The sequence below is a fragment of the Rhodobacter sp. SY28-1 genome (assembly GCF_005222785.1).
In the GTDB taxonomy this organism is placed as follows: domain Bacteria; phylum Pseudomonadota; class Alphaproteobacteria; order Rhodobacterales; family Rhodobacteraceae; genus Tabrizicola.
The window spans coordinates 1-111,989 of sequence record NZ_STGH01000003.1 but is presented as its reverse complement, the minus strand read 5'-3'; the positions used below and the strand labels follow the sequence as shown (position 1 = coordinate 111,989).

Annotated in this window: 111 protein-coding genes, 3 tRNA genes and 1 pseudogene (1 of these 115 running past the window's edge); 31 read left to right on the top strand and 84 right to left on the bottom strand. The window is 64.4% G+C overall.

Annotation, left to right across the window (positions count from 1 at the left end):
- Positions 1-174: the 3' portion of a lysophospholipid acyltransferase family protein gene (locus E8M84_RS14650; RefSeq protein WP_137111972.1), read on the top strand. The gene continues 732 nt to the left of window position 1, outside the view; the window shows 174 of its 906 coding nt (coding positions 733-906); its start codon lies off the left edge, out of view; its stop codon occupies positions 172-174.
- Between the two features lie 25 nt (positions 175-199).
- Here the strand turns inward: E8M84_RS14650 and E8M84_RS14645 are convergent, their stop codons facing one another.
- Entirely contained in the window at positions 200-895 is a 696-nt protein-coding gene (locus E8M84_RS14645; RefSeq protein WP_137111971.1) for a thioredoxin family protein, read from the bottom strand.
- A gap of 175 nt (positions 896-1,070) precedes the next feature.
- Here E8M84_RS14645 and acnA point away from each other — a divergent pair, with 175 nt between their 5' ends.
- Entirely contained in the window at positions 1,071-3,758 is a 2,688-nt protein-coding gene (gene acnA, locus E8M84_RS14640) for an aconitate hydratase AcnA (RefSeq protein ID WP_137111970.1), read from the top strand.
- 113 nt (positions 3,759-3,871) lie between these two features.
- A complete protein-coding gene (locus tag E8M84_RS21525) occupies positions 3,872-4,018 on the top strand; it encodes a hypothetical protein (RefSeq protein ID WP_170971955.1) in 147 nt (48 codons plus the stop codon).
- A gap of 3 nt (positions 4,019-4,021) precedes the next feature.
- On the opposite strand, the gene E8M84_RS14635 is transcribed toward E8M84_RS21525, so the two are convergent.
- Positions 4,022-4,285 carry a hypothetical protein gene (locus E8M84_RS14635; RefSeq protein ID WP_137111969.1) on the bottom strand — a complete coding sequence of 88 codons (264 nt, stop codon included), beginning with the start codon at positions 4,283-4,285 and terminating at the stop codon, positions 4,022-4,024.
- 158 nt (positions 4,286-4,443) lie between these two features.
- Here E8M84_RS14635 and E8M84_RS14630 point away from each other — a divergent pair, with 158 nt between their 5' ends.
- Positions 4,444-5,199 carry a helix-turn-helix domain-containing protein gene (locus tag E8M84_RS14630; protein ID WP_137111968.1) on the top strand — a complete coding sequence of 252 codons (756 nt, stop codon included), beginning with the start codon at positions 4,444-4,446 and terminating at the stop codon, positions 5,197-5,199.
- A 148-nt stretch (positions 5,200-5,347) separates the two neighbouring features.
- Here the strand turns inward: E8M84_RS14630 and E8M84_RS14625 are convergent, their stop codons facing one another.
- From E8M84_RS14625 to E8M84_RS14600, 6 genes are all read right to left on the bottom strand, one after another.
- Positions 5,348-5,884, bottom strand: coding sequence for a DsbE family thiol:disulfide interchange protein (locus E8M84_RS14625; RefSeq protein ID WP_137111967.1), 537 nt, complete (start codon positions 5,882-5,884; stop codon positions 5,348-5,350).
- Complete coding sequence (ccmD, locus tag E8M84_RS14620; RefSeq protein ID WP_394347425.1) at positions 5,877-6,035, bottom strand: heme exporter protein CcmD; 159 nt, start codon at positions 6,033-6,035, stop codon at positions 5,877-5,879. Before ccmD ends, E8M84_RS14625 begins: the two co-directional genes overlap by 8 nt.
- Entirely contained in the window at positions 6,035-6,763 is a 729-nt protein-coding gene (locus E8M84_RS14615) for a heme ABC transporter permease (RefSeq protein ID WP_137111965.1), read from the bottom strand. The genes ccmD and E8M84_RS14615 overlap by 1 nt, the downstream gene beginning before the upstream one ends.
- 56 nt (positions 6,764-6,819) lie before the next feature.
- The gene (ccmB, locus tag E8M84_RS14610; RefSeq protein WP_137111964.1) at positions 6,820-7,476 is read right to left on the bottom strand and encodes a heme exporter protein CcmB; all 657 of its coding nucleotides are present in this window, start codon (positions 7,474-7,476) and stop codon (positions 6,820-6,822) included.
- 73 nt (positions 7,477-7,549) lie between these two features.
- Entirely contained in the window at positions 7,550-8,164 is a 615-nt protein-coding gene (ccmA, locus tag E8M84_RS14605) for a heme ABC exporter ATP-binding protein CcmA (protein ID WP_137111963.1), read from the bottom strand.
- A gap of 45 nt (positions 8,165-8,209) precedes the next feature.
- A complete protein-coding gene (locus tag E8M84_RS14600) occupies positions 8,210-9,793 on the bottom strand; it encodes a N,N-dimethylformamidase beta subunit family domain-containing protein (RefSeq protein WP_137111962.1) in 1,584 nt (527 codons plus the stop codon).
- A gap of 115 nt (positions 9,794-9,908) precedes the next feature.
- On the opposite strand from E8M84_RS14600, the gene E8M84_RS14595 reads away from it, so the two are divergent.
- The 4 genes from E8M84_RS14595 to E8M84_RS14580 all read left to right on the top strand — a co-directional run bounded on the left by E8M84_RS14595 (position 9,909) and on the right by E8M84_RS14580 (position 15,824).
- A complete protein-coding gene (locus E8M84_RS14595; protein WP_137111961.1) occupies positions 9,909-11,282 on the top strand; it encodes an FAD-binding oxidoreductase in 1,374 nt (457 codons plus the stop codon).
- Positions 11,283-11,349: 67 nt separating this feature from the next.
- On the top strand, positions 11,350-12,669 hold the full coding sequence (locus E8M84_RS14590) for a vanadium-dependent haloperoxidase (RefSeq protein WP_137111960.1): 1,320 nt from the start codon (positions 11,350-11,352) through the stop codon (positions 12,667-12,669).
- Positions 12,669-14,228, top strand: a complete 1,560-nt coding sequence (locus E8M84_RS14585; protein WP_137111959.1) for a VCBS repeat-containing protein — start codon at positions 12,669-12,671, stop codon at positions 14,226-14,228. Before E8M84_RS14590 ends, E8M84_RS14585 begins: the two co-directional genes overlap by 1 nt.
- 486 nt (positions 14,229-14,714) lie before the next feature.
- Positions 14,715-15,824, top strand: coding sequence for a serine/threonine-protein kinase (locus tag E8M84_RS14580; RefSeq protein ID WP_240790401.1), 1,110 nt, complete (start codon positions 14,715-14,717; stop codon positions 15,822-15,824).
- Between the two features lie 24 nt (positions 15,825-15,848).
- Here the strand turns inward: E8M84_RS14580 and E8M84_RS14575 are convergent, their stop codons facing one another.
- The 13 genes from E8M84_RS14575 to E8M84_RS14520 all read right to left on the bottom strand — a co-directional run bounded on the left by E8M84_RS14575 (position 15,849) and on the right by E8M84_RS14520 (position 27,137).
- Positions 15,849-17,060: an ABC transporter permease gene (locus E8M84_RS14575; protein WP_137111958.1), complete on the bottom strand. Its 1,212-nt coding sequence runs from the start codon at positions 17,058-17,060 to the stop codon at positions 15,849-15,851.
- Positions 17,057-17,785 (bottom strand): ABC transporter ATP-binding protein, encoded by a 729-nt coding sequence (locus E8M84_RS14570; RefSeq protein WP_137111957.1) that lies wholly within the window; start codon positions 17,783-17,785, stop codon positions 17,057-17,059. The genes E8M84_RS14575 and E8M84_RS14570 overlap by 4 nt, the downstream gene beginning before the upstream one ends.
- A 1-nt stretch (position 17,786) precedes the next feature.
- On the bottom strand, positions 17,787-19,022 hold the full coding sequence (locus E8M84_RS14565) for an efflux RND transporter periplasmic adaptor subunit (RefSeq protein ID WP_170971954.1): 1,236 nt from the start codon (positions 19,020-19,022) through the stop codon (positions 17,787-17,789).
- A gap of 172 nt (positions 19,023-19,194) precedes the next feature.
- Positions 19,195-19,270: transfer RNA gene (locus E8M84_RS14560), tRNA-Val, on the bottom strand.
- A gap of 474 nt (positions 19,271-19,744) precedes the next feature.
- Positions 19,745-20,062: a hypothetical protein gene (locus E8M84_RS14555; protein ID WP_137111955.1), complete on the bottom strand. Its 318-nt coding sequence runs from the start codon at positions 20,060-20,062 to the stop codon at positions 19,745-19,747.
- Entirely contained in the window at positions 20,062-20,421 is a 360-nt protein-coding gene (locus E8M84_RS14550) for a hypothetical protein (RefSeq protein ID WP_137111954.1), read from the bottom strand. The genes E8M84_RS14555 and E8M84_RS14550 overlap by 1 nt, the downstream gene beginning before the upstream one ends.
- Positions 20,422-20,530: 109 nt before the next feature.
- The gene (locus E8M84_RS14545; protein WP_137111953.1) at positions 20,531-20,971 is read right to left on the bottom strand and encodes a hypothetical protein; all 441 of its coding nucleotides are present in this window, start codon (positions 20,969-20,971) and stop codon (positions 20,531-20,533) included.
- A 178-nt stretch (positions 20,972-21,149) separates the two neighbouring features.
- Complete coding sequence (locus tag E8M84_RS21520) at positions 21,150-21,314, bottom strand: hypothetical protein (RefSeq protein ID WP_170971953.1); 165 nt, start codon at positions 21,312-21,314, stop codon at positions 21,150-21,152.
- A 142-nt stretch (positions 21,315-21,456) separates the two neighbouring features.
- Positions 21,457-21,966, bottom strand: a complete 510-nt coding sequence (locus E8M84_RS14540; RefSeq protein WP_137111952.1) for a hypothetical protein — start codon at positions 21,964-21,966, stop codon at positions 21,457-21,459.
- A 61-nt stretch (positions 21,967-22,027) separates the two neighbouring features.
- Positions 22,028-22,501 carry a hypothetical protein gene (locus E8M84_RS14535; RefSeq protein ID WP_137111951.1) on the bottom strand — a complete coding sequence of 158 codons (474 nt, stop codon included), beginning with the start codon at positions 22,499-22,501 and terminating at the stop codon, positions 22,028-22,030.
- A 279-nt stretch (positions 22,502-22,780) separates the two neighbouring features.
- A complete protein-coding gene (locus E8M84_RS21885) occupies positions 22,781-25,126 on the bottom strand; it encodes a phage tail tape measure protein (protein WP_205914627.1) in 2,346 nt (781 codons plus the stop codon).
- A gap of 11 nt (positions 25,127-25,137) precedes the next feature.
- Positions 25,138-26,748, bottom strand: coding sequence for a terminase large subunit (locus E8M84_RS14525; protein WP_137111950.1), 1,611 nt, complete (start codon positions 26,746-26,748; stop codon positions 25,138-25,140).
- Entirely contained in the window at positions 26,745-27,137 is a 393-nt protein-coding gene (locus E8M84_RS14520) for a P27 family phage terminase small subunit (protein WP_137111949.1), read from the bottom strand. Before E8M84_RS14520 ends, E8M84_RS14525 begins: the two co-directional genes overlap by 4 nt.
- Positions 27,138-27,184: 47 nt before the next feature.
- Between E8M84_RS14520 and E8M84_RS14515 the strand changes: the two genes are divergently transcribed.
- Entirely contained in the window at positions 27,185-27,574 is a 390-nt protein-coding gene (locus E8M84_RS14515; protein ID WP_137111948.1) for a hypothetical protein, read from the top strand.
- A 2-nt stretch (positions 27,575-27,576) separates the two neighbouring features.
- Here E8M84_RS14515 and E8M84_RS14510 read toward each other — a convergent pair whose 3' ends face one another.
- From E8M84_RS14510 to tgt, 18 genes are all read right to left on the bottom strand, one after another.
- Positions 27,577-27,888, bottom strand: coding sequence for a head-tail adaptor protein (locus E8M84_RS14510; RefSeq protein WP_137111947.1), 312 nt, complete (start codon positions 27,886-27,888; stop codon positions 27,577-27,579).
- A complete protein-coding gene (locus E8M84_RS14505) occupies positions 27,888-28,364 on the bottom strand; it encodes a DUF3168 domain-containing protein (protein ID WP_137111946.1) in 477 nt (158 codons plus the stop codon). Before E8M84_RS14505 ends, E8M84_RS14510 begins: the two co-directional genes overlap by 1 nt.
- Entirely contained in the window at positions 28,361-28,819 is a 459-nt protein-coding gene (locus E8M84_RS14500) for an HK97-gp10 family putative phage morphogenesis protein (RefSeq protein ID WP_137111945.1), read from the bottom strand. Before E8M84_RS14500 ends, E8M84_RS14505 begins: the two co-directional genes overlap by 4 nt.
- Positions 28,819-29,190 (bottom strand): head-tail connector protein, encoded by a 372-nt coding sequence (locus E8M84_RS21510; RefSeq protein ID WP_170971952.1) that lies wholly within the window; start codon positions 29,188-29,190, stop codon positions 28,819-28,821. Before E8M84_RS21510 ends, E8M84_RS14500 begins: the two co-directional genes overlap by 1 nt.
- 587 nt (positions 29,191-29,777) lie before the next feature.
- The gene (locus E8M84_RS21505) at positions 29,778-30,617 is read right to left on the bottom strand and encodes a hypothetical protein (RefSeq protein ID WP_170971951.1); all 840 of its coding nucleotides are present in this window, start codon (positions 30,615-30,617) and stop codon (positions 29,778-29,780) included.
- Positions 30,618-31,042: 425 nt separating this feature from the next.
- The gene (locus E8M84_RS14485) at positions 31,043-32,452 is read right to left on the bottom strand and encodes a hypothetical protein (protein WP_137111944.1); all 1,410 of its coding nucleotides are present in this window, start codon (positions 32,450-32,452) and stop codon (positions 31,043-31,045) included.
- A 27-nt stretch (positions 32,453-32,479) separates the two neighbouring features.
- A complete protein-coding gene (locus E8M84_RS14480) occupies positions 32,480-32,785 on the bottom strand; it encodes a hypothetical protein (protein WP_137111943.1) in 306 nt (101 codons plus the stop codon).
- Between the two features lie 19 nt (positions 32,786-32,804).
- Entirely contained in the window at positions 32,805-33,152 is a 348-nt protein-coding gene (locus E8M84_RS14475) for an HNH endonuclease (protein ID WP_137111942.1), read from the bottom strand.
- 10 nt (positions 33,153-33,162) lie between these two features.
- Entirely contained in the window at positions 33,163-33,792 is a 630-nt protein-coding gene (locus E8M84_RS14470; RefSeq protein ID WP_137111941.1) for a hypothetical protein, read from the bottom strand.
- A gap of 6 nt (positions 33,793-33,798) precedes the next feature.
- A complete protein-coding gene (locus E8M84_RS14465; protein WP_137111940.1) occupies positions 33,799-35,304 on the bottom strand; it encodes a phage major capsid protein in 1,506 nt (501 codons plus the stop codon).
- Positions 35,301-35,630, bottom strand: a complete 330-nt coding sequence (locus tag E8M84_RS14460) for a gene transfer agent family protein (protein WP_137111939.1) — start codon at positions 35,628-35,630, stop codon at positions 35,301-35,303. Before E8M84_RS14460 ends, E8M84_RS14465 begins: the two co-directional genes overlap by 4 nt.
- Complete coding sequence (locus E8M84_RS14455; RefSeq protein WP_240790400.1) at positions 35,623-36,837, bottom strand: phage portal protein; 1,215 nt, start codon at positions 36,835-36,837, stop codon at positions 35,623-35,625. Before E8M84_RS14455 ends, E8M84_RS14460 begins: the two co-directional genes overlap by 8 nt.
- A gap of 74 nt (positions 36,838-36,911) precedes the next feature.
- Positions 36,912-38,477 (bottom strand): DUF6538 domain-containing protein, encoded by a 1,566-nt coding sequence (locus E8M84_RS14450; protein ID WP_137111938.1) that lies wholly within the window; start codon positions 38,475-38,477, stop codon positions 36,912-36,914.
- Between the two features lie 89 nt (positions 38,478-38,566).
- Positions 38,567-38,641, bottom strand: a tRNA-Val gene (locus E8M84_RS14445).
- Positions 38,642-38,664: 23 nt separating this feature from the next.
- Positions 38,665-39,072 (bottom strand): HU family DNA-binding protein, encoded by a 408-nt coding sequence (locus tag E8M84_RS14440; protein ID WP_137111937.1) that lies wholly within the window; start codon positions 39,070-39,072, stop codon positions 38,665-38,667.
- 136 nt (positions 39,073-39,208) lie between these two features.
- Complete coding sequence (gene lon, locus E8M84_RS14435) at positions 39,209-41,605, bottom strand: endopeptidase La (protein ID WP_137111936.1); 2,397 nt, start codon at positions 41,603-41,605, stop codon at positions 39,209-39,211.
- Between the two features lie 197 nt (positions 41,606-41,802).
- Positions 41,803-42,855 (bottom strand): Hint domain-containing protein, encoded by a 1,053-nt coding sequence (locus tag E8M84_RS14430; protein ID WP_137111935.1) that lies wholly within the window; start codon positions 42,853-42,855, stop codon positions 41,803-41,805.
- Positions 42,856-43,011: 156 nt separating this feature from the next.
- Positions 43,012-44,142: a tRNA guanosine(34) transglycosylase Tgt gene (tgt, locus tag E8M84_RS14425; RefSeq protein WP_137111934.1), complete on the bottom strand. Its 1,131-nt coding sequence runs from the start codon at positions 44,140-44,142 to the stop codon at positions 43,012-43,014.
- Positions 44,143-44,298: 156 nt separating this feature from the next.
- Here tgt and E8M84_RS14420 point away from each other — a divergent pair, with 156 nt between their 5' ends.
- The 3 genes from E8M84_RS14420 to E8M84_RS14410 are packed head-to-tail and all read left to right on the top strand — an operon-like array spanning position 44,299 to position 49,455.
- Positions 44,299-44,919: a TetR/AcrR family transcriptional regulator gene (locus E8M84_RS14420; RefSeq protein ID WP_137111933.1), complete on the top strand. Its 621-nt coding sequence runs from the start codon at positions 44,299-44,301 to the stop codon at positions 44,917-44,919.
- A gap of 4 nt (positions 44,920-44,923) precedes the next feature.
- On the top strand, positions 44,924-46,117 hold the full coding sequence (locus E8M84_RS14415; protein WP_240790398.1) for an efflux RND transporter periplasmic adaptor subunit: 1,194 nt from the start codon (positions 44,924-44,926) through the stop codon (positions 46,115-46,117).
- Positions 46,118-46,128: 11 nt separating this feature from the next.
- Positions 46,129-49,455, top strand: a complete 3,327-nt coding sequence (locus tag E8M84_RS14410; protein ID WP_137111932.1) for an efflux RND transporter permease subunit — start codon at positions 46,129-46,131, stop codon at positions 49,453-49,455.
- Positions 49,456-49,467: 12 nt separating this feature from the next.
- Here the strand turns inward: E8M84_RS14410 and E8M84_RS14405 are convergent, their stop codons facing one another.
- Positions 49,468-50,088: a TetR/AcrR family transcriptional regulator gene (locus E8M84_RS14405; RefSeq protein WP_137111931.1), complete on the bottom strand. Its 621-nt coding sequence runs from the start codon at positions 50,086-50,088 to the stop codon at positions 49,468-49,470.
- Positions 50,089-50,218: 130 nt separating this feature from the next.
- On the opposite strand from E8M84_RS14405, the gene E8M84_RS14400 reads away from it, so the two are divergent.
- Positions 50,219-52,243 carry an NADH:flavin oxidoreductase gene (locus tag E8M84_RS14400; protein WP_137111930.1) on the top strand — a complete coding sequence of 675 codons (2,025 nt, stop codon included), beginning with the start codon at positions 50,219-50,221 and terminating at the stop codon, positions 52,241-52,243.
- Here E8M84_RS14400 and E8M84_RS14395 read toward each other — a convergent pair.
- Together E8M84_RS14395 and E8M84_RS14390 are read right to left on the bottom strand one after the other, a co-directional pair.
- Entirely contained in the window at positions 52,240-52,647 is a 408-nt protein-coding gene (locus E8M84_RS14395; RefSeq protein WP_137111929.1) for a Fur family transcriptional regulator, read from the bottom strand. The two genes, E8M84_RS14400 and E8M84_RS14395, sit on opposite strands and share 4 nt — an antisense overlap.
- A 151-nt stretch (positions 52,648-52,798) precedes the next feature.
- The gene (locus E8M84_RS14390) at positions 52,799-53,797 is read right to left on the bottom strand and encodes an LLM class flavin-dependent oxidoreductase (RefSeq protein ID WP_137111928.1); all 999 of its coding nucleotides are present in this window, start codon (positions 53,795-53,797) and stop codon (positions 52,799-52,801) included.
- Between the two features lie 340 nt (positions 53,798-54,137).
- On the opposite strand from E8M84_RS14390, the gene E8M84_RS14385 reads away from it, so the two are divergent.
- Positions 54,138-55,097, top strand: a complete 960-nt coding sequence (locus E8M84_RS14385) for a hypothetical protein (protein ID WP_137111927.1) — start codon at positions 54,138-54,140, stop codon at positions 55,095-55,097.
- A gap of 602 nt (positions 55,098-55,699) precedes the next feature.
- Here the strand turns inward: E8M84_RS14385 and E8M84_RS14380 are convergent.
- Complete coding sequence (locus E8M84_RS14380) at positions 55,700-59,386, bottom strand: vitamin B12-dependent ribonucleotide reductase (protein ID WP_137111926.1); 3,687 nt, start codon at positions 59,384-59,386, stop codon at positions 55,700-55,702.
- Between the two features lie 459 nt (positions 59,387-59,845).
- Positions 59,846-60,733, bottom strand: a complete 888-nt coding sequence (locus E8M84_RS14375) for a DMT family transporter (RefSeq protein WP_137111925.1) — start codon at positions 60,731-60,733, stop codon at positions 59,846-59,848.
- A 93-nt stretch (positions 60,734-60,826) separates the two neighbouring features.
- Between E8M84_RS14375 and E8M84_RS14370 the strand changes: the two genes are divergently transcribed.
- Genes E8M84_RS14370 through E8M84_RS14355 form a run of 4 tightly spaced genes read left to right on the top strand, consistent with a single transcriptional unit; the run spans position 60,827 to position 64,313 of the window.
- On the top strand, positions 60,827-61,693 hold the full coding sequence (locus E8M84_RS14370) for a DUF533 domain-containing protein (RefSeq protein WP_137111924.1): 867 nt from the start codon (positions 60,827-60,829) through the stop codon (positions 61,691-61,693).
- 54 nt (positions 61,694-61,747) lie between these two features.
- Positions 61,748-62,650 (top strand): DMT family transporter, encoded by a 903-nt coding sequence (locus E8M84_RS14365; RefSeq protein WP_137111923.1) that lies wholly within the window; start codon positions 61,748-61,750, stop codon positions 62,648-62,650.
- Positions 62,651-62,701: 51 nt separating this feature from the next.
- A complete protein-coding gene (gene eno, locus E8M84_RS14360; RefSeq protein ID WP_137111922.1) occupies positions 62,702-63,979 on the top strand; it encodes a phosphopyruvate hydratase in 1,278 nt (425 codons plus the stop codon).
- Positions 63,980-63,983: 4 nt separating this feature from the next.
- Positions 63,984-64,313, top strand: coding sequence for a YrdB family protein (locus E8M84_RS14355; RefSeq protein ID WP_137111921.1), 330 nt, complete (start codon positions 63,984-63,986; stop codon positions 64,311-64,313).
- A gap of 17 nt (positions 64,314-64,330) precedes the next feature.
- On the opposite strand, the gene E8M84_RS14350 is transcribed toward E8M84_RS14355, so the two are convergent.
- Positions 64,331-65,389: an FAD-binding oxidoreductase gene (locus tag E8M84_RS14350; RefSeq protein WP_137111920.1), complete on the bottom strand. Its 1,059-nt coding sequence runs from the start codon at positions 65,387-65,389 to the stop codon at positions 64,331-64,333.
- A gap of 74 nt (positions 65,390-65,463) precedes the next feature.
- Here E8M84_RS14350 and E8M84_RS14345 point away from each other — a divergent pair, with 74 nt between their 5' ends.
- The 4 genes from E8M84_RS14345 to rarD all read left to right on the top strand — a co-directional run bounded on the left by E8M84_RS14345 (position 65,464) and on the right by rarD (position 68,456).
- Positions 65,464-65,994: a pseudouridine synthase gene (locus tag E8M84_RS14345; protein WP_137112755.1), complete on the top strand. Its 531-nt coding sequence runs from the start codon at positions 65,464-65,466 to the stop codon at positions 65,992-65,994.
- A complete protein-coding gene (locus E8M84_RS14340; RefSeq protein ID WP_205914626.1) occupies positions 65,991-66,410 on the top strand; it encodes a cupin domain-containing protein in 420 nt (139 codons plus the stop codon). The genes E8M84_RS14345 and E8M84_RS14340 overlap by 4 nt, the downstream gene beginning before the upstream one ends.
- The gene (locus E8M84_RS14335; RefSeq protein ID WP_137111918.1) at positions 66,410-67,318 is read left to right on the top strand and encodes a fatty acid desaturase; all 909 of its coding nucleotides are present in this window, start codon (positions 66,410-66,412) and stop codon (positions 67,316-67,318) included. Before E8M84_RS14340 ends, E8M84_RS14335 begins: the two co-directional genes overlap by 1 nt.
- Before the next feature lie 217 nt (positions 67,319-67,535).
- Positions 67,536-68,456, top strand: a complete 921-nt coding sequence (gene rarD / locus E8M84_RS14330; RefSeq protein WP_137111917.1) for an EamA family transporter RarD — start codon at positions 67,536-67,538, stop codon at positions 68,454-68,456.
- Here rarD and E8M84_RS14325 read toward each other — a convergent pair.
- A complete protein-coding gene (locus E8M84_RS14325) occupies positions 68,453-69,550 on the bottom strand; it encodes an anhydro-N-acetylmuramic acid kinase (RefSeq protein WP_137111916.1) in 1,098 nt (365 codons plus the stop codon). The genes rarD and E8M84_RS14325 overlap by 4 nt on opposite strands.
- A gap of 56 nt (positions 69,551-69,606) precedes the next feature.
- Here E8M84_RS14325 and tyrS point away from each other — a divergent pair, with 56 nt between their 5' ends.
- Positions 69,607-70,857 carry a tyrosine--tRNA ligase gene (gene tyrS / locus E8M84_RS14320; protein ID WP_137111915.1) on the top strand — a complete coding sequence of 417 codons (1,251 nt, stop codon included), beginning with the start codon at positions 69,607-69,609 and terminating at the stop codon, positions 70,855-70,857.
- A 38-nt stretch (positions 70,858-70,895) separates the two neighbouring features.
- On the opposite strand, the gene E8M84_RS14315 is transcribed toward tyrS, so the two are convergent.
- A complete protein-coding gene (locus tag E8M84_RS14315) occupies positions 70,896-71,489 on the bottom strand; it encodes a peptidylprolyl isomerase (RefSeq protein WP_137111914.1) in 594 nt (197 codons plus the stop codon).
- Positions 71,479-71,991: a peptidylprolyl isomerase gene (locus E8M84_RS14310; RefSeq protein WP_137111913.1), complete on the bottom strand. Its 513-nt coding sequence runs from the start codon at positions 71,989-71,991 to the stop codon at positions 71,479-71,481. Before E8M84_RS14310 ends, E8M84_RS14315 begins: the two co-directional genes overlap by 11 nt.
- A gap of 139 nt (positions 71,992-72,130) precedes the next feature.
- Here E8M84_RS14310 and E8M84_RS14305 point away from each other — a divergent pair, with 139 nt between their 5' ends.
- From E8M84_RS14305 to E8M84_RS14280, 6 genes are all read left to right on the top strand, one after another.
- Entirely contained in the window at positions 72,131-73,321 is a 1,191-nt protein-coding gene (locus E8M84_RS14305; RefSeq protein WP_137111912.1) for a phosphoglycerate kinase, read from the top strand.
- A gap of 42 nt (positions 73,322-73,363) precedes the next feature.
- A complete protein-coding gene (locus E8M84_RS14300; protein WP_137111911.1) occupies positions 73,364-74,248 on the top strand; it encodes a fructose bisphosphate aldolase in 885 nt (294 codons plus the stop codon).
- A 194-nt stretch (positions 74,249-74,442) separates the two neighbouring features.
- Entirely contained in the window at positions 74,443-74,688 is a 246-nt protein-coding gene (locus E8M84_RS14295; RefSeq protein WP_240790449.1) for a septum formation initiator family protein, read from the top strand.
- A 287-nt stretch (positions 74,689-74,975) separates the two neighbouring features.
- Positions 74,976-75,962 (top strand): pyruvate dehydrogenase (acetyl-transferring) E1 component subunit alpha, encoded by a 987-nt coding sequence (pdhA, locus tag E8M84_RS14290; RefSeq protein WP_137111909.1) that lies wholly within the window; start codon positions 74,976-74,978, stop codon positions 75,960-75,962.
- A gap of 13 nt (positions 75,963-75,975) precedes the next feature.
- Positions 75,976-77,352, top strand: coding sequence for a pyruvate dehydrogenase complex E1 component subunit beta (locus E8M84_RS14285; protein WP_137111908.1), 1,377 nt, complete (start codon positions 75,976-75,978; stop codon positions 77,350-77,352).
- 9 nt (positions 77,353-77,361) lie between these two features.
- Positions 77,362-78,675: a pyruvate dehydrogenase complex dihydrolipoamide acetyltransferase gene (locus E8M84_RS14280; RefSeq protein WP_137111907.1), complete on the top strand. Its 1,314-nt coding sequence runs from the start codon at positions 77,362-77,364 to the stop codon at positions 78,673-78,675.
- 85 nt (positions 78,676-78,760) lie between these two features.
- Here the strand turns inward: E8M84_RS14280 and E8M84_RS14275 are convergent, their stop codons facing one another.
- The 34 genes from E8M84_RS14275 to E8M84_RS14110 all read right to left on the bottom strand — a co-directional run bounded on the left by E8M84_RS14275 (position 78,761) and on the right by E8M84_RS14110 (position 108,711).
- Entirely contained in the window at positions 78,761-79,384 is a 624-nt protein-coding gene (locus E8M84_RS14275; protein WP_137111906.1) for a CDP-alcohol phosphatidyltransferase family protein, read from the bottom strand.
- Positions 79,381-80,325 carry a phosphatidate cytidylyltransferase gene (locus E8M84_RS14270; protein ID WP_137111905.1) on the bottom strand — a complete coding sequence of 315 codons (945 nt, stop codon included), beginning with the start codon at positions 80,323-80,325 and terminating at the stop codon, positions 79,381-79,383. Before E8M84_RS14270 ends, E8M84_RS14275 begins: the two co-directional genes overlap by 4 nt.
- Entirely contained in the window at positions 80,322-80,960 is a 639-nt protein-coding gene (locus E8M84_RS14265; protein WP_137111904.1) for a lysophospholipid acyltransferase family protein, read from the bottom strand. The genes E8M84_RS14270 and E8M84_RS14265 overlap by 4 nt, the downstream gene beginning before the upstream one ends.
- A 10-nt stretch (positions 80,961-80,970) precedes the next feature.
- The gene (gene cysE / locus E8M84_RS14260) at positions 80,971-81,777 is read right to left on the bottom strand and encodes a serine O-acetyltransferase (RefSeq protein ID WP_137111903.1); all 807 of its coding nucleotides are present in this window, start codon (positions 81,775-81,777) and stop codon (positions 80,971-80,973) included.
- 159 nt (positions 81,778-81,936) lie between these two features.
- Positions 81,937-85,830, bottom strand: coding sequence for a glycoside hydrolase TIM-barrel-like domain-containing protein (locus E8M84_RS14255; RefSeq protein WP_137111902.1), 3,894 nt, complete (start codon positions 85,828-85,830; stop codon positions 81,937-81,939).
- A complete protein-coding gene (locus E8M84_RS14250) occupies positions 85,831-86,274 on the bottom strand; it encodes an NlpC/P60 family protein (protein WP_137111901.1) in 444 nt (147 codons plus the stop codon).
- On the bottom strand, positions 86,271-87,167 hold the full coding sequence (locus tag E8M84_RS14245) for a DUF2163 domain-containing protein (RefSeq protein ID WP_137111900.1): 897 nt from the start codon (positions 87,165-87,167) through the stop codon (positions 86,271-86,273). Before E8M84_RS14245 ends, E8M84_RS14250 begins: the two co-directional genes overlap by 4 nt.
- Positions 87,164-87,796 carry a DUF2460 domain-containing protein gene (locus E8M84_RS14240; RefSeq protein WP_137111899.1) on the bottom strand — a complete coding sequence of 211 codons (633 nt, stop codon included), beginning with the start codon at positions 87,794-87,796 and terminating at the stop codon, positions 87,164-87,166. Before E8M84_RS14240 ends, E8M84_RS14245 begins: the two co-directional genes overlap by 4 nt.
- Positions 87,797-87,805: 9 nt before the next feature.
- Positions 87,806-88,456, bottom strand: coding sequence for a phage tail tape measure protein (locus tag E8M84_RS14235; protein ID WP_137111898.1), 651 nt, complete (start codon positions 88,454-88,456; stop codon positions 87,806-87,808).
- Complete coding sequence (locus tag E8M84_RS14230) at positions 88,413-88,664, bottom strand: rcc01693 family protein (RefSeq protein WP_137111897.1); 252 nt, start codon at positions 88,662-88,664, stop codon at positions 88,413-88,415. The genes E8M84_RS14235 and E8M84_RS14230 overlap by 44 nt, the downstream gene beginning before the upstream one ends.
- Positions 88,661-88,981 (bottom strand): gene transfer agent family protein, encoded by a 321-nt coding sequence (locus E8M84_RS14225; RefSeq protein WP_137111896.1) that lies wholly within the window; start codon positions 88,979-88,981, stop codon positions 88,661-88,663. The genes E8M84_RS14230 and E8M84_RS14225 overlap by 4 nt, the downstream gene beginning before the upstream one ends.
- A gap of 1 nt (position 88,982) precedes the next feature.
- The gene (locus tag E8M84_RS14220; protein ID WP_137111895.1) at positions 88,983-89,396 is read right to left on the bottom strand and encodes a phage major tail protein, TP901-1 family; all 414 of its coding nucleotides are present in this window, start codon (positions 89,394-89,396) and stop codon (positions 88,983-88,985) included.
- A gap of 34 nt (positions 89,397-89,430) precedes the next feature.
- Complete coding sequence (locus E8M84_RS14215; protein WP_137111894.1) at positions 89,431-89,826, bottom strand: DUF3168 domain-containing protein; 396 nt, start codon at positions 89,824-89,826, stop codon at positions 89,431-89,433.
- Positions 89,823-90,161 carry a head-tail adaptor protein gene (locus E8M84_RS14210; RefSeq protein WP_137111893.1) on the bottom strand — a complete coding sequence of 113 codons (339 nt, stop codon included), beginning with the start codon at positions 90,159-90,161 and terminating at the stop codon, positions 89,823-89,825. The genes E8M84_RS14215 and E8M84_RS14210 overlap by 4 nt, the downstream gene beginning before the upstream one ends.
- On the bottom strand, positions 90,158-90,754 hold the full coding sequence (locus E8M84_RS14205; protein ID WP_137111892.1) for a head-tail connector protein: 597 nt from the start codon (positions 90,752-90,754) through the stop codon (positions 90,158-90,160). Before E8M84_RS14205 ends, E8M84_RS14210 begins: the two co-directional genes overlap by 4 nt.
- Before the next feature lie 81 nt (positions 90,755-90,835).
- Positions 90,836-92,044: a phage major capsid protein gene (locus E8M84_RS14200; protein WP_137111891.1), complete on the bottom strand. Its 1,209-nt coding sequence runs from the start codon at positions 92,042-92,044 to the stop codon at positions 90,836-90,838.
- Between the two features lie 35 nt (positions 92,045-92,079).
- Positions 92,080-92,631, bottom strand: coding sequence for an HK97 family phage prohead protease (locus E8M84_RS14195; protein ID WP_137111890.1), 552 nt, complete (start codon positions 92,629-92,631; stop codon positions 92,080-92,082).
- 4 nt (positions 92,632-92,635) lie between these two features.
- Complete coding sequence (locus E8M84_RS14190) at positions 92,636-92,881, bottom strand: hypothetical protein (RefSeq protein WP_137111889.1); 246 nt, start codon at positions 92,879-92,881, stop codon at positions 92,636-92,638.
- Positions 92,878-94,053: a phage portal protein gene (locus E8M84_RS14185; protein WP_137111888.1), complete on the bottom strand. Its 1,176-nt coding sequence runs from the start codon at positions 94,051-94,053 to the stop codon at positions 92,878-92,880. The genes E8M84_RS14190 and E8M84_RS14185 overlap by 4 nt, the downstream gene beginning before the upstream one ends.
- An 88-nt stretch (positions 94,054-94,141) precedes the next feature.
- Entirely contained in the window at positions 94,142-95,437 is a 1,296-nt protein-coding gene (locus E8M84_RS14180; protein ID WP_137112754.1) for a DNA-packaging protein, read from the bottom strand.
- Positions 95,430-95,759 (bottom strand): hypothetical protein, encoded by a 330-nt coding sequence (locus tag E8M84_RS14175; protein WP_137111887.1) that lies wholly within the window; start codon positions 95,757-95,759, stop codon positions 95,430-95,432. The genes E8M84_RS14180 and E8M84_RS14175 overlap by 8 nt, the downstream gene beginning before the upstream one ends.
- A 185-nt stretch (positions 95,760-95,944) precedes the next feature.
- Positions 95,945-96,565: a trans-aconitate 2-methyltransferase gene (locus E8M84_RS14170; RefSeq protein WP_137111886.1), complete on the bottom strand. Its 621-nt coding sequence runs from the start codon at positions 96,563-96,565 to the stop codon at positions 95,945-95,947.
- Positions 96,566-96,594: 29 nt separating this feature from the next.
- A complete protein-coding gene (mltG, locus tag E8M84_RS14165) occupies positions 96,595-97,773 on the bottom strand; it encodes an endolytic transglycosylase MltG (protein WP_137111885.1) in 1,179 nt (392 codons plus the stop codon).
- Between the two features lie 3 nt (positions 97,774-97,776).
- A complete protein-coding gene (gene fabF, locus E8M84_RS14160) occupies positions 97,777-99,036 on the bottom strand; it encodes a beta-ketoacyl-ACP synthase II (RefSeq protein ID WP_137111884.1) in 1,260 nt (419 codons plus the stop codon).
- 172 nt (positions 99,037-99,208) lie between these two features.
- On the bottom strand, positions 99,209-100,156 hold the full coding sequence (locus E8M84_RS14155; RefSeq protein WP_137111883.1) for an arginase family protein: 948 nt from the start codon (positions 100,154-100,156) through the stop codon (positions 99,209-99,211).
- A 103-nt stretch (positions 100,157-100,259) separates the two neighbouring features.
- Positions 100,260-100,595 (bottom strand): cupin domain-containing protein, encoded by a 336-nt coding sequence (locus E8M84_RS14150; RefSeq protein ID WP_137111882.1) that lies wholly within the window; start codon positions 100,593-100,595, stop codon positions 100,260-100,262.
- A 101-nt stretch (positions 100,596-100,696) separates the two neighbouring features.
- A complete protein-coding gene (locus E8M84_RS14145) occupies positions 100,697-100,930 on the bottom strand; it encodes an acyl carrier protein (protein ID WP_128515501.1) in 234 nt (77 codons plus the stop codon).
- A 139-nt stretch (positions 100,931-101,069) separates the two neighbouring features.
- The gene (gene fabG / locus E8M84_RS14140) at positions 101,070-101,807 is read right to left on the bottom strand and encodes a 3-oxoacyl-ACP reductase FabG (RefSeq protein WP_137111881.1); all 738 of its coding nucleotides are present in this window, start codon (positions 101,805-101,807) and stop codon (positions 101,070-101,072) included.
- A gap of 11 nt (positions 101,808-101,818) precedes the next feature.
- Positions 101,819-102,748, bottom strand: a complete 930-nt coding sequence (fabD, locus tag E8M84_RS14135) for an ACP S-malonyltransferase (protein WP_137111880.1) — start codon at positions 102,746-102,748, stop codon at positions 101,819-101,821.
- Between the two features lie 82 nt (positions 102,749-102,830).
- Positions 102,831-103,592, bottom strand: coding sequence for an SDR family NAD(P)-dependent oxidoreductase (locus E8M84_RS14130; protein WP_137111879.1), 762 nt, complete (start codon positions 103,590-103,592; stop codon positions 102,831-102,833).
- The gene (locus E8M84_RS14125; RefSeq protein ID WP_137111878.1) at positions 103,592-105,223 is read right to left on the bottom strand and encodes a GMC oxidoreductase; all 1,632 of its coding nucleotides are present in this window, start codon (positions 105,221-105,223) and stop codon (positions 103,592-103,594) included. The genes E8M84_RS14130 and E8M84_RS14125 overlap by 1 nt, the downstream gene beginning before the upstream one ends.
- 456 nt (positions 105,224-105,679) lie before the next feature.
- Positions 105,680-107,002 (bottom strand): TRAP transporter large permease, encoded by a 1,323-nt coding sequence (locus E8M84_RS14120; protein ID WP_137111877.1) that lies wholly within the window; start codon positions 107,000-107,002, stop codon positions 105,680-105,682.
- Positions 106,999-107,628, bottom strand: coding sequence for a TRAP transporter small permease (locus tag E8M84_RS14115; RefSeq protein WP_137111876.1), 630 nt, complete (start codon positions 107,626-107,628; stop codon positions 106,999-107,001). The genes E8M84_RS14120 and E8M84_RS14115 overlap by 4 nt, the downstream gene beginning before the upstream one ends.
- Before the next feature lie 78 nt (positions 107,629-107,706).
- Positions 107,707-108,711, bottom strand: coding sequence for a TRAP transporter substrate-binding protein (locus E8M84_RS14110; protein WP_137111875.1), 1,005 nt, complete (start codon positions 108,709-108,711; stop codon positions 107,707-107,709).
- A 126-nt stretch (positions 108,712-108,837) separates the two neighbouring features.
- On the opposite strand from E8M84_RS14110, the gene E8M84_RS14105 reads away from it, so the two are divergent.
- Both E8M84_RS14105 and E8M84_RS14100 read left to right on the top strand, forming a co-directional pair.
- Entirely contained in the window at positions 108,838-110,868 is a 2,031-nt protein-coding gene (locus tag E8M84_RS14105; protein ID WP_240790397.1) for a PAS domain S-box protein, read from the top strand.
- Positions 110,865-111,494, top strand: coding sequence for a response regulator transcription factor (locus E8M84_RS14100; RefSeq protein WP_137111874.1), 630 nt, complete (start codon positions 110,865-110,867; stop codon positions 111,492-111,494). The genes E8M84_RS14105 and E8M84_RS14100 overlap by 4 nt, the downstream gene beginning before the upstream one ends.
- A gap of 96 nt (positions 111,495-111,590) precedes the next feature.
- On the opposite strand, the pseudogene E8M84_RS21965 reads toward E8M84_RS14100, so the two are convergent.
- A pseudogene (locus tag E8M84_RS21965) lies at positions 111,591-111,674 on the bottom strand (IS5/IS1182 family transposase); the annotation flags it as partial.
- A 198-nt stretch (positions 111,675-111,872) separates the two neighbouring features.
- Positions 111,873-111,949 (bottom strand) — tRNA-Met (locus E8M84_RS14095).
- Positions 111,950-111,989: the final 40 nt, after the last annotated feature.

Sequence of the window (111,989 nt, the reverse complement as noted above, 5' to 3'; positions counted from 1 at the left end):
GCCACGCGCCAGTCCGATGGGCTGAGCTTTACGGTCGAACTTGATGCGCCGGTGCCGCACAGCGATGCCGAGGAGATGACGCTGGAGATCACCCGGGCGCTTGAGCGGCGCGTGCTGGCCAACCCCGGCCAATGGTTCTGGATTCACCGCCGCTGGAAGGGTGGGGCCGCGTAGGGTGCGCTTCGGCGCAGCGTAAGCCTCAATCCACCCGCGCTGCCGCCAGGATCGCTGCCGGACCGTCCTGCTGCACGATCACCGCGCCGGGTTCTTCCCCGTCAAACGGGGCCGACACCTCCAGCGGTTCGCGGCCCGACCAATCGTCCAGCCGTTCCCACGAAGTCACGATATTGGTGTAAGTGACCGTCTTGCCCGCATTCTCGCCGCGTTCGATCGTCACCGTCTCGGACGGGCGATAGCGCACCAGTTGCACCCGCACCGGTTCGGTGAGCGGCGGATCGGCCTCGGCCCGGATCACCAGCTTGTTGCCCTTGCGCGTCACTGTCAGCCGCACCGGAGTGCCCGCCTCCATATGCGCCCGCAGACGTTCGGCCGTCTCTTCCGGCGCGAATCCCTCGATCCGGTCCGCCCCGCCGATGATCAACTGCGGCGTGTAGATCGTCCGCGACCCCACCGCACGGGCATAGGCGCGCTGGCGGTCAGTGAACTTCGGATGGGCGAACTTGTCCTCCCAGCCGATGTAATCCCAATAGTCGACATGCAGCGCCAAGGGCAGGATGTTCGGGTTCGACGCCAGCATAGCCACGAATTCGTCGGCCGGCGGACAAGACGAACAGCCCTGCGAGGTGTAGAGTTCGACCACAACCACCGGCTCGGCCTGCAGCGGGACCGCAGCCGCAAGCCATAGCCCGCAAGCAGCGCTGACGAAATGTCGCATGGTGCCTATCCTGATCCTTGTCCCCATTGCGTTATAGGGATGCCCACCGACACGAGCCAATCAAGGTTTTGCGAGAGACCTGTCACATGCTGTAGGAAAGCCACAACGCGGGGCTGGATATTCGGCATACAATGGTATACAAACCCGCAGCAGCCGCCTTTCTAGGGAGCCAGAGATGACCGTCACCGTTGGACATGACCTTTCCAAGACCCGCAAGACCCTGACCGCCGGGGGTCAGACGGTCCACTACTATTCGATCCCCGCCGCCGAAGCTGCCGGTCTGGGTGAGTTTTCCAAGCTCCCCGCATCCCTCAAGGTCGTGCTGGAGAACATGCTGCGGTTCGAGGATGGCAAGACCGTCACCGTCGATGACATCAAGGCCTTCTCGACCTGGGGCAAGAACGGCGGCCAGAACCCGATCGAGATCGCCTACCGCCCCGCCCGCGTCCTGATGCAGGACTTCACCGGCGTCCCCGCCGTCGTCGACCTTGCCGCGATGCGTGACGGGATCAAGGGCCTGAAAGGCTCGGCCGCCAAGATCAACCCGCTGGTTCCGGTGGACCTCGTTATCGACCATTCCGTCATGATCGACGAATTCGGCCACCCCCGCGCCTTCCAGATGAACGTGGACCGCGAATATGAGCGGAACATGGAGCGTTACGTCTTCCTGAAGTGGGGCCAGAACGCCTTCAACAACTTCCGCGTCGTGCCGCCCGGCACCGGCATCTGCCACCAGGTGAACCTGGAATACCTGGCCCAGACCGTCTGGACCGACACCGACCAGAACGGGAACCTCGTCGCCTACCCCGACACCCTCGTCGGCACCGACAGCCACACCACGATGGTCAACGGCCTTGCCGTCCTGGGCTGGGGCGTCGGCGGGATCGAGGCTGAGGCGGCGATGCTGGGCCAGCCCGTGTCGATGCTGATCCCCGAGGTTGTGGGCTTCAAGCTGACGGGTGCGATGCGCGAAGGCACCACGGCGACCGACCTTGTGCTGAAGGTCGTGCAGATGCTGCGCAAGCACGGCGTGGTGAACAAGTTCGTCGAATTCTACGGCGACGGCCTCGACCACCTCCCCCTCGCCGACCGCGCCACGATCGCCAACATGGCCCCGGAATACGGCGCCACCTGCGGTTTCTTCCCGATCGACGACGAGACGCTGCGCTACATGCACATGACCGGCCGGGATGAAGGACGCATCGCGCTGGTCGAGGCCTACGCCAAGGCCAACGGCATGTGGCGCGGGCCGGACTATGACCCGGTCTATACCTCAACCCTGCACCTCGACATGGGCGAGATCGTGCCCGCCATCTCCGGCCCGAAGCGCCCGCAGGATTACCTGCCGTTGACCGACGCAAAATCCAGCTTCGCCAAAGAGATGGAGGCCAGCTTCAAGCGCCCGCAGGGCGTGGAAGTGGCGGTAGACGGCGAAAGCTACAAGCTGTCGTCGGGCAAGGTCGTGATCGCCTCGATCACCTCCTGCACCAACACCTCGAACCCCTATGTGCTGATCGGCGCTGGGTTGGTGGCGCGGAAGGCCCGTGCCCTCGGTCTGAACCGCAAGCCCTGGGTGAAGACCTCACTCGCCCCCGGGTCGCAGGTCGTGTCCGAATACCTGAACGCCTCAGGCCTGCAGGAAGACCTGGATGCCGTCGGCTTCAACCTCGTCGGCTACGGCTGTACCACCTGCATCGGCAACTCCGGCCCGCTGCAGCCTGAGATTTCCAAGGCGATCAACGAAGGTGACCTCGTCGCCGCCGCGGTCCTGTCGGGCAACCGCAACTTCGAGGGCCGGATTTCGCCGGACGTCCGGGCGAACTACCTCGCCTCGCCGCCCTTGGTCGTCGCCTACGCGCTGGCGGGCGACATGAACATCGACCTCACCACCGAGCCGCTTGGCACCGGGTCGAACGGGCAGCCGGTCTACCTGAAAGACATCTGGCCCACGAACAAGGAAATCGCCGACATCGTCCACGCGGTCGTCACGCGCGAGGCGTTCCAGAAGAAATACGCCGATGTCTTCAAGGGCGACGCAAAGTGGCAAGGCGTGCAGATCACGGATTCGGAGGTCTACGACTGGCCGCCGACCTCGACCTACATCCAGAACCCGCCCTATTTCCAGGGCATGTCGGCGACGCCGGGCGTCATCAAGAACATCACCGGCGCACGGGTGCTGGCCCTTCTGGGTGACATGATCACCACCGACCACATCTCGCCCGCAGGTTCATTCAAAGCTTCAACTCCGGCTGGCAAGTATCTGACGGAACGTCAAGTTCCAGTGTCCGAGTTCAACTCCTATGGCGCCCGGCGCGGCAACCATGAGGTGATGATGCGCGGCACCTTCGCCAACATCCGCATCAAGAACGAGATGCTTGATGGCGTCGAAGGCGGCTACACCAAAGGGCCGGACGGCGCGCAGACCTCGATCTACGACGCATCGATGGCCTACCAGGCGCAAGGCACGCCGCTGGTGATCTTTGGCGGCATCGAATACGGCGCGGGCTCGTCGCGCGACTGGGCGGCAAAAGGCACGGCACTCCTCGGCGTCAAGGCTGTGATCGCCGAGTCGTTCGAGCGCATCCACCGGTCCAACCTCGTCGGCATGGGCGTCATCCCGTTCGAGTTCACCGGCGGCGACACCCGCAAATCGCTGGGCCTGACGGGCGACGAAGTGGTCAGCATCGGCGGGCTGGAAGTCGGGCTGAAGCCGCTGAGCACCGTCCCCTGCACCATCCGCTATGCGGACGGTTCGGAGAAGACGATCCAGCTGAAATGCCGGATCGATACCGCCATCGAGATCGAATACGTCGAAAACGGTGGCGTGCTGCACTATGTGCTGCGGAACCTTGCGGCGTCCTGATTTCGGAAACGCACTGTTTCCCAATAGTGGCCCGGGCATCCCCCGGGCCTTCACTTTTTGTTCTGATCTGTGCGCGCAGTCTGACGGTGTCCCCAGCCAGAAGGCTTTGCACCATGTCCCACCGCTTCCCGCCGCTCCGCCCCCCGGTCGAAACCGGCCGCAAGGCCAACCTGCGTGCCGATCCGACCCCGGGTCCGACGGCTGCGGACCTATGCCTTCTTGCGGCGCTTGTACTGTCGCTGGCCCTTGCGATGATCTGAGGCCTAGCGCGGAAAGCCGCCGCGGGTCAGGATATCCAGCCGTGTGGCCGCGTCCGTGGCGCTATTGCCCGCCCCGTCCGGCAAGGGCCGGGTCAACCAGGTCAGCAGACGGTGCAGCGGTCGGCGACGCCACAAGGCCCCCGCCTCATTGGGATGAAGGCCTTCGGTGGCGGGCCGCTTGGGGCAAAGCTGCTCGATCATTTGCGTCCCGAACGAAAGCCAGCCGTCGTTGATCGGCCCGCGGCGTGAAGGTGGAGCGATGGTCATGGCGATCTCCTGTCTGGGGGTTCCGGTTCCCGCAGGATCGCGCCGGTCGGCCCGTCAGGTTGAGTGCAGAAGGTGAAGCAAACCCGCTACAGAACTTGAACTGGCCCGACTCCGACGTCTGGGCGTAGACTGGGGCCAGACCTCAGGGAGGCAGGACGATGCCCCAGAAGCCTTACGGAATGATCTGCCCGATCACCCGGGCCTGCGACATCCTGGAGCCGCGCTGGACGATCCCGATCCTGGTCGGGCTTTGGGCCGGGGCGACGCGGTTCAACGACCTCCGGCGCGAGATTGGCAGCATCTCGCCCGCCCTACTGTCACGGCGGCTGAAGGAGCTGGAGGATATGGGTCTGGTCGAACGCGTCACCGACCCCGCAACCGGCTCGGTCGACTACTTGCGGACCGAGGCCGCCATTGCCCTGGAACCGGCGCTGAACGCGCTGGCGCAATGGGCGCAATGCTTCATCGACGCGGAGGTGGCGCTGTGCACCTCCAGCGTGTCGAACCTGATGTGGAAGATGCGCGGCGCCTTTGTCGCGGATGCCCTGCCCCGACGCCGGGTGGTGCTGCAGTTCCGCTTTTCCGATCCCGAGCTGGAATATGGCACCTACTGGGCGATCCTGCAGCCCGGCGCCGCAGCCGAGATCTGCACGGCGATCCCCGGCTTCGACATCGACCTTTACATCGAGACCAACCGGGTCTCGATGCACGGCATCCTTCTGGGCCGGGCGACCATTGCGGGAGAGCTTGCCAATGGCCAGCTGTATCTCAGCGGCGACCCGGTGCTGGCGCGCACCATGCCGCACTGGCTGAAGCGGGGGGAGTATGCGCAGTTCGACGGGATCGCGATGCTTCCAGTGGCGCGGCGCAGGGCTACCGAGGTCTTGCCGCAGCGCAGGGTGGTGGCGAGATGAAGCAATTCCGTTGGGGCATTCGGCGCGGTCCTGATTGCGCCCCTGGTGGCGGTGGGTCAGCCGCTTTACCCCGGGTTAAGAAACTATGAACGCCCGCGCGCAACGCGTTGAAAAATCAGCGTTCTCAGGTCTTGTCCACCGTGGACACTCAGCCGCCCGCCAGAGCCTTTTCCAGTTCCGGCACGAACCGCGTCTCGTAATCCGTCCCGACCAGCGGCCCCACGAACCGGAAAAGGACGGTCCCGTCGCCGCCGACGATGAAGGTCTCGGGCGGCGCGGTGACCCCCCATTCCACCCGGTTCCGTCCCTGCGGATCGGTCGCGACGCCGATGAAGGGGTTGCCTTCCTCGGCCAGATATTCCACCGCCTTCGCGTCGTCATCCATGATGTTAACCCCGGCGACCCGGACACCATCCGCCGACATCTTCAGCAGGACTGGATGCTCGGCCCGGCAGGGCGGGCACCAGGTGGCCCAGAAGTTGACGACGGTGACTTCACCCGTCCGCAGGTCTGCCTCGGTCAGGCCCGGGATGCCCGGCAGCGTCGTCGCCGGCAGCACCGGAGCGGGACGCCCGACGAAAACCGACTGCAGTTCCCCCGGATTGTCGCGGTACATCCCCGCGTAGAACAGCCCCGCCAGCCCTGCGAACAGGACCGGAGGCAGCACCATCAGCCATCTAGCCATCCGACTTCCCCTGCCGCGCCTCGACCTCGGCCAGGGCGCGCTTCATCCGGGCCGACTGCCACAGGGTCAGCCCCACCAGCGCCGCGATCAGCACCGCCGTCGCCGCGTATGACCCCAACACCGCGAAGGCGTAATTCCCGAGATCCGGCATCACGCCACCCTCTCCCGCGCCAGCAGCGCTTTCAGCCGCCGCGCCCGGATTTCCGTCCGGGTGCGCAGAAGGACCATCGTCACGAACAAAAGGATGAAGCCCGCGATGCAGACAAGGAGCGGCACCCAGAAGACGTCCGAGACATTCTCTTCCTTGTCGAGGCTGAGTGATGCCCCCTGGTGCAGGCCCTGGTTCCAGAAGTTCACCGCGTAGCGGCTGAGGAGTGCGAAGACCGATCCGACAAGGCAGAGGATTGAGGTGAGGTCGGCCGCCGTATCCGGGTCCTCGATCGCGGCCCACAGCGCGATGTAGCCGAAGTAGAACAGGGTCAGGATCAGGAACGAGGTCAGCCGCGGGTCCCAGGCCCACCAGGTGCCCCACATCGGCTGGCCCCATAGCGCGCCGGTGACCAGGGCGATCAGGGTGAAGGTCAGGCCCACGGGCGCGGCGGCCTTCGCGGCCAGGGCGCTTACATGGTGGCGGCGTATGATCCAGATGAGGGACGTGACCAGCATCATCACCCAGGCATTGATCGCCATCATCGCCGACGGCACATGCAGGTAGATGATCTTGACCGTCGAGCCCTGCTTGTAGTCGTCGGGCGTGAAGAAGAAGCCCCAGATCAAGCCGACGACCAGAAGGATGACGGTCAGCCCCACCGCCCAGGGCAAGGCCCAGGCGGAGGTCTGCATGAACTTCTTCGGGTTTGCATATTCCCAGATCGACATGGGCCGTTGCCTATCCTGTCCTTCTTTCGCGCTCAACACACCATCGCGCGAGTCGCTCAGCGCAAATTGACGCGGATCGCGCTGGCGGCCGCGAAGGGGAGGAGGGCGGCGGCGCCCAGGCTGATCGCCGCGAGAAGTGCCAGGGGGGTGGCCAGCGCCATGTTCTCGGCCCCGCGGCGGACGACTTCGCCCCCGAAGATCAGGGTGGGGACGTAAAGCGGCAGGACGAGGAGGCTGAGGAGAAGGCCGCCGCGACGGAGGCCCACGGTGAGGGCCGCGCCGAAGGCTCCGATGATCGAGAGGGCCGGAGTGCCGAGGAGGAGGCTGAGGACGAGCCAAGGGTAGCCTGCGGGCGGCAGGTTCAGGAAGATCGCAAGGCCGGGGGCGATCAGGGTCAGGGGCAGGCCGGTGACGATCCAGTGCGCAAGAGCCTTGATGGCAACGACGGCTTCCAGCGGTATCGGCGCGGTGGCGAGAAGGTCGAGGGAGCCGTCCTCATGGTCCAGCGCGAAGATGCGGTCGAGGGAGAGAAGGCAGGCGAGGAGCGCGCCGACCCAGAGGATGCCGGGAGCGATGCGGGCAAGCGTGCTGCCTTCGGGACCGACCCCAAGCGGGACGAGGACGGAGAGCAGGAAGAAGAACGCCAGCCCCAGCCCGAAACCTCCGCCAGAACGGAAGGCAAGCCGCAGGTCGCGGAGGAGGAGGGCCTTCATGCCTGCCCCCTCATTTGCCCATGTCGGAAATACTCCCGCCGGAGGCTCCCACGGCAAGTCCGGGTGCGACGCGTCATGCGAAGGCCTCGTCGAAGCCGGTGCTCTGGATCACCTTTGCGCGGTACGGGTCGAGGTCGAGGACCACGGCCTCGGGCAGGCCGAGGTCGACATGAGTGGCGATGACGGCGAGGCCGCCCTTCGCCAGGTGCGCGCGGACGATATCAGCGAAAAGGGCGACGGAGGCGACGTCGAGGCTGACAGTTGGTTCATCCAGCAGCCAGACGGGGCGGCCCGTCACCAGCAGGCGGGCAAGGCCAAGGCGGCGTTTCTGGCCGGCGGACAGCTCTCCCGCCCGGCGGCGGGTCAGTTGGGTCAGGTTCAGGGCGGTCAACGCATGGTCGATGGCGGGGCCGCCGTAGATTTGTGACCAGAAGCTCAGGTTTTCTGTGACCGACAGGGTCGATTTCAGACCGTCGGCATGGGCCGCATAGGCGACGCTGTCGGGAGCAAGGTCGAACGAGCCTTCGGCGGGCGGCTGCAGACCGGCGAGCGTCCGCAGCAGCGTGGTCTTGCCCGACCCGTTCGGCCCGCGCAGGATCAGCGCTTGGCCGGGCACGACCGACAGCGTCAGGCCACGCAGGACTGTGACGCCGCCCCGGGCCACCGCAAGGTTCGACAGGCTCAACATGCGGCAAGGCCTAGCCGATAGGGCGCGCGGCGAAAAGGGGATTGGTCAAGCCGTCCCCCAGTCGCCGAGAAGGATGTTCCGCGTCACCACCTCTACCGGGCGTTCGCGGGCGATCAGGCCCGCGACCCATTCGCAACTGGCCGCGTTGAAGACGGCGCCCCTGCCCCGCCGGTATTCGGCCATGCAGCCGTTGCCGCGGCTGGCAAGACCCAGGGTTTCGGGGGTCACCTCGCCGTAGATCGTCTGTGCCACCTCTTCGGCGTCCAGCGTGCCGATGAAATGGTCCATGTCGTGCCGCCCGGTATGATGGGCCAGCGTGGTGGCGGGCGAGAGGGCGACGATGGTGAGATCGCCCGCAAGGCCGGTGTCCGGCGCGGGGTATGGCAGTCCCTTGCGGAGCTCGTAGTCGATGCCGTCGACCTCATAGCCGAATATTTTCGATTGCGCGCCAAGGACATCGCCGTAGCCAAGCCCCGTCCCGGCCATCGACCAGTGGTCGGGGCGGTAGAGGGTAAAACCACCCGAACCGTGGGCGGCGCAGCGGCTCCAACCCGCGTAGACACCCATGCTGCCGGTCAGGCCCATCGAGGCGACAGCCGGGCGGCGGGCGCGGGGGTGGTCCCAGTAGCTGGTGATGCGGTCGGTGGCGGCGAGGGGGTCCTCGGCCTCGGCCCGGGACTTGTGGCAGGTCTGGGTGAGGAGGTCCGCGGACAGCCGGGTCTGCCAGAAGAAATTTCCGCCGAAGCGGGCGAGCTGGCCGCCCTGGTCGATCCAGGCGTCGAGGTGGTCGCGCATCTCCCAGGTCCAGTATTCGTCGTGGCCGACGATCACCGCGCGCTTGTAGCCCTTGAGGAGGCTCGGATCAGCGTGGAGGTCATGCTGGGTGAAGTAGTCAAGGGCGATGCCCTGCTCCTCAGCCCAGAGCGCAAAGGGGCGTTCGAAGGCGGCCCACCCGGAGGAGGCGTATTTCTTCGAGATGCCCTTGGCGCGGGCATATTCCATGTGGGGGTAACGAGGGCGGGACAGAAGCGGCGAGGCATGCGGGATACGGGGGGCGTCGTCGGGCCAGCGGACGAAGCCAGTGGCCCACGGGCGGTGGAGGCTGACTTCGGCGGCGAAGTCGCCTCCGCTGGGGCCGGTGAGACCCTGGTAATGGTTCGACCCGCCCCAGTCGTTGTAGGCGCACCAGGTGCCGGTGGCGAGGATGAGGGCCAACTTCGCGGTCAGTTGGGAGGGTTTCAGGACGAACATGCCTTGGGAGGAATGGCCCTCGATTTCCAGAGTGACGGTGTAGACGCCGCTGGGCCAGTGGGTCGGGATGTCGTGCCGGAAGACCTCGGGCCAGCCGCAGCCCCGGACCGAGCAGTCGGCCGGGGTGGGGGCGAAGGAGGTGGGAATGGTGGTGTCGAGGACGGTGAAGGGTGTCAGGCCGTCGCGGGCGATGGTCAGGCGGGCCTGGGGTGCCGAAGACATGGCGAGGATGCGGAGGGTTTCGCCCGGGCGGTGGCTGATTGCGGCGGTGTAGCCCCAGACCTGGGGGCGCGTCGGGTCGTTCGAGGCGATCTCATAGTAATGCCCGGTGACCGGGTCGCCGTCGTCATAAAGTCCGGCGACGAAGAAGCCCTGCATCTGTTCCCCCGTGGTTTTCGGGCAGCATCGACGCGGGAAGCGGCAATGGCAACTGGCTTTCGGCCTTGAATTGCGGCCCCGCCTGTGGCCCCTTGGCCGGAAAACAGGGGGAACCATGCGGATCGGTGACGTCTCGTTCTGGTATGCCGACATCGGGCTGCCCTACCGGCGTGCGGCCCTTGCGGGCGACACGACGGCGGATGTGGCGATCATCGGGGCGGGGTACACTGGTCTCTGGACGGCCTGGTATCTGAAGCAGGCGAACCCGGCGCTGGATGTGCTGGTGATCGAGAAGGAGTTCGCCGGCTTCGGGGCCTCGGGCCGGAACGGGGGCTGGCTGACGGGTGGGTTCGCCTGGAACCACCAGCGGTATCTGGAAACTTCGTCGGAGCACGCGGTGCGGTCGATGGTCGAGGCAATGAACGGCACGGTGGACGAGGTGATCCGCGTGGCCGAGGCCGAAGGCATCGCGGCGGACATCCAGCGGACCGATGAACTGATGGTGGCGACGAAGCCTGCCCAGCTGGGCCGGATGAAGGCCGAGGTAGCGCATCGGCGGCACTGGGGCGAAGACGGGCGGGTCTACGAGATGAACGCCCGGGACCTTCAGGACCGCATCCGCATCCCCGGCGCGCTGGGGGCCATGGTGGTGACGAACGTGGCGCGGGTCCAGCCGGCCAAGCTGGTGCGGGGGCTGGCGAAGGCGGTGGAGCGGGCGGGTGTCCGGATCGTCGAAGGGACGACGGTCATGGGCTATGAGCCGGGCGTGGTGACGACCGACCACGGGAAGGTTGAGGCCCCGGTTATCCTGCGCTGCACGGAGGGGTTCACGGCGGGGCTGCCAGGGCGGAAGCGCGAGTGGTTGCCGATGAACTCGGCCCAGATCGCGACCGAGCCCCTGCCGCCAGAAATCTGGGAGAAGATCGGCTGGCAGGGTCATGAAATCGTGGGAGATTTCGCCAATGCCTATTGCTATTGCCAGCGCACCCGCGAGGGGCGGATCACGGTGGGTGCCCGGGGAGTGCCGTATCGGTATGGCTCAAGCCTCGACACCAACGGCGCGCCGGATGCCGAGACGATCCGACGGCTGACGGCGATCCTGCACCGGCATTTTCCCGCGGCGGCGGGGGCGAAGATCGACCATGCCTGGTGCGGCGTCCTGGGAGTGCCGCGCGACTGGTGCGCAACGGTGGGGCTGGACCCCGTGACGGGGATCGGCTGGGCCGGTGGATATGTGGGGGTCGGCGTTTCCACCTCGAACCTGGCCGGACGGACACTGGCGGACCTGGCACTTGGGCGCGACACCGAACTGGCGCATCTCCCCTGGGTCAACCGCAAGGTGCGCGCCTGGGAGCCGGAGCCGATCCGCTGGCTGGGTGTGCACGGCATGTACGCGCTGTTGAATGCCGCCGACCGGCGCGAGGATCGTCCGGGGGCCGGTCCATCGAAGCTTGCCGCCGTCGGAAACTGGCTGACGGGCCGCAGCTGACCTGTCAGGAAAGTGTTGTCGCAAGGCCCGTCGCGTGACACAAACGCGCACGCTTTTGGAGGACACCATGCAATTTCGTCGCCGTCAGGTCCTTGGTTTTACCCTTGCCGCGCCCGTTGCGCTTGCCTTCCGTCCCGGCTTTGCCGCCCCGCGTGCCGATGTCTCGCGCGAGGTGCTGCTGACCTGGCACAAGCTGATCCTTGAACTCGTCCGCCATACCGCCACCTACATGCCGCCCGTGGCGGCGCGCGGGTTCGGCTATATCGGCGTCACGGCGCATGAGGCCCTGGCCACGGGCAAGCCGGCCCTGCGCAGCTTGGCCGGGCAGTTGACCGACCTGACGCCCCTGCCTGCGCGCGGAGAGGGTGAGTTCGACGAGCCTTGTGTCTTGCACGCGGCCCTTGAGACGGCGGTGAAAGAGCTGTTCGCAAACACCGGGCCCACGGGCCAGCGGGCGATGCAGAAGATGTCCGAGATGATGGGCAAGACCGCCAGCAAGGACATTGCGTCAGATGTAGTTGAACGCAGCGTCGCCCATGGCCGTGCGGTGGCGGAGCATATCCTTGCCTGGGCGCGGGTCGATGGTGGCGCGGTGGTCGAAAACATGGGTTTCCCGCGCGACTACACGCCCGGTACCCGGCCTCAGGATTGGGTGCCGACCAGTCTGGTCCGGATGCAGCAGGCTCCGCTTCTGCCCGATTGGGGGAAGAACCGGCCCTTCGTGATGCCGGACACTGCAAGCCTGGATGCGCCGCCCCCGCCGGATTATGACGAGGCGCTGGACTCGGCCTTCTACGGCTTTGCCAAGGAAGTCTACGACACGGGCAAGTCCCTGACCGACGAACAGAAGCTGATCGCGCGGTTCTGGTCCGACGATGCGATGCTGACCCCCACCCCCGCCGGCCACTGGATTTCCATCGTCATGCAAATCGCCGACCGCGACGCGCTGCCGGTCGAGATGATTTCCTCAACGCTGGCCAAGCTGGGCTGCGCGCAGTCGGATGCCTTCGTTTCCTGCTGGTCGACCAAGTTCAAATACAACCTGCTGCGCCCGGTGACCTACATCAAGAAGCACATCGACAAGGCCTGGGAGCCTTTGCTGATCACGCCCCCCTTCCCGGAATACACCTCGGGGCATTCCTGCCAGTCGGGTGCGGCATCGACCGTGCTGACGTCAATGTTCGGCGAGGACTTCGCCTTCGACGATGCCACGCACGAAGATGAAGGCCTGCCGGTGCGCAGCTTCCCGTCCTTCACGGCGGCGGCGGAAGAGGCCGCGATGTCACGGCTTTACGGCGGCATCCACTATCGGTTCGGCAATGAACAGGGGCTGACGCAAGGCCGTGCCATCGGTGCCTTGGCCGCGCAACTGAGGACCGAAGCCTGATGCGCGCGCTGGTGTTCCTGGCCCTTGCGGCCCCCGCCTGCGCCGAGCCTACGATCCCGACCTTCACCGACGAAACTGCCTCGGCGGGCCTGTCCACCGTTTACGAGGGCGAGTGGGAGTACATGGTCGGCGGGGGCGTCGCCACCTTCGACTGCTCGGGCGATGGTCTGCCCGAGGTGTTCCTGTCGGGCGGCGCGGCCCCGTCGGCTCTGTACCTGAACCGCAGCCCCGTCGGTGGCGCGCTGGCGTTCGAGAAGACCGATGCCGTGACGCTGGACGCAGTCCTGGGGGCCTATCCCCTGGACATCGACAGCGACGGCATCCTTGATCTCGTGGTGCTGCGTCTGGGCGAGAACAAGCTTTTGCGCGGGCTTGGGCAGTGCAGGTTCGAGGAAGCGAACGAGGCCTGGGGCTTCGACGGCGGCGATGCCTGGTCCAGCGCCTTTGCCGCGATCTGGGAAAAGGGTCAGACCTGGCCCACGCTTGCCATCGGCAACTACATCGACCGCAAGGAAGAGGCGTTTCCCTGGGGGTCGTGCACCGACAACTGGCTGCATCGGCCCGAGGGCAACAAATTCGGCGCGCCAATCCCGCTGACGCCATCGTTCTGCGCGTTGTCGATGCTGTTCACCGACTGGAACCGGTCAGGCAACCCGTCGCTGCGCGTCTCGAACGACCGGGAATACTACAAGGCCGGGCAGGAGCAGATGTGGCACCTGGATCCGGGCGCGGCACCGCGGCTGTATACCGAGAAAGAGGACGGCTGGAAACGCCTGCGCATCTGGGGGATGGGGATCGCCGCGGCGGATGTGAACCTGGACGGCTATCCGGACTATTACCTGACCTCGATGGCCGACAACAAGTTGCAGGTCCTGAAGGACGCGGCTTCGGGCAAGCCGGATTATGCCGATATCGCCTTCAAGTCGGGCATCACGGCGCACAAGCCCTATACCGGGGGCGACATCAACCCGTCGACGGCCTGGCACCCGCAGTTTGCGGATGTGAACAACGACGGGGTGCTGGACCTGTTCGTGGCGAAGGGCAATGTGGCGAAGATGCCGGACTTTGCCGCGCAGGACCCGAACAATCTGATGCTTGGCGTGGGTGACGGCACCTTTGTCGAGGCGGGTGACCGGGCAGGCGTGGCCAGCATGAGGATCGCCCGGGGGGCGCAGGTCGTGGACCTGAACCTGGACGGCCTTCTGGACCTTGTGGTGGTGAACCGCTGGACCAGCGCCGAAGTCTGGCGTCAGACGGGTGAGGCGACGGGCGGCTGGCTGCAGGTGCGGCTGGCGCAGCCGGAAGCGAACCGGGATGCCATTGGCGCGGTGATCGAGATCAAACGCGGCGTGGTTGTCGAACGGCACGAGATCGCCTCGGGCGGCGGTCACGTCTCGGGCTCGGTCGGGTGGCTGCATTTCGGCCTGGGCGCGGCCACGGCGGCCGAGATGCGGGTGATCTGGCCGGGCGGCGCGGAAGGCAGCTGGATGACCTTGCCCGCCGGTGGGTTCTACATCCTGCGGCCGGGTCAGGATGCCGAAGCCTGGACGCCGGGCTGAGGGGCCGCGAATCAGCGGGAAACATCGGGACTTGCGCAGGGCGCGCAATTGCAGGTTGCCCAACGCACAGGAAATGCCCGCCGGGGTCGTAAGTCCGGTAGGATTTTGGCAAGATCATGGCGCATCCCTCTGGGATTGCTGCTTAAATTGTCACACTGTGCAAAATGCAAAGATTTTTCCGCAACGCCAGTTCCATGGAAAATATCGCTGTTAATTCATATATTTAATCAAACCGGTCGCAGACCATCCACCGGTCGGGCCGGGGTGCGGGCTTCCCGCCCCCTCCCCTGGAACTTTCCCCTGAAGTTGCAATCGTTTGCGTCAGATCAAGCACCATGCCTAGAATATGTTAACGATATGTTGTCGTTGCGGAGTTGAGGCCGCAGCGAGTTTATCTTTGTGAAAGCGAACGCAGCGAACATGGCGCATCCGTGCCTGTCGTCTGCGGGTGCGATGTTGTGAGTGACCTGACGGACAGGTGTGGAAGTGACCCAAGGCCCGACGCAAATCAGCAATCAGCTCGAAGGCGAGTTGGGCCGGGTTGACCCCGAGGCCTTCGCCGATGACCTGAAGCCGGGCACCCAGCTTTTGGGCGGGCACTATACGATCGTCGGATTCCTGAACAGCGGCGGGTTCGGCATCACCTATCTGGCGAAGGACAATCTTGAGCGAACCGTCGTGATCAAGGAATGCTTTCCGAATGCGCTGTGCCGCCGCAGCACGACGCTGGTTCGCGCGCGGTCGCGCAAGCATCACCTGGATTACCGCAGCTTTGTCGAAAGCTTTGTCGCCGAAGCGAAAAGCCTGGCCCGTCTGGTGCATCCGAACATCGTCGGTGTGCATCAGGTGTTCGAGGACAACGACACCGCCTACATGGCCATCGACTTCATCGACGGCCGCGATCTGCACGACATCCTGAATTCCACCGATCAGGCCTTCACGCCCGACCAGGTGGTGATGATGCTGAAGAAGATGCTGAGCGCGGTGGAATTCATCCATCAGGCCGGGATCCTGCACCGCGACATCAGCCCCGACAACATCCTGGTCGACAAGTCCGGCAACCCGATCCTGATCGACTTTGGTGCTGCCAGCGAACAGGTGGTGCGGGCGACCCGGGTACTGACCGGGCGGCGGGTCATCAAGGAAGGCTACTCGCCGCAGGAATTCTATCTGACCGGGGCGGAACAAAGCCCGGCGAGCGATCTGTATTCGCTTGGGGCGACGTTCCACCACGTCATCTCTGGCGAGGCGCCGCCGGAAAGCCAGCGTCGCCTGGCCCGCGTGGCCGAGGGCGAGGCGGATCCATATGAGCCGCTGGCCGGCCGGTACGAGGGCTATCCGCCGGGGTTCCTCGAGGCCATCGACAAGGCGGTGCGGGTGATGCCGCGCGACCGCATCCAGTCGGCGGGCGATTGGCTGGACTGGATCCGCATTGGCGAGGAAGGCGGGCCGCTGCCCGAAAGCCTGATCGCGGCGCCACGGCAGCGGACAAAATCCGCGCCCGCGCATCAGACGGCGACGGGCGGCGCGGACAAGCCGGCTCAGAAATCGCTGGTCGTGGAAGCACTGGTCGCGCTGCGGATCCTGAAGCGGTAGCCCCAGAGGGCGGCTGCTCTTGCGCTATTCGTGCCGCAGGGCGTCGATCGGATCAAGTCGGGCCGCCTTGCGGGCCGGGAAGAAACCGAAAATCACCCCGATCAGCGCCGAGAAGGCGAAGGCCAGCACCACGACATAAACCTGTGGGGCAAAGGGGATAGCCATGAACAGCGAGGCCCCGAAGGCCAGCGCCAGCCCGAAGATCACCCCGATGATCCCGCCGACCAGCGACAGGACCACGGCCTCGACCAGGAACTGGGTCAGGACCTGACTGGCTTCGGCGCCCACGGCAAGTCGGATGCCGATCTCACGCGTGCGTTCGGTGACCGAGACCAGCATGATATTCATGATCCCGATGCCGCCGACCAGAAGGCTGACCGCCGCGACCGAGGACAGCATGCCAGTGAGGACGGAGTTGATCCCGGACAGCACCTCGGCGATCTGCGCGCGGTCGGAGATGTTGAAGTCGTTTGCCTCATTGCCGGAAATCCGGCGGCGGTCCCGCAACAGGGCCTCGATCTCGCGCGCGCCGCGCTGGGAGGAGACTTCGGGGGCAAGGGCGACCGAGATCGACGAGACATTGTCGCTGCCAAGCATGCGCCGCTGGACGGTGCGGATCGGCATGAGGACGATCTCGTCCTGATCCTGGCCGAAGGTGCCGGCGCCCTTGGCCTGCAAGAGACCGATCACCTCGCAGCTTACCTTGCCGACGCGGAGGGATTGGCCGATGGGGTCGGAGGTCCCAAACAGTGTTTGCTGAATGGTCATGCCAATGATGCAGACCGACGCGCCCGAGCGGTCTTCGGCCGAGTTGAAGCCCCGCCCGCGCAGAATTGTCCATCCGTTGACGTCCAGATAGCCGGACGTAGCCCCGGTCACGCTGGCCGACAGGTTCTCGCTGCCTGCGACCACGGTCTGGGTGGAGGAGACTGTGGGGGACACCTGCTGGACGACGGCCAGGTCCGCAAGCGCATCGGCGTCGCGCAGCGTAAAGGGGCGCGCGGGTTGCGAGGACCCCGGACCCGGGCCAAACCCGCGGCCGCCGGGCCGAATTGACAGGACATTGGTCCCCAGGCTTTCGACGCTGGCCGCGACCGAGCGCGACGAGCCCTGCCCCACGGTGACCATGGCAATCACGGCGGCCACGCCGATCACGATCCCCAGCATGGTCAGCGCCGAGCGCAGCTTGTTGCGGCGAAGCGCCAGGAGGGCGAGGCGGATGGTTTCCCAGATCATGCCGGAGACCGTTCGGGCTGCAGGCTGTCGCTGCGAATGCGCCCGTCGGCAAAGAGGATCAGGCGCCGGGCATAGGCCGCGATGTCGTCTTCGTGGGTGACCATCACGATGGTGATGCCGTCCTCGCGGTTAAGCTCTTGCAGAAGGCGCATGATTTCGTGGCTGCGGTGGCTGTCGAGGTTTCCGGTCGGCTCATCCGCCAGGATGACCATCGGCGCGCCCACCAGGGCGCGGGCGATGGCAACGCGCTGCTGTTGTCCGCCGGAAAGTTGCGAGGGGTCGTGATCCTCGCGCCCGTCAAGCCCGACCTTGCGCAGGGCCTGACGGGCGCGTTCGATCCGTTCCTGACGGGGCATGCCCTTGTAGATCAGCGGGAGTTCAACATTTTCCAGCGCCGAGGTGCGGGGCAAGAGGTTGAAGCCCTGGAAGACGAAACCCAGGAAATGGCGCCGCAAAAGCGCACGACGGTCGCGGTCCAGGTCCTGCACCTCGGTACCATTGAACAAATAGCGGCCAGAGGTTGGGCGGTCGAGCAGGCCGATGATGTTCATCGCGGTGGATTTGCCCGAGCCGGACGGGCCCATGATGGCGACGAACTCGCCCTTCTCGATCACAAGGTCGGTGCGGTCGAGGGCGCGGACCTCTGTCTCGCCGGTCCCGTAGACACGGCTGACAGCGGAGAGCTGGATCAGGGGCGTGCCGGACTTTGGCAGGGAACCGGCCATGTCAACCGTCCGTCGTCTGGTCGACGATCACCTTGTCGCCTTCGGCCAGACCCTCGGCGATGACGGCGGTCACCTTGCCGTCGGTATCGCCGGGCTGCACCGGGACCTCGGTCGGAACGCCGTTCTGCAGGACCCAGACCGACTGGCTGGCAGAAGTGCCGCGCGTAAGCGGGGCCGTCGACGACCGGCCGGGCATGATCATTCCGATCAGCCCGCTGCCGCCTCCTGACCCTTCGCTTTGGTCCACCTCTTGCGGCGGGGTGTAGCGCAGGGCGGCGTTCGGGACGAGGAGAGCGTCCGTCTGGACCGTCACCGAAATGGTCGCGGTTGCAGTCATGCCGGGACGCAGAAGGCCTTCGGAGTTGTCGACCGAGAGGATCGCCTTGTAGGTCACGACGCCATCTGTCGTTTCGGGGGCGTAGCGGACGGTGGTGATCGTTGCGGGAAAGCTGCGGTCGGGGAAGGCGTCGACGGTGAACTCTGCCGTGTTGCCCACGCCGACGCGGCCGATGTCGGCCTCGTCCACATCGACGCGCAGTTCCATCCGCGCCAGGTCCTCGGCCAGGGTGAAGAGGACCGGGGCATTCAGAGAGGCCGCGACGATCTGACCGGGCTCGGCCGCACGGTTGAGGACCACGCCCGAGATCGGCGAACGGATCGTTGCCTTCTTCAACTCGTTCTCGGCCTCGGACAGACGGGCTTTGGCGAGCGCGACTTCGGCCACCGCGCCATCGACAGCGGCCTGCGCCCGGTCGCGGGCCACCTCCGAGGCGACCATCTTCAACCGCGTGCTTTGCCCGCGCCTGTCCAGTTCGGCCTGCGACTCGAGATTGGCAACGGCTTCGCGCGCGGCGGCTTCGGCCTGTTTCAGACTGGCCTCGGCCGCCTGAAGCTGCGCCCGCGCCGTCAGGATCACATCGTTCAGGTTGGTTTCGTCCAGCCGGGCCAGCACCTGTCCGACCTCGACCCGGTCGTTGAAGTCGACCGCCACCTCGGCCAGCGCACCCGACAGTTCCGAGGACACGTCGACCTGCGTCGTCGGCTGGACCGATCCGGTCGCGGTGACGGTCACGATCACCTCACCGCGGGTGACCTCGGCCGTCTCGTACCGGATGCTGCCGGACGGCTGCGACAGGGACAGCCAGGCCCAGCCCCCTGCCCCGCCGATCAACGCAAGCGTCAGAAGCACCCACAGCCAACGCCGCCGGGGGCGCTGCCGCGACAGGATGCGGGTCATCACCTCTGCCGGATCCGAAGCCGGGCCTGCGCCACCATCTGCCAAGGCAGTCTTCCCCCAAATAGCCATCGCGCGCCTGAGGCCAGGGTAGCGTGGCGCCCAGGCGGTTGTCTTGGAATCTAACGCTGCGGGACGGAATTTCCGTCGCGCTGCCGGTGATGTGAACGGAATATGGTGGGCGGTGAGGGACTCGAACCCCCGACATTCTCGGTGTAAACGAGACGCTCTACCAACTGAGCTAACCGCCCCCGCCTTGGTGCCTAGCGCGCCGGGTCCGGCGTGACAAGCCCTGACGGCAAGCAAAAGGCGCGCCGGGTGGGGCGCGCCTTGCAGGACATGGTGGGCGATAACGGATTTGAACCGCTGACTTGTCGAATAAAATCAAACACTTACAAGACTTTTTGTAACGTTGTTACGCCCAAGAAAATGTGCGGTTCGCGAAAGGTAAAGGGCGAGAACCGAAGCCCTCGCCCTCACCTCGGGCAATTTGGGATAGCCCGAACACCGCGCAGCCTGGAGGGGCCACCGTGCTATGTCGGGGTTTATGGAAATACCGAACCCGCGCACTCACCGACTAACCGCAACGCTTTTGGCCTCTCGCTCGCTGGCCCGGCGCGTCAACCGCCTACATGTCTGTATGACGGTGATCGGAAATCGTCTCTCGGGATGGAAAAGAAAAACGGGCATCCGGTGGGGTGCCCGCTGGGCAGGCCTGATCAGGTCTAGGCCGCCGTTTCGAACTGCTTGCGGAAGTGCTTGCGGACCAGTTCGACGTTCATCAACACACCGGTCAGGTGATCGATCAGTTGACCAAACTCGGCATCCGGCTCATCGGAGTCGATAATCTGATCAACCCACTCTTCGGCCACGTCAGCCATGCCGATGTCTGCGCCGGGGCTGCGAAGCATTTCAGCGGGCGTTTCTTCATGCCAGCCATACTTGATCGTGGTCTTGCGCATGAAGGCTTCGATCAGCGCCTCCTTGGCCTGCCGTGCTTCGGTCTGTGCCGCCAGCTTCTTAAGCAGAGGGTTCAGGGCCATTACGCGGCCTCCCCCATCAGATCGTCCGGTGCTTCGACACCTTCACCAAGCATCAGCCGAACGGTGCGGATCAGGTTCGGGCCAGGCGCGGGGTAGCGCATCGTCACCTTGACGCTCTTAGCATCTTCATTGTGCTGAGCGATCACGATGCCTTCTTCGGTGTCCATGTAGCAAGTCACCAAGAAGTAGGGCGAGGTCAGGTCGGTATCCCTTTCCCACGACATGTTCGGGGGAAGCGGTTCACCCGCGCCACCGGGACGGCCCTGAATCTCGTAGAGCCAGAGGAAGAAGGTGTCGTGATCCATCGTCATGGTCACGGGCGTTGCCTGTTTCGGGCCTTTCATGGCATTATCGGTCATAGCAGTCAGTCTCCAAAGGTTTTCTGCTAGGCGACAAGAGCGGGCTAGTTTGCCGACTTCCGTTCTTGTCGCTACTGAACCGGGTGCAGATTACGGTTCAGGGCTACTTTCAGCCTGTCACCTTCCACTGCGGGAAGGTCCACCGAACCTGCTTGTCAAGCTGGTCCAGCATCTTATTCAGCCGGGCCGCATCTTGCAGCGCAGCCTTCTTCGCCTCGGGTGCCGACAGGTCAGAGGCTTCGATCTCGGCAAGGCGGGCGTTGATCTCTTGGCGTTTGTAGTCAGCGACGAAACCGGCAAGGTCTTGCGCGGCTTCGATCAGCGCCGCAACCATAACCTCGGCGCGACCAAGGGACCTTCGGCCAAGCTGGAAAAGCTGCTGCGCTGACTTTTCGCTGTAGAGCGTGTGGTGTTCAATACCACGGTCGTCAGCGAACTCAGGAGCCGCGACGCCGATGATTTCGAAGTTGTCGACAAAGGCTGAATCGTGCCCGAAGTCTTCGGGCAACGTCTCGAAGAACGGGCGCTTAAACACATCGTCCAGCGTCAAGCTGGCGACCTTCTCTTGCTCTTTCTTGCGCGCTTTGAACTCGCGCAGCCGTTCAGCATTTGACTTTGCCATTCGATCCTCCGTTTCCGTGTTCGTGTTCGTTTCTATATATGGAAACGAACATCATCCGCCACAAAGAACTGCAGTCCGCGCGAACACGAAATGTTTCAGCCCGCGTTCACGCCGCCTCCCTCCCCTCCCCTTCAAAATCACCCCGGCAGACCTCGGGCATCAGGTCAGCACCGGCCAGCACTTCGGCCATCGCGCTGCGCCAGTCGGTCGTCAGTGCAGCCGCCCGCAGATCGGACAGAAGGCGGTCATAGTCAGGAAGGAAGATCGGCATCAGTTGCGCTCCTAGCGTTGTGTGATGCCATGAATCTAGGTGACGGTAGATTCCGCCGTCAAGAGCCTAACTATCTGTTTTTAAATGTTTTTTGTAGAGTAAGTAGATACTTACCAGTGTGCCGGGATAGATTTCCCGCCGATCAGAACCGCCCGAAATTGGAACCACCCCGCATCATGGCTTCCTCGGCATCTGCCTGTGCCTTCACCGCCCTTTTCGCCTCACGCTCTTGGATATGGGCGATCAGGCCCGCCTGAATGACGTCCTCGGGAATACCTCTCGCCCGGCGGCGCTCCACCCATTGATGATCTGCTTTCTTGTCCGTATCGGCCTGCCGTTCCTCTGGCGACATTGCCGCACGTTTCCCGGCCTTGCGCTCAGCATCGCGGGCCTTGGCAACCTCACCATGTTCTTCTTTGGTGACCGCGATGATCTTCTTATAGGACCGGACAGGCCCGCCCTGCTCAGCCTCATACTGGCGGCGCTGGCGATCCTTCTGAGCTTCATATTCGATAGGGTCGCGTTCGGCCTTGTAGCGCCGGGCGTTCCGCGTGGCCCGCGCTTCGGCATTGTCCGCTTCAACCTTGGCGATGATTGCATTCCGCACGGCCCGGCGCTTTGCGCGGTCTTGCGATTCTTCTTCGGATTCCATATAGTTGCTCTATCAGATGGAAGTTTGCAGGGGTTCACCGTTGGCGCGGTGGCCCCTGTTTCTATTTGGACGCCCGGTCGATCTGATCGGCCAGATCGGCGGCAACGTCGAGGTTCAGCGGGAACTCCCTGCCAGTCAGGGGCGAAACCAACTTCACCCCGTTTCCGGCGCGCTTCAACTTCACACCGGACAATGCGGCCAGTCCCTCAAGCCAGCGCTTCTTGCGCTCGGGGTCGGACGTGGACATTGCAGACCCTTTGAGAAGGTCGGCCAGGGTCGGCCCTTCATTCATCGGCAGAGTGGCTTCGAAGCCCTTCGCCTTGATCGTGATGGTCGGGCCGTCCGATGCAACGTCGATACCGGGAACAGCTGCCGGGATGGTGCCCTTCTCGATTTCGGCGCGGACAAACCCGGCAATGACCTCGGGGATGGTCGTATTCTTCGCCTTTGCGATCATGCGGAGTTGTTCCACGCGCTCGTTCGGCAGGCTGATATGGGTAGGCATGTTGGGTCCTTGGTTGTTGATGCCCTCCACATAAACACTTAATCGTTAAGTGTCAATGGAGCCGGGACAACACAAGACGTTTCTCCGAATTTCTTTGCATCCCCGAAACCGAGGTTTCGGACCGGGGAATGAGAATGGTTTCAGGTCAGGCGTAACCCCAGCCGGAGACGTTTCTCCGAATTTCTTGCTTGTTATAGAGAACCACTAAGAGAGAAGAACAACGAACGTGCAAGAAATTCGGAGAAACGTTTTCAGGGACAGGCCATCCCGTCCCCGGTGGTCGCGGGCTTCGCCCGCTTCCTTCCCCGGCTAACGGCGAAGCATCCCGCCTGGACGCATCTGCTTCACCAGTTCTTCCGCCACCAGCCCCCGGAACATCCGTTCGGTTTGTTCCGCCATCCTCGCGGCCAGATCGGCGTTCTGTTCCGGTGTCCCGCCATTGGCGTTGACCGTCACCGGGGCGTTGATGGTGACACTCGGGCCGGATGACTCACCAGAGGCCCGCAGTGAGTCACCAGACGCCCTTGCGACCCTCTCGGGTGCATCCACCAGCCCGCCCGTCGCATAGCCCTTCTTGGCGCTTCTATGGAGTCGTTCAAGGTTGCCCGCGCCAAGGCGCTTCACCGTCTCGGCACTGAACACATACTCCCCGCGATGGACTACACCAGCCGGTTCATACTTCCCGCCCGTGCCGGTGAACCCACCATCCGCGAACCCAAGCAGGCCGCCGATGAACCCACCTACCCCGCTCCCACTGAACAGACCCATCATCGCCTTCTGAAACTGAATCTTGGCGATCTCCAAGAGCAACGCACCCACCGCTTCCTCGGCAGATTTTGCGCCTGTCAGGACGCTGGTGAACACGTCAGTCAGGGCCTCGGCACCCTTCTTCCCGCGTTCCTTCACCCGGTCCAGATCGTCAGCGGCCTGCTTGGCTGCATTGCCTGCCTGGATATGTGCCTGTGCCAGCCGGTCGATTTCGGCGGTAAGTTCAGGGGTAATCGCCTTCCCGTCGCGCTGCGCTGCCACAAGCAGGTCAGCCCGCACTCGGGCGAACTCCAAGGCTTCCGCGTATTCCAGCCCGGCTTGCGTTGCGACGATCAGCGAAGCGGCTTCGGCTTCAAGGGCCAGGCGCTCTTGGTTCAGGGACTCAAGGGCGCGGGCAAACTCATCCTGCGAACGGCCACCAGCACCGCCACCGCTACCACCTGCACTACCCTTGCCGGGCACTTCCGGTTCGCCAAGCATGGCCGGTGCTGCCTTCGGCCTCGGGCTGGTGGTGATGGTGCCCGGCGACGGCGGCAACAGGTCTGCTCCAGTGCCCGAAAGCGGGGTGCCAGTGTCCATCATCGCAAGCGAAGCGATTTCGTTCCGGGCCGCAGCCGCAGCCGCCGGAAGCTCCTGAATCCAAGCCAAGAGGTTCTGAACTGATCCGGTGACTTCGCTCAGGCGCACCTGGTCCATTTCTTCCATCTCGGAAATGGTCCTGACCACTTCGCCGGAGATTGCCTCCAGCTTGGCGCGGAACTCTTCGCCGGTGATGGTGCCATCCGCGAAGCTACCGGCCACCTCGGCAAATTCAGCGGTCAGGTCGCGCAGCATGACCGCTTCGGCTTCCCGACCAAGTGCAGTCATCATGCTAGAGGCGTTTGCCAGCGCCGGGATGATGTTCTGCGCTTCGGTTGCAAGGTCGCGGTATTCGATCTTCAGGCTTTCAACCTGTTCAAGAGCCTCTTGCGGAACCTCGGGCAGATCGACCAGCGCGTCGGAAGTGTCCTGCCCAAAGAGCCGGGCAGTATCCACCGGGTCAAACTGTAGCTTTTCCTTCTCACGTTCGATCAAACCGAAGAAGTAACCGGCCTCCACAACGCCCGTGCGCCACATCGATTGCAGCCGGGTTTCAACTTCGCGGAATTTGGAATCCAGTTCGGCGGCCTTGGCGATCATGTCGCTATCCATGACCAGACCAAGATCCCGCGCGCGGGCGATCTGATCAGAGATACCGGCAGCGCCCTTGTCGAGTAGCTGGACGAATTGTTCCCCGCCGGTCCCGCCGAACAGTTCATCGGCGATACGGATTTGCGCGGCTTTGTCCAAGCCCTCCATCCGCTTCACCAGTTCCACCATAAGGGCCGAAGGGTCTTGCAGCTTGCCCTTCAGTTCCGAGGCACTGAACCCGAGGCGCTTGAAGGCTTCGGCTGCGCTTCCCGAACCGGTCACGATGAACTCATCTGCCCTCAGGGACAGTTCCTTGAAGCCATCGGTCAAGGCGTCAACGCTGATCCGGTTCTGATCGGCGACATAGCCCCATTCCTGAAATGCCTCTGCCTGCATCCCAGCCCGCTTGGCAGCATCGCCGATTTCCGCGATGCCTCGCACCGTCTGGCGCACGGCGGCCACACCGCCCGCGATACCGATGCCCGCGACCGTTCCGGCCAGCCCGGCAAGCTTCGGCATGGCGATGGTCTTGAAGGCATCGCTGATCCGCCCGCCCGCGCTTTCATAGCTCTTTGCGATCTGATCGGCAGAGGTCTTCGCCCGCCGTTCCATCTGTTGCGCGGCCTTGCGCTGCGCCTCGTTTGCGCGCTTCAACCCGCGTTCAAGCTGGGCAGTGCGGGCTTCAAGATTGATAATCAGGCCCTGAACTTCGGCCATACTCGTTACTCCTACAGGATCATAAGGCCCGGCACTTCCGGGTCATCGTATCGGGACTTGGTGTTGTTGGCGGTGACGGCCCGAGAGACAGCCATTGCAGAGGCCACGGCAGCGTCTATTCGGCTGGCCGTGGTGGCCTTGTGCATCCGCACCAGCCCGGTTGTCGGGTTGCGGCTTGTCACCACGTTCTCGAAATGGTGCCGAAGCACCGGATCACCATCATGCCGGATCAGCCGCCCGGTGACGATCCTTTCAAGATCACCAGCCGCGACGCCCATAGTCAGGGGCCTTTGCGGGAAGGCGAACACAGGCAAGCCTTCATCGTGCAAGTGCTGCATGACCACGCGGGCCAGGTGCGGGTCAAAGGCCACTTCCTGCACATCGTAGCTGGCGCAGAGATTGCGCACATGATCTTCAACCATGTCGTTATCGATGATCGGGCCAGGGCAGAGCCGGATCAGCCCGTCAGTCGCCCATCGCTGGTAAGGTGCGCCGTCGCGGCTGGACCTCTCGCGCAAGGCATCGTCGGGCACAAAGACAGTGCTGCGAAGTGTGATCTGCCCATCGTCATGCCGGAACGCGACTGAGACGGCGGTGAGGTCGCCAGAGACAGACATATCCACCCCGATGTAGGCCGGAAGCTGTTCAAGGTCGGCTTCATCGTCTTCAAGGCAGCGGGCGTCATAGGTCGCCAGATCAAACAGCGGGTCACGGCTGTTGGCCTGCCAGATGTTCAGGTTGAACTGCTTGAAGCTGGCAAGTTCGGCAGGGTTGCCCTCGGCCTCTTTCGCAAGCGCCCGCAGGCCGGACAGCGACGGGAAGCCATGTGCAAGACCGGGGTTCACCCGGTGCCATACCGCTTCATCCTGCCAGTCGTCATCCGGTTCGGCCATAAACAGCACCGGCAGGAACTCGGGGTTCACCACCTCGCCCTTCGCCACCCGCACCGCGTAGTTGAACTGATCGGCGGCCAGTCCTTCGGCCCCGCGCCCTGCCGTGGTGGCTATCACCATGAGGGTATCATCGGTCTTGGCCTGACCGCTCTTGATTGCTTCCCACAGGTCACGGCCCCGCCAGGCATGGATTTCATCGATCAGGGTGAAGGAAGGGGTCAGGCCGTGGGCTGCGCCACCATCCGAAGCAAGGGCGGTCAGGGTGGAAGCCTTCTTCCCGAACGTGATCTGCTTTTTGCTGTTGAAGGCATCGCGGATCGTCACCGCGTTCAACAGGCGACGATCTTCCCGGATGATGTTCGCGGCTTCCTTGAAACCGATGGACGCCTGTTCCCGGTCACAGGCAGCAAACAGCACCTGACCAGCGGGACGGCTTTCCGGGCCGAACAGGTGCAACAGCGCCAGCGCAGCGGCCAGGCTGGTCTTGCGGTTCCCGCGCGGAAGCAACAGCAACACGGTCTTGACGATCCGGCTACCGTCCGCGTTCCTCGGGCCGTAGATGCGCCGGACGATCCGTTCCTGCCATTCGTGAAGTTGGAAGGCCCGGCCCGGTGCATCGCTGTTCGGGTGCCGAAGACGGCGCAAGAAGGTGACGGCCCGTTCCCCGTGCCCGAGAGGGTCGGGAATGGGGGTGCCGTCATATATCCAAGCCGGGAAGGCGGTCGTCATGCCACCGCCAAGGGGTTGTCATCGTCGTCTTCCGGCGCAGCGCTGCCAAGCCGTGCCCGGCTGACCGGATCAAGCCCGAGGGTGGCGGCGATCTGGCGGGCGGTTTGTGCTGCCCGGTTCTGAACACTGAACAGCTTGGGGTCGATCACCCCGCCAGACAGTTGACGTTCTGTCTCAACTTGTCGCACCAAGCCATTCATAAGGCAGTAGGTTTCCACTTGTGCCAGATCGGCGGCGCAGATCACCCGCCGGGCCACCAGGACCGGCAGGACCCGCTTCCATTCGGCCAGGGCGTAGGTGCTGAAGTAGGCCGGGGCCTTGGGGACGCGGGCAAGCGGTTCCTGATCGGCTGCGACCTTGGGCTTCACCCCGCGAAGGTGCTTGCTCATGCCAGCCACCCGGCTAGGTTGGGGCAATAGCACTTGGAAACCGATCTATGAGCCGCTCTATTGTCGCCCTTCTTGTCGTCACTAACCTCGCCACGGGATACCAAGCTTGGGTCTACCACCAGCGGCATCAGGCCGCCATTTCGGACAAGACCACTGACCAAGAGCGAGAAGTGTATGGATCGAGCTGCCTTGATTGGCTGACTGAGAAAGTTAAGACGGGCAAATACGAAGGACTTGAACTCGCGCTTGCAAGATCGTGGAAAAAGCACGGTCAACTTGTTTTTGAGATAGTTCCTACTGAGGAAACCAGCGAGGAATTGAAAGCCGAGATGAAACGGCAGGAATGGGATGGTGTCCTTTGCACGTATGACAAGCAAAGCGGGACCATGGTCACTTACAACGGCGAAGAGCGCGACCGATGGATGTTCTACGAATAGGTTCACGACGCCACCGCCCGCAGTTCCAAGCCCTTCCTGCGGCCGATCTCGGCAACCGCGACGATGTTCCACGCCTTGCCGCCGTGCATGATCCGGTCGGTTACCGACACGCCCGGAATCCACCGGATCAGGAACACCGCATTATTCGACACGCCATCGCCGAAGGTGGTCAGGAACTCCGAAGCACCGGCCTGCCGAAGTTCGGCCTTCCCGGTCGCGTAGGTTCTCCAACTCTGCCGAACTGATCGATCCAAGCCGAAGGATTCCTCCAAGCGCTGCAACTCGATCCGGTTCTGAAGCTTGCCAGCCTGCATTAGTCGGCCCTCCACCGAAGGACCGCGCGCAAGGCCACCGTTCCATGAATGAAGGGCTGCGCCGGATCAGGGTCGCGGTTCCAAACCAGTTCAGGACGGTCCCATTCGTCAATCTGGAAGTCGGATGCGCGGGGCGCGTCCATCAGTGCGGACAGCATCGCATTGGCGATGATCTGCGCCGTGGCAGAGCCGCCTTCATTCTTCAGAAGCCAAGACGAATACTGACCATCGGGCAGCGTTGAAGCGTCTTCCGGCGTCCAGAGGTGAAGGAACACGCGCACCTCGGCCACGATCTGACCGCCCGAAGCCCGCCCAAGAACGCGAACCCGTGCCGGGCTAAGCACAATCGCGGGCATGTGGTGGGGTCCGATAGGGCCAACACGAATGTTGTAGGGGCTGATACGCTCCTCAATTTTCGGGTGTTCCGCCAGGCGGTCCCGGATCAGCATTTGCAGGGCAACGGTCGGATCGTTCATCCTGCCACCGCCTTCTTCGCGGCGTCGCTGATAGCCTTCTTGATCCGGCGTTCGGCACGGGCTCTGTTCAATCGCCACGCGGGCAGCAAGAAGGGTTCGGCGGGCATGGTGCCCGTGCTAGTGCCGTCCTGGTGGTGGCGTTCTTCCGTGCCGAACTCCACCAGATGCCCATGCCGTGCATCGGTATCGCCCGCCGTCACAAAGGCTTGGTTCGGCCCGGCAGTCAGCCTGCCGCCACCCGTGGCAAACGGCGGGGTAGTCTCGCCGGGTGAAGTCGCTTCGATGGACTCCACCAGCGCACCCGTGCGCCGGGAACTCGCAGCAAGCGCCCGCGCGTCGGCTGCGATCTCATGCACCGACTTTGTGAGAGCCGGGCGAAGGGCTTGCAGCACTTCGGTGGGAACAGCGGCCAGCTTGCTCGCAAGCGCCTCGGAACCTGTCACCAGCTTGCCCATCACACGGGGTCCGCATCAGGGTCAGGGGCGGGCGGATCAGGCTCCAGCGCTGGCGGGGGCAGAGGCGGTTCGGCGGGAAGGTCTTGCCGGTGGCCCGTCACCCGGTTCTTCAGGGGCGAAAGCAGTTCATGCACACCGAAGGGAAGCTGATAGGCACTGCCAAAGGTGACGGCCTCGCGGCTTTCATACTGATGCGCTACCATGAGAAGCGCGGCCTGCACCATGAGGGCGTTGCCGTGGTCGAAGGGTTGGGCGGTGTAGGCCTGAACCCATGCAGCGGCCACGTTGCCGTAGTGGGTAAGCAGCGGGTCTTCGGTCGGGATACGTTCAAGATTCAGGTGCGCCCGGATCAGGGCGAGGGACAGGGGCATACTCGTTACTCACAGGCACTCGTTACCCTGCTACGGTATCATATTACCCCAACCTAGAAAAGTTATATTATAACAGTCTTGCGCGAAGCTCCCCGCGCCGGTTCCCTAAAGGGCATGAAGTTCCCGGCCACCCCAGGCACTGCACGATGCACATCCTTGTCAGGTGTCGGCTAGGCAACTAGCCTCAACATTGGCTGGGTTCTCATGATAACCCCGCTCATCCAATGAGAACAGCGCGGAGCCTGGACTGAGCATTCATTCAACAATCGAAAGGATACCGTGACGAGAAGCTCTAGCCAAATGAACAGCAGAGAATTCTTCGAACGACCTTCTAGTAAAGGAATTCTATGCTATGAATTTAAAGAAAGAGACGAAAACACGCATCATTATTGACACTAAATCAGGACTCGTGATTCTTGAAAAAGTGGTGCAAGAACCCAGTTTTTGGGCGATTGCGCTTGGCCTGATTCCAGCGCTTCTCTGGGCAGCCTTCAAGATGTGGTTCTCGTCATAAAAAGAGAGGTGCCCTTTCGAGGGCACCTCACCGCAAATGCCCGCAAGTCCACATTTAGATTTGACCTTCCCTATTAGCGCAGAAGAGTTTGAATTCTATCCGTCAGCTTAATCTGCAAAGTATCCAAACCTTCGCCGTTGGGGTGATAAGTCAGCGCTCGAAGGTGCCTTAGGTCAAACGGAATATGATCCATGTTCTGAGTGATTAAAATAACCTCACGTCCAATTGCATGAGCAATCCCTATCTCATAAAAGACATTTGGATTCATGCCCGTGCAGTCAGCAACAATAATCTGCGACCTGGCAATTAAAGAAACAATGTCCTGAATGATTGCATGATGCTCCCAAATGTTGTCAGCACGATTCACTCGCATACGAACGGTCGCGCCAGCCCTGCGTATTGCTTCATATGTTCCATCAAATCCGCGATCAAATGGCATCATTACAGAAATCTGATCTCTTTGAATAGCGCTTTTGTCCGGAACATTAAATACAATGGCTTGGTTCTGTTGTGGCTGCATAGCTGTTATTATTGCCCGGAAAAGATCGGGCTCTTTCACAGCCCAGTGGGTGCGACTAAACTCCCAATCATGCATTCCAAGATCTGACGCTATCGACCCTATCCAATCGACACTAACGGCAGGCATTTTCGGATCGTAGGAATATTCAATGCGCACGCTTCGCGCCCCTGAACTCGTTACACGCGTAATCGTTCCTACACGTGCCATGTTATCACCCGAATTCTGTTCAGGCATAAAGAGAGCTGGCAACGCCATTAGATCGCGAAAATTCGGCCGTCCACCGACGGTAAAGAGGTCCCTTATATGGTCATCTGTGTATTCAAATATACGAGACGATTCGAAGTCACTCTGATGCGCTGGCCATCCACCAGATTGAACAAGAAGATTAAACAAGGTTGTTCTCCGATTAGTCCTTTTGACAGGCTCAGTTGATCGTGTTCGGGATCGATTGTCCAGACCAATGATGTTGTCTAGCGACCTCTTTGCGCGGGCATTCCAGCACGTCATTAGCTGCGTGTATCGTTGCGATCCTAACTCGCTTCTGCTCTAACACCACCCAAATCTCTATCTCCGCCATCGCACAGACCTTGGCTAGGCATATTCGTGGTGCGTTGATGTAGCCGCGGGCTTCCGGCCACTCCCGAATGGGGGGTGCAGCCATGCGCAGTTCTTCGGCCCATGCAATTGACCGGCTCAAGCTGATGGCACCGCAGAACGCAGAGGTCGGTTCGCACGGACGCATCGCACAGAAACTTCAACTGGCGGACCTCCTGCGCTGGTTGCCAGGGCTGACCGAACAGGCACACTCTCCATAGCGGCTACTTAACTGCCTCAGCAGAAAGAAGACCGAATACCTGAATAACTCCACTCTCGGAAAAAAGCTTCTGACGAAACGCCTTTGCAACACTCTCATCGTTATGCCTGAGACAATATGATGCTACCCGAAAGAGTGAGACCGTATCAATCAGTGCAATAGAAGTAACCTGTGCTGACGTAATGCACTTATCTGTAAAGCAAGGTTCTCGCTCATCCGGAGGTGTGAACCTGAAGGCGTTTCCAAAGAGCACGCCCTTTGCACGAACTGTTATTTCTTCGCGCTCAAAGTCTTCCTCGATATTGACACTTAGCTGTCGGAGCTTTGTTATGTTTACCTGCTTATTATCCTTACCCTCTGCTTCACCTATCAGCCTTCCTTCCTCAGAAGCAAATACCGCATCGAGCTCCATAGTTTCATCTGTAAAGTTCTCGGCGCTGAAACCCAGCACCCGCAAAGCTAGCAGTATCGCATGTTCCAAGGGCTTCCCAGATTCATATAGAAGACCCTTCATCCGCTCAACCTCGTCAAGTTCGGATAGCTTCTCCGATCTTTCCCGATTCAGGCGATCAATCTCACCTTCGATCTTCACTACAGTATTCCTAATCTCCTTTTCAGCGGGAAGCACATATGCTGCATCCGAAACCCAGGATGGCGCTGCGCTTCGTTCAAGCGTTGAATTTATTCGCCGCGTGACTTCTACAAGCTCAGATACCAAGGACTCAGCGAAGATTTTGCCTTCCTTCGTCCACTCTAAGTCGTCTTCATCGTCATTTAGATCAGCAAAGCTGTCATCGTCAAAATTCAGATCAGGAAGAAAGACCAGCCCACCTTCGTGCTCATCCGCCTTCACGCAAATGCCCGTAGTGCGACCACCCGCTCTCGTGCCGATACAGCGGTTACCTTGATTGGGACTCCAGGACACATGGTAGACCGATGACTTTCCAAATCGATCCCAATATGATCCGAGTATCTCTCGGAAAATAGGATCCAACACCATCTCCGAACCTTCTGCCGCATTCCACCCCGGCGGGACTGGCGCAAGATCGTAGTTGGTTAAATCGGTCACAATAGTCGTCGCGCGAGCACTTTTTCCAGTGCCACTATACTGCTTCTTCCCCGTTTCAATCCAGAACTGCTCTGGGCTGCATAGGAATATGAAGACTGTTGTTCCTGATTTCACCGCCGCTTCAATTTGCTGACGCCAATGAGCTTGAGCGTCTTTGATCTGAGTCGAGTAGTGCGCGCCGAAGCTTCGCCGGCCGTTGTAGTGGGAATCGGCTTCCAAGCCATTTACATTTGGTCGAAAGATAACAATGTCCCAATCAAGAAGTGACTTGCGAGATAGTAGCTCTATGTGCTCAACGGATGAAGAAGCAAGTTCGACGCCAACAGCGGCAATTCTCTTAGTCAAGGTGCCCTCCAAAATTATCGAAGCAGCTTACGACGAGTCCTTTCGTTGGACAAGATTCCGCTCGCGCAGCGTGCCGAGGCCATGAAAGTTGGCGTTTCGGTGGCGGCTCTTAGTCTCTAGTTTCATCCGCTCCACCACTGCCTCCATCTCCACCCCTGCCAGTGAACAGACCATCTCAAGGTCTTCGCTGGGGGTGGTGATGTAGTCGCGGGCTTCTTGCCACTCACGGGCGCGGTGCAATGTGGATACGCTCTTTGGCCCGTGCAACGCTTCCTCTATTGCCTGTAGAAGCACAGCCTGCCACAGCGCACGCTCGGGGTTGGCGATATGCAACTGATTATGACCGGCTCCCCTAGCCGACATTGATAGCCCGTTCCTGCCTCTGCTTGACGCTGTTGTGACAGTGTTCGCAGAGGGCTTGCAGGTTGTTCCAGTTCCAGAACAGCGCCGGGTTCCCCTTGTGCGCCTTGATGTGGTCAACGTGTTCGCTGGTGGAACCGCAGAAGGCACAAAGCGGGTGCAGGCGGATGAACTCAGCCCGCAGGGCCTCCCACTGGCGCGTATAGCCGCGCTGGCGGCTGTTGGGCCTTTTGGCATCGTGGCGACGGCCTCGGACGCGTATGGCGTCCCTCTGGCAAGCGCAGACGGAGCCAGCGGGCACGATCTGCCCGCAGGTGCAGAGGCGGGGCGGTTTGGGCACGCTCAGGGCCTCATAGGCCGTGGCGGGACTTCAAGGCCCGCAGCGCTTCAAGATCAAAGGCAGGGTCAAAGCCCTGATCTTCGATCTGCCGAAGCCGGTCAGCGGTGTAGTCGCCATCACCCGTCGCCGTGCCGTTCGCACTGGCACCGGGCGTCATCTTCACCAAGCGATCTACATGGGCGAGGAAGGCGGCTTCCAACTCACCTATACCGGCATTCCAGACTTCGGACGGCGGCCAGCCAAGCCAGCCGGTGCCGTATCTGAACAGGTCCGCAAGGTAGTCCCGGAAGGGTTTGGCCGGTTCGGTAGAGGAAGGGGTTGCCTCGCCCTGATCCTCCGCTTTGAGAAAGCCGGACAACAGGGCCAGGCAGGCCGCTTGCGCGGTGTGGGCGAATTGCCCAATCGGGGTAGTGGCGGCATGGGCAAGAAGCCTCTCGGCCCCTGCCCTATCCGTGGCAGAAGCCCGGATGACGGCGTGTAGCGCAGTCAGCTTCTGCCGGGCGGTATCTTCCCAGACCACCGCGATACCGCCCGGCAGGCTTTCCAGCGCCATCGCAGCCCGCAAGGAAGCCCGCAGGGTCACGGCATGAGTTCCGCAACACAACAGGACTTCCGGCGAGGGCTGGACGGTGCCGGGCATGGCCGATCAGGCGGCCATCTTCAGCTTGCGGAACACGTCAGTCCGCACCACGCCAGCACCCACCCGGCGACGGGCATGGAAGCGGGCCAGGCCCGAGGTGCGTTGCGTCAGAAGATCGGGCAGCACGTCCAGCGCCACACGGTCATAGATGCGATACCCGGCCTTGAAGTCGCCGAAGATGATCGGGGTCGCGGCGGCGGCCACGTTCGGCATGTCGAGCACTTCCACCACGGGACGCCCGAGGATGGTTTCCGGCTGGCCCGCTTGGAAGGACGGTTGCCACAGGTAGTTGTTCTGACCGTCTTTCAGCTTGCGAACGGTCGCAAGCGTGGTGCCGTTCATGACCCATGCGCCCCGGTTCCGGTAGGTCGCGGGCATCGCATAGAACAGGTTGATCAGGGCATCCGCCGAAAGGTTGGTGGCGTGGCCGTTGTTCGTTTCCGCGATACCTGCGGCGGCCATGAACCCGGTCGGTTCAACGGCGGTGCTGCCGTTCACAAAGGCCAGGCCTTCCTTCGCGCCGAAGTCTTCGGCCAGAGCAAGCCGGACCTCGGAATCCACGTTGCCCGAGTCTTCAAGCATCCGCAGGGACAGGTCCACATAGGTCGCAAGTTCCTTCACTTCGATCTGCGACTGATCGAAGGTCGGTTCCGAGGCGGTGCGGGTAGCGGTTTCACCCACCCAAACTGCATTCGTGATCCCGGTGCGCTTCGGCAGAAGGATAGTGTGGCTTGCGGTGGTGCGCACATCGGCGATGGACCGGATCGGGCTGAACTCCACCAGATTGCGGATTAACTCACCCGAGACTTCTTCCGGGGCCAGCACATAGGCCGGGGCATCGTTCGCGACGGTCAAGGCCTTCTGATCGATCTGGCCGGTTTGCAGGAAGGTGACGAAAGCCTTCCGTTCTGCCTTGTCTTCGCCCTGCACAATGGCCGGGGCACCGGGACGGCCCGTCTTGGCTTCCAGCTTGTCCAGCCGGGACAGAACGGCGTTGAACGCCTTGGTGTCGATTTCCGGCGCATTCGCCGGGGTCTTGGGGTCTTCGATTTCCACTTGGGGAACTCCACTCGTTACAGACTTGATTGAGGTGATCCGCGCCCCCGGATGTGCCGGGACCGCAACAATGCTGATTTCATGCAGTTCAAGGGCGCTGATCGTGCGGCCCTTGGCGTGGCGCTTCGCGTCCTTGGTGACAAAGCCGATGGACAGGCCCGAGACAGCACCGGCTTTGACCATCGCGCGGACCTCGCGGGCGCGTTCCACGTCGTCCACCAGAAGACGGCCCTTCACGGTCAGGCCAGCTTCGCCTTCGGTAATTTCATCCCAAACCCCGATGACCTGTGCCTGATCATGGCTGAACAGCATGGGCAGCGTGGCCGGGCCGGTGAAGGCACCCTTTTCGATCACGTCACCCACCCGGTCAGGGGAACCGAAGGGCCAGGCGGTGCCAATGACTTCGCCCGCATCGGTGACGGTCAGGGCGGCCTTGATTTCCAGCCGATCGGTCATGCAGCAGCCTTGTCGGCTTTCAAGCCAGTCCAGCGGGCCTCCATGATGTCAAAGGCCAGCGGGAAGGTTTCGGCCAAGGGACGATTGCTGGCGTAGGCATCACAGAGGCGCATTGCATCCTCGGGCGAGGTGCCGCCTCCGATCAGCCCAAGGCGGATGATCTCGCGCAAGACAGTGGCCGAACAGGCCATGCCGACAAGCTGAAGATACAGGGCACCCACACCAAGCCCGGTGATCTTTTCGAGTTCGGCAAGCATCGGATCAGTCAGGCAGAAGGCGTGTTCACCGTCGCCGAAGAAGGCGCGGTGCGTGATCTGGTCAGTCATTCTCAGGTGTATCCTCGGAAGGTGCAGGGGCGGCTGCACTGGTGGTCGTGAAGGGGTTTTGCAGGGTGTCGCCACCGGGCAGCGGCGGGCGGTTCAGCGCGGCCCGAACCTCATTCGGGGTAAGCGCCCGCATGGCGACGTATTGGCTGAAGGCGGTCGCACGGGCGGCGAACTCCACCGACAGCATGTCATCCGGCGTTGCTTCGATGTAGAACCGGGTGCGTTCCTCGGGCGTCAACAGCACCCGCGCATAGGCGGCCTGCCAGCGGCTGATCCAAGGGCGAAGGGTGCCTGTCAGGAAGTCACGGTGCGACTGTTCAAAGTTGGACCATGTGCCCCGCGACAGTTCGTAAAGCAGGGCAGGCGGAACGTTGAAGGCGCGGGCAATCTCGCGGACCTGTTCCCGACGAACCTCTGAAAACTCGGAATCCGCCAGCTGGGCAGCGATCTGCTTATAGTCCATCCCTTCATCAAGGATTGCGGTTGATCCGGCCTTGTCGCCACCGTGCGAGGCAAACCAGCTTGCAGCCAGCTTCTTGCTGGTCTCGGCTTCAAGCTTGTTCGGGTGCAGGATCACGCCCGAGGGTCGGCCACCGTTCTTGAAGAAGTTGGACAGGTGCTGTTCGGCGGCAAGGGCCAGCCCGATAGCCTCTCGGGCCATCGTCACCGGCGACACGCCACCCATGCCCTGCAAGTGCAGAACGTCACTGTAGGCAAGGATGGCTTCGCCACCATCTTGCAACCGGATGCGGTAGGTTGGTTCGCCGAAGTCGTTGCGTTCCATCTGAACCGCGCTCGGGTCCATCCGGTGCAGTTCAAGCACCTTGCCTTCGGCGTTGCGCACCACCTGGGCGTAGCCGTCGCCGGTCAGAAGGGCATCAACGGTGAGCTGTTCCCGCAGGGTTTCGGCGCTGGTCCAGTCATTCGCCCAATCATGAACGATGGAATAGGACGGGTGGTCCTGTGCCGTCTCGCGGGTTTCGGTGACGTAGGTTTTGAAGGGGATGGTGGCGACCGACTCTGCAATCAGCGACACGGCCCGCTTGACGGCAGGGACACGCATTGCACTGGCGGCGGTGACGGGAAGGCCGCTGGCGGAAGAAAGAACTCCGAACAGCGCAAGAGCCTCGGGGTCGGTCAGCCCAAAGGCTTTCTGTTCAGGGGTGCCTTGGCCGAACATTCGGCCAAGGCTGGTCATGATACCCATGCGGAACTCGTTAACTCACTACGGTATCAGGATACCACAGTGCGGAATCCGCCCGCAAGAGAATTGTTATAGTATTACACTAGTGGGTATTCGGGCAGTTGATCGATCACCCTGATCTTTGCGGCAATGCTAACATCACCGTAGCCATCGGAAGCGGTGCGCCCTGCGTGGCCCTGTATGCCGTCTACAACGCGAGTATCCGCGCCCATGTCCCGCGCTTGCGTCTTGAAGCGGTGTCGCCAAGCGTAGTTGGGCTGAACACCTGCCGGAACAAGGCCACTCTGTTGCAGCCATGTTCCAACTTGGTTGGTCATCCGAACGGCTTTAGCCGCATATTTCTCGGGGTCGGTTCCGTTGTGGAACAACGGCCCCTGCCCCACGCCCTTTGCAAAGTCATCAAAACCCAAGGCGACGATCTGGCGATGCAACGGCACGTCACGATAGCCGCCCGCCTTCACCGTGCCAGCATCCGGGGTGATACGAATGATCAGCCGTTCGCCATCCTTGCGCACATCTTCGGCCCGTAGTTGCGTGATCTCTGACACGCGCGCGCCGGTGAAGGCACAGATGATCGGCACCCATCGCTTAGCATTCACCGAGGCTGGGGTTTCACGGATGCGCCCCAGTCCATCGGCATTCGGCTGATAGGACCGAGACGCCTTCAAGACCGCGACAGCTTCGGCATCGGTATACCCCGCCTCTCGGACACGTTGCTTCTTGGGCTTCGCTTGCTTCACCGTAGCGGCGGAGTTGCCCGGCAGGCGCTCGTTTTCGTGCGCCCACTGAAACAGGGACCGCACGGCAGACAGATACATGTCTGAAACCGTCTTGGCAGAGAGAGACACAAGCAACTGGTCGCGCCAGTCCAGCAGGTTCTTCTTGGTGACCTGCCGTGCATCGTTGTGCCCGAGGAACTTTCGCAAGCTGGCCGCGACAGGCCGCATTCGCTTGCCGCCGTCTTTCATGAACCCCGCTGTTGTGCGGGCCTTGATGTAGTCATCCCACAGTTTCGACAGGCTCACCGGTTCGGGCTGATCCTCGGGCGGCACGGCGTTTGCGATCAGCGGGTGTTCGGGCTTGCCGATGAAGTCGCCTTCATCCCGTTCCGCGACACGCGACAGGGCTTCAAACTCGGCCACACACAAGGCGCGGGCGATGTGCCGCCATTCGTCAGAACCGGGTTCGGCAGTCAGGTTGCCCGCCGCGCGAAAGCGTTCGATCCTCGGGCCGATCAGCAAAGCAAGTTCAACATCGGTCAGCTTGCCCGCCATGCCGTCGCGCAAACGCTGCACAAGCACATCGTCCACATAGCCAAAGGAGTGCCGAACATCGTTCCGCAGTTCGTCGTCAAGGGCGAGACGCTGGTGATAGTGGCTTAGCGCGATCTGATCCGGGGCCAGTGGATAGCGGGATGGTGCGGTAGCGACGTTCGCGGGTGCCGCCTGCCGTTCTGCCTGGGCGATCTGGTGTTGAAGCTGCGCCACTGCGCCCGGCAGAAGCTTCACGGCAGTTCTGCGATCCGGCCCGAGGGGTGCCCGCAACTCAGACTTACCGACGATAGGCCGAAGGTCTTTCGGCACCACCAGCCGGGCGAAGAATCGACCATCGCGGTTCAAGAGGTATCGTTGTGCGCCAGCCATCACAGACCCATTTTGTAACGGATTTTGTAACAGCAGAACGTAATAACCCCAGCAAAACAAGGGCTTTCTTTGTTTTACTGGGGGTTAGATGGTGGGCGATAACGGATTTGAACCGCTGACATCTTCGATGTGAACGAAGCGCTCTACCGCTGAGCTAATCGCCCGAAACCTGTTCGTTGCGGGGCTTTTAGCCATCCTCTCCGTCGTCTGCAAGGGCCAATCCCGCAGCCTTGGCGCCTTCGGCGACCCGAAGTTTCAGCGTCAGGGCCGGGCCCTTGGCCTTCACAACGCGCAGCTTGCCCAAGGGCGGCACAGTCAGGGCCTTCCCGGCTGCCAGCGCCTCACCCAGGGCGGCCAGCGTGGCCTCGACCGTCTTCTTCACCTCGGGCTTCTTGCCGCCGGTCGCGGTGGCCACGGCGTCGATCAGGTCCCTTAGCTTCATCGCACCGCCCGACGCCTCGGCTGCGGGGGCCGCGGCGACGACCTTCAACTCGGGCTTGGCCGCCTCGGAGGTCTTCGGCCTTGTTGCGGGCTTGGCCGGTTTGGCGGACTTGGCGGCTTTCTTCTCGGTATCCTTGGGCGTACGGGGGGCCATGTGCCTGACGATCCTTCCAGTTTCGGTTGGGCGCGGACGATAGTGCGGCTTCTGGCCCGGGGCCAGCCGATTCCCGAACGGACATGCGAAAAGGCGCGCCCTTGCGGACGCGCCTTGGTCTGGGCTGGCTTTAGGATCAGTGCGCGGTCTGGCTTGGCGGCACGGCCGCGCTTGCCTTGGCGGCAGCCGCCGCCTCTTCGGCCGCTTCGTCCCATTCCACCGGCTCGGGCTGGCGGACCAGCGCCTGGGCCAGGACCTCACGCACATGCGTAACGGGGATGATCGTCAGACCGGTCTTCACGTTTTCCGGGATTTCCGCCAGGTCCTTGGCGTTCTCCTCGGGGATGAAGACGGTCTTGATCCCGCCCCGTAGTGCTGCGAGCAGCTTTTCCTTCAAGCCCCCGATGGCGCTGGCGTTGCCGCGCAGCGTCACTTCGCCGGTCATCGCGATGTCCTTGCGGACCGGGATCCCGGTCAGGACCGAGACGATGGCCGTGACCATCGCCAGACCCGCCGACGGCCCGTCCTTCGGCGTCGCGCCATCCGGGACGTGGACGTGGATGTCCATCGATTCGAACTTCGGCGGCTTGACACCGATCTGCGGGCTGATCGAGCGGACGTAAGAGGCCGCCGCGTCGATCGATTCCTTCATCACGTCGCCCAGTTTCCCGGTCGTCTTCATCCGGCCCTTGCCCGGCAGGCGCAGGGCTTCGATCTGCAGAAGATCGCCGCCCACGCTGGTCCATGCGAGGCCCGTCACCACGCCGATCTGGTCTTCCTTCTCGGCCAGGCCGTAGCGATGGCGCTGGACGCCAAGGTATTCCTCGACCTTGGCCGGGTCGACCTCGACGCGCTTGGTCTTGCCCTTCAGGATGTCGGTCACGGCTTTCCGGGCCAGCTTGGCGATCTCGCGCTCAAGGTTCCGCACGCCCGCCTCGCGGGTGTAGTAGCGGATGACATGGTTCAGCGCGTCGTCGCTGACGCTGAATTCGCCCTTCTTCAGACCGTTCGCCGCAATCTGCTTCGGCAGAAGGTGACCCTTGGCGATCTCGCGCTTTTCATCCTCGGTATAGCCCGCAAGCGGGATGATCTCCATCCGGTCCATCAAGGGGCCCGGCATGTTGTAGGAGTTCGCCGTGGTGATGAACATCACGTTCGACAGGTCGTATTCGACCTCAAGATAGTGGTCGATGAAGGTGTTGTTCTGTTCGGGGTCCAGCACCTCCAGGAGAGCCGAGGCCGGGTCGCCCCGGAAGTCCTGACCCATCTTGTCGATTTCATCCAGAAGGATCAGCGGGTTGGTGGTCTTGGCCTTCTTCAGCGACTGGATGATCTTGCCGGGCATCGACCCGATATAGGTCCGGCGGTGGCCGCGGATTTCGGATTCGTCGCGCACGCCGCCAAGGCTGATGCGGATGAACTCGCGCCCCGTCGCTTTCGCAACGCTACGCCCCAGCGAAGTTTTGCCGACGCCCGGAGGGCCGACGAGGCAGAGGATCGGGCCTTTCAGCTTGGTCGACCGCGCCTGCACCGCCAGGTATTCGACGATCCGCTCCTTGACCTTTTCCAGACCGAAGTGATCGGTATCCAACACCTTCTGCGCGGCGCCCAGGTCCTTCTTGACGCGGGACTTCACGCCCCACGGCACGCCCAGAAGCCAGTCGAGGTAGTTGCGCACGACGGTCGCTTCCGCCGACATCGGCGACATCGACTTCAGCTTCTTCAGCTCGGCATCGGCCTTTTCGCGCGCTTCCTTGGACAGCTGGGTCTTCTTGATCCGCTCTTCCAGCTCGGCGACCTCGTTCTGGCCGTCCTCGCCGTCGCCGAGTTCCTTCTGAATGGCCTTCATCTGCTCATTCAGATAGTACTCGCGCTGGGTCTTCTCCATCTGGGTTTTCACCCGGGACTTGATCTTCTTCTCGACCTGCAGGACCGAAAGTTCGCCCTGCATGTGGCCGTAGACCTTCTCCAGCCGCTCGGCCACATCCAGCGTCTCAAGGATCGCCTGCTTCTGGCCCACGTCCACGCCCAAGTGGCCGGCCACAAGGTCCGCCAGCCGCGCGGGTTCGCGGGTGTCGGAAACGGCGGCCAACGCCTCTTCGGGGATGTTCTTCTTGACCTTGGTGTAGCGCTCGAACTCTTCGCCCACGGCGCGGACCAGCGCCTCGACCGAGGTGACGTCACCTTCGGTCTCGACCAGCGTTTCGGCAGTGGCCTCGAAGAAGGCCGGGTTTTCGACGAAACCGGTGATCTTCACGCGCGACTTGCCCTCGACCAGCACCTTCACCGTGCCGTCGGGGAGTTTCAGAAGCTGCAGAACATTGGCCAGCACGCCCACACGGAAGATGCCGTCGGCCTGCGGGTCATCCGCGGTCGGGTCCTTCTGCGAGGACAGGAGGATCTGCTTGTCATCCTGCATCACCTCTTCCAGCGCGCGGACCGATTTTTCACGTCCGACAAAGAGCGGCACGATCATGTGGGGAAACACCACGATGTCGCGCAGGGGCAGGACCGGATAGCTTTGGGTGCTCATATGTCTACCTTCGTTCGCGGCAGCGACACGGGGTCCCGACCATCGGCAACCCTGCCCGCTCCGTCTTCAGGAGTGTTAACTTGTGGTACCTAACGGCGGGTTTCAAGCTTTGCCGCTTGCCAACAGTGTGAACCCCCGCGCGGGCGTCCACAAGGCCGATTGCGAGAACCGGACCGGGAAGGAATGTGCAATCCCCGTCAGTTGACAGTCACCGCGGCCCGCAATTCAACGGGTTCTGACGACCTGACTCCGACCTGGGATGCAAACACGACACGCGCTTCACGCCGGTTCAGGGTGGGCAAGGCATCGGGGCGGGCAAGCATGTCGTCGGTCCCCAACACCTCCAGCACTTCGTCCAGCGATTGCCGGGATGCTTCGGACAGCGTCTCGATCATCCGTCGCGCGGGCTGAAAGCTTTCTGCAGGAAGACCGTTCGCCAGCAGGATTTCGTGCGTTTCCAGAAGGATGTGGAAGTAGATGACGTCTTCCTCTGGTTCGGGCGAGGCCGCGAGAAGCTCTGGCAAGTGTCCGGCAACAACAAAGGCGCGGTTGCTACCGAAGAACAGTTCGCAGGCCGATGATTCGATCACGATGCGGTGCTGGCGCGACACGACGAGATCGCGACGAGGCAGGCCTTGGCCGAAGGCGTGCGCACGCACATGGACCGGACGCAGCCGGATGTCTCCGGACGCCCGACGGCGGCTGTAGCGAGAAGTCCCTATCCAGCCGATGGTCACGCTGCGCCCGTCCTCGGTCAGCACGCTGTCACCGCTGCGCAATGTCTCGACCAGGCGGTCACCCGAGGGCGTCGCGATTTCAGTTCCCTTGGCAAAACAGAACGGCGGTGGATCGGGATCGACAGTGGTCAGCGGAATCGCTCCGTTGCCGATGTCGTCCATCTCATCGAATGTCGCAGGTGGAGCGCCAAGCACGAAGAAGTACTCATGCACCTCCCCGTCGATCACAACTGTGATCACGGCCACAGTTCGACCGACCAACGTGGCCGGAACCTGCGAGTTGTCGGGCAGGATCCCGGTCAGCACAACGGTAAAGTCATACGCCGTGCCGCCGATGATGACCTGGGTATCCGGGTCCGGCAATCCGCCGTTGAACTCCAGCGACAGGTCGCCGGTGCCGTTGTCGGTGAAGATCAGTTCGGTCGTCGGTGCCTGGTTGGTACCTATCGGGTTCAGCGTCGAGTTGTTCGCCGTGATCGAGTCTTCACGCGCCCAGAGTGAAAAGGTTGCCATGCCTGCCCCAGTCGCAGGCCGCCCAGTCGGCCCACTGGGACTTTGGTCGCAAATGCAACGTTAACCGAAAATTAACCGGGGACGCCTTCTGCCACTCCACCACCGATTGTGTCTGTAATGCCACTAATCAGCCAATCCGCTACTTGGGGAGCAGTGTCACGGAGGTGGGATATCGCCTTCCTCTCGCGACCTATGGAACCCGGCCACAAAGCCCTTGAGTCCCCCCACCGCAATCGCGTCGCGCAGGCCCTGCAGCAGCACCTGATAGTAGTGCAGGTTGTGCCAGGTCAGCAGCATCGAGCCGATGATCTCGTCCGATTTCACCACATGGTGCAGGTAGGCGCGGGAATAGCTGCGGCAGGCGGGGCATTGGCAGCCGTCCTCCAGGGGACGCGGGTCGTCCTTGTGGCGGGCGTTGCGCAAGTTGACCTGCCCCCGCGCGGTCCAGGCCTGTCCCGTGCGACCGGAGCGGGAAGGCAATACGCAGTCCATCATGTCGATGCCGCGTTCGACCGCGCCGACGATGTCGTCGGGCTTGCCCACGCCCATCAGGTAACGCGGCTTGTCTTCCGGCAGGAACCCCGGCGCGTAGTCGAGGACCGAGAACATCGCCTCCTGTCCCTCGCCCACCGCAAGGCCGCCGACCGCATAGCCGTCGAAGCCGATACGCTTCAGCGCCTCAGCCGATTCCTCGCGCAGGTCGCGCGTGACGCCGCCCTGCATGATCCCGAACAGCGCATGGCCTGGCCGGTCGCCGAAGGCATCGCGTGAGCGCTGCGCCCAGCGCATCGACAGCCGCATAGACTTGGCGACCGTCGCCTCGTCCGCTGGCAGCGCGGGGCATTCGTCGAAGCACATCACGATGTCGCTGCCCAGAAGGCGCTGGATCTCCATGCTGCGTTCGGGGGTCAGCATGTGCTTGGACCCGTCAAGGTGCGAGGAAAAGCGCACCCCTTCCTCGGTCAGTTTGCGCAAAGGTCCCAGCGACATGACCTGGAACCCGCCGGAATCGGTAAGGATCGGCTTCGACCAGTTCATAAACCGGTGCAGGCCGCCAAGTGCCGAGATCCGCTCGGCTGTCGGGCGCAGCATCAGGTGGTAGGTATTGCCCAGAAGGATGTCGGCCCCCGTTGCCGCCACGCTTTCCGGAAGCATCGCCTTGACTGTGGCGGCGGTGCCAACCGGCATGAAGGCGGGGGTGCGAATCTCTCCCCTCGGGGTCGAGATCACCCCGGTCCGCGCCGCGCCATCCGTCGCCGAGAGCTTGAAACTGAAGCCGGTTGCCATGCATTGCACCCTTTCGTTGCCGCTTCCTTGGGCCAAATCCGGGAAAAAGTGAAGCCGCTGCCATCCAATCCGCCGCTTGCCCCGTAATCCTGCTTGACCTCTGCGTCATTCTCTATATCTGCAGTGAATGAACGTTCATTCCCACGGCCGAAACCCATGACACCCTTGCCCCACCCTGCCCCGCACGCCGCCGAGGAGCGCAGCCACGAGATCCTGGCTTCGATCCGGCAGGCCTTTGCCGAAAAGGGATTCGACGGCGCGTCGATGCAGGACCTTGCCCGCGCGGCCGGGATGAGCGTCGGCAACTTCTACCGTTACTTTCCGTCGAAGGCCGCGATCGTCGAGGCGATGTGCGGCTATGACCTGTCGGAAATCCAGGGCGAGTTCGCCGAGATCCAGACCTCGGACAAGCCGATGGCCTGCCTGCGCGACCGGATCCTGAACCACTTTTCCGAAGAGTCGATGAAAGACGGCCAGCTTTGGGCCGAAATCACCGCCGCCGCGATCCGCAAGCCCGAAATCGGCGAAGCGGCCCGGCAGATGGAAGAGACGATTGTTTCCATGTTGTCGGCAATCTTCGCCCATGTTACGCATCGTAACATCGAAGACGCGCGACAGCGTTACGAGGGTCAGTGCCAGATGCTGGTGATGCTGGTGAAGGCCATGGCGACCCGCACTGCCCAATGCGGTCCGGCCAGCCCTGCGCTTGCGGCGCAGGTGGTGGCCGTGATCGACCGAATTCTCCTTGATGTGTCCAGCGACCGTGCAGAAGGCTGACCCCATGCGCCCGACCCTTATCCTTGCAGCCGTCGTCGCCCTTGGCGGCATGACCGTATCAGTCCAGGCCGAAGAAGCCGCAGCCGCAGAAGCCGCGGCCCCGGCCGAGGTGGCACCTGCCTTGCCCGCGATCTCGGTCACCGAAGTGGCCTTGATGCCGCTGTCCGACCGGATCATCGCCTCGGGCCTGATTGCGGCGGTGGAAGAGGTGCAGGTTGCGCCACTGATCGAGGGTCAGCCGCTGGACAGTCTGCTGGTCGACGTGGGCGACATGGTGACCGAGGGTCAGGTCCTGGCCGTCCTGTCGCGCACGACGCTGGATCTGCAGAAGACCGAGGCCGTTGCGTCCCTTGCCTCCGCCAAGTCGGCCATCGCGCAGGCCGAAGCGCAGCTGGTCGAGGCAGAGTCCTCTGCCGCCGAAGCCGCGCGGGTCGCCAGCCGTACCGCAAAGCTGCGCGAACAGGGCACCACGGCGCAGGCACAGCTGGATACCGCGAACGCCAATTCCGTCTCGGCCAATGCCCGGGTGACGGTGGCGCGGCAGGGGCTTGAATCGGCCCGGGCCCAGCTTGCCCTGGCCGAAGCGCGGCTGGAGAATGTCGAACTGAGCTTGTCGCGGACCGAGGTGAAGGCCCCGGTTGCGGGCAAGATCGTGGCGCGCAACGCGAAGATCGGGGCGATTGCCACGGCCGCGGGCCAGCCGATGTTCGTGATCACCCGCGATGCGGCGCTGGAACTGCGCGCCGACGTGTCCGAGGCCGACCTGTTGCGCCTTGCGCCGGGGCAGAAGGCCAGGCTTCGGGCCATCGGGATGGCAGATGCCCTGCAGGGCACGGTCCGGCTGGTAGAACCCACGATCGACCCGGTGACCCGCCTGGGGCGGGCCCGGATCCAAGTGGATCAGTCGGGCGAGTTGCGGACGGGCATGTTCGTCGAAGCCGAAATCCTGGCGGCCGAGCGTGACACCCTGGCCGTGCCGGTCAGCGCCATTGGCTCGACCTCCGAGGGCAGCGCCGTGATGCGCGTCAAGGATGGAGTGGTCGAGCGGGTGCAGGTCACGACCGGCATCCGGGACGGCGGAATGGTCGAGATCACCAGCGGGCTTTCCGCAGGCGACCAGGTGGTGTTTAAGGCTGGCGCCTTTGTCCGCGCGGGTGACCGGATCAATCCGGTGCCTGCCGCCAAAGGCACGAACTGAGGGGTGCGGCGATGAATTTCTCGGCCTGGTCGATCCGCAATCCCGTAGCCCCCCTGCTGGCGTTCTTCCTGCTGATGGTGCTCGGCTGGCAAAGCTTCAACACCCTGCCCATCACGCGGTTCCCGAACATCGACGTGCCCCTGGTCGCGGTCAGCGTGGCGCAATCGGGTGCCGCCCCGGCCGAGATGGAAAGCCAGGTTACCAAGGAGATCGAGGACGCCGTCGCGGGCCTGACCGGGGCCAAGCGCGTGACCTCGACCGTGACGGACGGGGTGTCGACCACGGTCGTCGAGTTCCGGATGGAAATTCCGACCGACAAGGCAGTTCAGGATGTGAAGGACGCCGTGGACCAGATCCGCAGCGACCTGCCGGGCGGGATCGAATCCCCCATCGTCACCCGGATCGACGTCGAGGGACAGGCGATCATGACCTTCGCGGTCACCGCGCCGGACATGACGATGGAGGAAATCTCCTGGTTCGTCGACAACACCGTCACCCGCTCGCTGCAAGGCAAGCCGGGCATCGGCCGCGTCACCCGCATCGGCGGGGCGGATCGGGAAATCCGGGTCGAGCTCGACCCCGTGCGGCTGGACAGCTATGGGGTGACGGCGCAGGCGGTCAGCGCGCAGATCGCCGCAACCAATGCCAACCTGGGCGCGGGCAAGCTGCAACTGGGCGATGGCGAGCAGGTGATCCGGACGCTGGGCGACCAGGGCACCGTCGAGAGCCTTGCCAACACCACCATCGCGCTGCCCTCGGGCCGCTTTGTCAAGCTGAGCGACCTGGGCCAGGTCATCGACAGCTATGAGGAGCTGAAAAGCTTTGCTCGCATCGACGGCGAAGCCTCGGTCAGCTTCCTGGTCTTCCGGTCGAAGGGCGCGTCCGAGGTCAGCGTGGCCGAAGTGACGAATTCGGTGGTCGAGGACCTGCGCAAGCAGAACCCGAACGTCGCGATCACGATGGTCGACGATTCCGTGTTCTACACCTACGGCAACTACGAAAGTGCAATCCACACGCTGCTGGAAGGCGCCTTGCTGGCTGTCCTTGTGGTGCTCGCGTTCCTGCGGAACTGGCGCGCGACGCTGATCTCGGCCATTGCGCTGCCCTTGTCCGCGGTGCCGACCTTCTGGCTGATGGACATGCTGGGCTTTTCGCTGAACCTTGTCAGCTTCCTGGCCCTGACGCTGGCCACCGGCATCCTGGTCGACGACGCCATCGTCGAGATCGAGAACATCGCCCGCCACATCCGCATGGGGAAGACCCCCTATCGTGCCGCGATCGAGGCGGCGGACGAGATCGGTCTGGCCGTCATCGCCACGACCTTCACCATCGTCGCGGTATTCGTGCCGGTGTCCTTCATGCCCGGCATCCCCGGCCAGTACTTCCGACAATTCGGCCTGACCGTCGCGATTGCCGTCCTGTTCTCGCTTCTGGTTGCGCGCCTGATAACCCCGATGATGGCCGCCTATCTGATGCGGTCGAAAGACGCGGTCGGCCATGCCGAGGGTCACAAGGACGGCGCCTTCATGCGCGGCTACCTGCGGATGGTGCGCAGCACGACCAAGGTGCGCCGGTCGAAGCGCTGGCCCTGGCTTGCGCTGCCGACCTATTACCTTACCGTCGTGGTCGCCGTGATCGTGGTGATCTTCTCGGTCATCGCCATGCTGCAGGTCCCGGGCAGCCTGTTCCCGCCAGAAGACGAAAGCCGGATCGTCGTGTCGGTAGAACTTCCCCCCGGCTCTACCATCGGCGACACCGCTGCGACAACCGACGCGATGCGCGACGTGGTCAAGGACATCGACGGGGTGAAATCCGTCCTCGTGATCGGCGGGTCCACCCCGCTGGGTGACCGCGACGTCCGCCGTGCGACCTTCACCATCATCCTCGACCGGCTGGACAACGGTCTGGGGCGCAAGCTGATCGACCTTGGCAGCGCCCTGCCCGTGGTGGGCGGTCTGATCCCCGAGATCCCGTCGGAAGGCCGCCTGCGCCCGCAGATCGAGATCGAGGCCGAGGTCTTCGAGGCGCTGAAAGCGATCCCGGACGTCCGCGCCTTCAAGGCGGCGACCATGGGCGGCGGCGCTCGTCCCTTCAGCTATGACATCCTGTCCGACGACGAAGACGACCTGAACCTTGCCATCCAGAAGATCGAGGAGGCACTCCGTCAGGAACCGATGTTCGTGAACACGTCGACGGAGGCAGCACTTCCACGCCCGGAGATCCAGATCACGCCCAAGGCAGAAGAAGCGGCGCGTCTGGGCGTCACTTCGCAGCAGATCGCCTCGGTCGTGCGGGTTGCCACCATCGGCGACGTCTCTGCCGCGCTTGGCAAGCTGTCGATCGACAACCGTCTGGTGCCGATCCGGGTGCAGTTGGACGAAATCTCGCGCGACAACCTGTCCCGCATCTCGGCGCTGAAGGTCACAACCGCATCCGGTCCCGTGCCCCTGTCGGCTGTCGCAACCATCGAGGTCGCCGAGGGTCCGTCGGTGGTCAAGCGCCAGAACAGGTTGCGGGTCGCGACCGTCGGTGCCGACATCGCCCCCGGGTTCGTCCTTGACCAGGCCACGGCGCGGTTCACCGAAATCCTGCCCACGCTGGCGCTGCCCGCCACGGTCTCGGTCGCGCCTTCGGGCGATGCGGAAACCCAGGCCGAGCTTCTGACCAGCTTTGTCAACGCGATGGTGCTGGGCGTCCTCTTGATGATGTTCGTGCTGATCCTGCTGTTCCATTCGGTCCTGCAGCCAGTCACCATCATCTTCTCGCTGCTTCTGTCGGTCGGCGGGGTCGCCGCGGCACTGATCTTGACGCAGAACCCGCTGTCGATGCCGGTGCTGATCGGCATCCTGATGCTGATGGGGATCGTCGCGAAGAACGCCATCCTCTTGATCGACTTCGCCATCGAGATGCGGGCCCGCGGGATGAAGCGGATCGACGCGGTGATCGAAGCCGGGCACAAGCGCGCCCAGCCGATCGTGATGACCTCGATCGCCATGTCGGCGGGGATGCTGCCCTCGGCGCTTGGCGTCGGCGAAGGCGGGGCGTTCCGTGCGCCCATGGCCATTGCCGTGATGGGCGGGATCATCGTCTCGACCGTCTTGAGCCTGGTCGTCGTGCCGTCGATGTACCTGGCGATGGATGACCTTTCCCGCTTCTTCTCATGGGTTCTCGGCCGGTTCATCGGCAAGAAGGAAGTCGAACGCGAGGCCCCCGACCCGTTGATCGTGGCGGATGGTCTGGCGCGCAATCAGGTGGACGTGGCGGTGCTGCAGAACCGGATTTCGGTGCTGGAGGAAGCCTTGGTCAGGCGCGGGCCGAAGTCGCACGCAGCCGAATAGATTGCGCGGTGCTCAGGCCCCGTGCCGCCTGCGGAAGGCCGCCACTTCGGCCTCGCTTGGGGCGACGCCGCAGAAGGTCAGCACATAGGGCTGCACCCGGTCCATCCTGACCTGCAGGTCTTCATCCGACCTGAGGGCGATATAGCCGACCTGCGTCAGGTACAGCGTTCGGGCGCGCGTGTCAGCCTCGGTCGTGCCATAGCCGAAGCGCCGGAACAGGCCGGTGATCGCCGCGACCCGGATGGCATCGGCCTCTGCCATCGCGGCAGCAACTGCCGGGTCGGTCAGCGACCAGGTACGCATGGCGAATTCCAGGCGGCTGTCGAACAGCTGACTGTCGTACCAGCAGTCGAACAGGTTCAGAAGCGCCTCGGAAATCGTGGCCGCGGGGCTTTCGCAGCGGGCGACCAGATTGACGGTGTTCCGGGAGCGCCACCTGTCGACCAGACCGGCAAGCAATGCCTCACGGTCAGCGTAATGCCAGTAGAACGAGGTGCGCGACAGGCCCAGCCGTTCGGCCAGCGGCATTACCTTGACCGCGTCCACGCCGCCCTCGACCAGAAAGTCATAGGCCGCATCCAGCCAGATGTCCGGCGTTCCCCGCCAGCCGCGTTCAGGTCGTTCCATCGTCATGCGTCACCCTAGGCTTGCCAGGCGATCCAGCACAAGCCTGCAAGAACTCGACATATGTGTCGAGTTTTTTCTTGCGCGCTGGTGAGGCGCGATCTAGCATCGACCCATCCACGAAATGCAGGCCGCACCGATGTCGAACGATCCCCTTCTCCAGCCCTACCAGCTGAAGCACCTGACGCTGCGCAACCGGATCATGACCACCAGTCACGAACCGGCTTATGGCGACGACGGCATGCCGAAGGACCGCTACCGCCTGTACCATCTGGAACGCGCCAAGGCCGGGGTGTCGATGGTGATGACGGCGGGGTCCGCCAGCACCAGCCGCGACAGCCCGCCGGTGTTCTCGAACCTCCTCGTCTGGAAGGACGAGATCGTGCCGTGGATGAAGCGACTGGCCGACGACTGCCACGAGGCGGGGGCGGCGGTGATGATCCAGCTGTCGCATCTTGGACGCCGGACCCGCTGGGACAAGGGGGATTGGCTGCCGGTGGTCTCCTCGACCAGCGAACGCGAACCCGCCCACCGCGCGACGCCGAAACCGGCCGAGGACTGGGACATTGCCCGGATCATCCGCGACTACGTCGATGCGGCGGAGCGGATGCAGGCGGCGGGGCTCGACGGGATCGAGATCATGTGCCACGGGCACTTGCTTGACCAGTTCATGTCGCCCCTGACGAACACGCTGGACGCGCCCTACGGCGGCAGTCTGGATAACCGTGCGCGGCTGACGATGGAAATCCTGTCGGCGATCCGCAAGAAGGTCGGGCCGAAGCTTATCATCGGGATGCGCTATGGCGTCGACGAGATGGAGCCGGGCGGGATCGACATCGAGGAAGGCGTGGCGATCGGCAAGATCTTCCGGGATTCGGGGCTGGTCGACTACCTGAACATCAACCGCAGCCGGATCCACACCGACCCGGCGATGACCGACCTGATCCCGGTCCAGGGAATGCGGTCCGCCCCGCACCTCGACTTCGCGGGTCGGATCAAGGCCGAGGTCGGGATGCCGACGCTCCACGCCGCGCGCATCCCCGACGTGGCGACCGCCCGGCATGCGGTTGCGACGGGTCAGGTGGATATGGTGGGGATGACGCGGGCGCATATGGCGGACCCGCATATCGTCCGGAAGATCGTCGAAGGGCGGGAGGATGACATCCGTCCCTGTGTCGGCGCGACCTATTGCCTGGACCGCATCTACCAGGGGGGGATGGCGCTGTGCATCCACAACCCCTCCACCGGGCGAGAGGCGACGCAGCCGCATCAGATCGAGAAGGCTTCGGTTGGGAAGAAGGTCGTCGTGGTCGGTGCCGGTCCTGCGGGGCTGGAGGCTGCGCGTGTGGCGGCGGAGCGGGGGCACTCGGTGGTGGTCTTCGAGGTGGCCGACAAGCCCGGCGGGCAGGTCCGGCTGACCGCGCAGTCCAAGCGGCGGGCCGAGATGATCGGGATCATCGACTGGCGGCTGGCGCAGTGCACCCGGCTGGGGGTGGAGTTCCGGTTCAACAGCTGGGCCGAAGTTTCGGACGTGCTGGGGGAGTCTCCGGACGTGGTGGTGATCGCGACGGGGGGGATGCCGACGACAGGTCTTCTGGCCGAGGGGAACGACCTGGTGATCTCCTCCTGGGACATCCTGTCAGGGGATGCGAAGCCCGGGACCAACGTGCTGATCTACGACGAGGCGGGGGACCATGCGGCCCTGCAGGCGGCGCAGATGATCGCCGAGGCCGGGGGACGGGTCGAGGTGATGACGCGGGACCGGACGTTTTCTCCGGAAGTGATGGGGATGAACCTCGTGCCCTACATGCGGGCGCTGCAGGACAAGGCGGTGACCTTCACGGTGACCTACAAGCTCAACGCCGTGCGGCGGGCGGGAAACCAGCTGGAGGCGGTGATCGGGTCGGATTACATGAAGCTCGACCGGACGGCGGTCTACGACCAGGTGGTTGTGAACGCCGGGACGCAGCCGTTGGCGGACCTCTATTTCGAGCTGAAACCGGCGTCGGGGAACAAGGGGGCGGTGGACTACGATGCCCTGATCGACGGGAAGCCGCAGCCGGAGGTCGCGGGGTTCCAGCTGTTCCGGATCGGCGATGCGGTGGAGGCGAGGAACACCCACGCGGCGATCTATGATGCGCTGCGGCTGGTGAGGACGGTTTAGGTCCGCTTCCGGCAGTACAGTTCCATCCGGTGGTGGACGATGTCGTAGCCAAGCTCGGCGGCGATTTCGCGTTGCAGCTGTTCGATCTTCTCGGACTGGAATTCGATGATCGTGCCGGTGTCGAGGTCGACGATGTGGTCGTGGTGGGGGGCATCCGCCACCTCGTATCGCGCACCGCCGTTTTCGAGGGCGAGCCTCAGGACCACGCCTTCCCGTTCCAGGACCGAGAGGGTGCGGTAGACGGTGGCGAGCGACAGGCTGTCGTCGAGGGTCCTCGCCCGGCGGTGCAACTCGGCGGCGTCGGGGTGGTCCTGCGCTTCGGTCAGGACCCTCAGGAGGGTTTCCCGCTGGCGGGTCACGCGGACTCCGGTGTCTCGGAGGGCCTGTTTCGGGGTCGGTTTCATGGGGTGCGATGCTAGCGGGACCGGGGGGCGGGGTCAAATCTCTCGCATGTGTCCACGGTGGACAAACTCTGCGTTGTCTTTGATTTCAAGGGGTTGCGATTTTCTGTTAGGGTGGTGTTAAGACTTGTGGCACGACCGTTTTCGGGGTGTTTCAGGCGGCTGCGACGGGGGTGGTGAGGTCGGCCAGCACTTCGGCAGCAATCTGGAGGGAGCGGACGCGGGCGGCGTGGTCGTGCATCATTCCGGTGATCATCACCTCGTCGGGCTGGTGGCGGGCGATGAGTTCGGTGAGTTGCTGGCGCACCGTCGCGGGGGAGCCGACGGCAGAGCAGGAGAGGGCGTAGCGGGCCTGGGCGAGGATCGGCTCGGGGATGTCGCTGAGGTCGCGGGTCGGGTGCGGGAGTTGGCCGGGGCGTCCGGTGCGCAGGCGCGCGAAGGCGAGGAGTTGGGAGGAGCGCAGGTAGGTCGCTTCCTCGTCGGTCGCGGCGGCGGAGACGCCGATGGCGATCATGACGTGGGGCTTTGCCAGCCGGTCGGAGGGGCGGAAAGTGCGACGGTAGATGTCGAGCGCCTCCTCCAGGTGGGTGGGGGCGAAGTGGGAGGCGAAGGCGTAGGGGAGGCCGAGGTAGGCCGCCAGTTGCGCGCCGAAGAGGCTGGAGCCGAGGATCCAGATGGGGACATGCGTGCCGGTGCCGGGGATGGCCTGGACGGGGCCGGGGGTGTCGCCGAGGTAGGCGATGAGTTCCTGCACGTCCTGCGGGAAGGTGTCTTCCTGCGCCATGTGGCGGCGAAGGGCGCGGGCGGTCTGCATGTCGGTGCCGGGGGCGCGGCCGAGGCCGAGGTCGATCCGGTTCGGGTAGAGGGTGGCCAGCGTGCCGAACTGTTCGGCCACGACGAGGGGGGAGTGGTTCGGCAGCATGATGCCCCCTGCCCCGATGCGCATGGTTTTCGTGTGGCCCGCGACATGGCCGACCACGACTGGGGTCGCGGCGGAGGCGATGCCGGGCATGTTGTGATGCTCGGCCAGCCAGTAGCGGTGAAAGCCGGCTTTTTCGGCGGCTTGCGCCAGGTCAACGGTGGATCTCAGCGCCTGGGCGGCAGTCTGGCCTTCGGGGATCGGGGCCAGATCGAGGTAGGAATAGTGCTGCATTTAAGCCTCCGTGATCCTGAGAGGTAATCATTCAGCGGGATGGGGCCAAGGGGGATGCGCGTTCGGTCGCCTGGGGCGCGCGACAACGCGTCTTCAGACGGTGCGCTGCTGCTGACCCTGCGCGGTGGACAATGCCGTTGCACCGGGCGGACAGCGGCCCGCTGCAAATGAAAAGGCTTCGTTCGCGTTCCGGTTTGAACCCAGCCTGCGGTCCGGTCCCGGCATGGTCGAGACACTTGGTGTCCACGGTCCGATGCGCGGTTTCGCGCTGGTGCGCCGCACCAGCCGGAACCCCTCCTGCCGACCTTCGTTGATCCTTGCAAAGCAAAGGAGAACCGGGATGGACAAGCACAGTCGGCAATTTCAGGCCAGGTACGCCTTCGGAGCCGCAATGGAAACCGTCGGCACGGCAACCGGCACGAGGCAGGCCGGACGTGGCTTTTCCACCAAGACGCTGCTTGCGTCAGCCGCGATGACGCTTGCGATGGCGTCCGGTGCCCTTGCGGAGGTCACGATCTCGGGCAAGCTGGTCGATGCGGAAGACGACAATCGTTTCTTCACCCGTCTCGGCGGCGAGGCCCGCGACGACCTGTCGATCAGCGGGCTGGACCAGGGCAAGGACTACATCCTGACCACCGTCCTGATCGACGCCGCTTCCGAAGCAGAGATCGAGACGGTCGACACGCCGTTCACCGCCGAAACTGCGAACGCCGATCTGTCCGTGACGCTGCCCGTCCCCCGAAACGAGGGCGACGTCAATATCGACTACGTCACTCGCAACGTGGTGCGCGAGGCCGGGTCTGACGCCGTTCTTGTCGACGCGACCGGCGATGCCCTTGATTCCGATCGAGCGATCCCGGTCCACTCGATCCAGCGCGTAAGCGTCATTTCCGTCAAGGACGCGGCCGACGGCGATAACCGGATCGACGCACAGGGCGGCAAGATCGAGGTGGTCGTGGGCTACGAGAACATGGTCGAAGGCTATGCCTATGCCGTCTGGGGACAGATCCTGACTCCGAGCGGCCAGAGCCGCGGCATCTTCGCGTCGGTTCAGGATTACAAGCCGGAGAAGAAAGCAGGCGAGGTCACGCTGACGTTCAACATTCCGGCCGGTCTTGATGGTATCAGCATCCTGCCCAGCGTCGGCATCTATCATCAGAACCGGATCGAGATTCTGAAGGATGGCAACATCTCGTGGATCCCCGACGCGCCCCAGCCGGTGATGATAGCGTCCGATACGGACCTGAAGGACGAGAGCCGCATGATCGAGGTTGGCGTCCCGTTCGGCCAGACGGAGTAAGCTTGGCGGAAGGTGGGGGGCAGCGCAGGGTGCGTTGGTCCGGTGTTCTTGCTTTCGGCGGGACGCCTGCTGGGACGGGCGGACCGGGGGTTCCACCCCCGGCGCAGCCTTGGGTGCTTGAACCAATGGCGCAACCAAGGCTGCACCCGTGGGATATTTGGGGACAGGTGAAAGGGCTTTGGCCGCTTCAAAACGAAACGGGCGGGGAGCAGCCCCCGCCCGCTCGGTTGGCAGCAAAAAGGGTCTAGCGACGCTTCCTGTTCGGGCGCTGGGTCAGAGCGGAGGCAGCAGCAGTCTTTGCCGCCGGACTCGACTTAGGATCGCGCAACACCTTGGAAGCCGCAGATGCTGCGCGCTTGCTGGTCACTTCACCATTTTTCCTGGAACTCACTGAAATCACCCGCCTTTCAAGTTATCCCCATATCCACAGGAGTGGATTAGTAGGGGACAGTTTCAGGCACGGTATTGCCGCTTTCCTTGAAGCGTGATCCTAAGGACCATCGTCCCGCGAGGGGCGAGAAAGCTTCTCCGACGTTGTGCCATATACACGCCGGAAAGCTGGGGTGTTCCGTTGGCGCGGAACACCCCAACCCAATCTCAAATCAGCTGCACCCCGTCGTCGCGCCGCACGAGTTGCACTTCAGGCAGGTGCCGTTGCGGACCAGCGTGTAGTTGCCGCACTCGCCGCAGCTGTCGCCGGTGTAGCCTTGCAGCTTTGCCTTGGTCCGGGCGTCGGTGGCGCCGAGGGCAAAGGTCGAGGTCGATTCCGAGAAGCCCGAGACCCGGGTTTCGGAAAGGACCGCGGTCATCGGGGCGGCCATGTCGGTGCCGGTGGCGAGGCCTCCGAACGCCGTGACCCCCTGCCCGCCTTGCAGCACGGTGAATTCGTGCGGCAGGCGTTTGCGCATGTAGCCGGTCGAGGCGACCTGTTTCAGGACCTCCAGCGACTTGGAGGCGGCGGTGTCGGAGGGCTCGGCGATGTTGCGCTTGCCTTCCTCGTCACCGCGACCGAGGTCGTCGAAGCTCGCGCCCTTGGGGGCGACGTGGGCGAGGTCGGTGCGGTCGAGGTAGGAGATCGCCAGCTCGCGGAAGATGTAGTCGAGGATCGAGGTCGCGTTCTTCACCGAGTCGTTGCCCTGGACCATGCCGGCCGGTTCAAAGCGGGTGAAGGTGAAGGCCTCGACGAATTCTTCCAGCGGCACGCCGTATTGCAGGCCGACCGAGACCGCGATGGCGAAGTTGTTCATCATCGCCCGGAAGCCAGCCCCTTCCTTGTGCATGTCGATGAAGATCTCGCCCAGCGAGCCGTCCTGGTATTCGCCGGTGCGGAGATAGACCTTGTGGCCGCCGACGATGGCCTTCTGGGTATAGCCCTTGCGACGTTCGGGGAGTTTCTCGCGGTGGCTGCGGACGATTTCCTTGACGATCACCTTTTCGACGATCTTCTCGGCGATGACCTGGGCTTTCTCCATCAGGGAGCCGTTGGTCAGCGTCTCTTCGGCTTCCTCATCGTCCTCGATGAGGGCGGAAGCGAGGGGTTGGGAGAGCTTGGAGCCGTCGCGGTAAAGCGCATTGGCCTTGATGCCGAGGGAGTGGCTGAGCTCATAGGCCGCCAGCGTTTCGGCGATGGTGGCGTTGTTCGGCATGTTGATGGTCTTGGAGATCGCGCCCGAGATGAAGCTTTGGGCGGCGGCCATCATGGTGATGTGGGACTCCACGGACAGGAACCGCTTGCCGGTCTTGCCGCAGGGGTTGGCGCAGTCGAAGACCTTGTAGTGTTCGGGCTTGAGGAACGGCGCGCCTTCGAGGGTCATGGTGCCGCAGACATGGTCGTTGGCGGCGTCGATCTGGGCCTTGGTGAAGCCGAGGTGACGCAGGAGGTCGAAGGTCGGGTCGGCAAGGCGCTCGGCGGGGATGCCGAGGGTGCCTTTGCAGAAGTCCTCGCCCAGGGTCCACTGGTTGAAGACGAAGCGGATGTCGAAGGCGGACGGGAGGGCGGTCTCGATCTTCTCGATCTCGCGCGCCCCGAAGCCGTGGCCGATGAGGGCGGTGTGGTTGATCGCGGGGGCCTGGCCGAGGGAGCCGTGGCCGACGGCGTAGGCGACGATCTCGGCGGCCTGGGAGGTCGAGTAGCCGAGGGTTTCGAGGGCCGCGGGGACCGACTGGTTGATGATCTTGAAGTAGCCGCCGCCGGCGAGTTTCTTGAACTTGACGAGGGCGAAGTCGGGCTCGATCCCGGTGGTGTCGCAGTCCATGACGAGGCCGATGGTGCCGGTGGGGGCGATCACGGTCGTCTGGGCATTGCGGTAGCCGAAGGCCTCGCCCAGGCGCAGGGCTTCGTCCCAGGCGGATTTGGCAAGCTGGACAAGGGTTTGGTCGGGGCAGTTCACCTGGTCAAGGGCGACGGCGGGGACGTTCAGGCCTTCATAGGCCGTCCCGTGCGCGGCGGCGCGGTGGTTGCGGATGACGCGGAGCATATGCTCACGGTTGCGGGCGTAGCCGGAGAAGGGGCCGAGTTCCTTGGCCATCTCGGCAGATGTTGCATATGAAACACCTGTCATGATCGCGGTGAGTGCCCCGCACAGGGCGCGGCCTTCGTCGGAGTCGTAGCCGAGGCCCATGTTCATCAGGAGGCCGCCGATGTTGGCGTAGCCGAGGCCGAGGGTGCGGAAGTCGTAGCTGAGCTGGGCGATTTCCTTCGAGGGGAACTGCGCCATCATCACGCTGATTTCGAGGGTGACAGTCCAGAGCCGGGTGGCGTGGATGTAGGCCTCGGCGTCGAACTTGCCGTTCTTGTGGAAGGTCAGCAGGTTCATCGACGCCAGGTTGCAGGCGGTGTCGTCGAGGAACATGTACTCCGAGCAGGGGTTCGAGCCGCGGATCGGGCCGTCTTCGGGGCAGGTGTGCCAAGCGTTGACGGTGTCGTGGAACTGGATGCCGGGATCGGCGCAGGCCCAGGCGGCGTGGCCGATCTGGTCCCAAAGCTCGCGCGCCGAGACGGTCTTGGCGACCTTGCCGTCGGTGCGGCGGATCAGCTCCCAGGGTTTGTCGTCGCGGACGGCCTTGAGGAAGGCGTCGGTCACGCGGACCGAGTTGTTGGAGTTCTGGCCGGAGACGGAGATGTAGGCCTCGGAGTCCCAGTCGGTGTCGTAGGTCGGGAATTCGATCGAAGTGAAGCCCTGCCGCGCGTATTGCAGGATGCGGTTGGTGTAGGTGTCGGGGATCATCGCCTTTTTGGCGGCCTTGATCGCGGCTTTCAGGGCCGGGTTCGCGGCCGGGTCGGTCGCGCCATCCATGCTGCCATCGAAGGATTTGATCGCAGCGAAGATGTCGTTCAGGCGGGCCTCATGCATCTTGGATCCGGCGACGAGGGACGCGACCTTCTGTTCCTCGATGACCTTCCAGTTGATGAAGTCTTCGACGTCCGGGTGGTCCATGTCGATGATGACCATCTTGGCCGCACGGCGGGTGGTGCCGCCGGACTTGATGGCGCCAGCGGCGCGGTCACCGATCTTGAGGAAGCCCATCAGGCCCGAGGACTTGCCGCCGCCTGAGAGCTTTTCCCCTTCCCCGCGCAGCGAGGAAAAATTGGTGCCAGTGCCCGAGCCGTATTTGAAGAGGCGGGCTTCGCGGACCCAGAGGTCCATGATGCCGCCGTCGCCGACGAGGTCGTCCTTGACGGACTGGATGAAGCAGGCGTGGGGCTGCGGGTGTTCGTAGGCGGAAGCCGACTTGGTCAGCTTGCCGGTCTGGTGGTCGACGTAGAAATGGCCCTGCGACGGGCCGTCGATGCCGTAGGCCCAATGCAGGCCGGTGTTAAACCACTGCGGGCTGTTCGGGGCTGCCATCTGGCGGGCCAGCATGAAGCGCATCTCGTCATAATAGGCGCGGGCGTCGGCTTCGGTGGTGAAATAACCACCCTTCCAGCCCCAGTACGCCCAGGCCCCGGCAAGGCGGTCGAAGACCTGCTTCGCGCTGGTCTCACCCACTATACGTTGATCTTCGGGAAGCTGGGCAAGTGCATCCTCATCGGGGACCGAGCGCCACAGGAACTCGGGCACGCCCTTTTCCTTGACCTTCTTGAGGACAGCCGGAACGCCCGCCTTGCGGAAATACTTCTGGGCGAGCACGTCGGAAGCGACCTGGCTCCAGCCCTCGGGGACCTCGACAGCGTCGTTCCGGAAGACGATCTTGCCGTCCGGGTTGCGGATTTCGGACACGGTGGTGGTGAAATCCATCGCCCCATAGGCGCCGGTGGCTTCGGTGGTAAACTTCCGCTCGATCTTCATGCCCCTGATCTCCTTTTTGTGGCCCAAACGGCCATTGGTTATGTCAAATTGCGGGGCATCCCGGTCCTGTAACGCAGCGGTCAGGCAACAGCTGTCCGGTCCTGACGGTTGAGCGCCGTCAAGAGGGCCGCATCCGATTTGGATGCCCTTTGTGTGGGTCGTTCTGCCTGTCCGCTGCGGCACTAGATTTAGTGGTTGTCCCCGCCGCTTTGTCAAAGTGTCGTAATCTTCCGGCCCTATCAACGAAAAAATTACGCCTTGAAGCGAATTTTCCGGCTTGACGATATGCAGGTCACATCACCCGGCCGCGACCGCTTGTGAGCCCTGGATGTGGACAGGTCTGGGGACAGGCTTCGAGTAAAATGTGAAGAGCGCCGGATTTCCCAAGTCCTTGGCATGCTTGCAGCCGTTGGTTGCATCACCCCTGAGCGACAGCAGGTTGATTCCGTCCCGGCAGGATCAGGCCGGAGGCCGCGCCGGGCGGTTGATGAGGACGATTCCGGCGGCGACGAGAACGACCGCGAGGAGAATCGAACCTGTGACAGTTTCGTCGAAAAAGAGGACGCCGAGACCCACGGCGAATACGGGGGTCAGAAAGGAAAACGAGGCAACGGTCGACGAGGGATAGACCGACAGAAGCCAGAGCCAGGCGATGAACCCGCCTGCGACCACGACCGAGGACTGAAAGACCAGACCTACTATATGTAGGGGGTCCAGGTCGCGGATCAGCGGGCCGAAGAACAGGGATGCGACCAGAAGGATCGGGGCCGAGACGAGGACCATCCAGAACAGCTGCATCTCGGGCCCTTCGGCGCGCATGACGGGGCGGCGGGCGATATAGGCGGTAAGCGCCCAGCCCCAGGCGGCACCCAGCGCGCAAAGGTCGCCCGCAAGGCTTGCCTCGCCGGTGTCAGGGCGCGACAGGATGGCGGCGGCGCAACCTGCAAAGGCCAGGGCAAGACCAATGGCCTTGGTGCGGGTGATCCGCTCACCCAGGCCGAAATGCGCCAGAAGCGCGAACCAGACCGGCATCGAATACATGATGAGGGCCGAGCGGCCGACCGAGGTGAGGTCAAGCGCTACGAACAGGAACAGGAACTCGGCGGCGAAAAGCGCCCCGATCAGGAGGCCCGCGCCGAGCGATTCCCGGCGGAGCCTGGGGGGACGGCCGCGCCACACCAGCCAGGCCCAGACGAAGCCGATGGCCAGAAGCGAGCGCAGGCCCGCGAAGAACACCGGCTGCAGGCCTTCGTTCACCAGCTTGATGATGATCTGGTTGACGGCAAGCAGCACCTGGACTGCGAGGAGCGCCGTCAGGCCGAAGGCATCGAGTCGATCTTTGCGCATGTTTCCCCCTGCCCCGGCGGCCCCTTTTGCATTGACCCGTGGCCCGGGGCAAGCAAGCATGTCGCAGGTTGGTCAAGGGTGAGGGAGAGCGACATGAGCCTGGGCAAGACACTGTTGAAGGTCGCCATCGGCGTGGCGGTGGTGAAGGGTATTTCGGCGATGACCCAAGGCGGCGCGTCGACACCCGAGCCTGCCCCTGCCCCCGAGCGCAAAGCGGGTCGCGGAACGCCGTTCGACCCGAAAGCGTCGGGTCAATCCGGGGGGCTGGAGGATCTCTTGAAGGATGTGCTGGGCAGTGGCTCCCGCCCCAAGGCTGGCAGCGCGCGGACCGGCGGCAGTGGTGGTGGCCTTGGCGATCTTTTGACCCAGATGTCCGGGCAGAAACGGTCGAACCCCCGGGCCTCGGCGCCGAAAGGCGGGTTGGACGATCTGCTGGAGCAGTTGAAGGGGCGCGGGGCAGAGCCTGAGCTGGGTGGGCTTGCGGCCGGCACGCGCAGGACGACGGGCAAGGCCTCGGGCGGAGTGGGCGATCTGTTGGACCAGGTGCTGGCCGACAAGCCTGGGGGCCGCGGCGGGCCTGTGGTGCTGCCGGAGCCGGAGCGGGAAGAAGAGCTGTCGGCGGCGCTGATGCTGCGGGCGGTGATCCAGGCGGTGAAGTGCGACGGTGAGCTGGACGAGGACGAGAAAGCCCGGCTGATGCAGGCGATGGGTGAGGCCACGCAGCGCGAGGTGCAGGCCGTGCAGGCCGAGCTGCAGCGCCCGGTGAACGTGAAGGGCCTGGCGCGCGCGGTGCCTGCGGGGCTGGAGCCGCAGGTCTATCTGGTGTCGCTGATGGCGATCAACCTCGACCAGAAGGCCGAGGCGGAATACCTGCACAAGCTGGCCGGAGAGCTGGACCTGTCGCCGGATCAGGTGAACGCGATCCACGACCGGGCGGGGGCACCACGGCTTTATCGCTGAGGTTTTCTTCGCCGGAAGGCCGGTGTAGGCAGGGTGCCTTAGCCGGAGAACGCGATGCCCCCCCGTCCGACCGATGCGGCCGACAATACCCGTGCCGCCCTGCTGATGGTCGGCTCGATGGCGTTCTTCGCCGTCGAGGACCTGTTTCTGAAGCGGTCGGCCGAGGCTTTGCCGCCAGGTCAGGTGCTGGCGCTGACCGGGGCGGCGGGGGCCTGCGTGTTCTGGGCGCTGGCGTCGGGGCAGCGGCAGCCGGTCCTGTCGATGGAGGCTTTGCGCGGGATGGCGCTGGTCCGGACGCTGGCCGAGGCGGCGGCGGCGATGCTGTATATCGTGGCGCTGGCGCTGGCACCGCTGACGATGACCTCGGCCCTGCTGCAGGCCTCGCCCCTGGTGGTGGTCGCAGGGGCGGCGCTGTTCCTGGGGGAAAAGGTCGGCTGGCGGCGGTGGGCGTCGATCCTGGTCGGGTTCGCGGGGGTGCTGGTGATCCTGAAGCCCTGGGATGCGGCCTTCGATCCGACGGGCCTTCTGACGGTCGCCTGCGTCGTGGTGCTGGCGGCGCGGGACCTGGCGACGCGGGTGATGCCCGCGCGGATCGGGACGTTTCAGGTGGCGACCTGGGCCTATCTGGGGCTGGTGCCTGCAGGTGCGGCTCTGATGGCCGGGATGGGGCAGAGCTTTGTCTGGCCCACCCCCGGGCAATGGGCGGGGCTTGGCGGCGCGCTGGTTTCGGGCCTCTTCGGCTATTACGCGGTGGTCGCGGCGATGCGGCTGGGCGAAGTGTCGGTCGTGGCCCCGTTCCGCTATACCCGGCTGGTCTTCGCGATGGGGATCGCGATGGTCTTCCTGGGCGAACGTCCCGAGACGTCGACCCTCGTGGGGGCGGCCTTGGTGGTCGGGTCGGGGCTTTACGCCTTTGCCCGGGAACGCGCGCGGAAACGTGCTTCCCTCATGGCGTGAGCCGGGGTAAAGGCGAGGTCGAGAGCATCCTTCGGCCTTGAGGAACCACCCATGAGCACGATCATCGACATTCACGCCCGCGAGATTCTGGACAGTCGGGGCAACCCGACGGTCGAGGTGGACGTCACGCTGGAAGACGGGTCCATGGGCCGGGCGGCGGTGCCGTCGGGCGCGTCCACGGGCGCGCATGAGGCGAACGAGCGGCGCGATGGCGACAAGAACCGCTACAAGGGCAAGGGCGTCCTGGAGGCGGTCGCGGCGGTGAACGGCGAGATCGCCGAAGAGGTCGTCGGGTTCGACGCGACCGAGCAGGTCGGCATCGACCGCACGATGATCGAGATGGACGGCACGCCGAACAAGTCGCGGCTTGGGGCGAATGCCATTCTGGGCGTGTCGCTGGCGGTGGCGAAGGCCGCAGCCGAGTTCACGGCGCAGCCGCTTTATCGTTATGTCGGCGGGACCTCGGCCCGCATCCTGCCGGTGCCGATGATGAACATCATCAACGGCGGCGAACATGCTGACAACCCGATCGATATCCAGGAATTCATGATCATGCCGGTAGGCGCCTCCGACATCCGCGAGGCGGTTCGGATGGGGTCCGAGGTGTTCCACACGCTGAAGAAAGAACTTCAGAATGCGGGCCACAACACTGGGATCGGCGACGAGGGCGGCTTCGCACCGAATCTTAGCTCTGCCCGAGACGCGCTTGATTTCATTCTGAAATCCATCGAAAAGGCAGGCTACAAGCCGGGTGAGGATATCTACCTGGCTCTGGATTGCGCCGCGACGGAATACTTCAAGGGCGGCAAGTACGAGATGAAAGGCGAAGGGAAATCGCTGTCCATCGAGGAGAATGTCGAGTTCCTAGCGGGCCTTGCAGCGGATTACCCGATCATCAGCATCGAAGACGGCTGTTCCGAGGATGACTGGGCGGGCTGGAAACTGCTGACCGACAAGCTGGGGTCGAAAATCCAGTTGGTGGGCGACGACCTGTTCGTGACCAACCCGCGCCGTCTGGCCGAAGGGATCAAGGCCGGTTGCGCCAACTCCATGCTGGTGAAGGTCAACCAGATCGGCACCCTGACCGAGACTTTGCAGGCCGTCGATATGGCCCACCGCGCGCGGTATACCAACGTCATGAGCCACCGGTCGGGCGAGACCGAGGACAGCACGATTGCGGACCTCGCGGTTGCCACGAACTGCGGGCAGATCAAGACCGGTTCCTTGTCGCGGTCGGACCGTCTGGCCAAGTACAACCAGCTGATCCGGATCGAGGAAATGCTGGGCGAGACGGCGGAGTACGCCGGTCGCTCGATCCTGAAGGGCTGATCCTATGTTGCCCCTGATCGACGGCGCCCTGGCAATCCTTGTCGAGATTGCGCTGCTGATCGGGGTCGGCAAGGGGGCCTATGTGCTGGTGGGCGGCGGGGTGGCGGGCTGGATTGCCGGCTTCGCCGCCCTTGCCGTCATCGTGGTCATCTGGGGGATCTGGGCCGCGCCAGCTTCGGACCGGCGGCTGCCGATGCCCGGACTTGCCATCCTGAAAGCGGTCCTGTTTGCGGTGGGAACTGTCGGCTGGACCGCAGGCCCGGCATGGGCCTGGCCAAGCTTTGCTGCAGCGGCGGCACTGTCGTTGGCGTTGGGACTTGTCGTCTCGCGGTAGGCGCTGCCGGGATCGGCCTAGCGAAAGCGGGCAGGCCGAAATTCGGCCAGCATCGGGCTGTCCGGGCTGCCGGTTATCTCGGCCGCAAGGCATTCGGCCACCACGGGCGCCAGCGTCGCACCTGAGTGCATGACGGCAATCCACACTCCCTGAAGCGGCCCCTGCCCTACGACCGGCAGGCCGTCGCCCGGCACGGGGCGCATGGCCATCGCCTGGTGGGCGAAATGGATGTCGTGACCGGGAAACAAGGCCCGCAGCCGCTGCAAGGTCGCGTTCACAACCACGGGAAAGGCCCCGAGAGTCTCGGCATGGTCGCCCTGATGGCCGGCAGAGGCCGGGGCGATCAAGTGACCCGAAGCATCCTGGCGGACCTCCTGATCCGGGGTGGCAAGGACCACGGGGCAGATCGGCGGCAGGGGGTTGGTCGCGATCATCAGGCCAGGGCGTTTCAGCATGGGCAGAACGTAGCCGAAGGGCTGAAGCAATGCGGATGTGCCAGTGCCGGTTGCGAGGACCACGCGGGTCGCCGGGAAGGGCCCAAGGTCGGTGAGGACGCCGGTCACCCTGCCCTGTGCCTCGGTCAGGGATTGGACAGTAGCGCGGATGACCTTGGCGCCAGAGGCCGCGATCAGGGCGCGGGCGAGACTGGCGGGATCGGCGACGCCTTCTTCGGGGAAGAAGAGCGCGGTTTCCGGGACGGGGCCGAGGGCGGGGAGGCGCTCCGCAATCTGGGCGCGGGTCAGGCGATCGACCGTGTAGCCGAGGGCGGCGAGGTCGGAGGCGGTTTCGTCCTGCGCCTCGCCGGTCGCCTCGTACCACAGGCAGCCTTGCCAGGTGGTTGGCAGGCCCAGCAGGGCTTCGGTCAAGCGCCGGTGCGCGGCGAGGCCTTCATGGCGCAGGTGGTAGTGCGGGTGGCTCAGGTAGAAGGACGCGTTGAGCCAGCCGAAGCTGGCCGCCGAGGCGAGACCGCCTTCGGCATGGGTGGAGAGGATGGTCACAGGCTCGCCCGGCCGGGACAGCTGGTAAGCCAGCGCCGCACCGGTGATGCCAGCGCCGATGATGAGGGTGTGCGACATTGGCGAAGGCTGGCACGGGGCAGAACCGATGGCAACGGCTTCCCCGCTTGGCCCGGCTGGGTTACGTCTTTGCCATGCTGATCCTGTTGAACAAACCCTACGACGTGCTCTGCCAGTTCTCTCGCGAGGGGGAGCGGGCGGTGCTGGCGGATTTTGTGCCGGTGAAGGGGGTCTATCCGGCAGGAAGGCTGGACCGGGATTCGGAGGGTCTGTTGCTTCTGACAGATGACGGCAAGCTGCAGGCGCGGATAGCGGACCCGACGTTCAAGCAGGAGAAGACGTACTTCGCTCAGGTTGAGGGAGTCGTGACCGAGGCGGCGCTGGAGCGGTTGCGGGGGGGAGTGGTGCTGAACGATGGCCCGACGCTTCCGGCCAAGGCGCGGGGGGTGGCGGAGCCGGGGTGGCTCTGGCCCCGGGTGCCGCCGATCCGGGTGCGCAAGACGGTGCCGGACGGGTGGATTGAACTGACGATCCGCGAGGGGCGGAACCGGCAGGTGCGGCGGATGTGTGCGGCGGTGGGGTTGCCCTGTCTGCGGCTGATCCGCTGGCGGGTGGGGGACTGGACACTGGAGGGGTTGGCCCCCGGGGAATGGAGGCAGGCATGAATGCGCCAGATACGGCCGGGGCGATCATCGCGAAGCTTGGGCTGCAGCCGCATCCCGAGGGCGGGTGGTATCGGGAGACGTGGAAGGGGCCCGAGGTGGGCGGGCGGGCCTCGGGGACGGCGATCCTGTTCCTGCTGCAGGCGGGGGAGCGGTCGCACTGGCACCGGGTCGATGCGGACGAGATCTGGCTGTGGCATGCGGGGGCGCCGTTGGTGCTGTCGATGGGGGAGACGACGGCCCATGAGGTTCAGATGGGGCCGGATGTGCTGGGGGGCGAGGTGGTGCAGGCAGTGGTGCCCTCGGGTTGGTGGCAGGCGGCTTGGTCTTCCGGCGACTGGACGCTGGTCAGCTGCACGGTGTCTCCGGGGTTCCGGTTCGAGGGGTTTGAACTCGCACCGCCGGGCTGGAGTCTGTGATGGATCACAAGGAGTTCCTCGCCCAGATCCCGGCGGAGGCACGCGAGGCGTTGGTGGCGCGGTCTACCTTCGCGGGGCTTTGGCATCTGGCGGGGCATCTAGGGCTGATCCTGGGCGTGGGTACGCTCATCGGGCTGGGAGTGCCGGGTTGGTGGGCGCTGATCCCGGTGCAGGGGGTGCTGATCGTGTTCCTGTTCACGCTGGAGCACGAGGCGACGCATCGGACACCGTTTGCAAATGAGCGTCTGAACGACGAGGTCGGCCGGGTGGCGGGGTTCCTGCTGCTGCTTCCGTTCGAGTGGTTCCGGTTCTTCCATCTCGCCCATCACCGCTGGACGAACATCGAGGGGAAGGACCCTGAGCTTGCAGGAGAGAAACCTGCGACGAGGGCGGCCTGGGCCTGGCATGTGTCGGGCCTTCCCTACTGGATCGCTGAGGTTCGGCTGCTGGCGCGGCTGGTCTGGGGGCGGGCGGACGACGACTTCATCCCCCCGGTGGCGCGGGCGCGCGTGATCCGCGAGGCGCGGGGGATGGCAGTGGGGTGTCTCCTGGTGGGCCTGAGCCTCAGCCTGTCGACGTTCCTCTGGTGGGTCTGGGTCCTGCCAGTTCTTTTGGGCCAGCCCTTTCTGCGGCTGTACCTGCTGGCGGAACATGGCGACTGTCCGCGGGTGGCCGACATGTTTCAGAACACGCGGACGACCTTCACCAACCGGGTGGTGCGGTTCCTGGCCTGGAACATGCCCTACCATGTCGAGCATCACGTCTGGCCCCAGGTGCCGTTCCACCGGTTGCCCGAGGTGCACGGGATGATGAAGGACGAGTTGCGGGTGACCGCGGACGGCTACGCGGGCTTCACGCGGGAGTATCTGGCGCGGCGTCCTGCATGGACAGCAGAGGGAGAGCCCTGATATCAAAGGCTTGGCTGTGGAGGTTCACGAAGCGTCAACCGTAAAGCGATGCGGGGACCGGCGGGAATATAGCGGCGGTGGGTCGCATGGGGTTCAGGGCGGATGCTTGTCGCCGAAGTATCTGGGACATGGGCAAGACGTGAAGCGCATGGACCGGGATTGTGCGGGGCACAAGATCGGGGTGGTTGTCGGGCGGTGCATTGGGTAGGGGTTGGGCATGAGCGAGACCCCTGCCCCACTTCGCGCTGGCGCCACGACCGGCGACAGTCTTTCCGGCTTTCTGTATGCGCTGACGGCCTACCTCTTGTGGGGGTTTCTGCCCCTTTACATGAAGGCGCTGGCGCATATCCCGCCCGTGGAGGTCATTGCGCATCGGGTGCTGTGGTCGGTGCCGATTGCGGTGGCGGTTCTGTGGTGGACCGGGCGGACAGCCGATCTGAAGGCAGCGCTGAAGTCCCCCCGGATGCTGGGGATGGGCGCGATGACGGCGGCGCTGATTTCGGTCAACTGGGGGATCTATGTCTGGGCCATCGGGTCCGGCCATGCGCTGGACGCGGCGCTGGGATATTACATCAACCCGCTGTTTTCGATCTTCCTGGGCGCGGTCCTTCTGGGCGAACGTATGGGTCGGACGCAGATGGCGGCGATTGCGCTGGCCGTTGTGGCGGTGGGCATCCTGACCTGGGAGGCCGGGCGGTTGCCGGTGGTGGCGCTGGGGCTGACGCTGACCTGGGGGTTCTATGCCTATCTCAAGCGCCGGTTGCCCATTGGCCCGAACCAGGGCTTCACGCTGGAGGTGTTGATCCTACTGGCCCCGGCGGTTGCCTATATCGGCTGGCTGCAGGCGCAGGGGACCGGTCATTTCCTTGTGGGCATGACCTGGGACAATGCACTGCTGATCGGCTGCGGGCTGGTCACGGCCGTGCCCTTGATGATCTATGCCAACGGGGCCAAGCGGCTGACCCTGTCGACCATCGCCATCATGCAATACATCGCGCCGACGCTGATCTTCCTGACGGCGGTCTTCATCTTTGACGAGCCGTTCAGCGGGGTGAAGCTGGTGGCCTTTTCCCTGATCTGGACGGCGCTGGTGATCTATACCCTGCCGATCCTGGCCGAACGGCTGCGCCGGACCTAGTCCGGTCGGCTGATCTGCCCGCCACCGACCAGCGCGGGCGCGCCGGTGGTGTCCGGACCCGAGGTCGCCATCTTGCGCAGCACGCGGACGGCGAGGAAGGCGAAGGCCTGGGCTTCCAGCATGTCGCCGTCCAGACCCACATCCTCGACGGGCAGGATGGCGCAGGGGATGCGGCGGCGAATCTCGGCCATCAGGGTGGGGTTGTGGCGGCCCCCGCCAGTGACGAGGATACGGGTCACGGGCGCGGGGAAATGGATCTGGGCTGCGGCGACCGAAGCGGCGGCAATCGCGGTCAGTGTCGCGGCGGCATCGGCGTCGGACAGCATCTCCAGCCGCTCGATCAGCCCGTGGAAGTCGTTTCGGTCCAGCGACTTTGGTGGGGGATGATCGAACCACGGGTCCTTCAGGACCGAGGCGACGAAGTCCTCGTCGATCTCACCCTGGGCGGCGAGCCTTCCGCCCTCGTCCCTGTCCTCGCCCAGCCGGTCGCGTATCAGGTCGTTGATCGGCGCGTTGGCCGGGCCGGTGTCGAAAGCCAGAAGCGCGCCGGGGTTTTCCGGGCCAGGGGCGGTCGGGTCGATCCAGGTCAGGTTGCCGACCCCGCCGAGGTTGAGGAAGGCCAGAGGCTCGGTCGCGCCGATGCGGCGGGCAAGGGCGAAGTGGTAGAAGGGCGCAAGCGGTGCCCCCTGCCCGCCGATGGTCACGTCGGAGGTGCGGAAATCCCAGACGGTGGGCAGGCCGAGAAGCTGGGCAAAGAGCGCGCCGTTGCCGCATTGATGCGTTCCCCGACCGGACGGATCATGCGCCAGGGTCTGGCCGTGGAAGCCCAGGACCTCGGCCCCGGTGAAGCGGGCGAGCACCTCGGCATGGGCGGTCTCGACCACTTCGGCGGCGGCTTCGGTTTCCGGGTCACCCGGCCAGTGGCCGAGGGCGGCGCGGAGGATGGCCTGTTCCTGTGGGCTGTAGGGGCGGTAGGCCGAGGGGCCGAAGGCGAAGACGGAATGGCCATCGGTCTTGATCATCGCGGCATCGACGCCGTCGAGCGATGTGCCCGACATCGCACCCAGCGCCCACAAAGCCCCGTCCTTCCGCATCTTCCCTTGTGCCTCATGCGAAGCTATACCGCGCGACATCCTAGACCGAGGCGGCCATGAACTACCACCCGAAATCTGACTTCATGCGCGTGATGTTCGAGCGCGGCTTTGTTGCCGATTGCACGGATTATCAGTCGCTTGACGAGGCATTGTTGAAGGGTGTGGTGCCTGCCTATATCGGCTATGACGCGACGGCCCCCAGCCTGCATGTCGGTCACCTGATGAACATCATGGTGCTGCGCTGGTTGCAGAATACCGGGCACAAGCCGATCACGCTGATGGGTGGGGGAACGACCAAGGTCGGCGACCCGTCGTTCCGCAGCGAGGAGCGTCCGCTGCTGACGCCCGAGGCGATCGACCGGAACATTGACGGGCTGAAACAGGTTTTCGCGCGGTATCTGTCCTATGGCGACGGGCCGACGGACGCGATCATGCTGAACAATGCCGAATGGCTGGACGGGCTGAACTACCTGGATTTCCTGCGTGACATCGGGCGGCATTTCAGCGTCAACCGGATGCTTTCGTTCGAGAGCGTGAAGTCGCGGCTGGACCGCGAACAGAGCCTGTCGTTCCTCGAATTCAACTACATGATCCTGCAGGCCTATGATTTCCTTGAGATTCACCGGCGCTATGGCTGCCTGTTGCAGATGGGTGGCAGCGACCAGTGGGGCAATATCATCAACGGGATCGACCTGACCCGCCGGGTGATCGACAAGGAAATCTTCGGCCTGACGACTCCGCTTTTGACGACCAGCGACGGGCGGAAGATGGGCAAGTCGGCCAGCGGGGCGGTCTGGCTGAACGGCGAGATGCTGTCGCCTTACGAGTTCTGGCAGTTCTGGCGGAACACTACCGACGCCGATGTGGGCCGGTTCCTGAAGATCTTCAGCGAGCTTCCGGTTGACGAATGCGACAGGCTGGGCGCGCTTGGCGGGTCGGAGATCAACCAGGCGAAGATCCAGCTGGCCAACATCGCGACGACACTGCTGCACGGGGCCGAAGCGGCGGCGGCGGCGGAAGCGACGGCTCGGGAAGTGTTCGAGAAGGGCGGGATCGGGGACGATCTGCCGACGGTGACGCTGGACGTGGCGGAGGTCGCCGAGGGTGTGGGGATCGTGCAGCTGTTCGTGCGGGCGGGTCTTGCGGCGTCGGGGAAAGATGCCAAGCGCCTGATTGCGGAGGGCGGCGCCAAGGTGAACGACGAGATCATCACCGATGCGGGCCTGCGCTATGGGGCCAGCCATCTGGTCGAGCCGATGAAGCTGACCGCAGGCAAGAAGCGGCATGCGTTGGTGGTGCTGGGGTAAGGCGTAGGGTGGGCGATGCCGCCCACCCTGAGTTTCGGTCACTCCTGAACGGTGACCTTGGTCATCACATCAGGCGGCGCGGGCGGCTCGCCGCGCTGGATCGCGTCGACGACCTCCATGCCGGAGACGACGTTGCCGACGACGGTATAGGCGCCCTTCAGCACCTCGTCGTAAAGCCTGCGCTGGCCATCAACGTCGACGCCGTCGGTGAACATGATGAAGAACTGGCTGTTCGCCGAGTTCGGGTCCTGCGAGCGGGCCATGCCGACGACGCCGCGGGTGTAGGAGAGGTCCGAGAACTCGGCCGGGAGGTCGGGCTTCGAGGAGCCGCCCATGCCGGCCTGCGACAGGTCTCCGCCAGACTTGCCATACTGGACGTCGCCGGTCTGCGCCATGAAGCCGTCGATCACGCGGTGGAAGACCACGCCGTCATAGGCGCCTTCCTTGGCGAGCGCGGTGATCTGCGCGACGTGCTGCGGGGCGACGTCGGGGAGAAGGTCGATGACCAAGGTGCCGTTGGCGGCGCCCGCAACCTCGATCACCAGGTTCGGGCCGGGCCCATCGATTGCGTCCTGCGCGACGGCGGGCGACGCCAGGGCCAGAAGGGCGGCAAGGGCAAGCTTACGCGACATCGGCGGCCACCCGGACAGTGATCATGCGGTCGGGGTTCGCTGGCGGCTCGCCCCGGGTGATCTTGTCGACGTGTTCCATGCCCGAAATGACCCGGCCGTAGACGGTGTACTGGTTGTTCAGGAAATGGTTGTCGCGGAAGTTGATGAAGAACTGGCTGTTCGCGCTGTTCGGGTTCTGCGAGCGCGCCGCGCCCAGGGTGCCCCGATCATGCGGCAGCTTGGAAAACTCGGCCGGGAGGTCGGGATACTGCGAGCCACCCGTGCCCGCCCGGCGCGGGTTGTAGTTCGGGCTGTCCATGTTTGCGTTTTCCACGTCGCCAGTCTGGGCCATGAAGCCGTCGATGACGCGGTGGAAGGCCACGCCGTCATAGGCCTTGTCGCGGGCAAGCTGCTTCATCCGCTCGGCGTGCTTGGGGGCGACGTCGGCGAGCAGTTCGATCACCACTTCGCCGTCCTTCAGCGTCAGGATGATCGTGTTCTCCGGGTCCTTGATGTCGGGCATCGGGGTCTCCTTTGGTTATGTCGGGCGCGACCGTAATGGGGGCATCCGCCCAAGGGAAGGGCAAAGCGTCTTATGCGGTTGACGGGAGCGTGATACCCGCGCCAAAAGCGATGTGCACCCTAAGGATGGAGAGACGCGGATGGCCTGGAAAACGCTGGACGACATGGAGCTTGGCGGCAAGACGGTGCTGGTGCGGGTCGACATCAACGTTCCCATGGAGGGTGGCCGCGTCACCGACATGACCCGGATCGACAAGATCAAGCCGACGGTCGACGACATCGTGGCGAAGGGCGGCAAGGTCGTGCTGCTGGCGCATTTCGACCGGCCGAAGGGCAAGGTCGTGCCGGAGATGAGCCTTGGGCATGTGAAGGAAGCGCTGGCCGGATCGCTGGGGCGGAAGGTTGTCTTCGGCTCGGACTGTGTGGGCGATGTGGCGGCAGCGGCGATTGCCAAGGCGGGGGCTGGCGAGGTGGTGCTGCTGGAGAACACCCGCTTTCATCCGGGCGAGGAGAAGAACGATCCGGAACTGGCGGCGCAGATGGCGAAGCTGGGCCAAGTCTATGTGAATGATGCGTTTTCGGCAGCGCACCGGGCGCATGCATCGACCGAAGGCCTCGCGCGGCTCTTGCCGGCGGCGGCGGGGCGGCTGATGGAAGCCGAGTTGAAGGCGCTGGAAGCGGCGCTGGGGTCGCCCAAGCGGCCGGTGGTGGCGGTTGTGGGTGGGGCCAAGGTCTCGACCAAGATCGAGCTTCTGGCGAATCTCGTCACCAAGGTCGACCATCTGGTGATCGGCGGGGGGATGGCGAATACCTTCCTGGTGGCCGAGGGGATCGAGGTGGGCCGGTCACTGGCCGAGCGCGAGATGGCCGAGACCGCGCGGGAAATCCGGCATCGGGCACAGAAGGCGGGCTGCCAGATCCACCTGCCGGTCGATGTGGTTGTCGCGCGTGAGTTCAAGGCCGGGGCGGACAGCCAGACCGTCAGCGTCCACAAATGCCCGCCGGATGCGATGATCCTGGATGCGGGACCGGAGACGGTGAAGGCGCTGGAAGCGGTGTTCGCCGGGGCCAAGACGCTGATCTGGAACGGGCCTTTGGGGGCGTTCGAGATCGAACCGTTTAATGCGGCCACCAACGCGGCGGCACTTGCGGCAGCACGGTTGACCAGGGCGGGTGGCCTGGTGTCGGTGGCAGGCGGCGGGGATACCGTGGCAGCGCTGAATGCGGCAGGGGCGGCGGATGACTTTACCTTCATCTCCACTGCCGGGGGGGCCTTTCTGGAATGGATGGAGGGCAAGGAACTGCCGGGCGTGAAAGCCTTGATGGGTTAGGCCGCAGGGGCTATGCCAGCGCCAAGGGATCAGGAGACGAAGATGACCAACGCGAAGATGACCGAACAGGTGCGCAACGGCCGTGGCTTTATCGCGGCGCTGGACCAGTCGGGGGGCTCGACCCCCAAGGCACTGAAACTGTACGGGATTTCCGAGAGTGAGTATTCCGGCGAAGAGCAGATGTTCGACCTGATCCATGCGATGCGGGCGCGGATCATCAAGTCGCCCGCCTTCACCGGCGACAAGGTTGTAGGCGCGATCCTGTTCGAGCAGACGATGGACCGGACGATCGACGGCGTGCCCACCGCGACCTACCTGTGGGAAAAGCGCGGGGTGGTGCCGTTCCTGAAGATCGACAAAGGCCTGGAGGCCGAGGCCGACGGGGTGCAGCTGATGAAGCCGATCCCGGGGCTGGATGCTTTGCTGGCCCGCGCCGTGAAGGCGGGGATCTACGGGACCAAGGAGCGGTCGGTGGTGAATGCCGCGAACCGCAAGGGGATTGCGGCCATCGTGGCGCAGCAGTTCGAACTGGGACGGCAGGTCGCGGCCCATGGGCTGATGCCGATCCTTGAACCCGAGGTGACCATTTCGATTGCCGACAAGGCCGAGGCCGAGGCGATGTTGCAGGAGGAGATTCTCAAGCACCTTGAGGGGCTTGAGGGCCAGATCATGCTGAAGCTGTCGCTGCCGACAGTGCCGGATTTCTACCAGCCGCTGGTCAAGCACCCGAAGGTGTTGAAGGTCGTGGCGCTGTCGGGCGGGCATTCCCGCGACAAGGCGAACGAGATCCTGGCGCAGAACCACGGCATCATCGCCAGCTTCAGCCGCGCGCTAAGTGAAGGCCTGTCGGCGCAGCAATCGGATGCGGAGTTTGACCGCGTGCTGCAGGGCGCGGTGGACGGGATCTACGCGGCCTCGATCACCTGAGGCCCGAGGGGGGGGCCTTTGTGGCCCCCGTTCGATCAAGTCTTTGAGTCTCGTGCGCTTTCGGGATTCCCAAGCGATTCGCAATATGCAATGATTCGGTCGAGGCCCCCTGACAAGAGGGGCCCGATGAGGCGGGCATGACGACAGCGCAGACACATCGGGGCTTTGGCGGCTTGGTCTATCTGGCCTTCGCCATGGTTCTTGGCGTCTATTTCACCTTCGCGGCGGTGCAGGGCGATTTCGGCATGTTCGCCCGGGTGGCGATCATGGCCGAGGCCGAGACGCTGGCGGCAGAGCGCGACCGGCTGCAGGCCGAACTGGCCGAAATGCAGAACCTTACGCACCGGCTGTCGGACACCTATCTTGACCTGGACCTTCTGGACCAGCAGGCCCGCGACGTCCTGGGCTATATGCGCGCCGACGAGATCGCCATTCGCTGAGGCGCTGCAAGGGATGCCCTGACCGGACCCGCTGCGGATCGCCCAAGGCGTTTGCCACCCGGCTTTCGCACGATGTCCGGCGAGCGTCCCGGCATCTTCCGGTGACGTGTCGCGGCGACGTGCTACGCTTGGACCATCGAATCGATCACAACAGCCCTGTCCGCACTGCATAGGTGCCATGTCGCTGGTTGGCTTCCGCTGCGGCAGATTCCTTTTGACCCAATAAACACCGATGCTGTAAGAATCGTTTAACACTAAACCATTCCGATGCCCCTGGGAGGAGCCCGATGGCCAAGAAGCCTGACGCGAGACCGAATGTCTCGAAAGAGGAACTGCTGAAATACTACCGCGAGATGCTGCTGATCCGCCGGTTCGAGGAAAAGGCGGGCCAGTTGTACGGCATGGGCCTGATCGGCGGGTTCTGCCACCTGTACATCGGGCAGGAAGCGGTCGTCGTGGGTCTGGAGGCGGCGTCGAAAGAGGGCGACAAGCGCATCACCAGCTACCGCGACCACGGGCACATGCTGGCCTGCGGCATGGACGCCAAGGGCGTGATGGCCGAACTGACCGGGCGCGAGGGCGGCTATTCCAAGGGCAAGGGCGGCTCGATGCATATGTTCTCGAAAGAGAAACACTTCTACGGCGGGCACGGGATTGTTGGCGCTCAGGTGCCTCTGGGAGCGGGTCTGGCGTTCGCGGACAAGTACCTGGGCAATGACAACGTGACCTTCACCTATTTCGGCGACGGCGCGGCGAACCAGGGTCAAGTCTACGAGACCTACAACATGGCGGAACTCTGGGACCTGCCGGTGATCTTCGTCATCGAGAACAACCAGTATGCGATGGGGACGAGCGTGAAGCGGTCCACCAAGTCGACGACGCTGTTCGGGCGCGGTCTGGCCTATGGCATCCCGGGCGAGCAGGTGGACGGGATGGACGTGCTGGCGGTGAAGGCCGCGGGCGAGAAGGCGGTGGCGCACTGCCGGGCGGGCAAGGGACCGTATATCCTGGAGATGATGACCTATCGCTATCGCGGACACTCGATGTCCGACCCGGCGAAGTACCGGACGCGGGAAGAGGTCGAGAAGATCAAGACCGAGAAGGACTGCATCGAGCATGTGCGCGATCTGCTGACGCAGGGGGGCCTTGCCTCGGATGAGGAGCTGAAAGCCATCGACAAGGAGATCAAGGCGATCGTGAACGAGAGCGCCGAGTTCGCCAAGGACAGCCCGGAGCCCGCGCTGAGCGAGCTTTGGACGGATATCTACGCGTAAGGGAGGGGAAATCATGGCAACTGAAGTTCTGATGCCCGCGCTTTCTCCGACCATGGAGGAAGGCACGCTGGCCAAATGGCTGGTGAAGGAAGGCGATACGGTCAAGTCGGGACAGATCCTGGCGGAGATCGAGACCGACAAGGCGACGATGGAGTTCGAGGCGGTCGACGAAGGTGTCGTCGGCAAGATCCTGGTCGCGGAAGGCACGGCGGGCGTGAAGGTGAACACGCCCATCGCGGTGCTGGTCGAGGACGGAGAGACGGTGTCGGATGCGCCGAAGCCTGCGGCGGTGGCTGCTGTTGCGGTGGCAGCAGAGGCCCCGGCGACTGTCGCGGCGGCTCCAGTAGCGGCGGCCGCTGCCCCGGTGGCCGCTTCGGGTTGGCCGCACAGCGACCTGCCCGAGGGTCCGACGAAGACGATGACCGTCCGCGAGGCGCTGCGTGAGGCGATGGCCGAAGAGATGCGGGCCGATCCGACGGTCTTCCTGATGGGGGAAGAGGTCGGCGAGTATCAGGGCGCCTACAAGATCAGCCAGGGCCTGCTGGACGAGTTCGGGCCGCGCCGGGTGGTCGATACTCCGATCACCGAGATGGGCTTTGCCGGGATCGCCACGGGCGCGTCCTGGGGCGGGCTGAAGCCCATTGTCGAGTTCATGACCTTCAACTTCGCCATGCAGGCGATTGACCATATCCTGAACTCGGCGGCGAAGACCTTGTACATGTCCGGCGGGCAGATGGGGTCACCCATGGTATTCCGTGGCCCGAACGGGGCGGCGGCGCGGGTGGGCGCGCAGCATAGCCAGGACTATGCGGCCTGGTATGCGGCCATACCGGGGCTGCGGGTCTGCATGCCCTATTCGGCGGCGGACGCGAAGGGCCTCTTGAAGTCGGCCATCCGCGATCCGAACCCGGTCGTGTTCCTTGAGAACGAGATCATGTACGGGCGGTCCTTCGAGGTGCCCACGGACCCCGATTTCGTGGTGCCGTTTGGCAAGGCCAGCATCATGCGGGCGGGGTCGGATGTGACCATCGTGTCCTTCGGGATCGGGGTGTCCCATGCGCTGGCTGCGGCGGAAACGCTGGCGGGCGAAGGGATCAGCGCCGAGGTCATCAACCTGCGGACGCTGCGGCCCATCGACTATGACACGGTGCTGGCCTCGGTGATGAAGACGAACCGCTGCGTCACGGTCGAGGAAGGCTTCCCGGTGGGGTCGATTGGCGACCATCTGGCATCCACGATCATGCAGCGGGCGTTCGATTATCTGGACGCTCCGGTCGTTACCTGCACGGGCAAGGACGTGCCGATGCCCTATGCGGCCAACCTTGAGAAATTCGCGCTGATTACCCCGGCGGAGATTGTCACCGCCGTCAAATCCGTCTGCTACCGGTGAGGTGAAGCCATGGCGACCGAAATTCTGATGCCTGCGCTGTCCCCGACGATGGAAGAGGGGACGCTTGCCAAGTGGCTGGTGAAGGAAGGGGATGTGGTCAAGTCGGGCCAGATCCTGGCCGAGATCGAGACCGACAAGGCGACGATGGAGTTCGAGGCGGTCGATGAAGGGACCGTCGGCAAGATCCTGATCGCGGAGGGCACGGCGGGGGTGAAAGTGAACACTCCTATCGCGGTGCTGCTGGACGAGGGCGAGGATGCGTCTGCGGCGGTTGCGAAGCCTGCGGCGGCTCCAGCGGCAGCCCCTGCTGCTGCGGTTGCTGCCCCTGCCCCGGCGGCTGCTCCTGCGACCGCTTCGGTGGCGGCGTCGGGCGGTGCGCGGGTGTTCGCCTCGCCCCTGGCACGGCGGATTGCCAAGGAAAAGGGTCTGGACCTGACAGCCGTGAAGGGCTCGGGTCCGCATGGCCGGATCGTGCGGGCGGATGTCGAAGGCGCGCAGCCGGGGGCGGCGAAGCCCGTGGCGGCAGTGGTCGCGGAGGCTCCGAAAGCGGCGGCCCCTGCCCCGGCGAAACCGGCTGGCGGAATGCCGACCGGCATGGCGGCGGAAACGGTGCTGAAGATGTATGCCGACCGGCCCTTCGAGGAAGTGGCGCTGGACGGGATGCGGCGCACCGTGGCGGCGCGGCTGACCGAGGCCAAGCAGACCATCCCGCACTTCTACCTGCGGCGGGACGTGAAGCTGGACGCGCTGATGGCGTTCCGCGAGACGCTGAACAAGCAGCTGGAAGGCCGGGGGGTGAAGCTGTCGGTCAACGACTTCATTATCAAGGCCTGTGCCATGGCGCTGCAAGCGGTGCCGGCGGCGAACACGGTCTGGGCCGGCGACCGGATGCTGCGGCTGAAGCCGTCGGACGTGGCGGTGGCTGTCGCGGTGGAGGGCGGGCTGTTCACGCCGGTCCTGCGCGATGCGGAGAAGAAGTCGCTGTCAGCCCTGTCGGCGGAGATGAAGGACCTGGCGACGCGCGCGAAGACCAAGAAGCTGGCGCCGCATGAGTACCAGGGCGGGTCGTTCGCGATTTCGAACCTGGGCATGATGGGGATCGAGAACTTCGACGCGGTCATCAACCCGCCGCATGGGTCGATCCTGGCCGTGGGCGCGGGGATCAAGAAGCCGGTGGTCATGGCGGACGGGACCATCGGGGTGGCGACGGTCATGTCGATGACGCTGTCGGTGGATCACCGGGTGATCGACGGGGCCCTGGGGGCAGAGTTCCTGAAGGCCGTGATCGAGGCGCTGGAAAACCCGATGGTGATGCTGGCTTGACCTGGCGGAGGGGGGGTTTCACACCCCCGCACCCCCGTGGGATATTTGTGGACAGAAAATGGGGGGCTTCGGTCCCCCGTTTTTCTTAGCGCGCCTTCAGGCGTTCGATCAGCGTCCAGGACCGACGGACCATGGTGGCGGCGGTGCCAAGGGCCATGATCCAAAGAGTGAGCGTCAGGGTCCATTCAGTCGCGTAGAGGGCAGCGAGGATGGTACCTGCGGTGAGGACGGCCATGCGTTGCGGCTTGGCGAGGGGGCCGGAGAAGTCGGGTGGGAAGCCTTCGGCCCGACCGAGTTCTCGGACATAGGCGGTGGCGATGGCGAGGGCGGCGGCGAGGAGGCCCAAGGCCGGGTTGCCTGCGGCAAGGCCGGCGCCAGCGAAGAAAAGGAGGTCGGAGACGCGGTCCGGCGCCTCGTTCCAGAACGGGCCGTCCTTGGCGCCCTTGCCCCCTTCGATCGCGACCATGCCGTCGATGAGGTTGCAGACAAGGCGGGCCTGGTGTGTGACGGCGGCGAGGAGAAGCGCGAGGAACTGCAGGAATCCGCCGGTGGTGGAGAGCCAGTAGAGGAGGAAGCCCAGGGCCGCGAAACCCATCGAGGCCCGGCTGATCTGGTTGGGCGTGATCCCTTTGGCGACGGCCCAGCTTGCGAGCCGCGCGGCCCAGGCGGAATTGCGCGAGGTGAGGGGGCGGCGGTTTTCGTCACTCATGTCGTGGACCAAACCCAGCGGGTGACGTGGAAGAAGATCGGCGCGGCGAAGATGACAGAGTCGAGCCGGTCGAGGAAGCCACCGTGCCCGGCAATGAGGTGGCCCCAGTCCTTGATGCCCCGGTCACGCTTGATCGCCGACATCACGAGGCCGCCGAAAAAGCCCATCAGGGTGATAAGGAGGCACATTCCGGCGGCCTCAAGTGGGGAAAAAGGCGTCATCCAGTACAGCGCGGTGCCGATGGCGGTGGCGGAGAGGGTGCCGCCGATCAGGCCCTCCCAGGTCTTGGAGGGCGAGAGGCTGGGGGCAACCTTGGTGCGGCCGATCAGCTTGCCCCAGACGTACTGCAACACGTCCGAAAGCTGCACGACGAAGATCAGGTAGGCGATGAGGATGACGTTGCGGCCCTCGAACCCGGGGATCTGGAGGTAAAGGAGCGCCGGGACGTGGCTGGCGCAGTAGACGCAGATCATCAGCGCCCATTGCGTTTCAGACACGCGGATCAGGAAGTCTTTAGTGGAGCCGCGGAGGGCGGAGGTGACGGGGAGGAGGAGGAAGGCATAGACCGGGATGAAGATCGAATACATCCCGTACCAGTCAGTCGCGAGGAACCAGTATTGCAGGGGCAGGATCAGGAAGAAGCAGGCAACGAGCGACCAGTGATCGGCGCGGTTGTGGGTGGTGAGGGTGAGGAATTCGCGCAGTCCGGCGAAGGAGCAGAGCGCGAAGAGGAGGACGACGCCGGGCTTGCCCGCGATGAAGGCGAGCGCGAGGCAGATCACCATCACCCACCAGGCGTTTATGCGGGCGTTCAAGTTCTCGATGACGGGGTTTTCGCCTGCGGGGGACAGGCGGGCGCGGAGTATTTCGCCAATCACCGAGGCGAGGACGAGGATCGTGCCGACGCCTGCAAGGAGCCAAAGGAGATGCGGCGAGGTCATGCCGGAGCCTTCAGCGCGAGGAGCGCCTGGGTGGCGCGGGCGAGGAAGGCGTCCTGGGTCTCGTCGGGTTCGACGTGGAGCGGCGCGCCAAAGGCGATGGTGCAGATCAGGGGCACGGGGATGATTTCACCCTTGGGCATCACGCGGTTGAGGTTGGCGATCCAGACCGGGACAAGGTCGACTTGTGGCCGCGCCTTGGCAAGGTGGTAAAGGCCGGACTTGAAGGGGAGAAGGGCTGCGTCCGTGCTGTTGCGCTGGCCTTCGGGAAAGATGATGAGAGAAGAACCCTGGTCGAGCGCCGCGACCATCTGGGCCACCGGATCCTCGGTCCGCGCTTCGGGGCGGCGGTCGATGAGGACGGCGTTGAAGACCTCACGCCCGATAAAGGCGCGGAGGGGGGACGTGAGCCAGTAGTCGAGGGCCGCAACGGGGCGGGTCTGGCGGCGGAGAGGCGTCGGGAGCGCGGTCCACAGGAGGACGAAGTCGCCGTTCGAGCTGTGATTGGCAAAGTAGACGCGCTGGTGCGGAACGGGCTCGATCCCCTGCCAGAGGGCGCGGGGGGCGGTCATGAAGCGGGCAAAGGTTGAAATCGCCAGCCCGGTTGCCCGGGCGGCGAAGCTGCGCAACATGGTCATCAACGGTAGGTCATTCCGCCTTCAGAAGCTGGTCCATCGTCAGCGCGGGCTGCGCGCAGCCAGCCTTGCCGACAACCCGTGCGGGGACTCCTGCGACGGTCGTGTTATGCGGCACGTCTTCCAGCACCACCGAGCCCGCCGCGATCCGAGAGCAGTGCCCGACATGGATGTTGCCAAGGACCTTGGCCCCTGCCCCGATCAGGACACCGTCGCCGATCTTCGGGTGCCGGTCGCCGTCTTCCTTGCCGGTGCCGCCCAGGGTGACGGAGTGCAGCATGGAGACGTTGTCACCGACGACCGCGGTTTCACCGATCACGATGGAATGAGCGTGGTCGATCATGATCCCCTTCCCGACGCGGGCGGCGGGGTGGATGTCGACCCCGAAGACTTCGGACACCCGCATCTGGACGAAGTAGGCCAGGTCGATGCGACCGGCCTGCCAGAGCCAGTGGCCGATCCGGTAGGCCTGGACCGCCTGGTAGCCCTTGAAGAACAGAAGCGGCTGCAGGAAGCGGTGGCAGGCCGGGTCGCGTTCGTAGACAGCCATCAGGTCCGAACGCGCTGCTGCGCCGATCTCGGGGGCTGCATCATAGGCCTGATCGGCAATCTCGCGCAGGATCTGCTCGCTCATTTCGCCAGAGGCCAGTTTCATCGAGAACCGGTAAGCGAGAGCACGTTCCAGCGAAGAGTGGTGCAGCAACCCGGAATGGATCAACCCGCCAAGCAGTGGTTCATTGCGAATGGCTTCGACCGCCTCTTCGCAGACGCGCCGCCATACCGGATCAACCGCAGTCACTTTCAGTTTGGTTTCAAGCATGTCACGTCTCCGTCTGTGGGTCATTCATACCACATCGGTCGCGACAGGCGAGACGCATTTCTGTGGGTTGCCTCATCACGTCCGGTGATGAGGAAAACCGGTGTCAGCGGTTGGTGCGTGGCGGGTAAAGCAGAGTCCGCGACGAGTTGCGCCAGCGCCCTAGCCAGCGATGTCAATCCTTCGGAACGGTCCGGGTCCAAAGCTTTCGGAGACTTGCGCGACGGCGATCTGGAACGGACCAGACACCGTATCCGCCGTCTGCATGGCGGCGGTATAGGTGAAAGTCGGCTGGCTGGCCGCGTAGTCCGCCATGACTGTCGTCCCTTGGATGATCCGCACGCGATAGGCCTCGGTCGTTTCGCCCAAGGGCACTTCGGTCGACTGCCAGCTGTCGCCATCGACGCGCGTCCTGCGGGTCCAGGTGCAGATGACATCCCCGGACGTGACTTCGGCGCGCAGATGCGCGACCGGATAGGGCCGCAGTCCGATGCCGTCGAACGCTTCGATCCGCAGCACAGAGTTCACATCGTCGTAGCCGCGCGCTGCTGCCCCCACTCGGTAATGGCGGGCAAGACCGCGTGCAGAGGCAGCAAGGTCGATCTGCAGCAGAGCCAGATCAAGCAGAACGACCGTGCTTCCTACCGGCCAGGTGTCAGGCATCACCCCGTCTGTTCCCAGCTGCCCCCGCAGACGACCGCCGAGTTCATATGTGTCCGGGGCCACCAGTTGGGCATCCCTGAACTGAAAGACTTCCCAGTTCGCACCGCTGCCATCCCCAATGGCCATCGCGTTGGCGCCGTTCAAGACCGACACTGCACTTGCCGAGGTCAGTTCTCCGTTCACCAGCTTGACCCGAAGCGGCGGTCCGTTGTCCCAAACCCCTGGACGATGCGCGGACAAGGGAGACTCGGTCACGCCGATGACAGCGGAGGCCGCGACAAGCCGGTTGATCTCGTAACCCGCGTCTTCAGCCGAGGACCAGACGGCAACCGTGCCGGGCCACGGCTGCGCGGCGACGGCGATATGCGGCGCGTGCGGAACCTCTTCCCCGGTCAGCAACGGAAGGTCCAGGAACACTGGAACGACCGGAACCGGAGCCGTGAACTCGCGGACCGAAATCGTGTCCTCGATGCGATCCGAAGGCAGATAGACGCCGGGTTCGACGCGAACTGCCTCAAGGATCTGACCTTCGGCCTGTTCGACACGATCGACCCGGAACCGACGACCTTCGTAGCCGATGACGTCCCCTGCGCCGATCGACAGACGTGATTTGGGCAAGGCAAGGCGGATCGTGTCACGGGCGACGCGCGCTTCGGTCATCCAGCGCTCGACAGCGGACAGGCCTTCAAAGCGCGTCAGCGCAAGCGGAAGATCGGTCTGTGAAACGCTAAGCGCTTCTTCATCGGGATAGCGCGTCTCGACGGCCCGAACCTCGTAACTGGACTGGGCATCCACGAAATCAAGGCGGATTGTGCCTGCCGTTTCGGTATCGGCCAGGCGGGTTGCCTCGATGCTGCCATCGACGTCAGGCGACAGTGCAAGATCGTCGACGCCAATACTTGCCTGCACCTTCGCATCCCGGGTCCGGAAGACAAGTTTGCCTTCCCGTTCGAGCGCATCAAACCCGAAAGCCAGCATCAGGGGCTGCAGCGTAGCGCGGGCCGTCGTGAGGTCGGCCTGTTGATAGCCGCGAACCAGTCCGAACAAGGATCGGACGTCGATCCCTTCGACGCCGGATCGGTAGCAGATCTCGCTTAGGACCGAAGCCAACGGCTGGTTCGAAGCCCGGCCGTTCAGCCAATGTCCGCGGGCATAGTTCTCGCCGTCAGTCCAGACGTCCGTCTGCCCTGGAAACTCCGGGAAAGGTCGGGCGTCCCAGGCCCAGGCGTAGGCATGGACCATGTCGACCATCGGACCCGCGTAGACAGAAGAGATCGGGTTGTTCGCGACCTCCGACCAGAAGGAGGCCGTGGCAAGCAGGTATTGCATCTGGATCAGGTCATCCCGCCGACCGTTGGACCAGAGGGGCAGCCCGGATTCCGACGACTTTGCATCCACGAACTTGTTCGGCTGATTGGTGCCCTTGTCGACCGCCGCGCAGCCATATTCCGTGAATCGGATTGGCTTCGATTGCGGTGCCCACGCGGTAGGAGCCGAGGCGCGCACACCGTTCAGTCGCTCATGGTGCAGGTTCGACCACCAGGACCGGATATCCTTGTAGCGAAAGACCCAGGGCTCCTCATAGGCGTCGTCGGTGATCGGCAGGCGACGCTGCGCCAGAGCCCCCTCGGACCCGTCGTAGTACCAGTCGAAGCCCTCGCCACCGCCGATGTTGGCCCGAAGATAGTCCAGGCTGTAGATCGACCCGAAAGAGGCGTCAGCGTGATCCTCGCCGTCGCGCCAGTCGGAGACGGGCATGTAATTGTCGATCCCGATGAAGTCGATGTTCGGATCGGCCCAAAGCGGGTCCAGGTGGAAATAGAGGTTTCCGTCCGCCTGATGGCCGAAATATTCCGACCAATCCGCAGCATAGCTGATCTTGGTGGATGGCCCGAGGATCATGCGGACATCTGCGGCAAGGGATTTCAGGGCCGCAACGGCCGGGAAGACGTCACCGGCACCGCGGATCAGGGTCAGCGCGCGCATTTCCGAGCCGATGCAGAAGGATTCCACCCCACCGGCGACGGCACAAAGATGGGCATAATGCAGAATGAACCGCCGGAAGCCCCACTCGTCCGGACCGGAATAGGAGATGATTTCGCCAGTGACTGCGAAATCTCCGGGCTGGGCGGTCCCGAAGAACGACGCGACTTCAGCTGTTGCCGCGGCCGTGCGGTCCGGCGTGCCCGGTCGACCGGGGGCGGTTGACAGGGTCACCCTGCCCCGCCACGGCAGCGCCGGCTGGGTGACTGCGGCTGACCAAGGATCGGGGAGGGTGTTTCCGGCAATCTGATCCATGAGGATGAACGGATAGAACATCACGTCCTTGCCCGCGTCCCGCATCGCACGGATCGCCTCGATCACCGACGCGTCAGACGGTGTCCCGCCGTAGATCGATTCTCCCGCGATCTTCGGGACCTCAAGGGCAGAGGCGCGGCTGATCCCGCCCGACCGCCAGGGCATTCCGACACCATCCAGAAGATTCTGCTCGACCTTCGGCCGGATGGTGCAGGAGGCGCAGCGCAAGTCGTCGCCGAACCACGAAACGACCAGAGACACCGAACCGGCATTCGGCAGCTCTTCGTTCAACTGATCCAGGCTTGTCGCAAAGTCCGTCTTGCCAGAGGGCGAATGGACGTTCGCCGACCGGTTGCGTCCAAGGCCCTCTGCGTAGTGAACCGGCGTCACTGCCAGTCCGTACTCGCCCGTTCCCGGGATCAAGGCCACCCCGCGCACCACCTGGTCAAGCGTCTCGGACGGTTCTACCGCCGGGCCTTGGGCTGCGCGCACTACTTCGAAACTGAACTGCGGAACCCGATTCCCATAGGGCGTCAATTCCAGGTCCTCGATTACGACATAGGCCAGCCCGCGATAGGCAGGTGCCCGACCATTGCCTTCGATCGCCTCAAGCAATGGGTCGGGAAGTTGCGTCTCGCTGCCCGTGTACACGCGAATGTTCAGGTCCTGCGCCGAAATCTCGTTCCCGTCCGCCCAGATCCGTCCGACACGCAGGATTTCGCCTTCGCACAGCGCAATCGCGAGGCTGACCGAATAGCTGTACTCGTTGATCTTTGGTTTTGGAGCTCCCTTGCCAGTCCTGCGCCGACGCACCGACTCCACGAAGTTCGTGGCCCAGATCACCTGCCCGGCGACCCGCATCCGGCCCCAGATCTGGCCAATCGCTGCGCCTTCTCCGGCACCCGTCAGACGCAGCCGCTCGATCCGACCGATGTCGACAGGCTCCGAGCCTGCACCAAGCACCCGCTGATCGATTGCCCGACCGATGGTTGCTCCGATCGCTCGCCCGATGACCGCGCCGGACAGGCCGAGCACCGTCCCGCCGAAACCGGCACCCAGCGCCGCGCCTGCGGCAGAGAGAAGCAGCGTCGCCATTCATCTGGCTCCTTCTGGAAAACAAAACCGCGCCGCAATCCGGCGCTGCCAGGGGCTCGAAAGTGAACTCTCGATCACACCGTGGCCCGTATAGGCATGGATGAACTGCGGGTGCGTTCCGATCCGGGACTGCACGCCAAGATGCTTGGCGATGCTGCCGTCCCGCATGCGAAACAGCAGCACGTCGCCGACAGCAACTTGGGCAAGCTCCTTGATCGTCAGCCACCGGCAGGCAGACTCCAGCAGCACCTCGCGATGATCCGGCTCGGCCCAGTCCTCGGTATAGGGCGGCACCGCTTCCGGTTCTGCGCCATATTGCGCTCGCCAGATCCCGCGCAGCAGGCCGAGGCAATCCGTCCCGACTCCCTTGACGCTGGCCTGATGCAGGTAGGGGGTGCCGATCCACTCCCGCGCCTCGATCAAGACCCCTTCGGCAATGGTCATGAGCCAGTCCCGCCCACGCGTGAAACGCCGCCAGAAGCGCGATCGGGCACCGGGTACGAGGCCAGCCAGTCTTCGCCGGGAATATGCGGAAATCCACGGAAATTCAGGAAATTGGCGAACTTTGCCCGACACATGGCCGGTGTCTTGTCGCATCCCGCCGTCACCCGCACCGAATCTCCTGGGGCGACCTCGGCGCCAATCGACTGCCAGAGGTCAACGATCCGCTTGCCCCCTTCGATCCGATCATTCTTGACCACGCCGAACAGACCCGCAGCAGCTCCGGTCAAGACCTCGAAACGCCCGCTCTCGAACCAGCGTTCGTCAAACCCGGCAGCTCCGGTCAGGACGAAGCCGCGTCCCTCATCTGCCTCATCCACCGTGGCAACGGCAAAGTACCCGGGCTGTTCCAGGTCGAACCTGCAGCGATTGTCGCCCAGCACCGCCGAACAGCCTGGAGTATAGGCCATCCCGTGCGGCCGGTTCAGCCGTTCGCTCAGGCCACGCAACTCGGCCTTGAACGCCCCGCCGGACCGCGACACTTCCCCCAGATAACCCCGGAACTGTTCGATGAAATCTTCCGGGGTCTGCCAATTGACCAGAAAGGCCCGGACTTCCGCGCCGTCGAACCGCCCAGCCAGAAGATCCGCCTCGGTGATCGAACTTGCGCTCAGTGCGCCAAAGGCTTCGGTATTGTCGACCGACAGGCCGGTGGTCTGGTTCAGGACCCTCGCGGTCATCCCGGTATCAGCCCGGCAGACCACCCCATCGACCACGATCTCCAGGTCGTGATCCGTGAACCCCAGCACCTCACCGTCACGACGGGTGACCGTCCAGGCCCGACACACAGTCGTCGCACCGGTCGCCAGATGCTCAAGCAGTGCCTCCCGCGTCATAGCCTGATCTCCACCACCGGAACGGTCGGCACTTCGCCCGCCTGGAACGACGCAACCGATGTCTGGATCACGTCCGCATCAAACCGCACGGGCACGTCGAACTCGAATCCTGCCGTGACTCTGGTCCCCAGGTCCGGTGGCAGGACGAAGGTGATTTCCCCGGTCTCCAGGTTGACCGAGAACTCCAGGCTCTCGACCTTCTGGTCTCCGGCAATGGCCACGACGACCGTTCCTGCCACTGGCTTGCAGATGGGCCGGGTATAGCTTTGCAGACCGGACAAATAGGTTTTCTGCAGCTGGAAGACCGTCGTCACCCCATCCCCATTCCCGATCAACTGATCTTCCGGGGCAGGCGTCGACAGCGGAGCGCAGGACTTGTAGTCAGACCAGTCCTTCCAGCGAAAGCCATGCAACTGCCCGGCCCTGGCTTCAAAGAACGAGATCAACGTCTCGACATCATTCAGGGACCGTAACCCCACGCCCGCGTCATACCGCCTGCGCGAATGCTGCCAGGGCGTGTTACGTTCTTCGAACCCGTTCGCAAGCGTGACGATTTCGGTCCGACGCTCCGGTCCGCCAACCGAGCCAAAGCTCAGGTTTGCGGGAAACCTTATTTCATGAAAGGCCATGTCTCTTCCTCACCGATTGCGCTGACCGCGCGACAGCGCGCGACTGACCTGGGCGGCCACCTGGGACTGGCTGCGCTGGAACCCCTGGACGTCCGGCGTCGTGATGTTCATCACCACGTTTACCGACTTGCCGCCGGCCACCTGGACCCCAAGCCGACCGTCCGGGCCTCGGGCCAACGGCATGATTGCTTCCGGCCCCGCCTCGCCCATCAACCCCATCCCGCCCCGCATAGGGAACCCGGTGGGAGCGGACACGACGCCGCCCCGGGCAAAGGGCATCACCATGCCCTGGCTGAACGCGCCGCCGTTGGCAAAGGGCATCCCCGCGCCCAAAACTCCGGAAACGCCTTGCGCCAGCAGGCCGCCCAGCGCACCCGTCACCGGCTTGATCGCAATCGAATAGACCGAATCCACGATCGTGCTCGCTACTGTCTTCAGCGCGTCGTTAAGCTTCATCCCGTCGAAGATCAGCCCGTCGAAGGCCTTCCTCAGACCCCCGCTGATCCCGGTCGACAGCGTGTTCACTTCGCGCCCCGTGAAAAGCATCGTCTCCCGCATGCGGGAAAGCTCGCCATCGAACGCAGCCACCATCGACACAGAGGACCCCAGCTGCGCCTCAAGTGCCTGAAGCTGCTCCTGCATCGTTCCGATATCCGCCATCGTCCTGATCCTTCCTCACATCGGGAAACGCCGCCGCCAGTTCCGCCAGCCGCGCGCGTGTCAGGGGCGGGACCAGTCCCTCCCGCCCCAGCATGATCTTCAGCTCGACCGGCGTAAGCCGCCAGAACTCGGCAGGTTGCATCCCAAGCCCGTGCAGGCCCGCCTGCATCAGCCCCTTCCAGTCGATCCCTGCGCCTGGGGTGCTCATGTCTCGCCCGGCAGCGCGAAGGCCCGCGCCAGAAGTCCCGCCGCCGCCCGCGCCGCCTCGACCGGCCCGCCGCCGATCTCGACCCGTAGCAGGTCCGCCGCCGTGCCGTTCCAGCCGCCGCCGCGTAGACCCGCGACGATCAGCGCCAGCACGTCGCGCGTCGAGAACCGCCGCTCCTCGAACCGCTGCACGAGGTCCAGCAGCGACCCCGTCTCCAGCGCCTCTTCCAGCTCGGCCAAAGCCCCCAGCGTCAGCTTCGCCAGATGGCGCTGACCATCGAGGACAATGGCAACCTCGCCCGTCCAGGGGTTCGCCATGTCAAAGCGCCGTGAAGGTCAAGAGGCCCGCCGAGGCCATCGACATCTCGTAGCTCGCCTCGTCATTGTGGCTGCCCGAGTATTCGATGGACGTGATCTGGAACGGCCCTTCGATGATGCCAAAGCTCGGGATCACCACCTGGAAATCCGGAATCTCGCCGTTGAAGAACACCTGGCGCGCGCGCTCGTCGGTGTTCTCGTCCCGGAACACGCCCGAACCCGAAATCGCCGCCGACTTCACGCCTGCGCCCGCCAGCAGCTCGCGCCAGCCGCCCTGGCTTTCCAGGCTGGTGACGTCCACCGATTCCGTGTTGAAGCTGATCCGCGTCGCCCGCAGTCCCGCAATGGTGACGAACTGGCCGTCCCCGGTCTGGTCGATCTTGATCAGCAGATCCTTGCCGCTTTGCACAGCCATGTTCGCTCTCCGTTAGATAGGTTGCTTAGGGGCGTCAGAGTTGGATCCGCGCCCGGAAAGTAAGGTCGATCCGTCGCGTTTCGCCCTCTTCGATCCGCCGGGCATTGGCCCGCAGGAACAGAAGGTTGATCAGGGTGCCCCGCGACAGCACCAAGGGCGCGCCGATCAGCGCGTCCGAGATGTCGGCCGCGATGGTCTTGATCGACAGGAAGCCCGTGGCATCGGTGATCACGCTGATCACCATCTGATGCTCGGCCCCCGCGCCCGACTTGTCGGACTGGTCGCGCGCCTCTTCCGGGCCGATCAGCACGAAGGTCCCCGTCGCATTTGGCGGCACGGCGTCGAAGATCGACACACCCGCCAGCGCGGGCCAGGCCGACAGACGCTGGAACACCGCCGTCTGCAGGGCGGGCGCTGCACCGTAGCTCATTTCGGCACCTCCTCACGGGAGAAACAGGTCAGAAGGCGGCCGAATTGGTCGCGCTCCGTCACTGCCTGGATCAGGAACAGCCGCGATCCTTCGCGGAACCGCTGCCCGGCCTTCGGACGCGACCCCGACCCGACCGGAGCACCCCGGACCGTAATCCGGTAAGGCACCGCCGACAAAAGCCGTTCCTCGCCCAGCGTGTCACCGCCCGACCCGGGCAGAACCTCGGCCCAAAGCGTGCCTTGGACCACCCAGGCCTCGGTGAAGCCGCCCGCGCCGTCCGGAGTGCGCACAACCGCCTCCAGCACCAGCGCCCGGTTCAGATGGGGGGCGTTCATTTCTTGCCCCCGCCCAGGATGCGGACGGTCCGCCAGCGCTCGATCAGGGTCACGACCCCGAATGGCAGCCCGGCAGTCTGCGCGCCGTCGTCGTGGCGGTGTTCATAGTATTCCCCGGCCAAAAGCAGAACCGCCTGCCGCAGGTCCACCGGAACATCGGTCCAGGCCGCACCAAAGCCCGCGTCGAAAACGATTTTCACCAACCCCTCGCTGGGGATCGTCGGCAGGCTGGTGCCCTTGCCCGCCAGACGGGGCCGGTGCAGGTCGGTGATCAGCCGGTAAGCCGTCGCCGGAACCAGGACCTCGCCTCCGGCCGCATCGACCAGCGTGACGCTGACGATCCCGCTCACCGGAGAGACTGGCAGCGCCTGCTCCTCGTCCCGCCAGCACTCCAGCACCCACAGGAACCGGCGCTGAAATAGCATCTTGCCGATCCGCCCCTCGATGGCCGCCGTGGCCGCGCGAAGATAGGCGTCGATCAACCCGTCCTGCAGCCCGTCATCGGCAAAGCCGGACCCCATCCGCAGATGGTCCTTCATCTCTTCCACCGGCAGGGCCAGCGAAGGCACCGGGGTCACTTCCGTCAACATCATGATCTGATCTCCGCCAGCGGCCGGGTCATTGCCTTTCGGCAGGTGCGGCCCGGCCCCCACGCGGGGACCGGGCCAGGGTCATTACGACACGGCGACTTTCAGCAGCTTGATCGCCGCAAAGTCGGTGATTTCGCCGCCCACACGCTTGTTGGCGTAGAACAGGACGTTCGGCTTGGCCGAGAACGGGTCGCGCAGGATGCGCAGGTCCGGGCGTTCCGCGATGGTATAGGCCGAGCGGAAGTCGCCGAAGGCGATCGGATAGGCGTTGGCCGCCACATCCGGCATGTCCTCGGACACCACAACCGGATAGCCCATCAGACGCGAAGGCTCGCCCGCGGCCAGACCGTCCGACCACAGGAAGCGGCCGTCGGCATCCTTCATCTTGCGCACCGCACCCACGGTCTTCGAGTTCATCACGAAGGTGCCGTTCGCCCGGTAGTCCGCGCCCAGCGCGTAGACCAGGTTGACGATGCAGTCCGCCGGGTCGGTCGCAGCGAAGTCAGACGCGGCCCCCGTGGGGATGTAGCCGATGTTCCCCCAGGTCCAGGTCGCGTCCGCCACCTTGGTGGGCAGCAGAATGCCGCGCGGCTTGTCCACGCCGTCGCCGTTGATGAAGGCAGCAGCTTCGGCGCGGATGAAGCGGGTGGCGATCTTCTCGGCCAGCCAGCCTTCGACGTCGAATGCGCTGTCGTCCAGCAGGCGCTGCGAGGCTTTCGGCATCGCCGCCAGCTCGTGCAGCTTGATCGAGATGCGCTCGATCACCGGGGTCGCAGTCTCGGTGGTGGCCGCGGCTTCCGTGGCCCAGCCCGAACCCACTTCCGACCGGTCGACGATCACGTCGAACGAGGTCGCCTCGACCTGCACGACGTTGGCGATCGACCGCAGCGACGAGGTCGACAGCAGAAGCGACTGGATGCGCTCCGAGGTCTGCGGATCGACCAGATAGCCACCATCGGCGGCCACGGCGGTCGACATCGCCTTGCCTTCCAGGGTCAGGCTGCGCAGGCCATCGTCATCGCCCGACCGCAGATAGGCGTTGAACGCCTTCTGATGCGGGGCTTCAACCTCCGCGCGGGCCGAAAGCGCCGGGCGGCCATAGGACATCGTCTTTGCGTTCAGCATGGTCAGTCGCTCTTCCTGATGTTTCAGCGTGGATTTCACTTCGTCCTGAAAGGTGCTGAATTCTTTCAGGAACCCGGCCATGGCGGCCTTCGCCTCCGCGGCCGGCGTCCGGCTTTCAATTTGGGCCATGGGCAAACCTTCCCCGGCCCGAGCCTTCGTCTCGGTCATGTCCGTATCCTTCTTCCTGCCAGTGGGACGCCGCGCTATTGCCCGGCCAGACTGCGGCGCGCGTCCTCGAAGACCGCCGCCATGTCGCGCCAGTCACCGTCCAGGGCATCCGCCTTGGCCGCGACCCGCGCCTCGGGAAGCATCGGGAAGGTCACGAGCGACACCTCCCAAAGCTCCAGCTCCGACAACAGGCGCTTGCCCTTGCCGTCGCGTTCCGCCTTGACCGTGCGGTAGCCGATGGACAGCCCGTCGATGGCCCCCGCCTGGACCAGCGCCGCCACCTCGCGGCCCTTTTCCACCTCGGTCAGGATGCGCCCCTTGACCCACAGGCCCGTGGCATCCTCGCGCACCTCGTCCCAGACGCCGATGGGCTGGCCAGGGTCATGCTGCCACAGCATCTTCACCCGCCCACCCCGCGCACCCAGCCGCTTCAGGCTGGCCGCATAGGCGCCCTTCTGCACGATGTCGCCGCCCTGGTCGGTCTTGCCGAACAGCGAGGCATAGCCCTCGACCACATGGCCCTCCGTCACCACCAGACCCGTTTCGGCCTGCTGGTACTTCCGTTCAGGAGCCCCGTATTCCGTCATAGCCTCACCTCGTTGCTGCCTGGATGACCGCTTCGGCCATCTGTGCCAACAGGAACGCCGCCACACCGTAGACGCCGACCCAGATCCGTTTCTCCAGCCGCTCCAGAGTCGCCTCGATCAGCCCCAGCCGGTATTCCAGGCCGGACCACCGCTCGTTCGCGACGCGTTCGTTCGCCTCGATCCGCGCCGCGGCCGCATCGAAACTGTCGTAGACGAACCGCGATCCACCTTCGGACCGCCGCGCCGTCATTCCTCCTCCGCCAGCTTCGGCAGACCCAACAGCATCCGCTTTTCGTCGACGGTCAGGAATTCGGCGGCCGAGACCCGTGCCCATTGCTGGTCACGCTCCGCCGCCAGCGCCGGCACCTGATCCAGGTCGGGCTTCAGTTCGACCGCTTCCCCAGCGAACCGCGACAGCCAGTGCGCGAGGTCCGCCATCACCTTGGTCGCCAAAGGCAGCACGGTCAGCCGGTAGAACGCCCGGTTGGCCTCCTGGTAGTTCGAGTAGGTCGCGTCGCCGGGGATCCCCAGCAGCATCGGCGGCACCCCGAAGGCAATCGCGATCTCCCGCGCGGCGGCTTCCTTGGTTTTCTGGAACTCCATGTCGCTGGGGCTGAACCCCATCGGCTTCCAGTCCAGCCCGCCCTCCAGCAGCATCGGACGGCCAGCATTGCGGGCCCCCTGATGGTGGGCCTCCATCTCGCTGACCAGCCGGTCATACTGATCCGACGACAAGGAAGCCGCCCCATCCGCGCCCTTGTAGACAATGGCCCCGGAAGGCCGAGCGGCATTGTCCAAAAGCGCCTTCGACCAGGCCGACGCAGAGTTGTGCACGTCCACCGCAAGCGCCGCCGCCTGCATCGGCGAGAACCCGTAGTGGTCGTCCTGCGGGTGGAAGGTCTTCAGATGGCAGATCGGGCTCAACTCACCAGTCACATCGTACCGATGCGTCCGCCCGCTGACCGTATAGTCATAGGCCACCGGCCAACCATCCGCGCCGGGGACCAGATTCATCCGGTCCGACCGCAGCACATGCAGCTCGCCCGGCACCGCCGAAACCCCCGGCACCGCCTCGACATAGGCGTTCCCGGCCAACAGAAGGTAGCCATAGACCGCCTCCAGAAACTCCGCCCTCCCCTGCGCGCCGTTGGGACGCGAGATCAGGTCCAGCACCGGATGCGTGTCGAACCGCTGCTGTACCGTCTGGCAGACCAATGGCAGTGCCGCCGCCGCCTCGGCGATCAGCCGCACCACGCGGAACCCCACCGAGTTGCCCTGAAAGCCGGTCCTTGTCAGCGAAGACACATCACGCGGGCTCCAGGCCACGCGGCCCGCATTGCCCCAGGCGATCACCCGACCCACGGCCGAGGCCTTGCGTTCCGGAACTGCCTCTACCGGCGCCTTCCGCAGAAAATCGAACATCTCGCGCTCCTTCATGCCCCGGGCCGTGCCCGACTGTCCGGGCTGCCTGATGCGCCCGGCCATATGACCTGCCAATTCCCTAAATCCGCTAAAGCGACCGAACGCTGGGTCGCTGCCCATGCAACGCCCCCAGCATCAGATCCGTCAGCGCCCAGACCAGCGCATCCAGCCGGTCAGGCGACCCCGACCCCTGCCAGCCCAGCGCCGTCATCTTGCCCATCTGCTCTTCCAGCGCGCCCAGGCCCCGCACATGGCGAACCCGGCCCTGCTCGTACAAAGCCGCCACGGGTTCCGCCCGCAGCATCTTCGACCGCGTCGCATGGACGCCCCGGTAGGGCACCAGCGGGTCGATCATCCTGACCAACTGCTCCACCAGATCGCCGCCCTGGTTCACCTCGGCCACCAGCCGATCCGCCCCATGCCGCTCCATCGCCGCCAGCGCCGCCCGCGCCCAACCCTCCGGGGTCACCCCTTTGACCGAGGCATCCTCCAGCACCACGGCCTTCCAGTCCTTCGGATCGCCGCGCATGTCCGCGCCGACCACCACGATCCCGCATTCGTCGCTCGACTTCATCGACGTGACGGGGGGGTCCACCGCCACCACCACCCGGTTGAAGTGCGGCACCGCATCCACCCGCGCCGCCTCCAGCATCGCGTGAGTCCACAGGGCCCCGTCCGCTTCCTCAATCAGCACGCCTTCCAGCTCCTGCCGGCCGAACTTCGTCCCGCCATAGCGCGCCTGCACTTCCGCGAGGAAGCTCTCCGCCAGATAGGCCCGGTTCGCCTCGGTCGGGGCATGCGTAATCACCGACGACGGGTTCTTCAGGATCGCCTTCAGCACCCCTACATTGCGCGGGGTCGTCGTCACCACCGCCTGCGGGTTTCGCCCCAGCCGCAGCGCGAACTGCAGCTGATCCCAGGCCTCCGACCCCTTCTTCCACTTGCCCAGCTCATCCGCCCAGGCCGCGTCGAACTGCGGCCCCCGCATCGCCTCGGGCTCATGCGCCGAAAACACCTGCGCGATGGCTCCGTTCGGCCAAAGCAACTGATGTTTCGACGCCTGCCACTCCGGTTTCCGGTCGGGCGGAGAGCACGCGACAATCCCGCTTTCCCCCAGCACCATCACGTCGCGCACCTGGTCCACCGTCTCGCCGACCAGCGCCACCCGCTTGCACTTGCCGGGGTCCGTTGGCCCCGCGCCCTCTACCTGAGAACGCACCCATTCCGACCCGGCCCGCGTCTTCCCCGCGCCGCGCCCGCCCATGATGACCCAGGTCTTCCAGGCCCCGCGTGGCGGCAGCTGATGCGGCAGCGCCCAGAACTCGAACACCCAGGGCAAAGCCAGCAGCGCGTTCTGACTTAGCCCCGACAGAAACTCATCCACCTCCTCCGGCGTTGCGGAGGCAAGCCAGGCGGCGCCCGATTTCAGCTCGGGCACCCTCAAGGTCGAGCGCCCCTCCGGCTCCGACGTGGCCGGCAATCTGCTTGCGGAGTTGGTCAACTTTTCCCCTTTCCTGCAACACGGCCAGCGCTGTCGCGCGAAGGGCGCGGATCGCCTCCTGGGCCGACTTTACCTCGTTGAACTCCCCGGCCTTCAGCGCGGTCATCGTCCGCTCAAGCTCGATGACCGCCTCTCCGTAAAGCCGTTCCGTGACCCCCAGTACGTCCTCTGTCCTGGGCACGTCCCCCGTGAACCTGACTGTCATCTGGTCCCGACACCCCTCATGCTGCCCCCGCACGAAGGAAATGAAAAAGCGGCCGACGGGGAGGCACCCCGGGCCGCTTCGACACTTCTTCTAGCATGCCACGATCCCTACAGCAGACCGCGCGGCAAGTCAAGCAAAAACCTTATTTGTATCAATGTCTTGTCGTTCTCACCTTTAACCTATCGTTAAGCTTGTGCGAGACGGGCGAGCAGCACCGTCCGCCCGCAGGACGGGTCTTCGGGAACGAAATCAACCACCTCAAGACCCACCCGCGACAGCTCCTCGCGGTAGGCTTCTGGCGCAAGGCTGGCATGATAGACCGGCTCGCCGCCGACAGAGCCCAAAGGCTCCCCGGCACGCGGACCCACGGTCAGCAACAGTCCGCCGCCTGGAACCAGGTGACGTGCCAGGCGTGGGATAAGGTCCAGCTGCTCGTCCGGCGTCAGATGAAAGAAGCTGTCCCAGCCGATGATCGCGGCAAAGGTATCACCCAGAGCAAGGCCCCGCATGTCGCCCACTGTCCAGGTCTGATCCGGCATCCGGGCCTGGGCCAGGCTGATCATGGCCGGCGCAAAGTCCATTCCCCAGACACGCCGCCCCTGCGCGACGACATGGGCCGCAATCGGCTCGCCGCTGCCGCAGCCAAGGTCCAGCACCCGGTCGCCGGGAGCGGTCAGCGCCAACAACCGGTCCAGCCAGTGACGCTCCTCCAGGCCCCTCCCCCGGGTCGCGTCCCAATGGGCTGCCTGACGCTGGTAGACCCCCTGCATCTCCCGCGCCACCCGCTGCCGGATGTCATCATCCATCAATCCGAACTCTCGTCTCGCGCGAGGTCCTACTCACCCTGCACGCCACCTTCTTCGGCCGCACCCTGCTGGGCCTCGATTGCCCGCCAGCGCGCGACGTTCTCGTTGTGCTCGTCCAGCGTCTGGGCAAAGGCATGCCCGCCGGTGCCATCCGCCACGAAGAACAGATAATCCGTCGTGTCCGGATTCATCGCCGCCTTGATCGCCTCGGCCCCAGGGTTGGCGATGGGGGTCGGCGGCAGCCCGTCGATGACGTAAGTGTTGTAGGGCGTCTCGCGCCGCAACTCGCTTTGGCGCAATCCGCGACCCAGCACACCCTCGCCCTTGGTGATGCCATAGATCACCGTCGGGTCGGTCTGCAGTCGCATCCCCTGCTGCAGGCGATTCACGAAGACGCTTGCCACCCGGCCCCGTTCCTCGGCGATGCCGGTCTCTTTCTCGATGATCGAGGCCATGATCAGCGCCTCTTCCGGCGTGTCATAGGGCAGCCCCTCGGCCCGGCCCGCCCAGGCCTCCGCCAGGATCGCCGCCTGTTTCTCGCTCATGCTGGCAATCAGCGTCGAGCGTTCTGTCCCGCGCTCCACCTCGTATCCGCCCGGCGCAAGACTGCCTTCCGGCGGCACCGTCTCGACCGAGCCCTGCAGGAAATCCGCCTTCTTCAGTGCATCGACGATCTGCCAGCTGGTCACGCCCTCGGCCACGGTGATCCGGAACACCAGCGACGGATCATCCGACACCTCCAGGTATTCCGGCGGCAGGGGATCGGCCCCGGCATCGAACCGCGCCACTTCGGCATAGGCGTTCGTCGTCAGATCCAGCTCGCTCAACACCACATCAGCATTCGTCACCCCGATCCGGAAGTTCAGGTCCCGCCCGCAAGTCGACCGGCCCGTGGCAGTGATCGCTTGCAGCACTTCCGACATGCTGGCCTGGGCCGGAACCATGTAGCTGCCGAACTTCAGGTCATCGGCCCGGTCGGCATATTCCGCGCCGATCCGGAAGATCCGCGCGTCGCTGATCGCCCCCCGCTCTTCCAGGTTGCGGCTGACGGAAGACAAACTCGCCCCCCGTTCCACTTGCAGGCAGATCGGCTGCGTCAGGGGACCAGCCGCAAAGAACTCGTTCCGCCCCCAGGCCACCAGGGCCGCCATCGCGATCAGGATCACGATGAACAGCGTGAGCGCATTCGAGGCGATAGAGCGCCACATACCTCAGCGCACCTTGCCGAGGACAAGCGAAGCGTTCGTGCCGCCGAAACCAAAGCTGTTCGACAGCGCCACGTCGATCTTCCGCTTCACCGCCTTGTTCGGTGCCAGGTCCAGCTTTGGCGCGACCGCCGGATTGTCCAGGTTGATCGTCGGCGGGGCCACCTGATCGCGGATCGCCAGCACGCAGAAGATCGCCTCGACGGCGCCAGCGGCCCCCAGAAGGTGCCCGATGGACGACTTGGTCGAGGACATCGTCGCGTTCGGCGCGTGGTCGCCCAGCAGCCGCTCCACCGCCCCAAGTTCGATGGTATCGGCCATCGTCGAGGTCCCGTGGGCATTGATGTAGTCAATATCACCGGCCTGCAGCCCAGCCCGCTTCAGCGCGGCGGACATCGACCGGAACCCGCCATCGCCATCCTCGGACGGCGCGGTGATGTGGTAGGCGTCGCCCGAGAGGCCATAGCCCAGCACCTCGCAGTAGATCTTGGCACCCCGCGCCTTTGCGTGCTCGTACTCCTCAAGGACCACGACTCCCGCCCCCTCGCCCATCACGAACCCGTCGCGGTCGGCGTCATAGGGGCGGCTGGCCTTCTGCGGCTCCTCCGCGCGCTTGGTCGACAGGGCCTTGCAGGCGTTGAACCCGGCGATCCCGATCTCGCTGATCGGGCTCTCCGTCCCGCCCGCGACCATCACGTCGGCATCGCCCCACTGGATCAGCCGCGCCGCATCGCCAATGGCGTGCGCGCCGGTCGAACACGCCGTCACCACGGCATGGTTCGGCCCCTTGAAGCCGAACCGGATAGAGACCTGCCCCGAGACGAGGTTGATCAGCGCACCCGGAATGAAGAACGGCGAGACCCGCTTTGGCCCCTTCTCCTTGATCAGCACAGCCGTCTCGGCGATCGAGTTCAACCCGCCGATCCCCGACCCGATCATCACCCCGGTCCGCAGCTTCTCCTCCTCGGAGATGTCATCCCACCCGGCATCCCGGACGGCCTGCACGGCGGCGGCCATCCCGTAGATGATGAAGTCGTCGACCTTGCGCTGCTCTTTCGGCTCCATCCAGTCGTCGGGGTTGAAGGTCCCGCCCGAGCCGTCGCCCATCGGGATCTCGCAGGCGTACTGGGTGACGACATTCGAGCTGTCAAACTTGGTGATCGTGCCCGCCCCAGACTGGCCCGCGATCAGGCGGCTCCAGGTCTCCTCGACCCCGCACGCCAGGGGAGTGACCATTCCAAGACCGGTGACGACGACGCGACGCATTCAGCTCTCCCTCAGGATCAGGCTTTGTCCCGGGTGATACACGGGGGCCTGTCGCCGTGCAACCTTGGGCTCGGATCATCGGCGGGGGGCCGGTTCGTCCACGCAGGACACACTTTCCAACCACAACGATTTCAGACGCTTGCGCGTGGACATTGGGAAAGCCTTAACCAGGTCACCCCTGCCGCGCGACGATCCCCATCACGGCTGCCAGAAGCTGCGCCGCCACGGCAGCACCCTGCCCGTCTATGTCGCGATCGGGCATGAACTCCACCATGTCGAAGCCCACGATCCGCGCCTTCTCGGCCACGCCTGCGATCAGCTCCAGCACCTGCCAGTAGCCAAGCCCCCCCGCCGTCCGCCCGATCACAGCGGGCATGACCGAGGGGTCAAGGGCATCAAGGTCAAGGCAGACGATAACCTCGGCCCCGTCGGCGATGAGGTCCAGGGCCCGCGACAGCCCGTATCGCGCCACCTCGCCCGCCGGGACGAAGCCCACACCCCAGGCTTCCGCATCCGCCACGTCCTGCAGCCGGGCCGAGCCGATGCCGCGCTGCCCGACCTGGATGATCGCATCGACATGCTCCATCTCGGACGCCCGCCGCATGGTCGAGGAGAGGCCCAGCCGTTCCCCCTGCACCTCGTCCCGCCAGTCGATATGCGCGTCGATCTGCAGGATCGTGTAGCCCCGCCCCCGCGCGCCGTAGGCCTCCAGCATCGGGATCGGCAGGCTGTCGTCGCCGCCGATGAGCATCGGCACCCCGCCCCGGTCCAGGACCTGGCTGACCGCCCCGAAGATCCGCGCGCGGTTGCCCGCCGGGTCGTTCAGATCCTGCGGCAAGTCGCCCGCATCCACGGCCGAGACGCCCCCCGGAAACACCGGCCCGCCGAGATCGAAGTTCATGTGCGCCAGGTTCGCCGCATAGGCCGCCCCCGCCGCCCGGATCGCCGCCGGGCCGCCCGCACAGTAGAAGCCGACACTTTGGTACGGAGTACACCCATCCGCCCCGATCAGAGCCATCTTCGCAGACAGCCGCGACAGGTCGCGGATGCGCGGCAGGCCCATGAAGGTCTCGACATTGGTCGCGCCGAACATGGCCCCCAATGCACTGTTCCCGGTCATGACCTGCCCTCCGTTTTCCCGGTCTCACAGTGACCCGCCTCCAGCACCCAATACAAGGTGACGGCCGCATCCTCGGCAAGCAAGCGCCGCAGAGCGACTGGCGTCAGCTGCGCAAGGGGTAGCGGTCGGCTTCCTGAAAGACGTCGACAACCCGGGTCCCCGCCTTGATCCGCGCGCCATGCTGGACACCGGCAGGAATGCTGTAACTGTCGCCGGGCCGGTAGACGCGTGTGTCTTCGCCGATGGTAAAGGTGATCTCGCCTGCGATCACCGAGCCCCACTGTGCGCCGTGAGCATGCATCGGCAACACCATGTCCTGATGAAAGCTGAAGAAGACCACAAGTCCCGCTTCCGATCGGATGGCCTGCGTGCTGACCACGTCATCCGGAAAGGGGACGTCCAGTGCGGGAAAGGCGCGGAAGAAGTCGGGGAACGCCATGGCCTGTCCTTTGCGCGGGGACTATCAGGCCGCATTATACCCGCTGAAGCGCAAAAGGCACCCCGAAGGGTGCCCAGCTGTCCCGCAAAGGACGAAAGCGCTTAGGCGGCTTCCGAGATGAACTTCACCGCGTCGCCGAAGGTCTGGATGGTTTCGGCGGCGTCATCCGGGATCTCGATCCCGAACTCTTCCTCGAAAGCCATGACCAGCTCGACGGTGTCGAGCGAGTCTGCACCCAGGTCGTCGATGAACGAGGCCGATTCCGTCACCTTGTCGGCTTCGACGCCCAGATGCTCGACGACGATCTTCTTCACGCGATCAGCGATGTCGCTCATGTCCGTTCCTCTATCTGCGGCAGGGGTTACTCCCGGCCCTTTTCGTTCTGCCCGTGATGCCGGGCCTTCAATCCTGCGCGCCTATACCAAGGGTCGGGGCGCATGGCAAACGCTTTAACCTGACTTGCGCAAGGCCATGTCAGACCATGTCCATCCCGCCATTCACATGCAAGGTCGCGCCTGTCACATAGGCCGCTTCGGGCGAGGCCAGGAACAGGACCGCCGCCGCGATTTCCTGCGGCGTGCCCATGCGACCGGCCGGGACCGAGCCAAGGATCGCTGCACGCTGCGCCTCGGTCAGCTTGTCGGTCATCGCCGTCTCGATGAAGCCCGGGGCCACGCAGTTCACCGTGATCCCCCGGCTGGCCACTTCGGCAGCCAGCGATTTCGACAGGCCCACCATTCCGGCCTTGGACGCGGCATAGTTCACCTGGCCTGCGTTCCCCGTCGTGCCGACGACCGAGGAGATGTTGACGATCCGGCCCCAGCGCGCCTTCATCATCCCCCGGATCGCCGCGCGGGAAAGGCGGAAGACCGCCGTCAAGTTGACGTCGATCACCGACTGCCAGTCCTCGTCCGACATCCGCATCGCCAGCCCGTCCTTGGTGATCCCGGCGTTGTTGACCAGGATGTCCACCGAACCCATCGCCTCGGCCGCGCGTTTCACCAGGCTTTCGACGTCCTCGGCGTTCGACAGGTTGCAGGGCAGCACATGGGCCCGGTTGCCCAAGTCCTTGGCCAGCGCCTCCAAGGGCTCCACCCTTGTGCCCGAAAGCCCCACCGTGGCCCCGGCCGCATGCAGCGCGCGGGCGATGTCGGCACCGATGCCGCCGGATGCGCCGGTGACCAGGGCGGATTTGCCGGTCAGATCAAACATGGTTGTCTCCTTCACGCCTTGAGGGCGGCGATGTCTTCTGGCGTGCCGATGGCACGGGTGGTGGCCCCGGCGGCGATGCGCTTGATCATTCCGGACAGGGCCTTCCCGGCGCCGATCTCCCAGAATTCGGTTACCCCGGCCTTTTCCATCCAGAGGACGGATTCGCGCCAGCGCACCGATCCGGTGACCTGAGCCACCAGAAGGTCCATGATCCGGTCAGGTTCCATCACCGCCTCGGCGCGGACGTTCACGACGACGGGCACGGCGGGTTTCAGGATCGGGACTGCGGCCAGCGCCTCGGCCATGACATGGGCGGCGGGTTGCATCAGGGCGCAGTGGAACGGGGCAGAGACGGGCAGCAGCAGCGCGCGTTTGGCACCCTTGGCCTTGGCGATCTCCACCGCGCGTTCGACCGCGCCCTTGTGGCCGGACACCACCACTTGTGCGGGGTCGTTGTCGTTCGCCGCCTGGCAGACCTCGCCCTGCGCAGCCTCGGCGGCGACGGCCGTTGCCGCCTCGAAATCAAGGCCAAGAAGGGCCGCCATCGCGCCAACACCCACGGGGACGGCTTCCTGCATCGCCTGGCCGCGGATGCGCAGAAGGCGGGCGGTATCGGACAGGGTCAGCGAGCCGGCGGCGCAGAGGGCGGAATATTCGCCAAGCGAGTGCCCGGCGACGAAGCTGGCCTGATCCAGGCCGAAGCCTTCCGCCTCCAGCGCGCGCAAGGCGGCGATGGAGGTGGCCATCAGCGCGGGCTGCGCGTTCTTCGTCAGCGTCAGTTCGGCGATGTCGCCGTCCCAGATCAGAGAGGACAGCCTTTCGCCCAGTGCGGCGTCAACCTCGTCGAAGACGGCCTTCGCGGCCGGATAGGCCTCGGCCAGGGCCTTGCCCATGCCGATGGTCTGGGCGCCCTGCCCCGGAAAGACGAATGCGCGGCTCATGTTCCCCCCAAGAGTTTCCTTGGGGATAGCGCGGGTGGGCGGGTCATGCAATCGCCCCGACGCCCTGCAGCGCAGGCGGGTGCTACTTCAGGCGCACCCGCACCCGCCCCCGGCCCATCACGCGGTCCTTGACCCGGCCTCTCAGCGACTTGGGCGGCAGGTGTTCACGGTCCTGCAGGAACACGAGGCCGTTGATCGCGCGGTCGTGCAGCAGGGCCAGGTTCGCGCCCCATTCGGCCGCGAGGGCAGGGTCCACCCCATCCGGGATACCCTTGCGCGGCGTGTGGGTGCCGGGGACCCAATCGTTGATCACGATGCCGGGGAAGCGGTCGCCAAGGTCCGACACCAGCGCACGGGTCAGGATGCGCAGCGCGCCTTTCGACACGGAATAGCCTGCCGCCAGCGGCGCGGGCACCACATCGGCGAAAGTGACGATGTTGATGATCCGGCCATGACCACGGGCCACCATTTCGGGCAGGACGGCGTGACAACAGTTGAAGGCCCCGCCCAGGTTCAGCTGGACCGTGTCCATGAAGCTGGCAGGGGTCTCCTCGAGGATATCGCGGTGCGGATAGACCTCGGCCCCGTTGATCAGGATCGTGGGCGCGCCCAGACGCTCGCGGATCAAGCCGAAGGCAGCCGTGACCGCCACGGGATCGCGGACATCGGCGATGACCGGGACCACGGCGTCATGCGCGGGCTGGAACGCTGTGGCCGAGATCCCCGCCACCGCCAGCCCCCGCAGGGCAAGAGCTGCAGCCAGGGCACGGCCGAGGTCGCTGCCCGCGCCGGTGACGACGACGACCCCCTCCGGGGCCTCCACGTGGATCGCGCTGTCCTGCATCACACCGCTTTCCGCCGTTCGGCCTGATGGCGGGCCACGATCACGTCGGCGACCCGCAGGGCATTGGCCGCAATCGTCAGGCTGGGGTTCACCCCCATCGACGTGGGCAGGAAGGAGGCGTCGGCAACATAGAGGTTGTCGAGATCATGCGCCTTGCAGTTGGCATCCAGGACCGAGGTCGTCGGGTCCGTACCGAACCGCAATGTCCCGCAGGAATGGCCGTAGTTCAGAGCCGGGCCAAAGCCCAGCAGCAGGGTCCGCCAGCGGCCCAGCCGGTTGCGGATCACCCGGCGGAACAGGGCGCGGCGCTCCAGAAGCTCGGCGTTCAGCCGGTACTCGATCAGCGGAACATCCTGGTCTTCGGCGTGCCGCAGCACCCGGTTCTCGTAGTAGGGCAGATCCTCCAGCACTCCGACAAAGACCGTCGCCTTGCCGAAGACCACAGCCCCCGCCCGCGCGACCAGAGTCGCCAGCCACCGGATACCGGGAATCCGCCGCAGCCCGGTCTGGGCGATCCGCTCTTTAAGGTAACCCGCGATCTGCCCGGCATCGGCCGCCACGCCCATCGACTGCACAAGGCCAAGCCGTTTGCCCTCGTGCGCATAGAGGTCGCGGAAGGCGACCGTACGGGTCGCCCCCGCCGCAGGTTGGCCTCGACGCGGCCAAAGCGCCAGCATCTCGCTCAGGTGAAACATAAGCCCGCGCCCGACCCAGCCGCTGGAATTGGCGCAGCCCGCCGCATGCGTCCCGGTCGATGCCAGAAGGATGCGCGGCGAATGCAGCGCACCCGCCGCCAGCACGACCACCTGCCCGGACAAGAGCATGTCGCGTCCGGCCCGCCGAACCCGGACCTGGGTGATCCGTCCGCCGCTTTCGATCAGTTCCTCGACCGATGCATCCGCCAGCAGCGTGACACGCCCCGTCTCCATCGCCGGTTCCACCCCGGCAGACCGTCCGTCCATCTTGCAGGGCAGCGGGCACTTCCGCCCCAGGCAATCCGCACAGCCCGGCACCCGGCGCAGCGCCTCATGCGAGCGGTAGGGATTGAGACCTGCACGGCGCAGATCCTCGAACAAAGCCATTTCCGCCACGCGCAAGGGCGGCGCGGTCAGGCAGGGCGCCGGCAATCCGGAAACCGGATCCCCATCTCCGCGGATCGACAGAAGCTCGGCCGCCTGATCGAAGTAGGGCGAAAACGCATCATATCCGACCGGCCAGCCGCCCGTCGGGTGCCGCATCGCGCCGACCGTTTCCATGTCATGCCGTTCCGGCCTCTCGGCCGCGGCGGCATAGAACACCGAGGTGCCGCCGACGCCGCTGCCGATGGGGGCGTAGAACTGCTGCGGACGACCGCCATCCAGCCGCACCTCGACCTTGGTGGGCCAGAAACCCCGCATGTGCCGTGCCGAGTAGTCATCAACGTCCGCGCGCAGATCCTGGCTTTCGGTGCGATAGCCCAGCGGCCCCTTTTCCACGAACAGCACGGACAGCCCGCTTTCAGCCAGCCGACGCCCGGCCAATCCGCCACCGATGCCGGTTCCGATGACGATGGCATCCCAGTGGGTGTCGACCACTTGCTCGTCCAGCGCGCGCCCGGCCACAACCGAAGGTTTCCACGATCGCAGCGGCATCAGGACCACTCACCCATACGCGGGCATCCCGCTGAACATGCCATTCCAAACACTGCCTTCAAATCCCGGCCAGTCCAATTTCGCAGCGCAGTCTGCAGGCCCGAACGGGCGGCATTATGGCACGACGACAACCTTGCCGCGGCGCCAAGACCCGGCAGGGCCTGACGGATGCCAAGGCAACCCAGATGACCTGTGCCGCAGCCAGCCAACTTCGCTACTCGTTCCAGTCTGTTGTTCGTTCCGGGCGGGGGTTGCCCGGAGACGCGGAAGAATCGTCCCGAACTGCAATGACTGCAAGCCCTTTGTTGGGCGGCCCGGCGGAAGGTGGCCGTTCACGCTGTTCCGGGGCGTTCTGGGGCGTTCTGGGCAAAATGGACCAGCCAGGACGATCTGCAAGCGATGGCACATCCCTTTGTGTATCGGCCGCGCCGGAATGACCCGGCGCGGCCATGCAGCCTACATGCCCAGAAGTTGCGGCAACAGAAGCGTGATCTCGGGGATGTAGGTGACCAGCATCAGGAAGGTCAGCATGGTCAGAAGCCAGGGCCAGGTCGCCCGGGTCACCTCGGTCAGCCCCAACCGCGACAGGGATGACGCGACGTAGAGGTTCAGTCCCACTGGCGGCGTGCAAAGCCCGATCTCCATGTTGACCACCAGCATGATCCCGAAATGCACCGGATCGACCCCCAGCGCCATGGCGACCGGGTACAGGATCGGCGCCATGATCAGGACGATGGCCGACGGCTCCATCACCATGCCGATCAGCAGCAGCATCACGTTGACGATCAGCAGGAAGCCGACCTTGCCCAGCCCCAGATCGACGATCCAGGCCGACAGCGTCTGCGGGATCTGTTCCGAGGTCAGGATGAAGGCGAACATCACCGCGTTGGTGATGATGTAGAGAAGCATCGCCGACATCGCGGCCGAGTTCAGCAGGACCCGGGGCACTTCGGACAGCTTGATGTCCTTGTAGACCCAGACCGCGACCACGAAAGCGTAGACGGCACTGACGGCCGCGGCTTCGGTCGGCGTGAAGATGCCGCCATAGATCCCGCCCATGATGATGACGATCAGCATCAGGCCCCAGACGCTGTCGCGGAAGGCCTTCCAGCGATCCTTAAACGGCGCACGCGGCAGACGCGGATAATCGTTCTTCCAGGCACGCCAGGTGGTGGTCCCGGCCAGCATCATCGCCAGCATCAATCCTGGTATGACACCGGCGATGAACAGATCGCCGATCGAGGCGGACATCACGTCCTGGCCATCCGGGCCTTTCACCACCATTCCGCTGGTGGCCACGGCATACATCACCATGACGATCGAAGGTGGGATCAGGATGCCAAGACCGCCCGAACTGGTGATCGTGCCGACGCCGAACTGCGGCGGGTAGCCCTGTTTCACCATCGCGGGCAGCATGATCGACCCCACCGCCATCACCGTCGCCGGGCTGGACCCGGAGATCGCGGCGAAGAGGGCGCAGGATAGGACCGAGGCGAGGCCAAGGCCGCCGTACCAATGCCCGACCATGGATGAGGCAAAGCGGATCATCCGCCGCGCCACCCCGCCATGGGTCAGGAAATTGCCCGCCAGGATGAAGAACGGGATCGCCATGATCTCGAACTTTTCGATGCCGGTGAACAGCTTCAGCGCGATGGCGTCCATCGGCACGTCCGAGAACGTGAACAGGAAGGTGAAAACGGTCAGGCCCAGCGCGATGGACACCGGCATCCCGGTGATCAGAAGCAGCGCGAGGATCGCAAAAATCAGCAGCGCGGTCATGCGTGGCCTCCCTTGGCAAGGTCGTCGGCCTCGTCATCCAGCCCGTCGACGGCGCCGTGGTCGTGATGAGCGACTTCGCCGGTCTTCAGGAACCGGACCAGCGCCTGGATGAAGCGGAAGCACATCAGCGCCGAGCCCAGCGGCACGGCGAGGTAGATGATCCACATCGGCATTTCGAGGTCGGGCGAAGTCTGCCCCCCGGCGCGGACGTGCCAGACGAAGTCCGACCCGATCCAGGTCAGGATCGCGGTGAAGATGACCCCGCCCGACATCGCGATAGTGGTGATGGTGCGGCGCGCCGTGCCCTCCAGCCGTTCGGCCAGGATGTCGACGCCGACATGGATGCCGGTGCGCACCCCGTAGGCGGCACCGAACTTGGCCATCCAGACGAAAAGGTAGATGCAGGCCTCTTGTGCCCAGGTCATCTTCAAGCCGTTGATGGTCTTGAACATCGACCGGGCGAAGTTGCCAAGGGCTTCCATCTCGGCCGAGCGGGCGTAGGCGACCAGGTCGGCGGCAAAGCCGATGGCGAAACGGTGGGTGACCGACAGGAAAATGAGCAGCGTCGCCACCGCGATCAGCGTGGCGATGAGCACTTCCTCAAACCGGTCCAGCAGGCGCAGCATGGCACACCTCGCGGGGTTTGGGATTTCGGGATCAGGGGAATGGGTGGGGCGATCCGACACGGGACCGCCCCTGCAGGCTTACATGCCCAGCGCGCCCTTCACGGCGGCGATGGTTTCCGCACCGATACGCTCGGCCATTTCGTCATGGACCGGGGCCAGCGCCTCGACCCAGGCGGCACGTTCTTCTTCGGTCAGATCGTGGAACTCGGTCGTCCCGGCGGCCTTCATCGCCTCAAGCGCCTTATCGTTCTCTTCCTTGGCGATCTGGTTGGCATAGTCAGTGGCTTCCGCCATCGCCTTTTCCAGGCCTTCGCGCACGGTCGGGTCCAGCCCGTCCCAGAACTGCTTGTTCACGATGACCGCATAGCCAAGGTAGCCGTGGTTCGACACCGTGGCATGGGTCTGAACCTCGTTCATCTTCTGGGTATACATGTTCGACGGCGGGTTCTCGGTGCCATCGACCACGCCGGTCTGCAGCGCCTGGTAGACTTCCGAGAAAGCCATCACCTGCGGCACCGCGCCCAGCGCGTTCATCTGCGCCTCGATCACCTTCGACGACTGGATCCGCATCTTCAGCCCAAGGAAATCGTCCGGCACCATCAGCGGGCTGTTGGCGGACATGATCTTGAAACCGTTGTCCCAATAGGCCAGCCCGGTGATGCCCTTGTCCTGCAGCTTGTCCAGAAGCATCTTGCCCACATCGCCCTGCGTCACCTTCCGCAGTGCGTCGTAGTCGGCAAAGATGAACGGCAGGTCGAACACCTCGAAGTCCTGCACGCCCAGGGGACCGAACTTGGCCAGCGACGGCGCCAGCATCTGGACCGCGCCCAGTTGCAGCGCCTCCATCTCTTCCTTGTCCTTGTAAAGCTGGCTGTTGGGGTAGACCTCAACATCCACCGCGCCACTGGTATAGGCTTCGGCCAGCTCCTCGAACTTGGCGGCGGCCTTGCCCTTTGGCGTGTCGGGCGCCACGACGTGGCTGAACTTGATGACGATCTTGTCCTGTGCGGCGGCCGGGACGGCCAGCGACAGGGCCAGGGCAGTGGCGCCCGCAAGGGCGGCAAGGCTGCGACGGGTCAGCATGGGTTTCTCCTCCTCTGGTCCGCCCTCCTCGGCGGATTGCCTGTCGTGATGCCTCAGACCGTCACGCCGCGCTATTGTGGCTTTCCGCAATGGACAACCCTACCCCCGGGATGGAAGGAATAGGGCGTGTTCATCGGGGAGGGTGCGCACACGTCGGAGGAGAAGACCAGCTTGCCCGCAGAGGGCACCCCGGGTCCGGGCCCCGCCTTCGGACTGACCGAGAGCCTGATGGCCTCCCGGCGCTGGGATCTGTTGTCCTTCATTCCCCTGCTGGCAATCGTGGCGCTGGTCACCCTGGTCGCCTCGCTGGTCTGGATCGTCTCCCGCTCGGACGACGAACGCGCCCGCGCCAAGCTGGCCACCGACGCGCTGTGGGTCGAACAGACGCTGCGCTTCCAGCTGGCGGTGGACGAGGACATGCTGGTCCGCCTCGCCTTCGAGGCCGCCGGCGGCACTGCGCTGGACACCTTGCAGACCCGCGCCCGCCTGCACATCGCAGCGAACCCTGAAACCCTGTCGGTCCAATGGTTTGACGCCACAGGCACGCTCGTCGCCTCGGTCCCGCAAGGCATGACGCCACAGGCCCAGCCCCTGGTCGAAACCTTGCTCCGCGCACCCGTCGCCATCGCGCGCCCGGCCTATGGCCGCGTGGAAGGCGGAACCGTCCCCCTGGCCCTGCGCCAGTCCGGCGCCGATGGCGGAGTGGTCGTGGCCACCATCGCGCTCCCCCTGATGCTGGACCGGCACATCCCCTGGTGGATCGCGGAACAATACGCCGTCCGCATCTTCGACACCTCTGCGACCCTGGCCGAACGTGCCCGTCGCCCGGTGGCCGAGGGTGCGCCCTTCCACACCATCAGCTTCGATCCGCCGCTGGCCGGAACCACGCTTCAGATCACCGCCTATGACCGCCCCTCAGCCTTTGGCACGACGGCGCTTCTGGGTGCCATCGTGGCCCTTGCGGCCTTTGCTGTCGTCGCTCTGCTGATCCTACAGCGCAACGCCCAGCACCGCAGGCAGGCCGAAGAACGGCTGCGCGCCGAAATGGCCTTCCGCCGGTCCATGGAGGAAAGCCTGACCGTCGGCCTGCGCGCCAAGGACCTTGCGGGCCGGATCCTCTATGTCAACGCGGCCTTCTGCAAACTCGTCGGCCTGACCCCGGCAGACCTTGTCGGCCGCCTGCCGCCCATGCCCTACTGGTCCCCCGACGCGGTCGATGAAACCCTCGCCCGCCAGACCCAGCTTGCCACCGGCCCCGCAGCACCGCAAAGCTTCGAGACGCATTTCCGCCGCGCCGATGGCACCGAGATCGACGTGCAGGTCTATGAGGCCCCGCTGATCGATGCCGCAGGCCGCCATCACGGCTGGATGGGCTCGGTCATCGACATCACCGATGCCAAGCGCGCCGCCCGCGACGCCCGCCTGCAAGAGGAAAACCTCGCCCGCACTGGACGGTTGGTGACGATGGGAGAAATGGCCTCCACCCTCGCGCATGAACTGAACCAGCCGCTGGGCGCGATTGCCTCCTACGCTGCAGGGGGACTTAACCTGATCGAGAGCGGACAGACCGACTCGCCGCTTCTGAAAACCGCTTTCGAAAAGCTTGCGGCGCAGGCCCGGCGGGCAGGCCTTATCATCCGCCGCATCCAGGATTTCGTGAAAAAGCGCGAACCGCAGCTGGTGCCGACCGATCTTGCCGAAGTTGCGGCGGATGCCGTTGGCATGATGGCGGCCGAAGCCCGCGGAATGCGGGTGCGGCTGTCGCTGGAACCGCCGACTGAACCCCTTGGGTTGGTGCTGGCCGACCGCATCCTGATCGAACAGGTGATGGTCAACCTGATCCGCAACGGGATGGAGGCGATGGCAACCGGCCCGCGCCACGGCGACCAGCTGACTCTGCGCCTGACGCCGGAACCGGGCGGCCTGCGGCTGGACATCCTGGATCAGGGTCCGGGCATCCCGCCCGAGTTGGAGGATCGGCTTTACGACCCGTTTACCAGCACCAAGGCGCAAGGCATGGGGATGGGTCTGAACATCTGCCGGTCGATCGCCGAATTGTTGCGCGGCAGTCTCTCGCATGCCCCGAATCCCGGCGGCGGCACGATCTTCAGCCTGCGTCTGCCCTATGTCGTCGCCCAGGAAGGAGTGCAGCCATGACCGATGCGCCCAATCTCGCCGTCCACATCGTCGATGACGAGGAGGCGCTGCGCGACAGTCTTGGGTTCCTGTTCGCCTCGCGCGGTATCACGACCCGGCTCTGGCCTTCGGGCGAGGCGTTCCTCGACGCCTGGCCGCAAGCCGATTGCGGCTGCATCGTGCTGGATGTGCGGATGGAGGGCCTGTCCGGCCCCCAGGTGCTGGATGCGTTGCTGCAATCGGAAGGCAAGGCCGCCGCCCTGCCCCCGGTGATCTTCCTGACCGGCCACGCTGACGTGCCGCTGGCGGTGCAAAGCCTGAAAAGCGGGGCCTTCGACTTTCTGGAAAAGCCCTTCAACGACAACCAGATCGTCGATCTCGCCCAGCGCGCGATGGACCTGCACCGCAGCCGGGCCATGGAAAGCACCAGCCGGCAAGCCATCGCCGCCCGCTTTGCGACGCTGTCGGCGCGCGAAGTCGAGGTGATGGAGCTGATCCTGCAGGGCCAGATGAACAAGCAGATCGCCGACCGGCTGGGCATCGCGATGCGAACCGTCGAGGTGCATCGTTCGCGCGTCCTGCAGAAGACCGGGGCGCGGAATTCGGTCGAGCTGTCGCAGATGAAGGCCCGGCTGCAGGACGGCTGACGCCTGTCAGGGCCCGAGGCAATTAGGTCACAAATCTGTAACCCCGCCTTCGCGTCCGCGTCATCCGGGGATACCAGGCTCCAGTCTCATTGGTCTTCACTGCCAGGACATGTCGGTTGCGGCCAGGGCGACGGCAGAGAGAAAGGCCTTCGGGCATCTGTCGTAGCGTGTAGCGACCCTAGAGAACCGCAAGGTGATGATGGCCGGAAGCAAGGAGGTGCGCAACTGTGTGGTGCCTGCCGGTGCCTGCGATTGCCTGCTTATGCGTGCTGGTACTGTTCTTCCGTTGCGGTGTTGATGTGGCGTTGACGTAGACTGCAAACGACGAAAGCCGAGCGCTATGCTCGGCTTTGAGGTTATTGGTGACATTGGTATATTTGGTTGCGGGGGCAGGATTTGAACCTGCGGCCTTCAGGTTATGAGCCTGACGAGCTACCGGGCTGCTCCACCCCGCGCCATTTTCCCGAGGGCTGAGAGTGCGATCGGGGGTTTTGT

Excerpts from the sequence above, each read along its gene's own strand:
- E8M84_RS14645 (WP_137111971.1), bottom strand. The coding sequence starts at position 895 with ATGCGACATTTCGTCAGCGCTGCTTGCGGGCTATGGCTTGCGGCTGCG.
- acnA (WP_137111970.1), top strand. The coding sequence starts at position 1,071 with ATGACCGTCACCGTTGGACATGACCTTTCCAAGACCCGCAAGACCCTG.
- E8M84_RS21525 (WP_170971955.1), top strand. The coding sequence starts at position 3,872 with ATGTCCCACCGCTTCCCGCCGCTCCGCCCCCCGGTCGAAACCGGCCGC.
- E8M84_RS14635 (WP_137111969.1), bottom strand. The coding sequence starts at position 4,285 with ATGACCATCGCTCCACCTTCACGCCGCGGGCCGATCAACGACGGCTGG.
- E8M84_RS14630 (WP_137111968.1), top strand. The coding sequence starts at position 4,444 with ATGCCCCAGAAGCCTTACGGAATGATCTGCCCGATCACCCGGGCCTGC.
- E8M84_RS14625 (WP_137111967.1), bottom strand. The coding sequence starts at position 5,884 with ATGGCTAGATGGCTGATGGTGCTGCCTCCGGTCCTGTTCGCAGGGCTG.
- ccmD (WP_394347425.1), bottom strand. The coding sequence starts at position 6,035 with ATGCCGGATCTCGGGAATTACGCCTTCGCGGTGTTGGGGTCATACGCG.
- E8M84_RS14615 (WP_137111965.1), bottom strand. The coding sequence starts at position 6,763 with ATGTCGATCTGGGAATATGCAAACCCGAAGAAGTTCATGCAGACCTCC.
- ccmB (WP_137111964.1), bottom strand. The coding sequence starts at position 7,476 with ATGAAGGCCCTCCTCCTCCGCGACCTGCGGCTTGCCTTCCGTTCTGGC.
- ccmA (WP_137111963.1), bottom strand. The coding sequence starts at position 8,164 with ATGTTGAGCCTGTCGAACCTTGCGGTGGCCCGGGGCGGCGTCACAGTC.
- E8M84_RS14600 (WP_137111962.1), bottom strand. The coding sequence starts at position 9,793 with ATGCAGGGCTTCTTCGTCGCCGGACTTTATGACGACGGCGACCCGGTC.
- E8M84_RS14595 (WP_137111961.1), top strand. The coding sequence starts at position 9,909 with ATGCGGATCGGTGACGTCTCGTTCTGGTATGCCGACATCGGGCTGCCC.
- E8M84_RS14590 (WP_137111960.1), top strand. The coding sequence starts at position 11,350 with ATGCAATTTCGTCGCCGTCAGGTCCTTGGTTTTACCCTTGCCGCGCCC.
- E8M84_RS14585 (WP_137111959.1), top strand. The coding sequence starts at position 12,669 with ATGCGCGCGCTGGTGTTCCTGGCCCTTGCGGCCCCCGCCTGCGCCGAG.
- E8M84_RS14575 (WP_137111958.1), bottom strand. The coding sequence starts at position 17,060 with ATGATCTGGGAAACCATCCGCCTCGCCCTCCTGGCGCTTCGCCGCAAC.
- E8M84_RS14570 (WP_137111957.1), bottom strand. The coding sequence starts at position 17,785 with ATGGCCGGTTCCCTGCCAAAGTCCGGCACGCCCCTGATCCAGCTCTCC.
- E8M84_RS14565 (WP_170971954.1), bottom strand. The coding sequence starts at position 19,022 with ATGACCCGCATCCTGTCGCGGCAGCGCCCCCGGCGGCGTTGGCTGTGG.
- E8M84_RS14555 (WP_137111955.1), bottom strand. The coding sequence starts at position 20,062 with ATGGCCCTGAACCCTCTGCTTAAGAAGCTGGCGGCACAGACCGAAGCA.
- E8M84_RS14550 (WP_137111954.1), bottom strand. The coding sequence starts at position 20,421 with ATGACCGATAATGCCATGAAAGGCCCGAAACAGGCAACGCCCGTGACC.
- E8M84_RS21520 (WP_170971953.1), bottom strand. The coding sequence starts at position 21,314 with ATGCCGATCTTCCTTCCTGACTATGACCGCCTTCTGTCCGATCTGCGG.
- E8M84_RS14540 (WP_137111952.1), bottom strand. The coding sequence starts at position 21,966 with ATGGAATCCGAAGAAGAATCGCAAGACCGCGCAAAGCGCCGGGCCGTG.
- E8M84_RS21885 (WP_205914627.1), bottom strand. The coding sequence starts at position 25,126 with ATGGCCGAAGTTCAGGGCCTGATTATCAATCTTGAAGCCCGCACTGCC.
- E8M84_RS14525 (WP_137111950.1), bottom strand. The coding sequence starts at position 26,748 with ATGACGACCGCCTTCCCGGCTTGGATATATGACGGCACCCCCATTCCC.
- E8M84_RS14520 (WP_137111949.1), bottom strand. The coding sequence starts at position 27,137 with ATGAGCAAGCACCTTCGCGGGGTGAAGCCCAAGGTCGCAGCCGATCAG.
- E8M84_RS14515 (WP_137111948.1), top strand. The coding sequence starts at position 27,185 with ATGAGCCGCTCTATTGTCGCCCTTCTTGTCGTCACTAACCTCGCCACG.
- E8M84_RS14510 (WP_137111947.1), bottom strand. The coding sequence starts at position 27,888 with ATGCAGGCTGGCAAGCTTCAGAACCGGATCGAGTTGCAGCGCTTGGAG.
- E8M84_RS14505 (WP_137111946.1), bottom strand. The coding sequence starts at position 28,364 with ATGAACGATCCGACCGTTGCCCTGCAAATGCTGATCCGGGACCGCCTG.
- E8M84_RS14500 (WP_137111945.1), bottom strand. The coding sequence starts at position 28,819 with ATGGGCAAGCTGGTGACAGGTTCCGAGGCGCTTGCGAGCAAGCTGGCC.
- E8M84_RS21510 (WP_170971952.1), bottom strand. The coding sequence starts at position 29,190 with ATGCCCCTGTCCCTCGCCCTGATCCGGGCGCACCTGAATCTTGAACGT.
- E8M84_RS14470 (WP_137111941.1), bottom strand. The coding sequence starts at position 33,792 with ATGCCCGGCACCGTCCAGCCCTCGCCGGAAGTCCTGTTGTGTTGCGGA.
- E8M84_RS14465 (WP_137111940.1), bottom strand. The coding sequence starts at position 35,304 with ATGACCGATCGGCTGGAAATCAAGGCCGCCCTGACCGTCACCGATGCG.
- E8M84_RS14460 (WP_137111939.1), bottom strand. The coding sequence starts at position 35,630 with ATGACTGACCAGATCACGCACCGCGCCTTCTTCGGCGACGGTGAACAC.
- E8M84_RS14455 (WP_240790400.1), bottom strand. The coding sequence starts at position 36,837 with ATGGGTATCATGACCAGCCTTGGCCGAATGTTCGGCCAAGGCACCCCT.
- E8M84_RS14450 (WP_137111938.1), bottom strand. The coding sequence starts at position 38,477 with ATGGCTGGCGCACAACGATACCTCTTGAACCGCGATGGTCGATTCTTC.
- E8M84_RS14440 (WP_137111937.1), bottom strand. The coding sequence starts at position 39,072 with ATGGCCCCCCGTACGCCCAAGGATACCGAGAAGAAAGCCGCCAAGTCC.
- lon (WP_137111936.1), bottom strand. The coding sequence starts at position 41,605 with ATGAGCACCCAAAGCTATCCGGTCCTGCCCCTGCGCGACATCGTGGTG.
- E8M84_RS14430 (WP_137111935.1), bottom strand. The coding sequence starts at position 42,855 with ATGGCAACCTTTTCACTCTGGGCGCGTGAAGACTCGATCACGGCGAAC.
- tgt (WP_137111934.1), bottom strand. The coding sequence starts at position 44,142 with ATGGCAACCGGCTTCAGTTTCAAGCTCTCGGCGACGGATGGCGCGGCG.
- E8M84_RS14420 (WP_137111933.1), top strand. The coding sequence starts at position 44,299 with ATGACACCCTTGCCCCACCCTGCCCCGCACGCCGCCGAGGAGCGCAGC.
- E8M84_RS14415 (WP_240790398.1), top strand. The coding sequence starts at position 44,924 with ATGCGCCCGACCCTTATCCTTGCAGCCGTCGTCGCCCTTGGCGGCATG.
- E8M84_RS14410 (WP_137111932.1), top strand. The coding sequence starts at position 46,129 with ATGAATTTCTCGGCCTGGTCGATCCGCAATCCCGTAGCCCCCCTGCTG.
- E8M84_RS14405 (WP_137111931.1), bottom strand. The coding sequence starts at position 50,088 with ATGACGATGGAACGACCTGAACGCGGCTGGCGGGGAACGCCGGACATC.
- E8M84_RS14400 (WP_137111930.1), top strand. The coding sequence starts at position 50,219 with ATGTCGAACGATCCCCTTCTCCAGCCCTACCAGCTGAAGCACCTGACG.
- E8M84_RS14395 (WP_137111929.1), bottom strand. The coding sequence starts at position 52,647 with ATGAAACCGACCCCGAAACAGGCCCTCCGAGACACCGGAGTCCGCGTG.
- E8M84_RS14390 (WP_137111928.1), bottom strand. The coding sequence starts at position 53,797 with ATGCAGCACTATTCCTACCTCGATCTGGCCCCGATCCCCGAAGGCCAG.
- E8M84_RS14385 (WP_137111927.1), top strand. The coding sequence starts at position 54,138 with ATGGACAAGCACAGTCGGCAATTTCAGGCCAGGTACGCCTTCGGAGCC.
- E8M84_RS14380 (WP_137111926.1), bottom strand. The coding sequence starts at position 59,386 with ATGAAGATCGAGCGGAAGTTTACCACCGAAGCCACCGGCGCCTATGGG.
- E8M84_RS14375 (WP_137111925.1), bottom strand. The coding sequence starts at position 60,733 with ATGCGCAAAGATCGACTCGATGCCTTCGGCCTGACGGCGCTCCTCGCA.
- E8M84_RS14370 (WP_137111924.1), top strand. The coding sequence starts at position 60,827 with ATGAGCCTGGGCAAGACACTGTTGAAGGTCGCCATCGGCGTGGCGGTG.
- E8M84_RS14365 (WP_137111923.1), top strand. The coding sequence starts at position 61,748 with ATGCCCCCCCGTCCGACCGATGCGGCCGACAATACCCGTGCCGCCCTG.
- eno (WP_137111922.1), top strand. The coding sequence starts at position 62,702 with ATGAGCACGATCATCGACATTCACGCCCGCGAGATTCTGGACAGTCGG.
- E8M84_RS14355 (WP_137111921.1), top strand. The coding sequence starts at position 63,984 with ATGTTGCCCCTGATCGACGGCGCCCTGGCAATCCTTGTCGAGATTGCG.
- E8M84_RS14350 (WP_137111920.1), bottom strand. The coding sequence starts at position 65,389 with ATGTCGCACACCCTCATCATCGGCGCTGGCATCACCGGTGCGGCGCTG.
- E8M84_RS14345 (WP_137112755.1), top strand. The coding sequence starts at position 65,464 with ATGCTGATCCTGTTGAACAAACCCTACGACGTGCTCTGCCAGTTCTCT.
- E8M84_RS14340 (WP_205914626.1), top strand. The coding sequence starts at position 65,991 with ATGAATGCGCCAGATACGGCCGGGGCGATCATCGCGAAGCTTGGGCTG.
- E8M84_RS14335 (WP_137111918.1), top strand. The coding sequence starts at position 66,410 with ATGGATCACAAGGAGTTCCTCGCCCAGATCCCGGCGGAGGCACGCGAG.
- rarD (WP_137111917.1), top strand. The coding sequence starts at position 67,536 with ATGAGCGAGACCCCTGCCCCACTTCGCGCTGGCGCCACGACCGGCGAC.
- E8M84_RS14325 (WP_137111916.1), bottom strand. The coding sequence starts at position 69,550 with ATGCGGAAGGACGGGGCTTTGTGGGCGCTGGGTGCGATGTCGGGCACA.
- tyrS (WP_137111915.1), top strand. The coding sequence starts at position 69,607 with ATGAACTACCACCCGAAATCTGACTTCATGCGCGTGATGTTCGAGCGC.
- E8M84_RS14315 (WP_137111914.1), bottom strand. The coding sequence starts at position 71,489 with ATGTCGCGTAAGCTTGCCCTTGCCGCCCTTCTGGCCCTGGCGTCGCCC.
- E8M84_RS14310 (WP_137111913.1), bottom strand. The coding sequence starts at position 71,991 with ATGCCCGACATCAAGGACCCGGAGAACACGATCATCCTGACGCTGAAG.
- E8M84_RS14305 (WP_137111912.1), top strand. The coding sequence starts at position 72,131 with ATGGCCTGGAAAACGCTGGACGACATGGAGCTTGGCGGCAAGACGGTG.
- E8M84_RS14300 (WP_137111911.1), top strand. The coding sequence starts at position 73,364 with ATGACCAACGCGAAGATGACCGAACAGGTGCGCAACGGCCGTGGCTTT.
- E8M84_RS14295 (WP_240790449.1), top strand. The coding sequence starts at position 74,443 with ATGGTTCTTGGCGTCTATTTCACCTTCGCGGCGGTGCAGGGCGATTTC.
- pdhA (WP_137111909.1), top strand. The coding sequence starts at position 74,976 with ATGGCCAAGAAGCCTGACGCGAGACCGAATGTCTCGAAAGAGGAACTG.
- E8M84_RS14285 (WP_137111908.1), top strand. The coding sequence starts at position 75,976 with ATGGCAACTGAAGTTCTGATGCCCGCGCTTTCTCCGACCATGGAGGAA.
- E8M84_RS14280 (WP_137111907.1), top strand. The coding sequence starts at position 77,362 with ATGGCGACCGAAATTCTGATGCCTGCGCTGTCCCCGACGATGGAAGAG.
- E8M84_RS14275 (WP_137111906.1), bottom strand. The coding sequence starts at position 79,384 with ATGAGTGACGAAAACCGCCGCCCCCTCACCTCGCGCAATTCCGCCTGG.
- E8M84_RS14270 (WP_137111905.1), bottom strand. The coding sequence starts at position 80,325 with ATGACCTCGCCGCATCTCCTTTGGCTCCTTGCAGGCGTCGGCACGATC.
- E8M84_RS14265 (WP_137111904.1), bottom strand. The coding sequence starts at position 80,960 with ATGACCATGTTGCGCAGCTTCGCCGCCCGGGCAACCGGGCTGGCGATT.
- cysE (WP_137111903.1), bottom strand. The coding sequence starts at position 81,777 with ATGCTTGAAACCAAACTGAAAGTGACTGCGGTTGATCCGGTATGGCGG.
- E8M84_RS14255 (WP_137111902.1), bottom strand. The coding sequence starts at position 85,830 with ATGGCGACGCTGCTTCTCTCTGCCGCAGGCGCGGCGCTGGGTGCCGGT.
- E8M84_RS14250 (WP_137111901.1), bottom strand. The coding sequence starts at position 86,274 with ATGACCATTGCCGAAGGGGTCTTGATCGAGGCGCGGGAGTGGATCGGC.
- E8M84_RS14245 (WP_137111900.1), bottom strand. The coding sequence starts at position 87,167 with ATGACGCGGGAGGCACTGCTTGAGCATCTGGCGACCGGTGCGACGACT.
- E8M84_RS14240 (WP_137111899.1), bottom strand. The coding sequence starts at position 87,796 with ATGGCCTTTCATGAAATAAGGTTTCCCGCAAACCTGAGCTTTGGCTCG.
- E8M84_RS14235 (WP_137111898.1), bottom strand. The coding sequence starts at position 88,456 with ATGGCGGATATCGGAACGATGCAGGAGCAGCTTCAGGCACTTGAGGCG.
- E8M84_RS14230 (WP_137111897.1), bottom strand. The coding sequence starts at position 88,664 with ATGAGCACCCCAGGCGCAGGGATCGACTGGAAGGGGCTGATGCAGGCG.
- E8M84_RS14225 (WP_137111896.1), bottom strand. The coding sequence starts at position 88,981 with ATGGCGAACCCCTGGACGGGCGAGGTTGCCATTGTCCTCGATGGTCAG.
- E8M84_RS14220 (WP_137111895.1), bottom strand. The coding sequence starts at position 89,396 with ATGGCTGTGCAAAGCGGCAAGGATCTGCTGATCAAGATCGACCAGACC.
- E8M84_RS14215 (WP_137111894.1), bottom strand. The coding sequence starts at position 89,826 with ATGAGCTACGGTGCAGCGCCCGCCCTGCAGACGGCGGTGTTCCAGCGT.
- E8M84_RS14210 (WP_137111893.1), bottom strand. The coding sequence starts at position 90,161 with ATGAACGCCCCCCATCTGAACCGGGCGCTGGTGCTGGAGGCGGTTGTG.
- E8M84_RS14205 (WP_137111892.1), bottom strand. The coding sequence starts at position 90,754 with ATGATGTTGACGGAAGTGACCCCGGTGCCTTCGCTGGCCCTGCCGGTG.
- E8M84_RS14200 (WP_137111891.1), bottom strand. The coding sequence starts at position 92,044 with ATGACCGAGACGAAGGCTCGGGCCGGGGAAGGTTTGCCCATGGCCCAA.
- E8M84_RS14195 (WP_137111890.1), bottom strand. The coding sequence starts at position 92,631 with ATGACGGAATACGGGGCTCCTGAACGGAAGTACCAGCAGGCCGAAACG.
- E8M84_RS14190 (WP_137111889.1), bottom strand. The coding sequence starts at position 92,881 with ATGACGGCGCGGCGGTCCGAAGGTGGATCGCGGTTCGTCTACGACAGT.
- E8M84_RS14185 (WP_137111888.1), bottom strand. The coding sequence starts at position 94,053 with ATGTTCGATTTTCTGCGGAAGGCGCCGGTAGAGGCAGTTCCGGAACGC.
- E8M84_RS14175 (WP_137111887.1), bottom strand. The coding sequence starts at position 95,759 with ATGACAGTCAGGTTCACGGGGGACGTGCCCAGGACAGAGGACGTACTG.
- E8M84_RS14170 (WP_137111886.1), bottom strand. The coding sequence starts at position 96,565 with ATGGATGATGACATCCGGCAGCGGGTGGCGCGGGAGATGCAGGGGGTC.
- mltG (WP_137111885.1), bottom strand. The coding sequence starts at position 97,773 with ATGTGGCGCTCTATCGCCTCGAATGCGCTCACGCTGTTCATCGTGATC.
- fabF (WP_137111884.1), bottom strand. The coding sequence starts at position 99,036 with ATGCGTCGCGTCGTCGTCACCGGTCTTGGAATGGTCACTCCCCTGGCG.
- E8M84_RS14155 (WP_137111883.1), bottom strand. The coding sequence starts at position 100,156 with ATGACCGGGAACAGTGCATTGGGGGCCATGTTCGGCGCGACCAATGTC.
- E8M84_RS14150 (WP_137111882.1), bottom strand. The coding sequence starts at position 100,595 with ATGGCGTTCCCCGACTTCTTCCGCGCCTTTCCCGCACTGGACGTCCCC.
- E8M84_RS14145 (WP_128515501.1), bottom strand. The coding sequence starts at position 100,930 with ATGAGCGACATCGCTGATCGCGTGAAGAAGATCGTCGTCGAGCATCTG.
- fabG (WP_137111881.1), bottom strand. The coding sequence starts at position 101,807 with ATGTTTGATCTGACCGGCAAATCCGCCCTGGTCACCGGCGCATCCGGC.
- fabD (WP_137111880.1), bottom strand. The coding sequence starts at position 102,748 with ATGAGCCGCGCATTCGTCTTTCCGGGGCAGGGCGCCCAGACCATCGGC.
- E8M84_RS14130 (WP_137111879.1), bottom strand. The coding sequence starts at position 103,592 with ATGCAGGACAGCGCGATCCACGTGGAGGCCCCGGAGGGGGTCGTCGTC.
- E8M84_RS14125 (WP_137111878.1), bottom strand. The coding sequence starts at position 105,223 with ATGCCGCTGCGATCGTGGAAACCTTCGGTTGTGGCCGGGCGCGCGCTG.
- E8M84_RS14120 (WP_137111877.1), bottom strand. The coding sequence starts at position 107,002 with ATGACCGCGCTGCTGATTTTTGCGATCCTCGCGCTGCTTCTGATCACC.
- E8M84_RS14115 (WP_137111876.1), bottom strand. The coding sequence starts at position 107,628 with ATGCTGCGCCTGCTGGACCGGTTTGAGGAAGTGCTCATCGCCACGCTG.
- E8M84_RS14110 (WP_137111875.1), bottom strand. The coding sequence starts at position 108,711 with ATGCTGACCCGTCGCAGCCTTGCCGCCCTTGCGGGCGCCACTGCCCTG.
- E8M84_RS14100 (WP_137111874.1), top strand. The coding sequence starts at position 110,865 with ATGACCGATGCGCCCAATCTCGCCGTCCACATCGTCGATGACGAGGAG.